The organism is Enterococcus sp. BWR-S5 (assembly GCF_016745255.1).
Taxonomy (GTDB): domain Bacteria; phylum Bacillota; class Bacilli; order Lactobacillales; family Enterococcaceae; genus Enterococcus_L.
On sequence record NZ_JADOEQ010000004.1, the window covers coordinates 1 to 115,343 of the forward strand.

Annotated in this window: 107 protein-coding genes, 1 tRNA gene and 2 pseudogenes; 17 read left to right on the forward strand and 93 right to left on the reverse strand. The window is 38.6% G+C overall.

Features of this window, described 5'->3' with window-relative positions; translation table 11 throughout:
- Positions 1-491: 491 nt before the first annotated feature.
- From IW510_RS06280 to IW510_RS06290, 3 genes are all read right to left on the reverse strand, one after another.
- Complete coding sequence (locus IW510_RS06280) at positions 492-1,001, reverse strand: GNAT family N-acetyltransferase (protein ID WP_236674630.1); 510 nt, start codon at positions 999-1,001, stop codon at positions 492-494.
- Between the two features lie 88 nt (positions 1,002-1,089).
- The gene (locus IW510_RS06285; protein WP_202057928.1) at positions 1,090-1,452 is read right to left on the reverse strand and encodes a hypothetical protein; all 363 of its coding nucleotides are present in this window, start codon (positions 1,450-1,452) and stop codon (positions 1,090-1,092) included.
- 74 nt (positions 1,453-1,526) lie between these two features.
- The gene (locus tag IW510_RS06290) at positions 1,527-1,895 is read right to left on the reverse strand and encodes a CvfD/Ygs/GSP13 family RNA-binding post-transcriptional regulator (RefSeq protein WP_202057930.1); all 369 of its coding nucleotides are present in this window, start codon (positions 1,893-1,895) and stop codon (positions 1,527-1,529) included.
- A gap of 169 nt (positions 1,896-2,064) precedes the next feature.
- On the opposite strand from IW510_RS06290, the gene IW510_RS06295 reads away from it, so the two are divergent.
- Positions 2,065-3,234 (forward strand): MalY/PatB family protein, encoded by a 1,170-nt coding sequence (locus tag IW510_RS06295; protein WP_202057931.1) that lies wholly within the window; start codon positions 2,065-2,067, stop codon positions 3,232-3,234.
- A 47-nt stretch (positions 3,235-3,281) separates the two neighbouring features.
- On the opposite strand, the gene IW510_RS06300 is transcribed toward IW510_RS06295, so the two are convergent.
- The gene (locus tag IW510_RS06300) at positions 3,282-3,869 is read right to left on the reverse strand and encodes a peptidylprolyl isomerase (RefSeq protein ID WP_330932586.1); all 588 of its coding nucleotides are present in this window, start codon (positions 3,867-3,869) and stop codon (positions 3,282-3,284) included.
- 212 nt (positions 3,870-4,081) lie between these two features.
- On the opposite strand from IW510_RS06300, the gene IW510_RS06305 reads away from it, so the two are divergent.
- A complete protein-coding gene (locus IW510_RS06305; protein WP_202057935.1) occupies positions 4,082-5,098 on the forward strand; it encodes an NAD(P)/FAD-dependent oxidoreductase in 1,017 nt (338 codons plus the stop codon).
- A 49-nt stretch (positions 5,099-5,147) separates the two neighbouring features.
- Here IW510_RS06305 and IW510_RS06310 read toward each other — a convergent pair whose 3' ends face one another.
- Positions 5,148-5,390, reverse strand: a complete 243-nt coding sequence (locus tag IW510_RS06310; protein WP_202057936.1) for a DUF1450 domain-containing protein — start codon at positions 5,388-5,390, stop codon at positions 5,148-5,150.
- An 82-nt stretch (positions 5,391-5,472) separates the two neighbouring features.
- On the opposite strand from IW510_RS06310, the gene IW510_RS06315 reads away from it, so the two are divergent.
- Complete coding sequence (locus IW510_RS06315) at positions 5,473-5,979, forward strand: phosphatidylglycerophosphatase A family protein (RefSeq protein ID WP_202057938.1); 507 nt, start codon at positions 5,473-5,475, stop codon at positions 5,977-5,979.
- Between the two features lie 60 nt (positions 5,980-6,039).
- On the opposite strand, the gene IW510_RS06320 is transcribed toward IW510_RS06315, so the two are convergent.
- The 18 genes and pseudogenes from IW510_RS06320 to IW510_RS06400 form a co-directional block, all read right to left on the reverse strand.
- A complete protein-coding gene (locus IW510_RS06320) occupies positions 6,040-6,897 on the reverse strand; it encodes a hypothetical protein (RefSeq protein WP_202057939.1) in 858 nt (285 codons plus the stop codon).
- A 35-nt stretch (positions 6,898-6,932) separates the two neighbouring features.
- On the reverse strand, positions 6,933-7,676 hold the full coding sequence (locus IW510_RS06325) for a CPBP family intramembrane glutamic endopeptidase (protein ID WP_202057940.1): 744 nt from the start codon (positions 7,674-7,676) through the stop codon (positions 6,933-6,935).
- 229 nt (positions 7,677-7,905) lie between these two features.
- Positions 7,906-9,495 carry an aryl-sulfate sulfotransferase gene (locus tag IW510_RS06330; protein ID WP_202057941.1) on the reverse strand — a complete coding sequence of 530 codons (1,590 nt, stop codon included), beginning with the start codon at positions 9,493-9,495 and terminating at the stop codon, positions 7,906-7,908.
- Positions 9,496-9,707: 212 nt separating this feature from the next.
- Complete coding sequence (locus IW510_RS06335) at positions 9,708-11,564, reverse strand: glycerophosphodiester phosphodiesterase family protein (protein ID WP_202057942.1); 1,857 nt, start codon at positions 11,562-11,564, stop codon at positions 9,708-9,710.
- 322 nt (positions 11,565-11,886) lie between these two features.
- Positions 11,887-12,879 (reverse strand): phage tail tip lysozyme, encoded by a 993-nt coding sequence (locus tag IW510_RS06340; RefSeq protein ID WP_202057944.1) that lies wholly within the window; start codon positions 12,877-12,879, stop codon positions 11,887-11,889.
- Positions 12,873-14,516: a CD3337/EF1877 family mobilome membrane protein gene (locus tag IW510_RS06345; RefSeq protein ID WP_202057945.1), complete on the reverse strand. Its 1,644-nt coding sequence runs from the start codon at positions 14,514-14,516 to the stop codon at positions 12,873-12,875. Before IW510_RS06345 ends, IW510_RS06340 begins: the two co-directional genes overlap by 7 nt.
- A gap of 12 nt (positions 14,517-14,528) precedes the next feature.
- A complete protein-coding gene (locus tag IW510_RS06350; protein WP_202057946.1) occupies positions 14,529-17,030 on the reverse strand; it encodes an ATP-binding protein in 2,502 nt (833 codons plus the stop codon).
- Positions 17,027-17,470, reverse strand: a complete 444-nt coding sequence (locus IW510_RS06355) for a TcpE family conjugal transfer membrane protein (protein WP_202057948.1) — start codon at positions 17,468-17,470, stop codon at positions 17,027-17,029. The genes IW510_RS06350 and IW510_RS06355 overlap by 4 nt, the downstream gene beginning before the upstream one ends.
- An 11-nt stretch (positions 17,471-17,481) precedes the next feature.
- Entirely contained in the window at positions 17,482-17,751 is a 270-nt protein-coding gene (locus tag IW510_RS06360) for a TcpD family membrane protein (RefSeq protein WP_202057950.1), read from the reverse strand.
- A 3-nt stretch (positions 17,752-17,754) separates the two neighbouring features.
- Positions 17,755-19,320, reverse strand: coding sequence for a conjugal transfer protein (locus tag IW510_RS06365; protein WP_202057951.1), 1,566 nt, complete (start codon positions 19,318-19,320; stop codon positions 17,755-17,757).
- Between the two features lie 32 nt (positions 19,321-19,352).
- Positions 19,353-22,517 carry an isopeptide-forming domain-containing fimbrial protein gene (locus IW510_RS06370; protein WP_202057953.1) on the reverse strand — a complete coding sequence of 1,055 codons (3,165 nt, stop codon included), beginning with the start codon at positions 22,515-22,517 and terminating at the stop codon, positions 19,353-19,355.
- Between the two features lie 278 nt (positions 22,518-22,795).
- Positions 22,796-23,254 (reverse strand): EamA family transporter, encoded by a 459-nt coding sequence (locus tag IW510_RS21245; protein ID WP_236674646.1) that lies wholly within the window; start codon positions 23,252-23,254, stop codon positions 22,796-22,798.
- Positions 23,246-23,656: pseudogene (locus IW510_RS21250) on the reverse strand (EamA family transporter); the annotation flags it as partial. The pseudogene IW510_RS21250 and the gene IW510_RS21245, both read right to left, overlap by 9 nt.
- A 244-nt stretch (positions 23,657-23,900) precedes the next feature.
- Entirely contained in the window at positions 23,901-24,137 is a 237-nt protein-coding gene (locus IW510_RS06380) for a hypothetical protein (protein WP_202057956.1), read from the reverse strand.
- 331 nt (positions 24,138-24,468) lie between these two features.
- Positions 24,469-24,541: transfer RNA gene (locus tag IW510_RS06385), tRNA-Lys, on the reverse strand.
- A gap of 291 nt (positions 24,542-24,832) precedes the next feature.
- Positions 24,833-24,964, reverse strand: coding sequence for a FeoB-associated Cys-rich membrane protein (locus IW510_RS06390; protein WP_202057958.1), 132 nt, complete (start codon positions 24,962-24,964; stop codon positions 24,833-24,835).
- 5 nt (positions 24,965-24,969) lie between these two features.
- Positions 24,970-27,117 carry a ferrous iron transport protein B gene (feoB, locus tag IW510_RS06395; protein WP_202057960.1) on the reverse strand — a complete coding sequence of 716 codons (2,148 nt, stop codon included), beginning with the start codon at positions 27,115-27,117 and terminating at the stop codon, positions 24,970-24,972.
- 3 nt (positions 27,118-27,120) lie between these two features.
- Positions 27,121-27,588 (reverse strand): FeoA family protein, encoded by a 468-nt coding sequence (locus IW510_RS06400; protein WP_202057962.1) that lies wholly within the window; start codon positions 27,586-27,588, stop codon positions 27,121-27,123.
- Between the two features lie 501 nt (positions 27,589-28,089).
- On the opposite strand from IW510_RS06400, the gene nrdH reads away from it, so the two are divergent.
- From nrdH to nrdF, 4 genes are all read left to right on the forward strand, one after another.
- Positions 28,090-28,314 (forward strand): glutaredoxin-like protein NrdH, encoded by a 225-nt coding sequence (gene nrdH, locus IW510_RS06405; RefSeq protein ID WP_202057963.1) that lies wholly within the window; start codon positions 28,090-28,092, stop codon positions 28,312-28,314.
- Positions 28,315-28,316: 2 nt separating this feature from the next.
- Complete coding sequence (nrdI, locus tag IW510_RS06410) at positions 28,317-28,694, forward strand: class Ib ribonucleoside-diphosphate reductase assembly flavoprotein NrdI (RefSeq protein ID WP_202057964.1); 378 nt, start codon at positions 28,317-28,319, stop codon at positions 28,692-28,694.
- Entirely contained in the window at positions 28,675-30,834 is a 2,160-nt protein-coding gene (gene nrdE, locus IW510_RS06415; protein ID WP_202058306.1) for a class 1b ribonucleoside-diphosphate reductase subunit alpha, read from the forward strand. The genes nrdI and nrdE overlap by 20 nt, the downstream gene beginning before the upstream one ends.
- Positions 30,835-30,942: 108 nt before the next feature.
- Complete coding sequence (nrdF, locus tag IW510_RS06420) at positions 30,943-31,908, forward strand: class 1b ribonucleoside-diphosphate reductase subunit beta (protein ID WP_202057965.1); 966 nt, start codon at positions 30,943-30,945, stop codon at positions 31,906-31,908.
- Positions 31,909-32,283: 375 nt separating this feature from the next.
- On the opposite strand, the gene IW510_RS06425 is transcribed toward nrdF, so the two are convergent.
- The 24 genes from IW510_RS06425 to IW510_RS06540 form a co-directional block, all read right to left on the reverse strand.
- Positions 32,284-33,390 (reverse strand): AI-2E family transporter, encoded by a 1,107-nt coding sequence (locus tag IW510_RS06425; RefSeq protein ID WP_202057966.1) that lies wholly within the window; start codon positions 33,388-33,390, stop codon positions 32,284-32,286.
- 284 nt (positions 33,391-33,674) lie between these two features.
- Positions 33,675-34,421, reverse strand: a complete 747-nt coding sequence (locus tag IW510_RS06430; protein WP_202057967.1) for a tyrosine-protein phosphatase — start codon at positions 34,419-34,421, stop codon at positions 33,675-33,677.
- Between the two features lie 9 nt (positions 34,422-34,430).
- Positions 34,431-35,084: an MgtC/SapB family protein gene (locus tag IW510_RS06435; protein ID WP_236674647.1), complete on the reverse strand. Its 654-nt coding sequence runs from the start codon at positions 35,082-35,084 to the stop codon at positions 34,431-34,433.
- A gap of 180 nt (positions 35,085-35,264) precedes the next feature.
- Positions 35,265-40,007, reverse strand: a complete 4,743-nt coding sequence (locus tag IW510_RS06440) for an Ig-like domain-containing protein (protein ID WP_202057969.1) — start codon at positions 40,005-40,007, stop codon at positions 35,265-35,267.
- A gap of 229 nt (positions 40,008-40,236) precedes the next feature.
- Positions 40,237-40,938, reverse strand: a complete 702-nt coding sequence (gene nagB / locus IW510_RS06445; protein WP_202057971.1) for a glucosamine-6-phosphate deaminase — start codon at positions 40,936-40,938, stop codon at positions 40,237-40,239.
- A 180-nt stretch (positions 40,939-41,118) separates the two neighbouring features.
- Positions 41,119-42,339 (reverse strand): LCP family glycopolymer transferase, encoded by a 1,221-nt coding sequence (locus IW510_RS06450; RefSeq protein WP_202057972.1) that lies wholly within the window; start codon positions 42,337-42,339, stop codon positions 41,119-41,121.
- Between the two features lie 181 nt (positions 42,340-42,520).
- Positions 42,521-43,474, reverse strand: a complete 954-nt coding sequence (locus IW510_RS06455) for an NAD-dependent epimerase/dehydratase family protein (RefSeq protein ID WP_202057973.1) — start codon at positions 43,472-43,474, stop codon at positions 42,521-42,523.
- 124 nt (positions 43,475-43,598) lie between these two features.
- Positions 43,599-45,122, reverse strand: coding sequence for a murein biosynthesis integral membrane protein MurJ (gene murJ, locus IW510_RS06460; protein WP_202057974.1), 1,524 nt, complete (start codon positions 45,120-45,122; stop codon positions 43,599-43,601).
- 2 nt (positions 45,123-45,124) lie between these two features.
- Positions 45,125-46,162 (reverse strand): glycosyltransferase, encoded by a 1,038-nt coding sequence (locus IW510_RS06465; protein ID WP_202057975.1) that lies wholly within the window; start codon positions 46,160-46,162, stop codon positions 45,125-45,127.
- Positions 46,159-47,406, reverse strand: a complete 1,248-nt coding sequence (locus IW510_RS06470) for an O-antigen ligase family protein (RefSeq protein WP_202057977.1) — start codon at positions 47,404-47,406, stop codon at positions 46,159-46,161. The genes IW510_RS06465 and IW510_RS06470 overlap by 4 nt, the downstream gene beginning before the upstream one ends.
- Positions 47,407-47,428: 22 nt before the next feature.
- Positions 47,429-48,679, reverse strand: coding sequence for a protoporphyrinogen/coproporphyrinogen oxidase (locus tag IW510_RS06475; protein WP_202057979.1), 1,251 nt, complete (start codon positions 48,677-48,679; stop codon positions 47,429-47,431).
- 24 nt (positions 48,680-48,703) lie between these two features.
- Complete coding sequence (locus IW510_RS06480) at positions 48,704-49,447, reverse strand: GNAT family N-acetyltransferase (RefSeq protein WP_202057980.1); 744 nt, start codon at positions 49,445-49,447, stop codon at positions 48,704-48,706.
- Complete coding sequence (locus IW510_RS06485; protein ID WP_202057982.1) at positions 49,444-50,553, reverse strand: N-acetylneuraminate synthase family protein; 1,110 nt, start codon at positions 50,551-50,553, stop codon at positions 49,444-49,446. The genes IW510_RS06480 and IW510_RS06485 overlap by 4 nt, the downstream gene beginning before the upstream one ends.
- A gap of 3 nt (positions 50,554-50,556) precedes the next feature.
- Positions 50,557-51,561 (reverse strand): PseG/SpsG family protein, encoded by a 1,005-nt coding sequence (locus tag IW510_RS06490; RefSeq protein WP_202057984.1) that lies wholly within the window; start codon positions 51,559-51,561, stop codon positions 50,557-50,559.
- A gap of 7 nt (positions 51,562-51,568) precedes the next feature.
- Positions 51,569-52,282 carry a cytidylyltransferase domain-containing protein gene (locus IW510_RS06495; RefSeq protein WP_202057985.1) on the reverse strand — a complete coding sequence of 238 codons (714 nt, stop codon included), beginning with the start codon at positions 52,280-52,282 and terminating at the stop codon, positions 51,569-51,571.
- A gap of 4 nt (positions 52,283-52,286) precedes the next feature.
- Complete coding sequence (locus tag IW510_RS06500; protein ID WP_202057987.1) at positions 52,287-53,642, reverse strand: UDP-N-acetylglucosamine 2-epimerase; 1,356 nt, start codon at positions 53,640-53,642, stop codon at positions 52,287-52,289.
- Positions 53,643-53,647: 5 nt separating this feature from the next.
- Entirely contained in the window at positions 53,648-54,319 is a 672-nt protein-coding gene (locus tag IW510_RS06505) for a sugar transferase (protein WP_202057988.1), read from the reverse strand.
- Positions 54,316-55,524, reverse strand: coding sequence for a DegT/DnrJ/EryC1/StrS family aminotransferase (locus IW510_RS06510; RefSeq protein WP_202057990.1), 1,209 nt, complete (start codon positions 55,522-55,524; stop codon positions 54,316-54,318). Before IW510_RS06510 ends, IW510_RS06505 begins: the two co-directional genes overlap by 4 nt.
- 11 nt (positions 55,525-55,535) lie before the next feature.
- A complete protein-coding gene (locus IW510_RS06515) occupies positions 55,536-57,329 on the reverse strand; it encodes a polysaccharide biosynthesis protein (protein WP_202057992.1) in 1,794 nt (597 codons plus the stop codon).
- 17 nt (positions 57,330-57,346) lie between these two features.
- On the reverse strand, positions 57,347-58,111 hold the full coding sequence (locus IW510_RS06520) for a tyrosine-protein phosphatase (RefSeq protein ID WP_202057993.1): 765 nt from the start codon (positions 58,109-58,111) through the stop codon (positions 57,347-57,349).
- Positions 58,112-58,135: 24 nt separating this feature from the next.
- Positions 58,136-58,828 (reverse strand): CpsD/CapB family tyrosine-protein kinase, encoded by a 693-nt coding sequence (locus tag IW510_RS06525; protein ID WP_202057995.1) that lies wholly within the window; start codon positions 58,826-58,828, stop codon positions 58,136-58,138.
- Positions 58,829-58,840: 12 nt separating this feature from the next.
- Complete coding sequence (locus IW510_RS06530) at positions 58,841-59,638, reverse strand: YveK family protein (RefSeq protein WP_202057997.1); 798 nt, start codon at positions 59,636-59,638, stop codon at positions 58,841-58,843.
- 89 nt (positions 59,639-59,727) lie between these two features.
- The gene (dapF, locus tag IW510_RS06535; protein WP_202057998.1) at positions 59,728-60,705 is read right to left on the reverse strand and encodes a diaminopimelate epimerase; all 978 of its coding nucleotides are present in this window, start codon (positions 60,703-60,705) and stop codon (positions 59,728-59,730) included.
- A gap of 99 nt (positions 60,706-60,804) precedes the next feature.
- On the reverse strand, positions 60,805-61,413 hold the full coding sequence (locus IW510_RS06540) for a superoxide dismutase (protein WP_202058000.1): 609 nt from the start codon (positions 61,411-61,413) through the stop codon (positions 60,805-60,807).
- Between the two features lie 490 nt (positions 61,414-61,903).
- Here IW510_RS06540 and ispG point away from each other — a divergent pair, with 490 nt between their 5' ends.
- On the forward strand, positions 61,904-62,995 hold the full coding sequence (gene ispG, locus IW510_RS06545; RefSeq protein WP_236674631.1) for a flavodoxin-dependent (E)-4-hydroxy-3-methylbut-2-enyl-diphosphate synthase: 1,092 nt from the start codon (positions 61,904-61,906) through the stop codon (positions 62,993-62,995).
- Between the two features lie 233 nt (positions 62,996-63,228).
- Positions 63,229-64,191 carry a phosphoglycerate dehydrogenase gene (locus IW510_RS06550; protein WP_202058002.1) on the forward strand — a complete coding sequence of 321 codons (963 nt, stop codon included), beginning with the start codon at positions 63,229-63,231 and terminating at the stop codon, positions 64,189-64,191.
- A gap of 396 nt (positions 64,192-64,587) precedes the next feature.
- Here IW510_RS06550 and IW510_RS06555 read toward each other — a convergent pair whose 3' ends face one another.
- A complete protein-coding gene (locus IW510_RS06555; protein ID WP_202058004.1) occupies positions 64,588-65,523 on the reverse strand; it encodes a glycosyltransferase family 2 protein in 936 nt (311 codons plus the stop codon).
- Positions 65,524-65,798: 275 nt separating this feature from the next.
- Between IW510_RS06555 and IW510_RS06560 the strand changes: the two genes are divergently transcribed.
- Positions 65,799-67,289: a helix-turn-helix domain-containing protein gene (locus IW510_RS06560; RefSeq protein WP_202058006.1), complete on the forward strand. Its 1,491-nt coding sequence runs from the start codon at positions 65,799-65,801 to the stop codon at positions 67,287-67,289.
- A 101-nt stretch (positions 67,290-67,390) separates the two neighbouring features.
- Here IW510_RS06560 and IW510_RS06565 read toward each other — a convergent pair whose 3' ends face one another.
- The 8 genes from IW510_RS06565 to nox all read right to left on the reverse strand — a co-directional run bounded on the left by IW510_RS06565 (position 67,391) and on the right by nox (position 74,963).
- Positions 67,391-67,699, reverse strand: coding sequence for a HesB/YadR/YfhF family protein (locus IW510_RS06565; protein ID WP_202058008.1), 309 nt, complete (start codon positions 67,697-67,699; stop codon positions 67,391-67,393).
- A 62-nt stretch (positions 67,700-67,761) separates the two neighbouring features.
- Positions 67,762-68,427 carry a potassium channel family protein gene (locus IW510_RS06570; protein WP_202058009.1) on the reverse strand — a complete coding sequence of 222 codons (666 nt, stop codon included), beginning with the start codon at positions 68,425-68,427 and terminating at the stop codon, positions 67,762-67,764.
- A 54-nt stretch (positions 68,428-68,481) separates the two neighbouring features.
- Positions 68,482-69,114 carry a response regulator gene (locus IW510_RS06575; RefSeq protein WP_202058011.1) on the reverse strand — a complete coding sequence of 211 codons (633 nt, stop codon included), beginning with the start codon at positions 69,112-69,114 and terminating at the stop codon, positions 68,482-68,484.
- Positions 69,089-70,192, reverse strand: coding sequence for a sensor histidine kinase (locus tag IW510_RS06580; protein WP_202058310.1), 1,104 nt, complete (start codon positions 70,190-70,192; stop codon positions 69,089-69,091). The genes IW510_RS06575 and IW510_RS06580 overlap by 26 nt, the downstream gene beginning before the upstream one ends.
- A complete protein-coding gene (gene liaF, locus IW510_RS06585; RefSeq protein ID WP_202058013.1) occupies positions 70,192-70,920 on the reverse strand; it encodes a cell wall-active antibiotics response protein LiaF in 729 nt (242 codons plus the stop codon). The genes IW510_RS06580 and liaF overlap by 1 nt, the downstream gene beginning before the upstream one ends.
- A 232-nt stretch (positions 70,921-71,152) precedes the next feature.
- Positions 71,153-71,626: a transcription elongation factor GreA gene (greA, locus tag IW510_RS06590; RefSeq protein ID WP_236674633.1), complete on the reverse strand. Its 474-nt coding sequence runs from the start codon at positions 71,624-71,626 to the stop codon at positions 71,153-71,155.
- 382 nt (positions 71,627-72,008) lie between these two features.
- A complete protein-coding gene (mltG, locus tag IW510_RS06595; RefSeq protein WP_236674634.1) occupies positions 72,009-73,436 on the reverse strand; it encodes an endolytic transglycosylase MltG in 1,428 nt (475 codons plus the stop codon).
- A gap of 195 nt (positions 73,437-73,631) precedes the next feature.
- Entirely contained in the window at positions 73,632-74,963 is a 1,332-nt protein-coding gene (gene nox / locus IW510_RS06600) for a H2O-forming NADH oxidase (protein WP_202058015.1), read from the reverse strand.
- Between the two features lie 263 nt (positions 74,964-75,226).
- Here nox and IW510_RS06605 point away from each other — a divergent pair, with 263 nt between their 5' ends.
- Positions 75,227-76,411 (forward strand): hypothetical protein, encoded by a 1,185-nt coding sequence (locus IW510_RS06605; protein WP_202058016.1) that lies wholly within the window; start codon positions 75,227-75,229, stop codon positions 76,409-76,411.
- Positions 76,412-76,458: 47 nt separating this feature from the next.
- Here the strand turns inward: IW510_RS06605 and IW510_RS06610 are convergent, their stop codons facing one another.
- Positions 76,459-77,109, reverse strand: coding sequence for an HAD family hydrolase (locus IW510_RS06610; protein WP_202058018.1), 651 nt, complete (start codon positions 77,107-77,109; stop codon positions 76,459-76,461).
- 254 nt (positions 77,110-77,363) lie between these two features.
- On the opposite strand from IW510_RS06610, the gene IW510_RS06615 reads away from it, so the two are divergent.
- Together IW510_RS06615 and IW510_RS06620 are read left to right on the forward strand one after the other, a co-directional pair.
- Entirely contained in the window at positions 77,364-78,335 is a 972-nt protein-coding gene (locus tag IW510_RS06615) for a ring-cleaving dioxygenase (RefSeq protein ID WP_202058020.1), read from the forward strand.
- An 11-nt stretch (positions 78,336-78,346) separates the two neighbouring features.
- Positions 78,347-78,967 (forward strand): flavin reductase family protein, encoded by a 621-nt coding sequence (locus IW510_RS06620; RefSeq protein WP_202058022.1) that lies wholly within the window; start codon positions 78,347-78,349, stop codon positions 78,965-78,967.
- A 219-nt stretch (positions 78,968-79,186) separates the two neighbouring features.
- On the opposite strand, the gene IW510_RS06625 is transcribed toward IW510_RS06620, so the two are convergent.
- The 4 genes from IW510_RS06625 to IW510_RS06640 form a co-directional block, all read right to left on the reverse strand.
- Positions 79,187-79,552: an iron-sulfur cluster biosynthesis family protein gene (locus IW510_RS06625; protein ID WP_202058023.1), complete on the reverse strand. Its 366-nt coding sequence runs from the start codon at positions 79,550-79,552 to the stop codon at positions 79,187-79,189.
- A 71-nt stretch (positions 79,553-79,623) separates the two neighbouring features.
- Positions 79,624-80,121, reverse strand: coding sequence for a gamma carbonic anhydrase family protein (locus tag IW510_RS06630; RefSeq protein WP_202058024.1), 498 nt, complete (start codon positions 80,119-80,121; stop codon positions 79,624-79,626).
- Positions 80,122-80,247: 126 nt separating this feature from the next.
- Positions 80,248-82,014 carry an ABC transporter ATP-binding protein gene (locus IW510_RS06635; protein WP_202058025.1) on the reverse strand — a complete coding sequence of 589 codons (1,767 nt, stop codon included), beginning with the start codon at positions 82,012-82,014 and terminating at the stop codon, positions 80,248-80,250.
- On the reverse strand, positions 82,011-83,741 hold the full coding sequence (locus IW510_RS06640) for an ABC transporter ATP-binding protein (protein ID WP_202058027.1): 1,731 nt from the start codon (positions 83,739-83,741) through the stop codon (positions 82,011-82,013). Before IW510_RS06640 ends, IW510_RS06635 begins: the two co-directional genes overlap by 4 nt.
- Before the next feature lie 536 nt (positions 83,742-84,277).
- Here IW510_RS06640 and IW510_RS06645 point away from each other — a divergent pair.
- Both IW510_RS06645 and rnjA read left to right on the forward strand, forming a co-directional pair.
- Complete coding sequence (locus tag IW510_RS06645) at positions 84,278-84,490, forward strand: DNA-directed RNA polymerase subunit epsilon (protein WP_202058028.1); 213 nt, start codon at positions 84,278-84,280, stop codon at positions 84,488-84,490.
- A gap of 1 nt (position 84,491) precedes the next feature.
- Positions 84,492-86,165 (forward strand): ribonuclease J1, encoded by a 1,674-nt coding sequence (rnjA, locus tag IW510_RS06650; RefSeq protein ID WP_202058029.1) that lies wholly within the window; start codon positions 84,492-84,494, stop codon positions 86,163-86,165.
- 130 nt (positions 86,166-86,295) lie between these two features.
- Here the strand turns inward: rnjA and IW510_RS06655 are convergent, their stop codons facing one another.
- The 3 genes and pseudogenes from IW510_RS06655 to IW510_RS06665 form a co-directional block, all read right to left on the reverse strand.
- Positions 86,296-88,614: an Ig-like domain-containing protein gene (locus IW510_RS06655; RefSeq protein ID WP_202058031.1), complete on the reverse strand. Its 2,319-nt coding sequence runs from the start codon at positions 88,612-88,614 to the stop codon at positions 86,296-86,298.
- 286 nt (positions 88,615-88,900) lie between these two features.
- Entirely contained in the window at positions 88,901-89,101 is a 201-nt protein-coding gene (locus IW510_RS06660; protein WP_202058032.1) for a cold-shock protein, read from the reverse strand.
- Between the two features lie 147 nt (positions 89,102-89,248).
- Positions 89,249-89,410: pseudogene (locus IW510_RS06665) on the reverse strand (JAB domain-containing protein); the annotation flags it as partial.
- A gap of 124 nt (positions 89,411-89,534) precedes the next feature.
- On the opposite strand from IW510_RS06665, the gene IW510_RS06670 reads away from it, so the two are divergent.
- Both IW510_RS06670 and IW510_RS06675 read left to right on the forward strand, forming a co-directional pair.
- Positions 89,535-89,885, forward strand: coding sequence for a hypothetical protein (locus IW510_RS06670; RefSeq protein WP_202058033.1), 351 nt, complete (start codon positions 89,535-89,537; stop codon positions 89,883-89,885).
- Between the two features lie 282 nt (positions 89,886-90,167).
- Complete coding sequence (locus IW510_RS06675) at positions 90,168-90,329, forward strand: hypothetical protein (protein WP_202058034.1); 162 nt, start codon at positions 90,168-90,170, stop codon at positions 90,327-90,329.
- 154 nt (positions 90,330-90,483) lie between these two features.
- On the opposite strand, the gene IW510_RS06680 is transcribed toward IW510_RS06675, so the two are convergent.
- The 29 genes from IW510_RS06680 to IW510_RS06820 all read right to left on the reverse strand — a co-directional run bounded on the left by IW510_RS06680 (position 90,484) and on the right by IW510_RS06820 (position 115,325).
- Positions 90,484-90,882, reverse strand: coding sequence for a hypothetical protein (locus tag IW510_RS06680; protein ID WP_202058036.1), 399 nt, complete (start codon positions 90,880-90,882; stop codon positions 90,484-90,486).
- Positions 90,883-90,901: 19 nt separating this feature from the next.
- On the reverse strand, positions 90,902-91,507 hold the full coding sequence (locus IW510_RS06685; protein WP_202058038.1) for a toxin-antitoxin system HicB family antitoxin: 606 nt from the start codon (positions 91,505-91,507) through the stop codon (positions 90,902-90,904).
- 5 nt (positions 91,508-91,512) lie between these two features.
- A complete protein-coding gene (locus tag IW510_RS06690; protein ID WP_202058040.1) occupies positions 91,513-91,758 on the reverse strand; it encodes a type II toxin-antitoxin system HicA family toxin in 246 nt (81 codons plus the stop codon).
- A 434-nt stretch (positions 91,759-92,192) separates the two neighbouring features.
- The gene (locus IW510_RS06695) at positions 92,193-92,684 is read right to left on the reverse strand and encodes a hypothetical protein (RefSeq protein ID WP_202058041.1); all 492 of its coding nucleotides are present in this window, start codon (positions 92,682-92,684) and stop codon (positions 92,193-92,195) included.
- A 46-nt stretch (positions 92,685-92,730) separates the two neighbouring features.
- Positions 92,731-93,558 (reverse strand): peptidoglycan amidohydrolase family protein, encoded by an 828-nt coding sequence (locus IW510_RS06700; protein WP_442896399.1) that lies wholly within the window; start codon positions 93,556-93,558, stop codon positions 92,731-92,733.
- Positions 93,555-93,941, reverse strand: a complete 387-nt coding sequence (locus tag IW510_RS06705; RefSeq protein ID WP_202058046.1) for a phage holin family protein — start codon at positions 93,939-93,941, stop codon at positions 93,555-93,557. Before IW510_RS06705 ends, IW510_RS06700 begins: the two co-directional genes overlap by 4 nt.
- A 35-nt stretch (positions 93,942-93,976) precedes the next feature.
- Positions 93,977-96,175 (reverse strand): exo-alpha-sialidase, encoded by a 2,199-nt coding sequence (locus IW510_RS06710; RefSeq protein ID WP_202058048.1) that lies wholly within the window; start codon positions 96,173-96,175, stop codon positions 93,977-93,979.
- Positions 96,176-96,184: 9 nt separating this feature from the next.
- Complete coding sequence (locus tag IW510_RS06715) at positions 96,185-96,346, reverse strand: hypothetical protein (RefSeq protein WP_202058050.1); 162 nt, start codon at positions 96,344-96,346, stop codon at positions 96,185-96,187.
- 126 nt (positions 96,347-96,472) lie between these two features.
- Positions 96,473-98,557 (reverse strand): phage tail spike protein, encoded by a 2,085-nt coding sequence (locus tag IW510_RS06720; protein WP_202058052.1) that lies wholly within the window; start codon positions 98,555-98,557, stop codon positions 96,473-96,475.
- Positions 98,554-99,315, reverse strand: a complete 762-nt coding sequence (locus tag IW510_RS06725) for a distal tail protein Dit (protein ID WP_202058054.1) — start codon at positions 99,313-99,315, stop codon at positions 98,554-98,556. The genes IW510_RS06720 and IW510_RS06725 overlap by 4 nt, the downstream gene beginning before the upstream one ends.
- A gap of 12 nt (positions 99,316-99,327) precedes the next feature.
- Complete coding sequence (locus IW510_RS06730; RefSeq protein WP_442896400.1) at positions 99,328-103,233, reverse strand: phage tail tape measure protein; 3,906 nt, start codon at positions 103,231-103,233, stop codon at positions 99,328-99,330.
- A gap of 447 nt (positions 103,234-103,680) precedes the next feature.
- Positions 103,681-103,842, reverse strand: a complete 162-nt coding sequence (locus IW510_RS06735) for a hypothetical protein (protein WP_202058056.1) — start codon at positions 103,840-103,842, stop codon at positions 103,681-103,683.
- Between the two features lie 44 nt (positions 103,843-103,886).
- On the reverse strand, positions 103,887-104,240 hold the full coding sequence (gpG, locus tag IW510_RS06740; protein ID WP_202058058.1) for a phage tail assembly chaperone G: 354 nt from the start codon (positions 104,238-104,240) through the stop codon (positions 103,887-103,889).
- 35 nt (positions 104,241-104,275) lie between these two features.
- Positions 104,276-105,142 (reverse strand): fibronectin type III domain-containing protein, encoded by an 867-nt coding sequence (locus tag IW510_RS06745; protein WP_202058060.1) that lies wholly within the window; start codon positions 105,140-105,142, stop codon positions 104,276-104,278.
- Entirely contained in the window at positions 105,114-105,680 is a 567-nt protein-coding gene (locus IW510_RS06750) for a major tail protein (RefSeq protein WP_202058062.1), read from the reverse strand. The genes IW510_RS06745 and IW510_RS06750 overlap by 29 nt, the downstream gene beginning before the upstream one ends.
- A gap of 2 nt (positions 105,681-105,682) precedes the next feature.
- On the reverse strand, positions 105,683-106,057 hold the full coding sequence (locus IW510_RS06755; RefSeq protein WP_202058064.1) for a hypothetical protein: 375 nt from the start codon (positions 106,055-106,057) through the stop codon (positions 105,683-105,685).
- A complete protein-coding gene (locus IW510_RS06760; RefSeq protein ID WP_202058066.1) occupies positions 106,054-106,428 on the reverse strand; it encodes an HK97-gp10 family putative phage morphogenesis protein in 375 nt (124 codons plus the stop codon). Before IW510_RS06760 ends, IW510_RS06755 begins: the two co-directional genes overlap by 4 nt.
- Positions 106,428-106,760, reverse strand: a complete 333-nt coding sequence (locus IW510_RS06765; RefSeq protein ID WP_202058067.1) for a phage head closure protein — start codon at positions 106,758-106,760, stop codon at positions 106,428-106,430. The genes IW510_RS06760 and IW510_RS06765 overlap by 1 nt, the downstream gene beginning before the upstream one ends.
- Positions 106,747-107,103, reverse strand: coding sequence for a head-tail connector protein (locus tag IW510_RS06770; RefSeq protein WP_202058068.1), 357 nt, complete (start codon positions 107,101-107,103; stop codon positions 106,747-106,749). The genes IW510_RS06765 and IW510_RS06770 overlap by 14 nt, the downstream gene beginning before the upstream one ends.
- A gap of 18 nt (positions 107,104-107,121) precedes the next feature.
- Positions 107,122-108,315: a phage major capsid protein gene (locus IW510_RS06775; RefSeq protein WP_202058069.1), complete on the reverse strand. Its 1,194-nt coding sequence runs from the start codon at positions 108,313-108,315 to the stop codon at positions 107,122-107,124.
- Positions 108,312-108,992, reverse strand: coding sequence for a head maturation protease, ClpP-related (locus IW510_RS06780; protein WP_202058070.1), 681 nt, complete (start codon positions 108,990-108,992; stop codon positions 108,312-108,314). Before IW510_RS06780 ends, IW510_RS06775 begins: the two co-directional genes overlap by 4 nt.
- 42 nt (positions 108,993-109,034) lie before the next feature.
- The gene (locus tag IW510_RS06785; RefSeq protein WP_202058071.1) at positions 109,035-110,249 is read right to left on the reverse strand and encodes a phage portal protein; all 1,215 of its coding nucleotides are present in this window, start codon (positions 110,247-110,249) and stop codon (positions 109,035-109,037) included.
- Between the two features lie 13 nt (positions 110,250-110,262).
- The gene (locus IW510_RS06790) at positions 110,263-112,113 is read right to left on the reverse strand and encodes a terminase large subunit (protein WP_442896401.1); all 1,851 of its coding nucleotides are present in this window, start codon (positions 112,111-112,113) and stop codon (positions 110,263-110,265) included.
- Entirely contained in the window at positions 112,097-112,621 is a 525-nt protein-coding gene (locus IW510_RS06795; protein ID WP_202058074.1) for a phage terminase small subunit P27 family, read from the reverse strand. Before IW510_RS06795 ends, IW510_RS06790 begins: the two co-directional genes overlap by 17 nt.
- A 289-nt stretch (positions 112,622-112,910) precedes the next feature.
- Positions 112,911-113,228, reverse strand: a complete 318-nt coding sequence (locus IW510_RS21255; RefSeq protein ID WP_202058075.1) for an HNH endonuclease — start codon at positions 113,226-113,228, stop codon at positions 112,911-112,913.
- Complete coding sequence (locus IW510_RS06805) at positions 113,222-113,500, reverse strand: hypothetical protein (protein ID WP_202058076.1); 279 nt, start codon at positions 113,498-113,500, stop codon at positions 113,222-113,224. The genes IW510_RS21255 and IW510_RS06805 overlap by 7 nt, the downstream gene beginning before the upstream one ends.
- Positions 113,490-113,837 (reverse strand): hypothetical protein, encoded by a 348-nt coding sequence (locus tag IW510_RS06810; protein ID WP_202058077.1) that lies wholly within the window; start codon positions 113,835-113,837, stop codon positions 113,490-113,492. Before IW510_RS06810 ends, IW510_RS06805 begins: the two co-directional genes overlap by 11 nt.
- A gap of 46 nt (positions 113,838-113,883) precedes the next feature.
- Positions 113,884-114,570: a hypothetical protein gene (locus IW510_RS06815; protein WP_202058078.1), complete on the reverse strand. Its 687-nt coding sequence runs from the start codon at positions 114,568-114,570 to the stop codon at positions 113,884-113,886.
- Between the two features lie 329 nt (positions 114,571-114,899).
- Positions 114,900-115,325 carry a hypothetical protein gene (locus IW510_RS06820; protein WP_202058079.1) on the reverse strand — a complete coding sequence of 142 codons (426 nt, stop codon included), beginning with the start codon at positions 115,323-115,325 and terminating at the stop codon, positions 114,900-114,902.
- Between the last annotated feature and the right edge of the window lie 18 nt (positions 115,326-115,343).

A 115,343-nucleotide genomic window follows, 5' to 3' on the forward strand; every position in this document is an offset into this window, starting at 1 on the left:
CGTTCGTCCTGAGCCAGGATCAAACTCTCATAAAAAGTTTAAACTTGACAGTCTTGCGACTGTTACGCTCAATTTGTTTGCTAGCATATTGCTTGCTTGTTAAATCATGTTGTTGTCTTGAATGAATCAAGACATACTACACATTTGGTTTGTCTTACTTTGTTCAGTTTTCAAAGGTCTACTTGTTTACCTTGCAGCAACTTTTATATCATATCAAAGTTCTGATTTGATGTCAACTCTTTTTTTGAAGAAGTTGAAGTTTTTTTCTGCTTGGCTGTTGTCGTTTTGTTTCATAACAACTTTTATATCTTATCAACAATCTTGTTATTTGTCAACAACTTTTTTATTGATAAAATAAGTTTTTTCTTTCACTCAGCTGTTATTCTATTGTGCTGTTTAAAAGATGTTGCCGTGTCTCAGCGACATGTAATAATATACCAAGATTATCATCTCAGGTCAACTCTTTTTTTATATTTTTTTCGATTATTTTTTTACTGGTTTATTCGATAAGAAAATAGCTCAAATTGCCCTCCTTTACTTTCTTTTACTGAACCTTGATTTATGAAGTCATTCTTACTATATAAAGTAATAAGACTGGGATTACTTGAAATGCAATCTAGCCTTAATTCATAAGCTGATTTAGCAAACTGCTCTTTTATCGTTGTTAATATCTCACTGCCATAGCCTTTTCCTCTATATTTGGGATGAACAATCAAGCGGTGAATATAATAGGCTTTGCCAGAGAAACCGACCTCTTTCCATAATTCTTCATCCCAGGCTGACGGCGTTTCCCAAATTGCTGCCATTCCAACGACTTCATGCTTCTTACTAAATAGATAGACATCTCCCTTTTGAACAGCGCCCAATAGATTGTGTTTATCCGTTCCCTCCAGCACATCACCCCATTGGCTGCTTCCTCTTTCTTTTAGCCACAGTGCCGTATCTTTCAACAATCCCATGACAATATCATTATCTGCTTGAACTGCCTGCTTAATTTCCATGCTTCTTAACCTCCCGATTTTATGTATATGATTATAGCAAAAAGAAGCAAGTCGCTCCCTGCTTCTTTACGTTTCCATTTTTAGTTGTTTAGAACATTGGCATGCCCGCCATGTCATAAGTGGACAAGAGTCCTTTCAGACTTGAGGGAGTTTCCCATATGTATGTATCAGTCGTCAACACCGCAGCATCGCCTTCCTCCATTTCAAATACAAATAAAGGGAGGTCTTCTGTTTCGCTATGTGCATTCGTCAATTCAACTAAGCTGATCGAAGTTACATCTAATTGAATGTTGCTTTTAAAGAATTGTAAAATACTGGCTAATCCTGTCATCTCTTCTGAAACTTCCGCAACAATAAATTCCGCTTGATTTTCTGTTGGATGAACAAGAAACTTCTTAGTGCCATCCTGCAAGTTCAACATAATCGTACCGGCCACTCTTTTGTTAGACAAAACTTCCACCTCAATTGATTTTTGTTTTCATGAATACAGGAAAATTGTAACACATTTTCTGAAAAAAAACAGTTTTATTTCAAACTCAAATCGTCCAGTGCTGTGTCAATCCATTGAGGCAGCTTCTTTTCCAAGCTTGCAAAGCCAATTTTCTTATTCTTGTTGGTGAAGTATTTTTTTCTTCTAAATCCATTAGGTTGAGGAATACTTTTTAACGTTCTAAGCGACAGACTGATTTTCTTCGAATATTCATCAATATCAATAACTTGCACATCTACTTTATCGCCCACATTTAATATACTGTTGATATTCTTGGTATACCCTACCTGAATCTCAGATACATGGATCAAGCCTTGTGTATTCTCTCCTAAAGAAACAAATGCACCATAGGGCTGCAGCCCTGTAACTGTTCCTTCTATTATCATTCCTATTTTGTATCTCATCTGCTCCCCGCCATTCTCTATGTCATCTCATATAAATCATATCATGTCCGCTAATTTATGAATAGATTTTTTATTCGGCTTTTCTGCTCTTTTTCATTTATCTTTCCCTAAATCTATTCTATACTGCAATATATAGCACTTATCAAATAGACAGCGAAGGAGTAATGAGATGGGTAATTTTGATCATGTATACAATAGAAAACAAACAAATTGCGTGAAATGGGACGCAGTTGAACAGATGTACAAAGAAGATGATTTACTTCCATTGTGGGTAGCCGATATGGATTTCAAGGTTCATCAACCTATTTTGGATGCCATGTCAGAATATATTGCTCAAGGAATTTTAGGGTATGCGGTAACACCGGATAGTTTATATACGGCTATTCAAGAATGGCAAAAAAGAAAACACAATTATATAGTAGAAAAAGAAGCAATCTTATTCAATAGCGGTGTTGTTCCTAGCGTTGCTTTAGCGATACAGGCCTACACTCAGCCAGGTGATTCGGTTATGATCCATGATCCTGTTTATCATCCATTTGCTAAAGTAATAAAAATGAATCAACGAGAAGTTGTCCGCAGCTCTCTATATGAAGAAGAAGGTAAATTTTTGATTGATTTTGAAGAGATGGAAAGACTTTTCCAAGAAAATCAGGTAAAACTGTTTATTCTCTGCAACCCTCACAATCCGGGCGGACGAGTTTGGGAAAAGGAAGAACTTATTCAAATCGGACAGCTATGCAAAAAATACAACGTCCTTGTTATCAGTGATGAGATTCACCAAGACTTAGTCTTCTCACCAAATACTTTCACGACGTTTACTAATGCAGACCCTTCCTTTAAAGATTTTTCGATTATTATGACAGCGGCGACAAAGACATTTAATTTAGCCGGTATCAAAAATTCAATGATTTTCATTCATGATGCTGCATTAAGAAGAAAGTTTGTTGCGGTTCAGGAAATGAATCAGCAAAATGAAATCAACACACTGGGCTTAATCGGAACCGAAGCAGCCTATAATTATGGGGACGAATGGCTTGATGAGCTACTGATATATTTGCAGAATAATATTGAAGCTGTAACAAGCTTCCTAAACGAGAAACTGCCACTGGTTAAAATGATGAAGCCGGAAGGGACTTATTTAATCTGGCTTGATTTTTCTAAGTACGGATTATCAGATAAACAGTTGGAAAATAACTTCCTTCATAAAGGAAAAATTGTGATGAATACAGGTATTTCCTTCGGCCCATCAGGCAGCCAGCATATGCGCTTAAATATTGCCTGCCCTCGCGAAACCTTACTTGAAGGTCTTAACAGAATACAAGCTGCTCTTGAGAGCTAAAAAAAGCACCTTTCCAGTAAGTGGAAAGGTGCTTTTATCTTTTAAAATTATTCTGTGATTTCTACGCCATCGATGACAACATCAAATGTTGGTCGATCTTGTGCATCACGCTGTACGCCGGCAATCTCATCAACGACTGACAGACCTTCGATGACATGACCGAAGACAGTATGACGGAAATCAAGCCAAGGTGTTCCGCCGCCTTTATAGGCTTCAATAATTTCTGCAGGAAATCCGGCACCTTCCAACTGTCCCAACATGTTAGCAGGTACGTCCAGCTTATTCACGATAAAGAACTGACTGCCATTTGTGTTAGGTCCGGCATTGGCCATTGACAGAGCACCACGAAGATTGAAGACATCTTTTGAAAACTCATCTTCAAACTTTTCTCCATAAATGCTTTCTCCACCCATACCAGTTCCGGTTGGATCGCCTCCTTGAATCATGAAATCAGGAATTACACGGTGAAAAATCACACCATCATAATAGCCTTTTTTCGCAAGTTCAACAAAATTCTGAACAGTTTTTGGTGCCTGCTCCGGGAAAAGTTGAACTTTGATATCGCCTCGGTTTGTTTTAATTATTGCTTTGGGTCCTTTTACTTCTTCTAAGTTTAACTGTGGAAATTCACTCACAAATAGTTCCTCCTTAACAATCGTTACTTTATTTATCATACCGAATAATGAAAGAAAATGCTATTTTCTTTTCTTAGATTCTCTAAAACTTTTGTTTCTTCACAAACTATCGCTTGCTTTTTTCAGCTACAAATGCTATTTTGTGAAAAATGCTTGCTTTTTACTTTTTAGTTTATCTAATAGATTTATAGAAGAAATTTGGAGGAAATGAAATGCCGCATACAAATGAATTATATGACATAACGATAATTGGCGGTGGGCCTGTAGGGCTTTTTGCCGCCTTTTACGCAGGAATGCGAAAGGCGAAAACGAAAATTATCGATAGTCTGCCTCAATTAGGCGGACAGCTTGCTACACTTTATCCTGAGAAATTTATCTACGATGCTCCTGGATATCCTGCTATTAAGGCAGCCGACTTGGTTGCAAACCTTGAAGAGCAATTGGCTTCGTTCAATCACGATATCCTTTTAGAGGAGGAAGTAATTAACCTTACGAAAAAAGAAGACTACTTAGTATTGGAAACAAACAAAGGTACCCATTATTCAAAAGCTGTCATTTTCGCTATTGGAAATGGTTCATTTCAGCCTCGGCGCTTAACGCTTGATGGCGCAGAGCAGTTTGAAGATAAAAATATTCACTACTTCGTAAAAGATATGCAGGATTTTGCAGATAAAAAAGTTGTTATTGCTGGTGGAGGGGATTCCGCAATTGACTGGGCACTTATGCTTGAACAAGTAGCCGCGGAGGTTTCCATTATTCATCGCAGACCGGAATTTCGCGGACACGAGCACAGTGTGGAAAAGCTAAAAGAATCAACGGTTCAGGTGCTTACACCTTTCATGATTGAACAGCTTCATGTTGTAAATGAGGCATTTGAAGGAGTTCAGATTAAGCATACGAAAGAAGAAGAACGTCAGTTAATACAGGCAGACTCCTTAATCGTAAACTACGGCTTCACGTCTTCCCTCAGTCACCTGAAGGATTGGGGGCTGGAGGTTTCACGCCATTCCATCATTGTTGACTCAGATATGTCGACAAATATTCCCGGGGTCTATGCGATTGGTGATATCTCTGTTTATAAAGGAAAAGTCAAATTGATTGCTACCGGATTTGGTGAAGCACCGACTGCAGTGAATAACGCACTTCACTTTGTTCAACCCGACATCCGTACACAACCAATGCATAGTACAAGCCTTTTTGAGAAAGCAGCACCGCAACAAGTATTGTAAAAATAAAAAGATAGTCTGAAGCATCTTTTCGCTTCAGACTATCTTTTTTTTATAGCATCTCGTTCTGCCAGCGATTTATCGCTACTTTAACCTTAGCAATCAGCTCTTCCGGTGTCGCCCCTGTTATTCGCTCACCTTCAACTAGTGCGTAAAAGGTTTGCGCGCACAAAGCACATTCATTCATGCACGAATAGGTGACTAAATCACCATTTTCCTGTATATATGCATCATCGGAAAGAGCAAAATTCCCTTTTGATAAATTTTGTTCACAGCATTCAATTAAAGGATTCATTTCTTTTCTTCCTTGCTTTTTCTTATACATTTATTATACCATTGACCTATTATAGTAAAAATTTTGTTTTGGAGGAAATAATATGGTTATTCAGGGAGATACATTAGAACAAACAGCTCGTGCGTTATTGAAACAACGTGGTGTAGAGATTAAGGATATTGCCGAGTTAGTTATGTTTCTGCAAGAAAAATATGTCGATCAGCTTGATATGGAGACATGTATTGAAAACGTTGAGGCAGTATTAACGAAAAGAGAAGTCCACAATACGATTATCACCGGCATCCAACTTGATATACTTGCTGAGGAAGGAAAGCTGCTTCAGCCGCTTCAACAGATATTAAGCGATGATGAAGGCCTATATGGTATTGATGAAATTCTGGCATTATCGATTGTCAATGTCTACGGCTCAATCGGTTTTACTAATTATGGCTATATTGATAAAGTAAAACCCGGTATCTTAGCTGAGCTGAATTCCCACGATGGGAAGTCCGTTCATACGTTCTTAGATGACATTGTCGGAGCTATTGCAGCCTCAGCAGCCAGCAGACTGGCACATTCTCAACCTGATAAAAGCAGAATCACTCAATAAAAATGGGGTATTAAGCGAAAAACGATGCCATCCTTAAAGGATACAGCATCGTTTTTCTATTTATCCATTTGTTGATGTAGCCATTTTCACTGCTTGCATAGCATTAAAGTGATGAACCTTGTAGACCACGTTTTTCTTCTGCCAGATAACAGCATTGGTTTGATAGTCTCCATTTTCTCCAATCTCTAATTGGATATTGCCATCCGGTTCAGGAATTGGCAGCATATTTTCTTCCAAATATGCGACGACCTCTTTACCAAGAGGAACAGCATCTTCTCCATCTATATTCGATGCTTTAATCGTCACATTCCAATTTCCCTCCGGCCAAGTCAAGTAGCTGGAACCAGCTGCTCCTTGTGTGTATCCAGTAAGTCCATAGCCAAGGTCTACCGTATTGCCGGCATAGTCTTCGATTTTTCCGACTTCATTTTTTGCTTCCTCTTCTGTAGCAAAGGTAATTTTTTCCATAGACGCGATTGGCTTCAGCTCGTTTAATGCTGTATTGTTCACCTGAATTGGTTGCTCTTCTGCATAATACAAAATATTGAAATTCGCCTGATCACCAGCTGACGTAGTAGCAGCACTAATATAATTCTTCGTTGAGCCAGTTAGAATTGAATTGGGCAAAGCTTCAGATGGAAACATACTTGTCAATTCATTTAGCACCTGTTCCGCTTGACTCGCTGGTGTCGTTGTAGCGACAGAAGAAGTCGTTGTAGATTCTGGTGTCTTAGAACTCTCCACGGTTGTTGATGACACTGGTGTAGAAGTTGATTCCTTCGAGCTGCTGCTGATGACTGTTGTCTCACTGCTACTTTTAGATGTTGATTCTGTAGTATTTTCTGAACCATTGTTACATCCTGTAAGCACCCCGATGGTCAGTATTAAAAGTCCCAATGGTATATATTTCTTTTTCATGACTTTCCCTCCTAAAACCTGTTGATTCTACCTTATTAACTTAGAAATGCAACGGTGAAAATAAGCATATCATATAAATAATGAACAAAATAAGAAATCCATAAATTTTTTGTTTGGATATACGGCAACGTTAGGATCATCCGACTACCGCCAATCACAAAAATACATTGAAGCCAGTTCCAATCATACGTTGGCAAATGCAGTAAACCAAATAGGATAGAGGATGCTATCCATCCAATCAGAATCCCCCTTCTTCGTTCCCAGCCAAACTTCACTGTAGAAATATGAAGCACAGCTAAAAATGGCAGGATGGCTAAAAATTCCTCACCAAGCAATTGAAATAATTCTTGAAACCGCAGCTGCAAATAGGTAACCCAAGCATCTGGGTCATTCGCAGTTGTCGCCGTCGGATTATCTGTCAAAGCTCCCCGGAAAAATTCAATGATTCCTCCGATAGCAGAAGCCACGATAATTGCTCCAACCACATAGCCAATAACCAGGAGAATATCTTTCTGATGAATTTTTCTGAACATTAGCCGCCAGTTCTGTCCGACTGTTAAACGCAAGCCCAATAAAGAAAATACTAATAGAACGATACCACTTAGCAGCTCATTGATATAAAGTGAAAAAAAAGGAATATACACCTTCGTGAGAAATAAAAAACCAATGAATGGGAATACTAGCATTATTAGCCATTTTCGGCCGGAGACTTTCTCAGGTTGATTATTGTAAAAAGGAAAATCTTCGTTTTTGTTTTCAAACCGGAAACGGCTATCCATATCCCTTCCTCCTCTTTATTTCTATAAATCGCATGGAGTGCTTCTATACAAGAAAATTAATTTCCTCCCTCTAATAGGAACAAACGAAGCCTTTCATTACATGCCGTTCGTATGATTTATCTACATCTGAAGCATAGCACAGAATGATTTTTTTATAAAAAGAAAGGAACTTAATAGGAAAAAGGCGCAGCTCCTTCCTTAGCGGAAAAGCGCTGCGCCTTTTTTATTTCTAATCAAACCAAAAGCCTTCGTAGGTGTACTTAAAGCCCCTATAGGTAAATGGAACATTTTCTAAAGATTCATAGGTGAATGTCGCAATCCTATTTCCATTTGAATCGTACTCTTCTATAACCTTTGCTTCATACCCACTGTTAATAATCAAGTTGTCTTCTAGTTTTTGAACATTAGATACAATACTGGAGTATGGAAGATCAAATGATTGAACCAACTCATATGTTCCTTTATTTTCGTCTATGAGATACTCGTAATACATGGATTTTTCTCCATTGTTAAACACCCCTGTGCCTTCTGGGACTGAGCCTGAATAATCAAGATTACTATCAAAAATCCAAGAATTGTTATTGTAAAGATACAGGTAATATTGCCCTTCCTCCAACTCCTCAGATTTTTCATAGGTCACACTATGCTGTCCGCCTGTATTGGAAAACTCACCAAGTTGAGTTAGTAATTGGTCTTTATAGCTTGTTTCTTCCCACACATCTTCTTCACCAATCAGATAATCTAAAGTCGGTTCATCGTAAATGTTGCTAAGCTTGATAATGGTTGAGGTTTCACGTGAACTCAATATTACTTCGTTTTCATTGATGAATTGTATCGTATTCAAATGAATCCAATCCCAATCTCCTACCATCCAAGTCCACGACGTATCCTCTGTAAGTTTATTGGTTTGAGCTTTATATTCACTAAGCAAATCACTCATATCTACAATTTTTTCTACTGTACCGGTAGCCAAATCTAATTCAACAATCACATCTTCGATACTATCATTTTCGGTTTCTGTTGCGAGCAGCAATAAAGTATCATGATCAGTTAGAACAAGATCATGATGCAAGCTATAACCATCCAACTCGTATATCTCTTCCAACTCACCCAAGGCATTCATCTTGGCAATCTCTGTACGGGAATTGGAAAATAGTAGTGTATCACCATATTCGACTATCCGATCCATTCGATATGCACTCGTTCTTATATCGCCTCGAACAACCCCTTCGTTATCAATCAAAAATGTATGTGTATCAAGCATACCAACCATTGCATACAATCCATCTGTCAGCTCCGAGGTACTAGTTCCTCCACTCTTTTCTAAAGCTATAGGCAAATCCTCGCCGATAGCCGGGGGCATGATTGTAAACACTTGCTGTTGTTTTTTACCATCGTCATCTGTCAAGATAATTGTGACCGTATTCTCCTTTTCAGGTATAAAACCAATCAAAACATGCTCATGCATAACTGAAAATGTCTCTTTTGTTGCCTGTGAGACACTCATCGTTCGAGCAAAATCATCATAGCCCTCAACTTCTATTTTATAAGATAACTGGGCAGCCGTTTCAGATTCAAAATAAATATATAACCCTTGAGATAAGGTACCATATGGATTCCAAATCATTAGTGGATTGTCTAAGCTGTATTCACTCTCAGCCGTTAGTTCCTCAATCTCCCCACGAATCTCCGACTGTATAGAAATATCATGATAGTCTTCCCTTTCCGTCAGGCTCACAACAACAGCCTCCTTATTGCTGCACCCTGTCAGCAATTGCATTGTAAGAAAAATACTCGCAGTAAATAAAGCTTTCTTCATTCAGTTCTCCAATCTTCAGTAAAATTTCTTATTTAACCGTACAATTGTTATCTTAAAACAATCTTAAATAGAGAAAGCTGATGAAAAAATTGCTTGTGTTACACAAAAGATGAGTCAGCCTGTAAGTCAGGCTGACTCATCTTTAAACTATTTAGAAATAGAAATTTTCTCTTTGAAGCAGATTTACCCTTACATTACCTGATAATCAAGGATTAATCAAAGTCAGTTGTCAGGTTATCAATACCCAAAGCAGTCATTCGTGTAAATTCACTTTGCGGAACTCCCCACAAATGAACCTTGAGCCCTTTCAGCTGCGCTTTGGCTATCATAGCCACATTGGAAACAGCTCCGTTATACTTGATATCCAATCCTACATTAGTACCAAGACTACTAGCCTTATTGATTACATCATCATTTAGTACCTCGCCCAACAGTTGGACCTGCATCTGAGGTGCCCGTTTTTTTACTTCTACCAGATTTTGATAGTCAAACGAGATAACTACTGCAGTCTGTGAAAGACCGTACTGACCAATCAAACTAATTAAATTGTCATAGTCGCTCCCAGCTACATTCGTCGCTTTGATTTCAATAAACGGTACACTTTGTTTGTTCGCCATAATCCCCAGATACTCCTCCAATGTCGGAATAACCAGTTGGCTTTGATCATAGGAAGACTTATTTGCTCCTGAATCAATACGCAGTTTTCTAATCTGCTCTAATGTCATATCACTGATTTTACCAGTTCCGTTTGTCATTCGGTCAACTGTTTCATCATGCATGACAACCCATTTTTTATCTTTGGTCAACCAGATATCAGTCTCTATTCCCCAAGCAGTTGCCCTTTGGAATGCAGGAATAGAATTTTCCGGTGCCTCCTGGTGATTTCCCCTATGAGAAACATATTTAATATCCTCAGACATTTCACTAACATCAATATTCTCAGAAGAAACATAGCCTTCACTTGTTTTATAGACCTTTTGATCTGAGTTGAAAACAATCGCTTCAATGTAAGCCATACTATTCGCTGAAATATCTTTCACTTTTTCAGTCAGCTGTCTGTCTTTATAAAGAGCTGTGTTATTCAATACGCGGATACGCACAGGATGACTCATATTGATTTCTGCAGTTCCGGCAGCACTGTGAGCGGTCAAGCCATTAGCACCTGTAAAATAGGCTGCCGCTGTATACAATCCATTACCATAATCAAAATCTTCATAGTCTACATGAACTTTATAGTTACTTCCACTTTGGTGTACAGCGTCATACCATTTCAAATCACTTTGGTCTTCCTTAGACCAAATAGGGATGGAAAGCTTTTCTACATCAGCCTTACTATTGACAGCTATATTAACCTCAAATTGCCCCTTATTTGCTCGCGATTCATCTATTGACGCCACAATTGTTGGCTCAGATACAGTAAACTCTCCAAGACTTACCTGCTCTACTTTTCCACTTTGTTTCGTTACTAAAAGGTCAGCTTGATAACGACCGCTTTCCTGATGCTCATTAATTAGAATTTCCGCCTGCCATGTATTGGTGATAGCGTCATAGATTCCTTCATAAAGCTTTATATCACCCTTGCCGTCCTTTTCTCCCCAAACAGGAAATTGAACACGTTCAATCTGGTTGATACTGGACAAATCTGCTATGGCCTTATAAATCGTCTGTTTGCCAAAAACATCCATCATGTAAAAAAATGGTCGATTTTTTGGAGTCATTAACAACTCTCTAACGCTGCTGCTCCATTTTTCATTATATAGAGCAATGTTACTGAAATCAGAATTTGTTTGAATTTCTGAATTAGCGGAATCTTCTTGCACCTGTTCATCAACAATCGGATTTCTTCGTGATAAATAATCCACCTGTGAAAATTCATATCCTTCATAAGAAGAAAAATCTATATTTTTCTGATAATCCAAATTAAAATAGAACCAGTAACCCGCACCAATACCAACTATGACGATGCCCAAGATAACAGCTATCGGTTTGATCCATTTTCTTTTTTTACCTTTGCGTTGTTTCGTCCTACTTTTATCTTCTTGTCGCTTTTTCTGTTTATTTTCTTCCATGATGAAACCTCATATTTCTTAGCAGTAAAGTCATTTCTTTTCTTTCCCTCAGAACTTCGTATTTTTTATTTTCCCTCTTTTACTCTCTAAACAAATCTGTAAAAACAGCTGCACTTGTTGCGGAATACATTGTTCAAAAACAAATGCCAAGAGGACAGAAACAAATAAAAAGAAGCCTTACGAGTTATTTTATCAAATATGATAACTCTTTATAGTATAGTATAAATTGATAAAATAGCCCACATAAAAAATTGGAAATTATAGATATTTTAGAGATTACTAATAAAATAGATTTCATCACCTTTAAAAAGAATAAGCCTATTCATTCGGTTATTCCGTATCCGACAATCACAGACGAACTAACTGCATACTTTTGCTCCTTTACTTCATCATTACTATTTCCTTCAATAGTGTACACAACCCCATCCTCATACCTCGTTACTAAACCAACATGGTCGCTGATGCCATCTGATTCCCAATCAAAAAAAATAATCATACCTGATTTAGGTATCTTCCCAGCAGACAGCCACTTGTTTCTGGCTTTAAACATATTAATTCCGGTCGGGCAATAAGCAAATCGCTCAAAGCTTTGGCCAGCTTGATTTCCGCACCAGGAAACAAATACGGCACACCATTCAACACGATAAGTATAGCCATACCATAACCAAAACTTTTTCCCACCTTTGTTACCTAGCTCGTTCAAAGCAATCTCAGCTAGAGAGTTAATACGATTGCCAGTGTTTCCAGCAACTTTTCCTGAAAACAAATCAAACCATTTCTGTGCCAGCTCTTGTCTTTCCGGATGGTCATCCCTTGGTCGTTCACGATTTTTTTCATAGACACGTGCTGCTAATTTGAGGTCGTCTAATTGCTTGAATTCTTCTCCCGAAAAAGGATAGCTTTTGGTTGGAATATAGCCTCGACCATGCCCGCTCAGCTCCCAATCAATCACCTCGACCTGCGTTTCCAAATCATCAGAGGCACCAATAATCCCAGACCGCTCCAGTTGCTCCAACAAAACCGATTTCGGTGTCCACTGTATCAAGCCATAGCCAATTCCTCCATCTTCATCAATAGCAGCTTCAAAAGTTCCTCCGGTTTCTTGATCAATATTTCCAAGAAGCCCGGCTATCGCTTCTTTGGTATAATTCTTCTTTTCTAAAAGAGTCCATATACGCCAAGCATTTTGCTCCGATTGAGAGAAAGCAGAGTCCGGCACCACTTCTGCTTTATGCAGAATGCTCCCTCCTAATAGAAGCACCCCAAAGGAAAACAACAACACTATTGCGATGATACTATTGACAATTTTCAACATGTTCTCAACTCTTCCAGCAATTGATAAAATACTTCTTGGTTTCCTATCTCGTCAGGAGTATAGAAATCGTCTAGTTCACTATCACTGGATGTTTCGAATGATAGTGAGGTTCTTATGCTTTCTTGTTTGTGGCCTGTTCTATCTAAAGGTATTTTTGCTGTTCTGATATTGACTAATCGCTCATTTATTCCTTCCTTAAAAGGTTCTTCCTGTACAGCAGTCATATGACTTGCATCTTGACTTGCCAGACTTATTTCGGGCATTATAACAGTTTTTTTCTGTTCAGACAGCTTCGATTGCCTCTTTACTTCAGACATGCTTTCAATGATGTCGGGCATATTTTTTTGATGTTTATTCATAACGAGAATATCTCTAAAATCAATATTAGTTTCTACTTCACTGTTATCAGTTCCTTGCTCAAAAAAAAGTTTTTCATTGGATAACAAACGGCCATTTTGCTTCCCTTGATTTTTCTTTACCTGCCTTAGGTATCGGTAAACACCTGATTCTATCCGAGTCACATTTCCGGCAGTAATCAGATGAATAATTCTCCCTTTCCCTTTTAGGATGAATAAAATCAACACTGCCTTATTCACAGCGCCTAAAACACTGCTTATCAGTGAGTTGTTACCGGTCATCGTATGAATTGAACCATCAATCAATGTCATTACAAAGAAAAATATGTATACAGCCAATGTCATAAAAATACCAATAAAAAAGAAAAGCATCATCTTTCCAAGAAGGTTAAATAAAATATTGGAAAACTTAGGTAATAAACTAAGGAGGCTAACTGTCGGCAATCCAAAAACCATACACAAAATGAGCACCTTAAGCAAAAATTTCAGCATAGCCATCAGCAATAAGGGAACACCTACAAATAAGTTATTCATCCATGCATAGATAGACAAAAACCACTTATCTAAAGAACCATCCGGAGTCATATACCGATTTTCTTTACTTTCTTCCTCTATCTTTTTTATCAGCTCATCCTTGGAGCTTTCGTTATTCTCCTCTGTATCTGTATACAAGAATTGATCAAATCGCTCTTCATAAATAGGTGTCCCAAAATTAACCATCGCAAAGGCTTGACGTAGAGTCAGGTCAAAATAAGCTTTTCTGATTTTTTGTAAGCTTTTCTCTGAAGCTGCACCTTCCGACGGCATTTGTTCCTCAGAAGGCAACACTACACTTTGAAGCAGCACGGTTTCTGCTTCATCGAAAAGAGTATTTACATCTTTCAAATATTCCTCTCCACTTGTGTAAATGACAAAATTCATACCAATTACAACAAATAGAGTAATCATTTTTTTGAAGGATTCTTGTGGACTCTTAAAAATGTAGATGAAGAAAATAACAATTAAAGCAAACAAGAACAGCACGGTTCCTACTGTATCAAATAATGAATGATACAGGCTGATTGCTGTTTTAAACACTCGACCAACGGTATCTTCAAAAACAGTATTACTCAAAAGAATTTGCAGACTCAAATCAACAACCTGATAAATCCATTGATTTATAACCATGCCGGTGTTAATTAAAAAGTTGACTAACTGATACATTTCTTCACTGCCGATTGCACGCCATTTCCCTTCCGTATCAATCAGAGAAACATAAGAATGGATGGAAAAATTATTCATTGATAGTCCTCCTTAATTAAACATCGACTCAGCTTTGCTTCCACTTGTTTCTTTCACTGTATCAAAGGTTTTGCTGATTTCAGGAAACAGACAATGGATACTGATTTTTTGAACATTTTTATAAGGGTCCAGCATAAGACATTGCCCCTTTTTCATTCCGGAAAGCCATTCTCGATTCTTTTCCATGACATCTACGCCAACATGCTTCAAAATTTTGTCCTCTTCTGCCGGCTCATTAAATGCAAAAATTGTACCAAAATTCCCATGATCGTCCTCTGCTGTTACATCAGAAACAGATTGTGTTGAATAAATGAGCATGTTGTTTTGACTGCGTCCTACTCTTTTTATGGCATTCAATATCTTTTTCCCTACAGAGGATGTATTAAAAATCCAAGCTTCCTCAAACACTTCAAAGGTTTCCTGCTCATCATCCATTGAGCCGAATTTCTCACAAAATTTCCCTAAAGGAATCATCAAAGCCAGACTTTTCCTTTCACTCTGTGAATAGTAATTAGGGTCGTCACTTTCTTTCGGAATCGAAAGACCTAAAACTCCGATAACTGTAATTCTTTTATCAAAGCTCAAGCCTTTATTTCTGCCATCGCTGAAGCCAAGTCGCAGAACACTTCCCTTAATCTTTTCATTTAGCAGATTTCCAATCTCGCTTACCTCTTTTTCTTTGTGCGTTTTCAACAGCTCAATCACATGAAGCATACCAACGGCTTCACCATTTGCTCTGCGTTCAACAACTCGCCTGATAGCCTTAGATACTTCCGACTGTCCCAACCGCGTATCTTCGATATTTATGATTTGGTGAACCATTGCTTCTGCCGTGTCTTTAGCATCTGTTCCCGAAAGAAATGTAATCGGATCAAGCACACCCCAGTTATCATTTTTTTCAGGATCAAAAGTAATTAAATGAAACTGAGAAATGAGATTATAATAATACGGGTATTTTTCTTGATTATCTTTGTCAGCAAGAAACTCTTTATATTGTTTGATTTTTTCAGTTTTCGGATCAATGAATAACCCTTTTACGTTTAACATAGAGACAAATGTAAACAGTAAGCTTACAAGGTAGGTCTTGCCCATCCCGGTCTCGCCAGTCACTGCAATATGCGGACTGGCTGTCCCCATCTCCTCATTCCATTTATTTGCAGTGAATGGATTAGATAGAACAATGTTATGGCTGGAGTAAACTGCACTTTCCAGACTTCTTGCTCCGGATATATGAGGATCAACACGTCCGATATACCAGCCAGTACGAAAGCCGATTCGTTGATTTACAGCTAAGAAATTTTCACAAAATCCTTCTATTGTGGTTGTCTGTATCCATTTGGTATCACTTGCTTCTAAAGAAACACCTGGAAGATTTTTGTAAAACAGATAGACCTGCTGTGAGTGAGCCATGGATAGATGGATTTTTTTAGACTTTAAAAGCGAAAGCACTGTATGAATTCGTTGCCTGCATTGCTTTTCGTTCTCAGCATAAACAACGATGCACCCTAACCAATTGACAATGGCTCTTTCTCCATTGACCTGCTCCTTCAAATCCTCTATAACTACTCGACTTTGTGCAACCTCACTTCCTTCTGAATTACCGATTGCTCTTGTTTCATTTACAACATTTTTTAGGCGTAAGGCAGAACGGCGTGCTTTTCCCTCCATCCCCAAGCTGCCCTTTAAGCGCTGCGCTCTCAATTTGTATCTAAGCTCTACTGGAAACGGCAAAGCTTGAACAGCCTCTGCAATATGTAATCCAGTGACGTCCAACGGGGTATCTGCAATTGGAAGAAAAGCAACTGTACTCTTCCCTTCGATACTGTGCAGTGTCAGCATTCCTGCTTTAGAACTGGGATCAACAATACAATCTGTCATATTTTCAAGGGTGAAAACTGAGTCTTCTTTCGAGGAATGCGGCATATTCCGAATAAAGTTCAGACGATTTAAATAGTACATTTCCTGTTCCGATAGACACTCTCCCTGAAACAAGCTCATTTTTCCTAAAACCAGTTCTTGCAATTCCTTGGCAGATGCAAAAGCCTCCTCACTATCATTCAACTGATAGCCGAGTCTGCTCATAACATGTCTCTGGACGCCTCTATAAGATTGCTTAATTCCTTCATAAATTGACTCCACTTCAAAATGGGCTCTTAAAGGAACGCCTATAATCCATTCATAGGAATAGATCATTTTCATCTCTGTTCTGAGAATATTCGTAGTCTGTTCCGCATAGTGTTTTGCGGTTTCCAGACAATCGCTGCTGAATGACTTAGAAAGCTCTTTGAAGCGTTCTTCCAGACTCATTTCTTTTGGTATCATCAGGATGTCGATATTCAGGTATTCCTTCAACTCATTCAACAAGTGTTGAAATTTCACCTTTAGTTCTTCTTTTTTTCGGTCCGAAGTCGGGGGCACACTAACTGAACGTATCCTATAGTATGCCCAGACCTCATGGTTATCTGTATACATCATATTATTACTGATATTTTTTAATGGAAATCGTAATTTCATTTTTGTACTCCTTGATTTTTCAGATGAGAAAAGATCAGTATTTTCCCCGTGTGAACCTTATCAAAAACAACCAGCTCATCAATGATTTTAACGGTCTGATTCTGATTGATGACCTTGTTTCTAAATTTAAAATGAATCATATAGAAAAGGTAATCAATGACGTATATCGGAATTTTCAAACCATCTGGCTCTACTTGCTCCCAAAGCATCACTGCACCGGTTGGTATCAATAAATAGCTGGCAAATTTCAAGCCTTTTACCATTCCAAATAGCCACATTATTGGACGGAAAACTGTAAATAGAAGAAACAGCGTTCCACCAAACACAAGAATTTTTGTCAGTTCAACGGGGTTTTCCAATGTAAAGCCACGCCAAAGCTTCTGTATCATGAAGGGCAGCACCAATGCTTTTTTGTAGTTATATAACTGTTTGTTCCGCATGCTGCCGCTCCTTATCCGCCAAAAATTTTTCTGAACATTTCACCAATACCATTGAATATGGCAGCAGGATCATTCGCCATAAAAAAGATAAACGCGGCAACAACAATCACACCAACTAACGGACCTATCTGTTGCTTTGCAGCGAGTATAATACATAGAACCAAAGTAACCAGTCCGATGCCGATTTGAACCTCCGCTGTAAAATAATTACTTAATCCCGACAAGCTTGGCAATGCGCCGAGTACCAGCTGTTTCCCTATATTTTGTATACTGTTACTCATTATTTAAAATCCTCCTAAATTATGCACCAGCTCACTGGCTCTGAATTGATTCGTTTCTTCTATCAGCTTCACAGAAAATGCTTCTGTGTGGGTGACTCCAGATTCTTTCTCACTGAAGCTAACTTCTGTATAAACAATAATTGCCTCTCCACTAAAATAGGCATCCACTGATTCAATCTCCTTCAATAAATATCTCTCACCCATTGATTCTACATCTGCCATCAAATACGATAGCTCTTCTTTACTTCCGCCAGCATATTTCTCAAAGAAAATCACGAGAAAACGACGAATATCTTCAAGCTTTTCGTTATTAACAGCTAAACCGGCTTCTTCTTGCTTTTTAATTGTGGTTCCTTCAAGGTGATTGATTTTCCGTTCAGTGAAATATGGGGGTGAAATAATTGAAAATCCGTTATCCTTCTGAATAAAATCAATAGCCAGAAATGCTGTATGTTCTTTTGTTTGATAAGCGACATAGGTCTCTGCAGTACCTGTTTCATTCAGTTCACCACTTTGCTCTACCGGCATCTCCAAGGAATAAATCACTTTATAATACACTGTAGAAAAACGTTCCCCATCATTGACTTCTGCAAGCTCGCTAGAGATGAGCAGTCGTTTTACTGCCGAAATTTCTCGCTCTACTGATACTTCTTCTGAAAAAAACGTGTTCAGCTTCTCAGCTCGTTCATCCATTTGTGAACTATCATTGGATAAAGATATATATTGATCAATGAAAGTCTGCATGAATAAGTTCAGCTCATAAGGATAGTCCTTGACAACTACTTCTCTTTCAATATTTTCCATTGCAGCGGCCTTTTGACCGGCTTCCAGTCGTACAAGTCTACCGTCAAAAACAACGGTGCGAATCAACGCAAGTACACCACTTGCCAAAATGATAAGCAACACCAGTAAAAACAATCGATTAAATGTTTTTGCCTCCATTCTTTTAATGGATGGACGTTTCGTCTTTTTTATCTTGGAAAACTTCGGACGTTGCTTCATTTCTTTTGATGCTTTCTCTCCATTACCTAACTCCGCTTTAGAAGAAGCGCTTGGTGTTGACTCGATTTCTACAGATACCTGCTGTTCTGCTGAATTCAAATCCTGCTTAAAGCTTAGTGGGTCTGCTTCCTCTTTTTCTTCCTTTGAGGCAGCTGCCAAAATCTTTCTTTGAAGAAAATCAATTTGACTGATGTTCTTCCGGTTGATATAGTGCTCACCTGCTTCATCAATAATCAGCAGCTCATGGTCATTCACATAAAAACGATCATTCAAAATGAACTCTTTCGTTAAAGTATCGTTATAAGAATAAAAATCATATTCTCTTGGTTCATCCTTTTCAAAGAAAAATGTCAGCTTATACCAGCTCGTTCGGTCTCCCTTTTCTAAAAATAGTTCTTCATTCCATTCATGAATAGCTTCTTGAAGCTTAGCTTCAGTCTGAACATTATTGTCATCTCTTTGCTGAGCCTGCTTGCTTCTCTTTTTCTGCTTCAAAACAAACACTACACTCATGTATCCAATAAACAGAAGAAACAAACCGGCTGTCAGTAATAATTGTACGGTCAAATCTATTCCTCACTTTCCGAAGGTCATGATGATTAGTGAGTTTCATTAGGGTCATGTTCTTTGGCGTTTTCTTTTTTCGTATACTTATAAGCAACGGCAAACAGTAATAAGGCTGCACCGATAACACTGCTGTAGCCAAGAAGCTCACCAGTCTCCGGCAGCTTGCCAAACGGTTTCGCTGTAATTGATGGCGGCTTTAGCGTGACAATATTGGAAGGTATCTCCTGTTCATTAACAAGTAACTGTAATTGATTTTTAAAGACTTGATTTTGATGATTATCACTATACGTATAAGTAGTTGTAATCATCCAACAAACAGTGCTTCTCTCAAGCTGTTCTGCGTACTCCGGAGCTATCGTCAGGACTACTTGCTGCCCCTTAACTGACACAGCACTCTTTTCTGTAATCTCTTGGCCCGCTTCATCATAGACTTTTGAGCTTTTATACATGAAGCCAGTCGGTAAGTGATCGATTATTTGTAACGGATTCCTATTCTCATTATCCCCAATAAAAGCTACACCTTTGAAGGTAACCTGCTCCTCTGCTTTCAGCAGATCGTAATGCTCAACCTCCTGCCCATTTTCTTTAACAATTGATTTAACAATACTATTTTCAGTCATTCTCCGATTTTTTATTGGAGACATTTTTATGTCATCGGAAAGCTCCTCATTGGCAGCTTCTTTCGTTAGATAGCTTTTGTTCTGAGCGTTTTCTATATATCCATTTTCGAATAGCTCAATTTCATGCATCGGTTTATTGGAAACTGGTTTATAGATGAAGTGAAATTTACTTGTATTGAGCTGGTAACCATCCTTAGTAGAAATCTCCTGTATATAATATTTTTGACCAACAATCAGCGGACCTTGGTATTCTCCGATTCCGTTCTTTATTTCGATTTCTGCTGCCAGTGTATCTGCAGTGATTGTCTGATTCTTCAGTTCGTAATCCTTCCCATGATACAATCCAAAAACAGCACCATCTGAAGCCTTAAACTCACCATTCCCCTGTTCAAAAACCTTGTTAACAACCAGCTTCACTTGTTGCAGATCATTTTCCAAATTAACTTCTGTTTTCAACTCATTCTCTTTGCCCAACTTGAGAGTCACAATAATCGGCGCAGCAGCCAACTGAATGCCAAAAGGGGCTTCAATCTCAACTAGCGCATACTCTCCTTCATAGAGATTTTTGATTATAGCTTTGCCTGTTTCATCTGTCGTAATTTTTCCGTAATCGTATCCTGCTTTTGCCACTACTTTACCATTTGGAAAGACAATATCTTTATGTGCTTTTACCTGATAAGTAACGCCTTGCTGTGGAAGCTTTTGCCAAATCAATTCATTTTCTCTGGCTGCCTCTTCCTTTTCTTCCGCTTCTTTAAATCCCGTTAACTGATTCGTCGTTTTATTGACTGTGATTGTGCCTGTAATTAATTTTGTTGTGTTCTCTACTTGATTTGTCTTCTGTGGCTGCTTATTAATTGAGGTCGCTCCACTATTTTCAATTTTTTCTTTGTCTCCGACAGCATCAATAACCTGTGTTTTGATTTGAAGGGTGTACGTCTCATTTTTCATCGTCATGTTTTTTAGGAACGTCGAATCTCCGACAAAGCTCACATTATGCTTCTCTTTGTCATAGTTGATTTTTTCAGCATCACTCGCTTTACCGTCTTTTAATATCTTCGCCGATACGAATGAGACCTGTGGTGGTAGCTTGTCACTAATTGAAAACTCTGTATATTTTGACGAAACATCTTTGTTCAGTTCATTGACAGTCTGATCGATTTCATACACCAGTACTTCTCCAGGTGAAACATCTTTTTTATTCATATCCTTACCGGATTCATCAACAACTCTTTTGACCGGAGGTGGCAGCTCCAGCTGAGGAATCTCTGTTACTGTTGTGTTCGAGTTTTTGGATATTCCATCAATTGTCACTGTTGCAGTATTCTTCAACACTGCGACACCATTAGAAAAAGAAAGCTCCGCCTCTTTACGAATTTTCGCCTGAATAACTGTCGTATAATAATGATTATAGAAGTCCGAATTTTTTAGTGTGGCTGCTTTAGCTGTGTAGGTTACTGTATGATTCGCAAGCGTCATATCAAAAAGACCAGTGCAATCCGTTCCAGCTTCATTGGCAATCGTCACATGTTGAATGTCAAATACAGAATCAAGCGTATCTTGAAATGTATAGCTCTTATAGTAAAAATCTTCATACTCATCAGGTACTTGATGGACAATAGTATAGGTTTGCAGCTCCTCACGATCAATTAGTGTATTTTTATCAACTAACACTTCATTCGAGTCGCTATTCTTCTTTACAGGTGATAGCGTCTCTGTCTTCAATGGTTTTTTTGCAATATAACCGAAGTATGCCCCTTGATAGCCAGCATCGCCCACATGGTCTTTTTCAAAATTCAAGGTGTTATAATCCCAGCCCAGTAATGATTTATTGACACACCATTTGAAACGAAAAGAGCTTTGCTCACTGAACAAAAATGTAAATGTTGCAAATAGGTCCTCATTGGCAGAGCTTGTTCCTGTGGTGTCAAAAAACCTGTATTCCCCATTGATATTCTCATAGTTAATCCAATTGTCAGCGCCAGAGACATAAATTTTATCAATAGCAGTAGACGTTTCTTTGGAAAATTGTACGCCCTGACCGCCATCAATATCATTAATCGTCATGAAGCCGGATACCTTAACCGGCATTCCTGTTGCTTGATCGATGAACTCCCATGATTGATCCACATAGTCATACCCTTGAGCAAAGTGACTGATATTTTCCTTTGAATAGGAAATGTAGCCTTGATATTTTGAGAACTGCTGCCAATCCTTGAGAGTGATTTTCAAATCGATGGTCTTTCCATTGTAGTTGCCGACACTCGAGTAAATGACCCCGTTATTTCCTTTTTGATTACTCTGAGGACGCAAAGAATAATAGGCCTCTTCTGTTCCATCTCCCCAAATATTTTTAGTAGTACTCCAGCCTTCCCCGAAGGTACTAATCTTTGTTATCCCCTTTGTATACTTTGCAATAAAGCTGTATTTTCCGGAGACGGCTTCCCCATTTGTCGGAATCGAAACATTGGGTGCATCAAAAATAGATGCTGCATTCGCTATTTCACCCCCTACAACTATTCCCAGCAGTAGGATTAGTCCGATAAAAATCTGATAAAGTCTATTTTTTATACTCACACTATTTCCTCCTTTTTTATGTCTCTTTAATCCATAGTAATTCTTTGTCCTGTTTCGTTATTAAGCGATAAGATACATATTTTCCTAACAATGATTACAGGTCATTTGCAGTAAAATCTCCTCTCGTTAATAATGTACTCAAATTTTATCTATCTTCATTTTTATTTACTGATTTCCCCTCAAAATCGCCAAAATAAAAAAGCGCTACTGAATGTATGATTTCCATACAAATTCAGTAGCACTTTTTCGATATATACTATTTTTGAGACCTAGGTTCTTCAGCCGAATACCATGAAAAAAGTGCCGCCCACAATTAACAATAGCCCAAACAAGGCTTTAACTGTCAGTTTTTCTTTAAAAACCAAGTAAGCAAATATTACAGTAACGACGATACTCAGCTTATCTATCGCAACAACCGCACTTGTTTGTCCATCCTGTAACGCTCGATAATAAAATAACCATGAGGCTCCTGTTGCAAGACCGGATAATAAAATGAAAAGAAGCTCTCGTTTATTTGTTCGTTTCAGCTGTACGTCTTTTTGAGTAAGAAAAACCATCAACCACGACATAATCAGCACAACAGTTGTGCGTATCGCTGTTCCCATATTTGATTCTACGCCATCAATTCCGACTTTGCCTAAAATCGTCGTCAAGCTGGCAAATACCGAAGATAACCCTGCATAGATAATCCAAGACTTCTGAATCGCTTTATTTTGAACCGGTTGTTTCTGAATCATCAGCCATGTACCCACAGCGATAAGAGCAATTGCTCCAAATTTCAGTCCGGTCATTTGTTCGTCTAAAAAGACAAATGCAAATACTAACGTCAGTATGATACTTGATTTATCAACAACTGCTACCTTGTTAACCTCTCCCAATTGCAGTGCTTTAAAATAGCATAGCCAAGACGCTCCCGTTGCAACACCGGAAAAGATAAGAAAAACCCACGTGCGTAAAGTCAGTGTAGACAAGGTGTGTTGTGATCCGACAATAAAAACCATCAGCCACGATAACAACAAAACAACAATCGTTCGCAGTGCTGTGGCTAAAGTAGAATTGGTTTCTTTAATTCCTGATTTTGCCAGTATAGCTGTTACCCCTGCAAATAGGGCAGAAAGTGCTGCATAGATAATCCACATAGTTCCTCCCATAAACCTTTTTCACTACTATGATAGCATAAAAGGAATGATAGTTACTGCATTCTCAGAAAACATTCTGTAAGAAGTTTTCAGTATTCTTTCTTTAAAAGTCCACCTTCTTAGTATCTGATTTTATCTTTTCGACTTGTTTTTTGATTATACTCCCCACATAAAAATAGATAGAAGGAAAAATTCTTCCCTCTATCTATTCCCATTGTTATATTTTTTTACTCAATGTTATAAGTTATTTATCTACATCCAATGCTTTCTTTACAATATACGCTGTTCCTTCTGCTGAGTGCTCTTCTGCATCTGATAGATCAAACAGTAGATGCTCACCATTCTCCGGATCCTCCACAATAATCAGTTGGCCTTTCAGCTTTCGATTGTCGTGTTCAATTTGGGCCATTCTCATTAATTCCTTTTCATCCTTACTCGCAGCTATCGCATTTCCGAGATTAAAGAAAATCGTTTCTTCCATGAGTATCCCTCCTGTCTTTATAGTTTCATTTTACCACGACTGAAGGAATGTAGCACCTCTGGGGAAACCCTTTCCTGTTATATCCCACTTCTGATTTCAATTCAGAAAGTCAAAAGGAGTAGCCAAAATTTTACTGTCTCTCTTACTTGTCAGTCTTTTTCATAAAATCATATACTTGGAATGAACGTATTAAACAGGTGCGTATAGTTTTTCCTTACTTAAAAAACAAAAGTTACTGTTCTCCCAAAAACAAAAAAAGAGAATGCGCATTCCGTCTTCGAAACGTCCGAAGACGCCGACAGAATACCATTCTCGTGGGTTTGGCACCCAATGGGACGTGAGGGGCTCGAACCCGCGACCCGCTGATTAAGAGTCAGCTGCTCTACCAACTGAGCTAACGTCCCAAACAATACTTTACTATTGTAGCACCACAGTCTTACTTATTCAAGAGAAATATTACATGAAAATGACGAAATATACAACAAGAATAAAAATCGTTATTGATTACTCTCAGAAACACAGTCACACCCATATAAAGAGCGACTTACTACGATTCCCATCGATAACTTTTCATTCTCTATTCTTCACTTATTCTCTCTTCAATCCCCATTCATATCATTTAAACGGTGCAGCAGAAGCTCGGATTTACGCCTCTGGTGCACCGCTTAAAATCTATTCAGACTGATGTTTGTTTATTAAGATTCCTGTTCCTTTTTAACAGGGCACGTTGTGTGACAATCAGAACAGTCCTGTCCTTTTTTAATCCGAGAATAAACAATGTAGCCTGCACTTCCAAAGATGATGATTCCTAAAATAATTGTTGCCATTTGATTTATCCTCTTTCTATTGCCGTAAGAACCGGCAGTTCTTGATCTATCCCTTTTGGTTTACGCACAAGCATGTAAATAATTCCTGCAACCAACGCTATTGCAAGCGCTGTGCCAAAGCCAAAGGTTCCTTGTTCGAATACAACATGACCGATTTGGTAAACAATGAAGCTGACAACATAAGCCAATCCACATTGATAGCCAATTGCACCTGCCAGCCATTTCATATCAGGCAGCTCTCTGCGAATTGCCCCGATGGCAGCAAAGCATGGTGCGCACAATAAGTTGAAGGCCAAGAATGAATAGGCAGCTACAGGTGTAAAAGCTGTCTGCAAGGCACTCCAATACTCATGTCCATTTTCAGATACCTCTTCAAGATTTCCAAATATAATACCAAATGTTCCGATAACATTTTCTTTAGCAACTAAACCAGTGATTGTTGCTACTGCACCACGCCAGTTGCCCCAGCCTAACGGAGCAAATATCGGTGCAATCATTCGGCCAAGACCGGCAAGGATACTGTTCTCACCATCAGCCTCCTGCATGCTCAGCGTGTAGGTTGAAGTAAACCAAATGATAATACTTGAAACAAAAATAATTGTTCCCGCCTTTTTGGCAAAGGCCTTACTTCTATCATAAGAATAGCGCAGGACACTTTTCACATGCGGCATGTGGTAAGCAGGCAGCTCCATAATGAAGGGCGCCGGGTCTCCTGAAAAAATCTTGGTTTTCTTTAGTGCAATCCCTGAAAGAACAATTGAGCCAATCCCCAAGAAATAGGCAGAGGGTGATACCCAGCTGCTATTGGGGAAAAATGCCCCTGCAATTAAAGCGATGATTGGTAGCTTCGCCGAACAAGGCATAAAGGTTGTCACCATGATGGTCATATGACGGTCCTTCTCATTTTCAATTGTTCGACTAGCCATAACACCAGGTACTCCACAGCCGGTAGCAATCAACATTGGGATAAATGATTTTCCTGATAGTCCAAATTTTCTAAAAATACGATCCATCACAAAAGCAATCCGCGCCATGTAGCCGCAGTCTTCTAAGAAACCAAGACAGAGGAACAACACAGCTAATTGCGGTAGAAACCCAAGAACGGCACCCACTCCTGCGATGATTCCATCAAGAATCAGACTTTGCATCCATCCGGCAACCTGCCAGCTTTCAAGCAGAGATTCCACCGCTGAAGGAATGATGTCACCAAACAGCTCTTCATTAACCCAATCTGTCATCATCACCCCGACGGTTTGAATTGAAAGATAATAAACGAACCACATGATTAAGGCAAAAATTGGCAGCGCCAACCAGCGATTCGTCACAATTCGATCGATTTTATCGCTGAATTTTAGCGTGATTTCATCCTTTTCTATTGCACATAAAGCAATTAAGCGAGCAATAAACTCATAGCGTTCATTAATAACGATTGTCTCACTGTCATCACCAAAAATCTTTTCAGTGATTTGAATGATTTCTTCTATTTCTTTTTTCTGTTCTGTACTCAATGCCAGCTTTTCAGTAATGTGTATGTCTCGTTCGAAGAGCTTAATGCTATAAAACCTCGTTTGGTTCTTCGGTACAATAAATCCTATCACTTCACTAATTTCACTTAATGCCGTTTCCAACCGCTTATCATATTGTGGATAATGGGCATCTCTTCTATTATTCTTTAAGTGAATCGCTTTTTCTACTGCTTCGTCTAAATTCCGTTTTTTGATTGCGCTAATCCCAATTGCCTCGGTGTCCAAGCTGTACGCCAGCTTCTCAAGATTAATCTGCTTCCCATTTTTCTCAACAATATCCATCATATTCAGACACAAGACAGTTGGTATCCCCGACTCTATCAGTTGCGTTGTCAAATAGAGATTGCGTTCAAGATTTGTCGCATCAATAATATTTAAAAGTACCTCCGGCTGCTCCTCCAGTAAAAAATCACGAGCAATAACTTCTTCCGGTGTATAGGGAGATAATGAATAGATTCCAGGTAAATCTTGAATGAGAATCTCTTTATCTTTTTTCCACTTGCCTTCTTTTCGTTCAACAGTCACTCCCGGCCAGTTCCCTACATATTGATTGGCACCTGTCAGACCATTGAAGGCAGTTGTTTTCCCGCTGTTAGGATTTCCTGCTAATGCAACTTTACATCCCATACCTTACCCCTCTTTCTTCACCAATACTAATTCCGCTTCATTTTTTCTAAGTGTCAGCTCATAGCCCCTAAGATTAATCTCGATAGGGTCTCCCAGAGGTGCCCGCTTTCGAACCAACAGCTCTGCATTCCTCGTCAAGCCCATATCCATCAGGCGACGGCGAACGGCTCCTTTGCCATAGACACTGACTACCTTTGCTCGTTCCCCAACCTCCAAAAGATCCAAAGAAAGCCAGCTCTCTTCAACATTCGCTTCTTCACTGACCATAATTTGCTTCAAAATGGCACTATCCAGCGCCAATCGAGTATTATGCAAAACAACAATACCATTTCCCTTAGCATAGCTTGCCAATGCAACCTTTGTACCAACCAGCAAGCCTAAATCGTTCAAATGTCGTTTGGTCTCTTCCGGCATATCCATCGTTTTTACTGTGTATACCTTGTTTAGTTCTGCACCTGTTAAAGCAATCATAAGTAGCCTCCTTCTTTTTCTATGGAGATAAATATTTACTTGTTTCTTCTATATAATAGTTCTTTTTTCTGAACGTTAAGATTCATCCTCGTAACACCAAACTTGTGAAAAAGTTTCAACCTGTTCCGAAACGAAAATGAGAATCATTATCAATAAGAATACTCCTAGAATACAGGGTTGTCAATGCTATTTCCGGCGAAAAACAGAGGAAAGTGCGAATCGCTTCAAATAATTGTGTCTGAATAAAATTGAAGCACTATATCTTGTATTCCTAACAGCGAAAATTGTTCTAAAAAAAAATTTATTTTTGCTAATTATAAACTGAAAATCCATTGATTTCCTGTACAAACTCTTGTAGTTATTGGTTTTCACAAAAGTTAAAAAAACACAAAACATAGTGCCTGAGGTGAAAATCGACCACAATATGTAGTGCCTAAGTGTTGACATTTTTCTAAAGAGATTTATACTAGTGAATGTAGATTAAACGAGGGGGCAAAAACAATGAACGTAAAAATCTTTTCTAAAAATAACTGTATCCAATGCAACATGGCGAAACGCTTTTTAAATGAAAATCACATTCCTTACGAGGAAGTTAATATCGATAGTCAACCTGAAATGATTGATTGGCTAAAAGAGCAAGGCTTCCAAAGCGTACCCGTCATTACTTCTGATGCAACGACAGTTGTCGGATTCCGTCCGGATCAATTAAAACAATTGGCGAACTAATCATGAAAATAGTCTATTTTAGTGTGACCGGACAAACAAGACGCTTTATAAAAAAATTGGATTTGCCAGCTTATGAAATTGAGCCTGCGAATCCTTTTTTTGAGATAAATGAGCCGTTTGTTCTAGTTGTTCCTACGTATGATATAGAGATTACAGAAGTCGTGAACGATTTCCTAGATTATAAAAGCAACAAAGAATATCTTTGTGCAGTAGCAGGCGGCGGCAATCGAAATTTTGCTGAACTGTTTGTCTACACGGCGAAAGATATTGCCAGAGATTATCATGTACCTCTTGTGTTCTCTTTTGAGTTCAGCGGTACATCCGAAGATGTCGAATCCTTTAAGAAAGTAGTGAGTGAAATTGAGTCTGAAAGAAATTAAAGATGTCAGCTATTTCAAATTAAATAATGAAATCAATCGTCCGGTCAATGGACAGATTCCGCTGAACAAGGATCAAGAAGCCTTGACGGCTTTTTTTAATGAAAATGTTCTGCCTAATACAAAGAAATTTGCGAGCGCTGCAGAAAAAATTCAATATTTAACTGAGAATGATTATATTGAAAAGCCATTTATTCAAAAATATTCTACTACATTTATTGAACGCCTGTATCAATTCCTTGATGAGCAGAATTTCCAATTCAAGTCATTTATGGCAGCTTACAAGTTCTACTCTCAATATGCATTGAAAAACAATGCAGGAACAGAGTATCTTGAAACTTACGAAGACCGTGTCGCTTTTAATGCGTTGTATTTTGCCGATGGCAATGAAGAGCTGGCTTTGACCCTAGCGGATGAAATGATTCATCAGCGCTACCAACCGGCAACACCTTCTTTCCTGAATGCTGGCAGACAACGCCGTGGGGAATTAGTTTCTTGTTTTCTGATTCAAGTAACAGATGACATGAACAGCATCGGCCGTTCCATCAACTCTGCATTACAGCTTTCACGAATTGGCGGCGGTGTTGGTATCACTCTTTCCAATTTACGTGAGGGCGGCGCACCAATTAAGGGCTATGAAGGAGCTGCCAGCGGTGTGGTTCCTGTTATGAAGCTTTTTGAAGATAGCTTTAGCTACTCGAATCAGCTTGGACAACGTCAAGGTGCCGGTGTGGTTTATCTGAACGTGTTCCATCCAGATATTGAAATGTTCTTATCAACTAAAAAAGAAAATGCGGATGAAAAAATCCGTGTTAAAACACTTTCTCTAGGTGTGCTTGTTCCGGATAAATTCTATGAACTGGCACGCAAAAATGAAGAAATGTACCTATTCAGCCCATACAGTGTGGAAAAAGAATACGGTGTACCTTTCTCTTATGTTGATATTACTGCTGAGTATGACAACCTAGTTGCCAACCCAAATATCCGTAAGAAGAAAATCAAAGCTCGTGACCTTGAAAATGAAATTTCTAAGCTGCAGCAAGAATCCGGCTACCCTTATATCGTTAATATTGATACAGCAAATAAACAAAACCCTATTGACGGTAAAATCATCATGAGTAACTTATGTTCAGAAATTCTACAAGTACAAACACCTTCTGTTATCAACGGAAGACAGGAATATGAAGTGCTTGGAACAGATATCAGCTGTAACCTGGGATCAACAAACATCGTTAATCTGATGGACAGTCCAGATTTCGGTAAGTCCGTTCGTGCAATGACACGTGCACTAACATTCGTTACAGATTCATCTGAAATTGATGTTGTGCCAACGATTCAAAACGGAAATAAACTGAGCCATACAATCGGTTTAGGTGCTATGGGGCTGCACACATTCTTTGCAAAAAACCATATGATGTATGGTTCAGAGGAATCTTTGGATTTCACAAATATCTACTTTATGCTATTGAACTATTGGACACTAGTAGAAAGCAACAACATTGCGAAAGAATACAAGAAATCCTTCCACAACTTTGAAAAATCTGCTTACGCGGATGGTACTTACTTTGATAAATATACGGATGGAAGCTTTGTTCCTCAGTTTGATAAGGTGAAAGAATTGTTTGGAGATATCTTTATTCCAACTGCTGAAGACTGGAAACAACTGCGTGATGCAGTAATGACAGACGGTTTGTACCATCAAAATCGTTTAGCGGTTGCACCAAACGGCTCAATCTCTTATATCAACGATACAAGTGCAAGTATCCACCCAATCACACGAATGATTGAAGAACGTCAAGAGAAGAAAATCGGGAAGATTTACTATCCTGCTGCTTATTTAGCAAATGATACGATTCCTTATTATACTTCTGCTTATGATATGGACATGCGTAAAGTCATTGATGTGTATGCAACAGCTCAACAACACGTTGACCAAGGAATGAGCTTGACATTGTTTATGCGTTCAGAAATTCCGGAAGGCCTTTATGAATGGAAAGATGGCACCAAGCAAACAACTAGAGATTTGAATATCCTGCGTCATTACGCTTTCCATAAAGGAGTTAAGTCAATCTATTATGTACGGACCTTTACAGAGGATTCCGAAGAAATCGGAAGTAATCAATGTGAAAGCTGCGTGATTTAACGTCTAAAGGCTGTGGTATTGCACGCTCTGCAGAGAGTCATTCACTGCATGGGTCTTCTGCCACAGCCCTTCACTTATCACACCTCTGAGAAGAAAGGAAGAAAATAAATGGCAACTTATTATGAAGCGATTAACTGGAATGCTATCGAAGATATCATCGATAAATCCACTTGGGAAAAATTAACGGAGCAATTTTGGCTGGACACACGTATCCCCCTTTCTAATGACTTAGACGACTGGCGGACACTGTCTGACTTAGAAAAGCAGACAGTCGGCTACGTATTTGGCGGATTAACCCTGCTGGATACCGTTCAATCAGAAAGCGGAATGGATCAGCTGCGAAAAGACGTGCGGACACCTCATGAAGAAGCTGTCTTGAATAATATCCAATTCATGGAATCCGTTCACGCAAAAAGTTATTCTTCTATCTTTAGTACACTGAATACAAAAAAAGAAATCGAAGAAATTTTTGAATGGACAAACACAAATGTCTACTTGCAGAAAAAAGCAGAACGCATCAATGAAATCTATAAAAATGGAACACCACTAGAGAAAAAAATTGCCAGTGTCTTCTTGGAAACCTTCTTATTCTATTCCGGTTTTTATACACCCTTGTATTATTTAGGAAATAATAAGCTGGCAAACGTTGCAGAAATCATTAAGCTGATTATTCGTGACGAATCGGTTCATGGTACGTATATTGGTTATAAATTCCAATTGGGCTTCAATGAGCTTCCCGAAGAAGAACAGGAAGCAATGAAAGCATGGATGTATGATTTGCTTTATGAGCTATATGAAAATGAAGAGCGCTACACGGAAGAATTGTATGATGACCTTGGTTGGACGGAGGAAGTAAAAACCTTCTTGCGTTACAATGCCAACAAAGCCTTGATGAACCTTGGTATGGACCCAATGTTTGGAGATACCGCTAACGATGTCAATCCAATTGTTATGAACGGTTTATCTACAGGTACCAGCAATCACGATTTCTTCTCACAAGTCGGTAATGGTTACCTGCTTGGGCAAGTAGAAGCCATGAGAGACGAAGACTACCTGATTGGCTTGGATGACTAGAAAAGCTAAACAGAGCGGTAACTTCTAAGCAATATAGGAACTTGAATCGATGATGCTTTTTATCATCGAAGACAAGTTATCTTATTGTCGAAGAAGTTGCTCTGTGCAGCTAGACAAATAGAAAAGCGGAGCGAGGTCGGTCAGCTCCCGAACAATAAGACAAAAATGGCAGGTGGTGCCTTTTACCACAAGACACTTTTTGACTTATTGTTGAGAGGAGCTACCTCGTGCAGCTAGACAAATAGAAAAGCAGAGCGAGGTCGATAGGCTAGCTTAACTTCAAATTAAAAAAGCAGTATTTGGAAGTTATTCCAAATACTGCTTTTTTATTTCCCTACATTTTCCTTTTTGTTCAAAATCAGATATAGGGCTTTTCTATTTTTCTATTTCTATCGAGCTTTCTTTCCTCAATAGATATATTTTACGGATATTTAGTACCAGTGTCTTGATAACTGCGTATACCGGAATACATATCAGCATACCAATAATTCCGCCGATGCTCCCCGCCGCAATCAATACTAAAATAATTGTCAAGGGATGAATGCTTAGTGACTTACCCATCAATAACGGCTTAATCAGATTTCCATCCAGTTGTTGAATGACCAATATCGCAATCGCACCATACAAAGCCTGTAATGGTGAAACAAAGATGCCCACCAAAATAACCGGGACAGCACCGATAAACGGACCCACATAAGGAATAATATTGGTTACTCCGCAGAATACCGCCAGAAGCAGACTATAGGGTTGATTCAGCAGCGATAAAGCAATAAAACTCATTACACCAATAATCAATGCATCCAAAATTGTACTGCTGATATAAGCAGACAACGTCTGATTCATCTCCTGTACTGTTTCACGCAGTTCTGTTCGAATCGTCTTCGGAAAGAACTTGGATACTGCATCAAGGAATTTGTGCCCATCCTTAAACATGAAGAAGAGAATGAACGGAACGGTAAACAGCAATACAAAGAATTTCATCAATGCGCCGACAATAGTTGATAGACTGTTCGTCACGCCGACAATTGCAAGATTTAAGATATTGCTGATTGTAATATTTGCCTGTGACAGCTCTTCCTGAAGATTGAAGCTTCTCAGCTCTTCCCGCTGGCTTAAATCAATCAGCCATTTATTGATGCCTTCAGCATACATTGGAATTGATTCGCTTAACTCCAGAAATTGATTGACTAGCTGTGGAACAACATTCATAACAATCAAAGCCACTAAAATAATCAAAACAATCAACGTAATAAAGAAGCCAACTAACCGCGGTACCTTACGCTTCTCTAAGAATACAACAATTGGATCAAACATATAATAGAAAAATCCCGCTATAAGTAACGGTAAAAATAAAGCCGATACCATACCAATCACCGGCGCAAAAATATTCGGCATTCTCATTAAAAAGAACACGCCAATAATCGTTAAAACTATTTCCACGGTCCAAAACAATAGCTTGGACTGCTTGAACAAAGAACCCATTTAACCAAACCCTTCTCATACCATGATAGATGAATACGATGGACGAATTGAACGGTGAACCATTCTCCGGTCTGTCGCAACAGATAGACTTCGTGTTCCAACAATTCATGTAGCTTCATTCTATCATTATACGCTGTTATAAAATACGCCTTCTAATATATTTTCAGCACTGTTTATAAAAATTTATGATTTCTTACGAAAAGGCAGCTATCACTTTGCAATGCTGCTACTACCTAAAGAAGAGCAGACAACCTTCTTTAGATTCGTCCGCTCGTTCTGTTTTATTATTCCGCATACATCTGCCGCAGCAGCTCAATATCACCACGACTCAACTTCAAAATATCCTGCGTATATTTCTCAACACCGCCAAAGTTCTGGTCTACCAAACGATACGCATAGTCTAGATACTCTTTTTTCACTTCCATCGCAACCTTGATGCCGGCTAGCTGTTCCGGAGTCATTCCTTTTGCAGCTGCTTCAGCCAAAAATAGCTCGTTTGGCTTTTGACGTTGAATATTTGTTTCCAGATAATCTTTGTAGATTACGTCTTTTGGTACTTCCAAAAGCTCTAATGTCAGAGCTGCTGCTACACCTGTTCGGTCTTTTCCCGCAAAACAATGGAATAATACACTTCCCTTTTCAGTTGAAAGAAGCTCATGAAAATATTGTCGATAGCCCTGTTGAGCACCCGTGTTAAGAATCAGATTCTCATAAATTTCCATCATATGACGATCTACCGCTCCGATATCTGAAACATCGAATAAATCCTCCATACTTGCATCATGATGAACTTCTTTCATGATATCAATCCACTCATAAGCTACATTCGCCAGCTGATCATCCGGACGCGTCGAGATTTCCTTCTCTCCCCGCAAGTCAATAATTTTAACCAGTTCATGGTTGTGAAGAGCATCCAAGCTTTTTTCATTTAATTGGTACACTTCACCGGAACGCAACAGTCGATTGTGTTTGACTGTTTTCCCATCAGTGGTCTTGATTCCGCCTAATTCTCTAAAATTCGCTAAATTCATAATTCCTCCTTATATACTGACTAAACGTAGTTTAGTGATATTTTCATGAATCGAAAGCTCCTCTATTACATCAGCATAGGTCATGCCTCTCGGAAGCTCGATTGTATAAATATTCGTGTAGATTCTTGTGTCACCACTCAAATCAACATCAAAATTTACATCCTCTATCTCTATCTTATGCTGCTCAAAATACTGATTGATGAATTCTTTGGTTTCCTGCTTATGGACATAGCGGATTTCCAGCTTCTTAATTGTCGGAACATGAATAATCCGTTTAATTAAGGTCAGGGCAATAAAAACACCAATAAAACTGGTGAGCGCAATGGCATAGTACCCCATTCCAATCGCAATGCCGAGTCCTGCAACTGCCCATAATGAAGCAGCTGTAGTCAAGCCTGTAACAGAACGCTTCGTTACGATAATCGTTCCGGCACCTAAAAAACCAATACCACTGACAACCTGTGCAATCAAACGCCCCTGATCTGAACGAATCACACCGGTCATTTCCGGATAGGCCATCGCATCCCTTAAGGCTGAAAGAGCAATCTCATCCTGTATCAACGCAATGACCGTCGCTCCCATACAAACAAGGATATGGGTTCGCATCCCCGCCGGACGATTCTTATATTGCCGTTCAAACCCAATTGTACCACCAATAATCATCGAAAGAGACAGGCGCAAAACGATTTCTGGTACAGTCAACGTCAACTCTGTCACTTTTTTTCATCACCTTTACATTAAAAATAATCGTTGTCTTTATTATAGCACTTATTTGGAGATGCCTGACAACAAAAAAATGTAAAAGCCTCAATTGAAGCTTTTACATTTTTTCATTTTTTCTTTTTAAGGAGTAACCGTTACTTCCAATGAATCTTCCTTATTACTGCCGCTAACATCCTTTACGCGAATTGTTGTTTTCCCGGGATTTTTAGCAATAATCTTAAAATTACGTCCGCCTTCACTAACTACTTCCGCAATCGTTGGATCATCTGATACCAATTCCATCTTTTTGATACAGTAATTATCAACTACATATGAGAATGATTTGGTTGCATCAGCTTTTAGTGTGATGTTTTGTTTATTGGTGATGGTCACAGCTTTTGTATAGATTGGTTGTGGATTTGCTGTATCTTTCTTCAGAGAGAAATGGAACTGGGTATTCCCATCTACAATATTAATTGTGTAAAGATTAATATAGATATATTCACCTTCTTGATAATACGCCTTTGAGGTATTCCATGAAACCCCTGAAGTTGCCGTCCTTTGATCCCAGCCAAATACAGCTTGCTTATTATTTTCATACTGTTCATTCATAAAGGCGACTTCTACTTTTTGCCCCATTTTGAAGTTTCCTTGAACAGTACCACTTGCAAAATACATCGCTGTTTCATCTGCTTTAAATTTTAGCCAGCCAGCCTGATCTGCATAAATTTTTGTTGTCGATACACCATTTGAGTCAAATGTAAGATTAATTTCAGGTGCCCCTTCTTTTGTTTGACTTACCTGTAGCATATCAGGTACTGTCACTTCCAATGAATCTTCTTTATTACTGCCGCTCGTTTCTTTCACTCGAATCGTTGTTTTACCAGGATTCTTAGCAATGATTTTGAACTGCTTCGTTCCATCGTCCACTACTTCTGCAACATTCGAATCATCTGATACCAATTCAATTTGATTTGGTTTTGTTGTGTAATTGTCTACAGCATAGGTAAATGTTTGGGTTTGATCTTTTAACAAGGTCATGTCTTTCTTATTATTGATGGTTACTTTCTTCGTATAGATTGGCTGTGGATTTGCTATATCACGTTTTAAGGAGAAATAGAACTGTGTTTCTCCATCCTTAAAACTCACAATTCCTGTTTTTATATAGATATAATCTCCAGCCTGATAGTACACCGGTGCTTCTGTCCATGATACACCATATGTCGCTGTTCGTTGATCCCAGCCAAACAAGCCTAATCTGCGACTTTCCTCTGCATTATGGAAGCCCATCTCTACCTTCTGTCCCGGTTTGAAGTTCCCTTTTGTTACGCCGGATACGGTATACATTGCGGTTGTGTCTACTTTAAACTTCAGCCATCCAGCAGCATCTGTATAAACGTTTTCTGATTGGCCTTTCTCATCAAACTTCAATGTAATCTCTTTTGCTGTATCCTGTGTTTTTCCTAGCTCAAGCATCCCGGGAACATTTACTTCCAATGAATCTTCCTTGTTACTGCCGCTAGTTTCTTTCACACGAATGGTTGTTTTACCAGGTCCTTTGGCTACAACTTTAAACTGTTTTGCCCCATCACTGACTATCTCTGCGACATTCGGATCATCTGATATCAACTCGATTTTATTTGGCTTTGTAATATAGCCATCTACTGCGTAGGTAAAGCTTTGCGTATCGCCTATTAACATCGTCAGGTTCTTTTTATTGTTAATCGTTACATTTTTTGTGTAAACAGGTTGTGGATTGTTCAAGTCCCGCTTAAAGCCAAAATTAAACTGAGCATTTCCATCTTCAATCTTTACCGTATAAACCCAGACATAGATATATTCTCCTGCCTGGTAATAAGCTTTGGATGTATTCCATGATACACCTGAGGTTTGCGTTCGTTGATCCCAGCCAAATACGGCTTGGCGATGATTTCCATCCTCTTCATTCGAGAATCCTACTTCTACCTTTTGACCAGGTTGGAAGGTCCCTTGTACCACGCCATTAGCCATATACATCGCTGTCTCATCTGATTTGAATTTCACCCAGCCTGAATGATCTGTGTAAATTTTTGTAGTTGAAAGACCTTTTGAATCGAACACCATCGTAATCTCCGGAGCCTCTTCTTTCGTCTGTCCCAACCTAAACATATCTGGAACCGTCACTTCCAACGAATCTTCCTTATTGCTTCCACTGGTTTCTTTCACACGGATGGTTGTTTTACCAGGATTCTTAGCAATGATTTTGAACTGCTTCGTTCCATCTTCCACTACTTCCGCTACATTCGAATCATCTGATACTAATTCTATCTTGTTTGGTTTCGTTGTGTAGTTATCAACCGTGTAGGTGAAGCTCTGAGTTTGTTCTTTCAATAACGTGATGTCTTTCTTGTTATTGATAGTCACTTTCTTTGTATAAATTGGTTGCGGGTTCGTTGTATCACGTTTTAGTGAGAAGTAAAACTGCGTTTCCCCATCCTTAAAGCTGACAATCCCCGTCTTGATATAGACATAGTCACCTTTTTGATAGTAAACCGGCGCTTCCGTCCAAGACACACCATACGAAGTTGATCGTTGATCCCAGCCGAATAAACCTAATCTGCGGCTCTCTTCTGAATTATGGAAGCCCATCTCTACCTTTTGTCCTGGTTTGAAATTCCCTTTTGTTACACCAGATACAGTATACATTGCAGTGGTGTCTATTTTGAATTTCAACCAACCGGCTTCATCTGTATAGATATTTTCTGATTGTCCTTTATCGTTGAATGACAGGCTGAATTCTTTTGCCTCAGCCTGAGTTTTTCCAAGATACAAGGAATTCACATGAACCACAAGCTCTTTTGTTACTTTCTTGTCATTTGTTGCTACAACTAGCGTAGTATACCCCAATTTTTTACCGGTGATAATACCATTCTCATCAACCGTAGCTATTGAAGTGTCTTTGATTTCCCATGTTAAGCGGCTTGAATCAGCATTTTCCGGTACCAAGGAAAACTCAGGCTGTTTCTCCTCGCCAACCAACACACTCATATTTTTTCCTATAACGATATCATCAACAGAAAAATGTTTGTCTTCAACCGTAACCTCACATTCCGCTGAAACATCACCACGCTTGCTAGTGGCGATAATCTTTGCATCTCCTGCTTGGTGACTAGTAATTTTTCCATTATCATCTACTGAAACAATTGTACTGTCGGTAGATGACCATACAATTGTCTTATCAGGTGCTTCTTCCGGCAAAGCTTTTGCTGTCAGTTGAGCTGTTTCACCTATCAGCAATTCTTTTTTATTAGGGGTAAGCTCTATCTCAGTTACATCGACTACATTATCAGTAAATGCATTAACAAATAGATTCCCCTTAAAACCGCCACCAAAGGTATCACCGTTGGAAACACCTCTCCAATAAATCACATTTGAGCGATCATCTGTACTTACAAATGATTTTCCTTCTTTTAAGTCAGGGAAATTTCCTTTCTCGGCATCTCGAACTTCTTGCAATACTGTATGAAAATGCCCCACATCTTTAGGATAGTTGACTTTAATAATGATTGAATACTCCTGGTTTTTGTCAATTTCAACAATTTCAGTTGGTATTTCTTTCATTCCAGGAGTTGCTACTGTTCCTGAAGCAATTTTTTTCATATCTTTTTGGTTTATGACCGTTTGTCCACTTTGAATTGCACTGGCTGAATAGTATACTTCGTAACCAATATTTTTCTGTTCACTATAAAATGACACAGCATTCAACGTTTCTCTCGTATCTTTTGTTGAGTAAACGTTCCCCAAATACATGTCATTATTGCTTGAACTCCAATTCACATAGTGGGTTCTGGTTGTATTGACATACGTATTCACATTATCATATTGTTCCATTTTCGTATCAACAGCATAATTATCAGAACAAAGCATGTAAACATCTTCATAACTCATGTAGAAATAGCCAACACCGTTACTATTTGATGATTCTCCCCATGAATTTTTTACTAGAAAGGCACCATCTTTTTCAGGTGTTTCAACAAAATTATCCTTACTGAAATTATCATCCCAACCAACAATAACAATCCCATGATCGGTTTTAACCCAATCCGTTCCATATTTAGTAACCAACTCTGTCCCAACATCAGCAATAGGTACATAACTTGCTTTTGTAGCAGAATTAAAATATTTTTTATTATGTGAAGCAACGGTGCTATAAGAGAAAGTCAATGCACCATACTCATAAAGCTTCTCTTTCATTTGCATTACTTTTTGCTGCTGACCCTCTTTTGTATAATAATTATATGAAATACCATGAATTTTCTCCATGCCTTCAACAAAAACCGGAGATTTCATTGCCTGTTTCTCTTTAAATGCACTTATCATCATTGGTTTACTTTGACTGAGCGCATAGGGTGTTACAAAATTTTCTTCCAGTACACCGTTATCATTCAACGTACTCTGTATCAAAACTGACCCGGAGTTGCCGCCATCATTAAGTGTTCTTGTACCATAGGGGTTTACAGCATCTGTAAACGCATTTCTGGCAGAATAATAATTAAAATAATTTGGAGAAAGTGTGTACTCTACGCCAAACTCCTTCTTATTCGATGCAGTAATAACATCTACCGCCGAGAATGCCCAACAAAGCCCAAGCTCACCTTGATTCCTCATAAGTGTCTTCACATTTCCAGAATTGAAATCAAACTTTGATGGCAATACTGAATAGGGGGTAATACCCGGTTCAGCTGTCTGTTGAATAATCGGCTTATCCTCATCAATAATTCCCGATCCTTCAACTGCGGGTACCTGTTTTACTTCATGAGCAATATCTTCCGCAAATGCATTTTGACCCAATAACATCGAAAATAGAAAGATTGAACCCATACCAACTTTTACTATCTTTTTCATTACATACTTCCACTCCTTTTCTTCGAATTACATCCATTATATAACAAAGAGCTAATATTGTAACCCTTTCTTTCGTTCAAAAAGGAATATATTTCAAATCTATTGAATTGTATAAAAACCATATTAAATAGCTTTTTCATCCATTTTTCATATCATTAATCTTATATAAAGTAGCATAGTAAGTTCATATAAAAAAACAGGAAGCAGATTCTGCTTCCTGTTCATTTGATTATAATTTTGATGCAGCAGCTTCGTCAATGATGACAACAACATCATCATGATTTTGCAACGCACTTGCAGGCATATCTGTCGTTACAGGACCGTCCACCATTCCTTTGATGGCATCAGCCTTTGCTTCTCCATAAGCCATTAAGATCATTTTCTTGCCTTTTAGGATAGAACCGATACCCATTGAAACTGCAGTTGTCGGTACATCTTCTACTTTGTCGAAATAGCGCTTGTTGGCATTGATTGTTGATTCTGTCAATTCAACGACATGTGTCAAGCTGTCAAGTGGTGTGCCAGGTTCGTTAAAACCGATGTGTCCATTTTGACCAATTCCTAAAATTTGAATATCTACTGTATGGTTGTCGATGATGTCTTCATAACGTTTGCATTCAGCAGTTAAGTCTTCTGCTTTACCATTAGGAACATACGTATCTTTGAAAGGTTTCTTGTTGAAAAGCTTCTCGTTCATAAAATGACGGTAGCTTTGTTCGTCACTTCCGCCCAAGCCAACGTATTCATCCAGGTTGATAGAGACCATATTAGAGAAGTCTAAATCACTTTCCACCATTTCTTTATATAATGTTTCCGGTGTACTTCCTGTTGCAAGACCTAGAACTCCAGCCCCAGCTGCCATGCCTTCTTTGATTAATTCAAAAGCTTTTTTTCCGCCTTCTTCTGCATTTGCTACGCGAATGATTTTCATCAGTTATTTCTCCTTTACATCTCACAAGTTTTGGTATAGTCCAATTATAGCATTATTCTTTTCTATTTTCTACCCAAAAGGATGCAAAATAACACATTTTTTTCCACCTAATTGTGCTCCTGGCTCAAAAAAAAACAGAAGCGGCTTCTGTTGAAGGCTTCTGTTTCATTTCATACTTATTTATGATGCATCCTGTACGTCAGCTGGTTCTCCAACCGTATCAGGCGTATCCGTTGCCACACCGTTATTCTCATAAACAGGGGTTGTATCTGCCGGCGTGGGTTCAACATAGGCCGGCTGCTGATCAGTATATCCCTGATTATAACCTTGATCGTAGTTTTGCGTATAAGTATCTGTATTAGTATAAGCATTTGGATCATAATAGGTCGAATCTCCGGTATAACCAGAGCTTGTTCCTGTATAAGATGCATAACCAGCCAGACGACTTGTCAGCTCAGCCAACATCGCATCATTCTGTGCCAAACCTAGTTGGGCACGCAGCTTGGTCTGAACATCAAATAAATTCTCAGCATTCAAAATTTGATAAGAAACACCGTTAATCATCGCATCAGAGGTTTCCAACTGCAATGACTCAATATTTTGAAACGCAGATGAATATTTCTTTTGAATATCAATCATATCATCCCAGGTCAAATCTGTTTTTACGTTGTCCTTAACAGCATTCAAAATACTCTTATACTGTGTAACACCGCTAAGACTAAGTACCTTACGAACGATTTTTTCTACAACTTCTCTTTGACGTTTTTGCCGTCCGATATCTCCTTCCGGATCATCATAACGGTAACGGGCATACGCCAAGCCGGTTTCTCCGGTCAATGTTAAGTGTCCTTTAGGCAGTTCAATGCCATCCAGTTCTGTTTCGTAGGGATTGTCTACCTCGATACCGCCAACAGCATCAATCAGATCCTTCAAGCCCTTCATATTGATAGAAACATAGTTATCAATAGGGATATCCAGTAAGTTATCCACTGTATCAATCGTCATTTTTGCTCCACCATATGCATAGGCATGGTTCAGCTTATCTTCTGTTCCATTTCCAACAAGTTCTGTCAGAGTGTCTCGACTTAGGCTAAGCATTGTTGACTTATTTTCTTTTGGATTGATCGTAACAACCATTACAGTATCTGAACGTCCACCATCTTCTTCTGCTCTTCCCAAATCACCATTATCAATCCCCATTAATAGGACAGAAAACGGTTCTTGAGCATCAATATTTACAGCCGTCTCTCTTTTAGAAGAGACTCTCTCAATAGACTCATATACATCTGTTATTGTATCGTTGGCATCAGAATACATTCTGAGACCATAGGCACATATCCCTGCAACCAGTACAAAGACCAGTCCAAGGAAAGACAGCACCAGCTTTTTCCATAAATTCATAAGACACTTCCTCATTTACGCAAGAATCGTTATACTTAACCATTTTCTCACAGTTTTTGTACAGTAGCAATAAATTTGAAAAAATGGCATCATTTCTTAACATAATTGTAAAATAAGGCTCGATTATTACTTAAGATTGCAGATTACCTGATGAGCTGCGAATCCAATTAACTAAAACCTTCTACTTCGTTGATAGTTCATAGTCGATATACTCTCTTAATCCCTCTTGAACATTGAATTTAGGAGAGTATCCTAACCCGGTGATTTTGTCGATAGATGCTTTGGAGAACTTGATATCTCCCAAACGCTCTTCTTCGTTGATAATGGGCAATGTGATACCCAGTAAAGAATCAAAGACCGTTATCAGCTCTTTCAACGTGACTTCTGTTCCCGTCCCAACATTATAGACTTCACCTAAAGCTGCCGGAGACTCGGCTACTAATTTCAGTGCATTAACAACATCTTTGACAAATACAAAGTCTCTTGATTGATCCCCTTCACCGAAAAGAGTGAAGCCTGCATCTTGTCCCGCCATTACCTGTTTATACTTATCCATTAAGATAGAAATAACTCCTGAGTATGGAGAAGAAGGATTCTGTCCAGGTCCGTAGACATTGAAAAAGCGAACTGCTGCTGTGGGAACACCATACAAATGCTGATAATCCGTTACATACTTTTCAGCAGCAAACTTATCTACAGCGTAAGGGGTTAGAGGACGAATCACTGACTCCTCCTGTTTGGGTAGGGTTGGTTCATCTCCATAAACCGCGGCAGACGAAGCAAAGACCAATCTTTTTAGCGATGGCTGCTTGGCTTTTATTAACTCAAGTAAATTTAGCACGCTTCTAAAGTTTATTTCATGTGTCTCTATTGGTCGTTCAACAGAATCTGCAACACTGGCAATTGCTGCCAAGTGAAAAATATAATCGAACTGATACTTCTGCAAGACATTCTCCATCAGCGCTTCATCGCTGACATCTCCCTCGATAAAAGTAAGATTATCACTGCTCTTTAAATTGTCCTTATTTCCCATAGATAAGTCATCGATCACAACGACTTTGTTTTGTTCCAGATAGGAATTGGCCAAATTCGATCCAATAAAACCGGCACCACCTGTGACTAAAATTGTTTGCATAAATTAAAATCCCCCACTAGTTCATTTTTAACTGACCTTTTCTCACAAACGAAAGCAGCAAGCTCCCAGATAATCATCATGAAGAAAAGGTGGTTATTTTTTGTAATTATCAGCTGCATAAGCGCTATCTTTTCAGTAAATTCGTTAAATCCTTTACGTACGGAACCTTCAGCAATAAGCTGGCAATAAGATAGAAAATTACACCTACTATTAACGTAAGAGCAAAAGCAACCAAAGTTTTCGCCGTTACAATAGTAAGAATGAAACTGTACGAGAATTTAGTTATGACCACCATAGCGATTGATATCCCCACTATTTTGGTAAAGACACCCGCAAAGCTTTTGGCTTCCAAGCTCCCTATTTTCTTTCTTAAAAAGAAAATCAGCAGTAATGTTGTAAAAATGGCTGAGATACTGGTAGCTAAAGCTAAGCCGCCAATACCGAAAAATTGAATGAACACAAAGTTCAGCATAATCTTAACCACAATCCCCAATGTCGCATTTATCATCGGTGTTCTAGTATCCCCCAGTGCGTAAAACGCTCTTGAAAATACTTCTCTTAAACCAAATCCTAGCAAACCGATACTAAAGAAATGAAGGGTTTCAGAGGTTAAGGTTACTGCTTCAAGCTCGAACTGCCCTCTGCCAAATAAGATAGTGACAATTTCTGTCGAGAAAAACATAAAAATCAACGATATAGGCAAAACCATAAAAATGATTAGGCCGGTAGAATCAATAATCGATTTTTTATATTCGGCAATTTTATTTTGAAGATACAGTTTTGAAAACATTGGAAATACCGCTGTCGTTATAGATAACACAAAGATTCCCTGAATGAATCCAATAAGGCGGTTTGAATAGTTTAAGGCCGATATCCCACCAACAGACACCTGAGAAGCCAAGGTTTGATCAATCAGTATATTCAGCTGATTGACTGAGGTTCCCAGGATGACCGGAAAAGCAGCTAATGAAAATTCTTTTATGTACGTATTATTTAGACTCCCGGATAGACTCACAGTAAAGTCCGTACTTTTCACTGACCTTCTGATGATGAAAAATTGAACAAAGCTTGCAAAAACGGTCCCGATAACCATGGTTTCCAATGTTGCAAAATGGCTGAGTACAATCGACAGCATAACAATAATGTTCAGCGGAATCGTTGCAACAGCCGGTCCAATAAACTTATTGTTCACTTGCAGATAGGGAGTGAAGATGGAGATAAGTGCTGTAAAAAATATACCGAATATACTGATTCTGGTAAACCTGACAGCAATTTCCAATGTACTTTCATCAAACCCGGAAGCAAAAACAGAAACGATTTGTTTGGTAAAAATCAAAACGAGCACAACCATAACCAGACAAAACATCATTGCCAGTTTTAGCAATAAATTTGTAAACTTATCCGCACTCTTTTTATTTTCATGTTTTAAAATCTTCGTATATATAGGAATAAAGGCGGTAGAAATTCCTATCGCCAAAAAATCGAAAATAACGGTTGGAATTGTTTGAGAAACCAGATACGCATCTGAAATCTCACTTACACCGTAATAATAAGATAGAACCAGGTCTCGACAGAAGCCAAACACTTTAGACAACAAAGTGATGATCATCAATAAAAAGGCCATCTTCTTCATATTTACTTTTTGCATACTTATCTCGCCCTCTTTTTCAAAAGTATTTTCACTCTTTTAGAAAGGACGATTCGTTTCCCTAACTTATAGATAGAGACAGTAGCCTTTGGCGCTACATCCACACTTGATCCTAAAATATAGCCGTAGCTCAACTTTCTTTTTGAAAAATACTGATTTTTTTTGTAGTCCGGATATTCTTTTTTCATGTACGCTCTTATTTCCCTTATCTTGTCTGTCTCGACAGGATTAAATCTTGTTAGACAGAAAATAATCGTATTGATATAGAACAGCTCAATAAATTTATAATCAAACTCTTCTTTATACTCGTCATAAATCTTGCGGCTCTTTGCATTTTCTATCATTTTCTTAGCCGTGCTCAATCGATCAAAGTGAGCATAGTTGTTCAAGGAATTAGAGGTAGATTCGCTATTGGTCATATAGAAGTATAATGGTTCATCAACCTTTACCACTCGTTCCGAATAGCACATCACTATCGGTAAAAACTCATTGTCTTCATAGAACAATTTCTCTATAAATCGAATGTCATTATCTGCCAACAGACTTCGTTTAAAAATCTTTGTCCACATTCTTCCATGACTCATAATCAATTGTTTCTTGCGGGCAGCACCCTCTAAGGATAAAAGTTCCGGAGCAATGCTTCTGTTCATTTCTTTTTCTCCGGTAAAGGAAACTTGGTAGTAATCACTATCTACGATATCTGCATTTTCCTGAAAAGCCAGAGTAAGTAATTTCTCATACATACTTAGACTTACATAGTCATCCGCGTCAACAAAGGCTATATATTCACCTTTTGCTACCGCCAAGCCAGTATTTCTTGCTGCTCCCTGCTTTTTATTCTGAGCATGCTGCTCCACCTTTATCAACTCAGGATACTTTTCTTGATAGGCTTTACACAGCTCATAGGAGTTATCGGTAGAGGCATCATCGACAAGAACAATCTCATAGTCGCTTTCCAGGGTTTGGTTCACTAATGAGTCCAGACAGCGTGCTAAAAAATCAGATGCATTATAGACAGGTACAATTATGGAAAGTTTCAAATTCTTCCCTCCTTATTTCTAAACGTAATATTCATGAGACCCAGCCAGCACCAAAAGAAGATAGCTGTATAGAAAGAAGTCAATATTCTATCAAACAGTCCGAAAAACAAGAAAAACATTCCTGTATTAAATAGAAACTCTCTGAAATGCTGTGGGTAAGTATATCTTTTTCGGTGATACCTATTCACACTATACACAATCAGAGTAAGCATTAGAACAGAGCCAACTAAGCCAACTGTTGCTAAAAGCTCCAGATAGGTGTTATGGGGATGAGTAATTTTAGTACTGTAGAGCATCGGATTATACTTCAAAATCTCATGCTGGAAGGATGAGAAGCCGACCCCAAATAATAGGTTGTCTCGGATGATTTGTCCGGTCGCAATAAGAAGCAGGTAGCGATAGTTTGTTGACGGGTCAGATAAATCAAATGCTGTAAACAAGCGATCCAACAAGCTTGTCAGCAGCTCGTTCGGTGCGATAACCAAAAACAGCAGCGGCAAGAATAACGCCAGCGCCAGAAGCTTCATTTTTTTTGAAACGGCACTTCTTATAAAATAGACGAAGCCTACAAAAACCAAGGCAAACCATACCGCGCGTGACATCGTCATAATGATATTCACACTATTGAGCAGCAACAGGAGTGAATCCCACTTGGAAAAATCACCACGTGATTTCTTACTGATCCCGTACAGCAGCATAATTCCTGCATAAACACTGAAGGTGATTGGATTAGTAAAAACTGAGCTTACACGCATAATCGTGTGTGTGGACAGCCAATTTGTTGAAAATTCAACAATGGCAATCATATTGATAAGTAACGAAAATCTGAAAATCTGATCGAACACATTTCTATAAAGCTCTTCTGTCTTTATGACCGATGCAACAATGATTGCAACCAACATACCTACCAGTATATCAAAAACCGACTCGAGACTCTCTAGCCCTTGAGTCGAGTAGTACAACCAATAATTCGTTATAAAAAGATAGAGGAAGAAAAATATTAACAATACTGAGAAAACGATCTTTATACTGCTTTTTCTAACCAGAAGATAAAAGAGACCGTAAACACACAAAAGAATGAAGCCTTCTGAAGGAAGAATCAATCCTATGGTAAAAAGTGCTACCACAGGATTAAACTTCATTCGGCTAGTCAACTGAATCAACAGATAAACCAGAATCCCTATAACGATTATTAAGTTGCGATGCTGGCTAAAGAAAGTGATGTTCAGTTCTGTATTAACCATAATCTTTTTCTACCCCACATCTCTATATTTGTTTTGCAAGCTTTATTGCATCAATCATTGAATCTTCAATTGAGCAATATTTCCAATCGCCGTATCTGCCGATGCTGTGTATATTTTTCGCTTTCAAAAACTCAATAATATTTTTCTTAAGTTCATTGGACTTTTCAGACACATGTACATACGCAGGTGTCATGACGATCGGCTCCCAGTCAACCAGCTTTTGGTCATCGATGACACCAATCGCTTTTAAGTTATCCAACGTTGCCTGCAGCTGCTCTTCCACCAGAATTTCATCATCCGAAGAATAGCCGATTTCTACATACAAACTCAAACGATCTGAGTTCAAAATATTGTCATAGAAGCCGATTCTATAGAAATTAGTGGCTTTATCAGGGAAATAAACCCAATGGATATCATCATATTTTGATTTCGCATCAAACCCAAGATTTAACACCAACACTTTGTTGTACGTAAACGCCTGTGTATCAAATTGTTTTGTCAGGTTTGCTCGATCAACCAGCTGAGTCAACGGGATTGTATTAATCAACTCTTCATAGTGAATCTCAGTACCGTTCACATAAGCAATCTTCTTATCATAGTCAATGCTCGTCACTTCTGAGTTCAAAAGAATTTTATCTTTATCCAGTTTAGAAGTCAGGATTTCAATAAACATTTGTGCGCCATCTTTAGGATACGAGAACATATCATTGTAAGAGCTGTTCTCCTGAGCTTTCATGTTCTTCATGACTTCCTCAAAGTCTGCATAAGGGAAGAAACGCCCCATTGCATCAACATCCAAGTTGTTCAATCTCGTTGCATACAGCTTTTCATTATACGGCTTCAAGAATTTGTTGGTAATCGACTCGCCAAACTTGCCGTACAACATATCTTCAAAGTCTGTATAGGCTTCTTTTGAGTCCTTAAAATATAAGTCATACAAACAATCAATAAACTCTTCTTGAGGAAGCTGATGTATGTTCTTTTGAAAAGGATAGTCAATCATTTTATCGGCATACCAAATTTTCGTATTTTTCTTATGGAAAACAAGAGCTTCCTTGTCCATTTCTTTTTCAAAAAAGCTTTTGATTTCTTCATTTGCAAAATGGAAAAAGTGACCTGCATAATCCCAAACAAAGCCATTTCTCTTGATTGTTCGGCAAAATCCACCTAGTTCGCTTTCTTTTTCGACGATCAAATAATCATCTGTCTTCACTTGATTCGCAAAAGTCAGACCGCTTACTCCACCACCGATAATCAGATATTTAACGTTCATTTCAACTCTCCATCCTAAATTAGTTTATGCATGCCACAAATGATAAATGCTCCGCTTTTTATTCACAAAAAAGCCGTTTTTAATATACAGATTCATTCCCTGCAAGTTATCAATTTGTGTCCCCACGATAATTCTTTTCAGCTCGTTTTTTTCAGCTGTTTCCTTACTGAAATCCATCAGCTGACTGCCGTAGCCGCGGCCGCGACTACCTTCCTTTACAGCAATCAGTTCGATGGTCAATTGCTTCGCTGCCTCTTCCTTTTTAAGCACGATAAAGCCAACTACTACGCCCGCTTCTTTCAAAACAGATAGCTCTTTGGAAGAATCAGCAATCGCATTGCCAACCCAATTTTCATACACCTTTTCCACTTGTTCTCGTGAAAACTTCTTATCGTTAAAAAATCTGGTATGTGTAAAGCTTGATTTAGCCATCTCCTTAACTGCTGTCAGCTCCTGTACATTGTCTGCATCCAGAGGCTGACAAATGGCAGAAAAGCTTTGCTTGCGCACTTGCTGCGACTGCCTTGTCAAGTCATAGGAAAATATAACATTCATATCCGTTAGATAGGCGGTTGTTTGCTCACCAATCCAAGTATTGATACTACTCAGGTTATTTTCATTTACCAGCTTCACAAAATCATACTGTGTAAAACTCTTTAGCAGCTCGTCAGTCAAGCTGTCTTCAGTCGTCAACTCTACTGATCCGCATTCTTTGCCGAAAAAGCTGCTGTCCCAGCTTAGACGAGCAACTTCTTCTTTTGATGTCATTGGTTTAGAACATCCTTCCACAGAATTGGTTCGCCCTCTTCTATATCTCTATTCGCTTTTACTTCGTTTTCAATAAGTAATTCCATATATTTCGGTGCAATCCCACGAACATTTTCTCCGGGTCTTAGAACAGCCATATTGGATTTATCAATGGCTTCACCTTTACTAATATTCTTCGTTGCATATAACGCGCGGAACGCATATTCTCTCAAATGCTCTTCTACATCCGCCACTCGCTTCTCAGATGAGCCAAGAATCTCGGAAAGCTCAGGAATATCGAATGAATCCAGGCTTTTTTCTTTTTCAACTTGACGAATTGCATCGACCATCATTTTCAGCTGCTCCGGATTTAACGCAAAGCTATGGTCTGCTCCAGGCAAGTTTTTATCTATTGTAAAATGCTTCTCGATTATCTTTGCCCCTTTGTAAACAGCAACAACAGGTGCTTTGACAGGATCTTCCGTGTGATCTGAATAACCAATAACAGCATCCGGATAAGCTGACAGGAAAGTATCCAAGATATTCATATTACAAGAACTCAATGGTGCCGGGTATTTCGCTACACAATGCAATAGCGCAATTTTCGTATTTCCTTGATCAGTAATTGCTCGAACCGCGTCGTCTACTTCTGAAAGAGTTGCTGCACCGGAAGAAAAAACGATTGGCAGCTGTTTCTTCGCTGTATGCTTCAATAAAGGAATATGAGTAATACCGTAAGAAGCTAGTTTGTAAGAATCGACACCCAGTTTTTCTAAGCTGTCGCTTGATTCTTCATCACAGGTTGTACACAAAAAGCCAATTCCTTTTTGATCGCAATACTCCATCAGCTCCGGAATCCATTCGGTTGGCAGCTCGACAGATTTAAGCAATTTGTTTATATCGGTTGTTTCACCTTTGGCAGTTACAAAGTTTCCTGCTTTCACGTTGTACATTTTTTCTGAACGAAACAGCTGGAATTTAACAATATCCGCTTTTGCGTCTACTGCAGCATCAATCAGCTTTAACGCTTGTTCGTAGCTGCCATCATGATTTATTCCGGCTTCTGCTATGATTAAAACAGGTGAATCTTTTGAAACTGTTTTTCCACTTATTGTCAATTCTTTCATTACTTATTCCACTCCTAAAATAATATCGGTCACTCTCTTAACACCTTTACAATCAACGAACGTTTTTCCATTCTTCGACAATGCTTCTCTCGCCTCTCCATCTGTTTCTAGCTTATGTAAGAGTTCAACGAGATTGTAATCCTTTATTGGCTCCAATCCCAGGTTCCAGCATAGTCCCTTTTCTGATAAGGTTTGTGCTGTTTGATACTGGTGAGGAACTTGACATAACACGACTGTCGGTACACCAATCGCCAAGCTTTCAAAAAGTGTGATGCCTCCTGAACAAAAACAAAGGTCTGCTTGGTACATTCTTTGAGGCAAATCATCAACAGCCGTGTGGATGTCGATGTTTTTAAGCTGCCCAAATTTTTCGTACAAATGCTCCTTGTGTGCATAGGCCGGTCCTAATACCACATCAAATTGAATAGCTTTCAATGAATGCAGCTGTTCGACCACTTCTTCCGAAAAATTACGAGGATCTGACCCTCCAAATGTCAATAAAACATTTTTCAAGGTAGGATTTATCTCTTTTTCTTTTGCGGCCATCGCCGTTACCTGATCGTTCAAAACCATGTATGGAACCCCGGTTACGTAATTCTCGGAGTTCTTCTTATCCGTCGTCAAATCGATAATCGCATTAATTACTTTCACCGGCATCTCTTCATAGCTTCCATGATCGTCCAAAATAACCACATTGATTTTTTGTTCACACAGATTGGCTACATAGTCAGATTCGTTATCCAGCTTGTCTAATACGATTGTGTCTATCTTCTGCTTTTTTACTACGTCATTGACTTCAAGAATCTCTGAAGCCTGTTGATTTTTTAAAACATAATAATCAATCTTTTTATTTTTTAAGAGTGATTCTACTTCTTCGTTATGAGAAATGATACATATACACTTATGTCCTTCATTTCTTTGGATGATATTGTCAATCAAATGAATGGATCGAAAAACATGACCCAAACCTTTAATATTGTTCCCATCAAATCTGAAAAGAATATTCATTCAAACACTACCTTTGGATTATATGGCTATTAATTTTAAACAGTTCCGGCTGTTCTTCATAAAATCGTTCCAACTCCTGAAATGAGAGATATGGAAACGCAGGAAACTCTTTGCCTAACTGTTCCATTAATTCAAAATCTTCTTTTGTATCCACGGTTAACCGCACATTTGAATGAGTCAGTTTTGTCTCTGCAGATAGTTTTCCAATTTTAAATTGTTCCGGATTATCCTTTATAAACAACGTTACATGTTCTTTATGCGCTTCTGTGATTTCCATTTCCGACAACCGGGCCAATGTCGCCCAATTAACTACCTCTATCGAGGTGCCTAGAGGTGCATCACTGCAATAGGTATAATCATTTTTGTTTTCAATATGACTTTGAATCAATTTATTAATCAATGATTCTTCAATCAAAGGGTTATCCCCAGTCGCTCGAATGATAATATCGGACTGATAGAACTTACCGGCTTCAATATAGCGACTCAAAACATTTTGTTCGTCTCCGCAAAAAACAAAAAGCTCTTTTTTGGATAAGAAATTAATCAAGCCCGCATTTGATTCATTTGCCGGTGTAACCACTACAACCTGGTCAATCACATCCATGCTGTTAAGCTTCTCGTAGATGTGCTCAATAATTGTTTTACCGGCAATCGTCATGGTTACTTTCCCTGCAAGTCTGGTTGAGGTGCTTCTCGCCTGAATAAAAGCATGTACATTCATTTCTCTATTCTCCCAGCATTTGTTGGATTAACGCAGCAATATTATCAGACGCATTTTCCTTCTGAATCATCTGCGCTCTTCCTTCAACTAGTTTCTGACTCAAGTCACTCTCTACCAACAGCTGACCAATTTTTTCAATTAACTGCTCCTGTTGCTTAGACTCGTCCTCATTTCCAATTCTGACACCAATCCCCATTTTATCAAAAGGAATAAAGTCTTCCTCATCTGTGTAATTGAAATAAATGACTGGCTTATCCATCAACGCGCTCTCAATACCTGTTGTCGATGAAATGGTCATCGCGATATCGGCGATATTGATTACTTCCGGTGCCTTATGACTCTTGACAATAGAGGCCGGAATTTCATAGGCTTCAAGAATCTGACTTTGTACTTTCCCATCTTCATTTGGATGAAGCTTCACAACAAGGTGTACATTTTCCAGTGCTGAAACAGCCTTAACAATACTTTCAAATACTTTAGGCATCTCCAGTAATGGCTGCGATAGATAGACTAGCACATGACTATTCTCAGGAATCCCCAACTCTTGCTTCAGCTTTTTATCAGAAGACATATAGTCCTTTAGCTGATCAAAGGCAGGTTGTCCGGTTATTTCGATTTTCTCTTCTGGGATATCTCGCTTCATAAGATTTTCTTTTGTATACTCTGAAAATACAGCGAACTTGGTTGCTTGTAAATTCAAGTAAATAGAAAAAATTTCATCTGCGAATTCTTCCAAGTGATCATTTTTCAGCTCAGAAGATAGAACGATTTTTTTGGCACTTACGCCATTTTTTATGTACTCTTGTTTTTCTTTTTCATTTTGAACAAGAATTTTATCAGGAAATGGTCTATTTACCTTACCTAGTAAATCTTCCACTCTCAATGATAAGATACCCAGCTCATTCGCGGCAATCACGGTTGCTGCTTCAAATCTGTGCATCGTTGTAACAACGACTAAATCCGGTTTTTCTTTTTTAAGAATCTCTTTCATTGCATCAACAGGTAAGAACAGTCTTCTGTCGTATACCTTAAAAATCTCTTCAGCAAACTCTTCCCCAACTTCTTTTTCCAAATCTCTAACTGAGAAGCCATAATAAGCAGAAGAATCTACATAGGAAACAACAGACGAGAAGTCGTGAAACTGGTCTGCATAAGGCATTCCTTTGCGCATAATCTCGCTGTCTGCGTAATCAGATAACGTCTTGCATGGGATATCTGCTTTTTTGAAGGCTTCAGCAGCCAAGTTAATTCCTATACACGTATAATCAAATTTTTTCTCAGCGATTACTTTCGATACAATGGGAATCAACGTGTTTACGTGCCCGCCGCCATAGGCTAAAAATAGAACTTTTTTCTTCATATTTCTTAGTTAACTCCTTTTTTCAATAGTACAGTCTCAAGTGATTTAACAAATATTTTGCAATCTAATACAAAACTGGTATTTCGTACGTAGTAAACATCAAGCTTTGTCGCTTCCAATGTCGTTAAGCTGCTTCGACCATAGGCCTGAGCCATCCCTGTTATCCCCGGTGTGGCTTCTGAACGGACTTCCATTGCACGCTTGTTAATCTCCGGATTACCATCAATATTCAGCTTTTCTTCTCGAAGCTCCAGTTCTTTTGCCGGAACAGCACGAGGACCAATCAAGCTCATTTGACCTAAAAACACATTCAATAATTGAGGCAATTCATCGACACTTAGCTTTCTAAGTACTTTTCCTATTTTGGTTACTCTGGCATCCCCGCTCTTAGGAGCCGCATAATTATCGATAGAAGAATCTTTATACATCGTTCTAAACTTAAATGTAGTGAACGTCTTTTGATTTCTTCCTACCCGTTTTTGAGTGAAAACAATCTCACCCTTTGAGTCAACTCTAATCAGTATCGCAATAATCAGCATCACGGGAGATAGAAAAATGAGTAAAATCCCTGAAAAGAGAAGATCAATGAGCCGCTTCACTAGTCTATACCCCAAACCCGTTTTGTCACTTTGCATAACCAGCTCTTCTAAAGAAGAGTCATTAATAAATTTCATCATTTTTTTATATCCTTAATCACTTCTAATAAATTTTCTACAACATAATCAACATCGTCCAATTCCATCAATGAATTCAACGGCAATGTTATTTCATTTGAGTACATGGCAAACGCCTGCGGATATGCTTCTATTTTGAAGCCTAAATTCTTATACGCAGTCAGTAATGGCAATGGTTTATAGTGAACATTGGTTGAAATTCCTTTTTCTTCCAACAACTGGATGACTTTATTTCTATCCGCTTCCGAAAAGCCTGTTAGAGAAACAAGGAAAAGGTGTCCACTAGATTGATTTTCTTCATCATAATGCGTAATGAAATCCAAATTTGACCCAGCCAGCTGTTGTTCGTATCTTTTTACTAACTGTTTTCTTTTTTCCAAAAGTGTCGCATAACGTTTCAACTGCACCAATCCGATAGCTGCATGAACATCTGTCATGTTACATTTATATGCCGGAGAAACAATGTCGTACTCCCAAGAACCGGATTTTGTTTTTGATAATGCATCCTTTGTTTGACCATGCAATGATAGTCTATTGACAGTTGAATAAATCATTTCATCCGCCGTCTCTCCTAATGAACGCCAAGTCAGAGCACCGCCTTCTGCAGTGGTCAGGTTCTTCACAGCATGAAAAGAAAAACTTGTGAAGTCTGCTACAGCGCCGCTTTTCTGACCTTTACGCACAGCACCAAAAGAATGCGCTGCGTCTGCTAAAACAATCACTCGACCAAATTGCTCTTGCAGTTCATTTGTTGGCTGAAACAGCTCCTGCTTACTTTTCACAATATCAAAAATCTTGTCATAATCACACATTACACCGGCAATATCAACTGGAATAATTACCTTTGTTTTTGGCGTGATTGCCTTTGCCAGTGCTTCATAAGATAATTCAAAGGAATCTTTTTCCGTATCAACCAATACAATATCTGCACCCACATGATCAATCACACTCGCAGAAGCTGTATAGGTATAGGCAGAGGTTATTACTTCATCGCCAGGACCCACGCCTAGCAAACGTAAACACATCTCCATACAAGCTGTTGCCGAATTTAAGCAAATGGTCTTTTCCGTACCACAATATTCTGAAATTTCCCGTTCAAGCTGTTTTGTTTTTGGACCCGTAGTAATCCAGCCTGATTTCAACACCTCAGTCACTGCATCTATTTCTTCCTGTGTAATATCAGGGGGTGAAAATGGTATATTTCTCATTAATAATCTCCTCACTTACTTGATTCATTCGCAAATCTTACTAATTCTTTGCTCATCTTATCTGTGTCTTTAGGCAAATGATTGACAAAGCTCATAACCTCGTCAATTGGAAAGCCGTTGACACTACCAATGAATATCTTATCAAACACCTGTTTAGAATTCTTTTCTTTACTTACCAACAGCTCTTCGTATAATTTCTCTCCGGGACGAATCCCAGTCTCAATAATTTCAATTTCGTTTTCTTGGTACCCGCACAATTGAATCATATTCTTTGCCAAATCGTAAATTCTAACCGGCTCGCCCATATCCAGAATAAAGATTTCTCCACCTCCGGCAAGCGCCCCCGCTTGAATAACCAAACGACTGGCTTCCGGAATCGTCATGAAATAACGAGTCATTCGGAAATCCGTAATCGTTACTGGTCCTCCTTGGCGAATTTGTTCTTCAAATACCGGAATGACACTACCTCGACTACCTAGGACATTCCCAAAACGCACAGCACAGAATTTCGTTTTGCCTTCTTCGTTCATGCCAGTGACAATCATTTCAGCAATTCGTTTTGTTGCCCCCATTACATTAGGAGGATTGACTGCTTTATCGGTTGATATCATGACGAAGTTCTCAACGTTTTGTTCTTTAGCTGCTTCAGCCACATTTTTTGTACCAAACACGTTATTTTTCACAGCTTCTGTTGGATTGTACTCCATCAGTGGAACATGCTTGTGAGCTGCCGCATGATAAACAGTATCCGGCTGATATTGCTTCATTATATCTACCATGCGATTTTTATCTTGAATATCCGCAATAATCGGAATCATCTCAGTTACTTTATTTCCATATTTTTCCATCAATTCTCGATGAATCAAATAGATTGAATTCTCTCCATGACCAACTAAAAGCAACTGCTTAGGATTAAAACGAATCAGCTGACGGCAAATCTCAGAGCCTATCGAACCGCCTGCCCCAGTCACTAATATTACCTTATTCGTCAACTTATCCTTCAGCTGACCGACATCCAGACGTACCTCTTCTCTTCCAAGCAGATCAACAACGTCAATTTGTTTCAGGCGAGAAATAGTAATATTGCCAGATGCAACTTCTTCCAAAGCCGGCATTGCATTCACAGGAAGTCCTAACGGAGTGATAATGTCCAGTATCCGTTGAAGTTCCTCTCTTTTCAATGACGGAATCGCAATCGTCAACATCTCAATACCATGCTCTTCAACAAGCTCAGGAATTCTCGATGTGTTCCCCAGTACTTTTACACCGCCAAGGTACATTCTTTGTTTATCCAAGGCATCATCAATGAAGCCAACGACCTGAATATCACTTGTTGTTGAAGTACTCAAGCTGGATAACAAAATACGTCCGGCTTCTCCGGCACCAATAATCAAAGTTTTCTTTGCTCTGGCGTGACCATAACGTTTCCCGTTACGCCACTCCACAGTCAAGCGCCAAATCAGACGGCTTGAAATGATTAGAAACGTAGTTAGCAAATACGTCAGCAGAAGAAAACGACGGCTTCCATAAAATAGAATAAGCCCTTCAAAAAGCACCGTAATGCTTGTAGCAGAAAAGATTGCCACCATTTCTCTCAAATTTGTAAATCGATTAATTCGTGTAAATATTTTAAAAATGAACCCAAGAACTATGTAAATCACTAACTGTAAAACAGTTGTTTGAACCACAAAATCTGTTGACACATGAATATATGGAACCATATAAAAATATGAAAATACATTTGCTCCGATGATGATTAGAGAATCCAACATCAGCAGCACGAATAATTTTTGTCTTCTCGACATACCACTAGCCACTCTTTCTAAAACAATCGGAATTTCTTCCTTTTAACTTCCTTAAACGGCAAAATCTCAGTTTCATCCCCATTTAATACATCTCTTGCACAATACTCCAAGGCCGTTGCTTTTCTTTTCCCATGATTCTGGATAATTGAATCAAACGCTCGCTTCATAAAGAAATTCCGACGCTTAATATTGTGCGCATCAGAAGCAATCATATGAACCAAGTTGCAGGCTACCAATTCCTTTGCCGTTGCTTCAATCTCCTTACCGAACACGCCCACATAGCTTGGTGCTGTCACTTGTGCCAACGAACCAAATTCAATGAAGGGAATCAGACGATTGGGATCATCTATAAATCCTCGATTTCTTTCCGGATGGACAATAATTGGACGATGTCCATGCTGTACCAAATTGAATAGTACCTGTTCTGCATAAACCGGAATTTCTTCGAAAGGAAACTCAATTAAAATATATTTGTTGTTCAGATCAGCGAATAAAATTTCACCTGTCTCAATTTTCTCCAACAAGTCCTCACTGATCCGAACCTCCTGACCCTCATATAAATTCAAAGGGATATTTCTGCTATCCAGCTCCCGCTGCAGCTCCTGCACCTTCAAAATCACTTCACTTGCCGGATTACTGTAGCTGCCATTGTTGTGATGAGGTGTACAAAGAATATGTTCGATCCCTTGAGCAACTGCTGTCTCTGCCATGGCAATGGCATCTTCCACACTCTGTGCTCCATCATCGACATTCGGCAAAATATGACAATGTAAATCGATCATTTCTATCCTCCTCAGTTTAATTTTTTATCCATAATAGTAATTTTGATCCACAAGGTTTTTAGCCCCGTTGTACACGACACCCAGAACATTGGCACCTACATACTCAAGCAGACTTTTCGCCTTTTTCAATGATTCTCTTTTAGAAACACCTTCCCGAACGACAAGTATCGTACCATTTACTTTTGAAGAAAGTATCTGTGCATCGGTAACCGTCACAACCGGCGGCATATCAAAGATAATCAAATCATATCTCTTGCCTAATTCTTCAATTAAGCGCTCCATCCGCTGAGAGCCTAACAGCTCTGAAGGGTTGGGCGGTTTGGGTCCACTCGTTAATACACTCAGATTATCGACTCCTGATTCTTGAATCGCCTGATCCAAATACACTTGTCGATTCCCTAAAATACTGCTTAACCCATTTGTGTTTGAAAGACTAAAGGTCTTCGCTACGGTCGGTTTTCTCAAATCTGCATCTACCAGTAATACCTTTTTCCCGGAGTTGGCAAAGACAACTGCTAAGTTTGCGGCAGTTGTTGACTTTCCTTCTCCCGGACCGGAAGACGTGATAACCAATGTGCGCAAGTCATAATCGACCATAGAATATTGTATATTTGTACGAATCGTCCGATATTGTTCAGATACCGGCGACGCCTTATCTGCTAAAGTAATCAGGCTGACGCCCTTAGCACTCTCTTGATTTTTCAAATAATTTGGCATGCTAGTTCTCCTTTATATCCTTGTTCTTGTTCTACGAACAGGTCCTTGATCATCATCAGAATCATCACCCTCATGCTGGTCAAGGGTGTCCTGCATTTCAGATGGTGTTCGAGTAATTTTCACGTTTAGCTCTTTGGCAGTCATATTAGGTACTGCACCAAGAATCGGCAACTCCAGCTCTTCCGAAATGAACTCTTCACTTTTCAGTGATCGGTCAAACAATTCCAATACAAATGCAAGTAAAATACCCAGCATCAATCCGCTGGCAAAACCAATAATCAAATTCAGCTTGTTATTTGGCGAAACAGCTACCATGTTTGCAGACGCGTTTGAGATAACTGTAATCTTATCTACACTAAGTGTCTGCTGAGCAGTTTCCTGGAAAACGGCTGTCGTTTTATTTGCGATACGTTCAGACAATATAGGGTCTGTTGTGGTTGAACTGATTGAAAACATTTGTGAATTCTGAGATTGATCGACAGTTAAGCTGTTTTTCAGTTCTTCTATCTCAATGTTTTGATTATACTCATCCTTCATCTTTTGCTGCACAACACTCAGTACAGTATCACTTGTGATTAAATCCTTATAGGTGTTAATCATCTGCAAGTTGGCATTGATATCATTCACATTCGCCGTTTCACTTTGCGGCAACTTCACGATTAATTGTGATTGGGAGCTGTATTTTGGTGTTATAACAAAAAAAGTCATGACACCTGCTGCACTAACCCCAAGAATCATGCAAAAGATTAATAACGCAAATCGTTTCTTCAAAATCCTAACTATATCCTGTAAACCTATTGTCTCTTCCATTGTTACCTCCTGATAATAATCCTTACTTTATATATTATATAACTTACTAACGCAATTATATACTCTTATTGTTAACATTATGGATAGTCCTAACCATTTTCTTGTTTAACAAACGCAGCATAAGCCGCCTGCTCGTCTGTTTCTTTGATTATCAGTGCAGAAAAATCTCCGGCAATAAGTGTTGCCATCGAGCCTTGTATCGTATATGTAACTGTCGCGTTTCCAATTAGCTCCATCCAGTAGCTGCCATCTCCGCTTTCGTGAACAACCGTCTGAACCAGCCCGCCAACATTGCGAACAGTGATTTTCTCATAAAATTGCTTCGTATACAGCAACGTATACATTAGGCTACTTGCACACATCGCTGTTCCACAAGCGCTCGTTAGACCTACACCTCGTTCAAAGGTCCGGACAAACAATTCATTTTCACTCAGTATTTCAACAAAGCTTACATTGATTCCATCTGGAAAAAGCGGATTTTCACTGTTGACATAACCGGCAATTCGCTCCAGCTCTCCATCAAACAATCCCTCATGATCGACAAATGCAATCAGGTGCGGATTCGGTACTGAAACAACGGAAAATTTCAACGACTCAGAAAGCTCCGGAATCCTCTCATTGATAACTGTTTGCTGGGAATAGTTCATCGGTACAGCTTCTTTATCAAAGCTTACCGGCGATATCTCTACTTGGTAGGCAGGTACCCCCGAAATAAAATCAGTTGTTTTCCTTACCTTCAAATCCGCAAACATTGTTTCTACAGTAAAAAACTCTTCATTATACTTTTCAGACAGATACCTTGCAACGGTTCTTAATCCATTGCCGCACATGCTTGCTTCAGTTCCGTCGCTATTGATTACTCTCATTTTTGCCAGGCTGGTTCCCTGCTCTGTATTTTCTACAAGAAGAATCCCATCTGCGCCACCCAGTAGACCCGACTGTCGATTGCATAAGCTTTTTCGCAATTGTTCTATCTCTACTTGAGTTAACGGTTCTGCCAGTAAAGTCTCATCTAAAACAAAAAAATCGTTCTCAGATCCATGTACTTTCTGCAAAGTTATCTCCATTTTAGAAGCCCCTCTCTCCATGACACTCTAAGTACTAGTATGCCACAAAAAAAAAGAAGAGAACAGCTATTTTTGCTGAACTCCTCTTTTTTATATAAATTATTTAGCTTTAGCAAAATATTCGTTTACAACATCCCAATTTACAACATTCCAGAAAGCAGAAATATAGTCCGGACGAACATTTTTATATTTCAAATAGTACGCATGTTCCCATACATCTAGACCCAAAACAGGTTTCTTTCCTTCCATTAATGGAGAATCTTGGTTTGCTGTTGAAGTGATTTCCAGCTTACCATTGTTCACAACCAACCAAGCCCAACCAGAGCCGAAACGGCCAGTTGCAGCAGTTTTGAATTCTTCCTTCATATTATCAAAGCTGCCAAACGCTTCATCGATTGCTGCTTTGATTTCACCAGTTGGTTCACCACCGGCGTTTGGACCCATTACACCCCAGAAAAATGTATGGTTTGCATGTCCGCCACCATTGTTTCTTACTGCTGTGCGAATATCTTCCGGAATACTATCCATATCGGAAATCAGGTCTTCCACTGATTTTTCACCAAGCTCAGGATGTTTCTCAATTGCTGCATTTAAGTTGGTTACGTACGTGTTATGATGTTTATCATGGTGTAAGTGCATTGTTTCTGAATCGATATAAGGTTCTAATGCGTCATAAGCATAAGGTAAATCAGGTAAAGTATAAGTCATCGTAAATCTCCTCCAAAATTGTGTTTTAAATTCTATACATACTAAGAATACCAGACTTGAAAGCAACCTTCAAAATAATTGCCTATAATTTTTTATTGTTGTTCTCATCTTTTTCTTATCCATTTCTCGCTATACTCATTATGTACGTATCACTGCATTTCTCTGTCATTTAGCCTCTTAGCACAATTTTAAACATTTTTTAGGTTCTTCTTTTCTCGGAATATGGTAGTATAGGTTATTGAGCATTGAGACTGAACCATTGCATTTTTAAAGACTGCTGTTCCTTAAATGAAGAGCCGTCTTCTGACTGACAGACATAAACCAGCTTGTTTGCTAATTCTCAGGATTGGCAGCAGGTACATCACTCATGCTGCTATTGCTTCCCTGACTTGGAATCAATACTAAGCATAAGAAAAGAGCCCATTTTGCTATTGCTGTCAATGCAAAGCATGGTGGCTTTCAGATTGAATGACAAAGGAGAGAAACACCCATGAGCAAGATGACCCACCGCAAAGATACTCGTCCTGTAAATGTTGGCGGACTAACTATTGGTGGCAGCAACGAGCTGTTTATTCAAAGCATGTGTACAACCAAAACACATCATATAGAAGAGACAGTTGCCCAAATCCTTGAGCTGGAAGAAGCCGGATGCCAAATCGTTCGTGTCGCTGTACCTGATGAAGAGGCAGCCAACGCTTTGAGAGCAATCAAGGAACAAATTCACATTCCTTTAGTTGCGGATATACATTTTGACTATCGTTTAGCATTAAAAGCGATTGAGCAAGGCGTAGATAAAATCAGAATCAACCCAGGCAATATCGGACGAAAAGACCGTGTGGAAAAAGTTGTTACTGCCTGCAAAGAAAAAGGTATTCCGATTAGAATTGGCGTCAATGCCGGTTCATTGGAAAAGAAATTCCTACAACAATATGGGTACCCGACTGCTGAGGCAATGGTAGCCAGTGCCATGGAGCATATAAAGATTTTGGAGGATCTGGACTTTTACGATATCATCGTTTCCTTGAAGGCCAGTGACGTTAACTTAGCTATCGAAGCCTATTCCTTAGCCGCTGAAAGCTTTGACTATCCTTTACATTTAGGAATTACCGAAGCCGGAACGAAATTTTCCGGAGGAATTAAATCTGCAGCCGGCTTAGGAGCCTTGCTTTCAAGAGGCATCGGAAACACCTGTCGTGTCTCCCTATCTGCAGACCCGGTTGAAGAAATTAAGGTAGCAAAGGAAGTATTAAAGGCTTTTGGTTTAGCCAGCAATGCTGCTTCATTAATTTCCTGCCCGACATGCGGAAGAATAGAAATCGATTTGATTCCTATTGCAAATGAGATTGAAGAATACATCGAGAAAATCAAAGCACCTATCAAGGTCGCTGTATTAGGCTGTGCCGTTAATGGCCCCGGAGAAGCAAGAGAAGCCGACATCGGTATTGCCGGAGGCCAAGGTAAAGGTATGCTTTTCAAAAAAGGAAAAATCATTCGAACTGTTCCGGAAGAAATCATGGTTGATGAGCTGAAAAAGGAAGTAGACCTTCTAGCTGAAGCTTATGCCAGAGGCGAACAAATTTAATCAACAGGTTGGAGCTTATGTCTAGGCATAAGCCCCAACCTTTTTTGTTTTACCGTTTTTTTGGTACAATTGACTTATGCAGCGTTTTAAACGCGGACATCCCCTTAGCCAATACCTATTTACTGAATTAACGAATGGTGGTTGCTAAATGAAATTGGCCAAAGTACAATTATCGATTTTTTAGTCGTCAGTAAACGATCGATTGGCAATCACAGAAAAGGAAGTGAACACCGTTGGCAAAACCAATCATTTTACTACAGGAACATTTCAAACCTGAACAAATTGAACGAATCAAAGCCGCAGCTAACGATTATGAGGTCATTGATGCTGCTGACCCGTCCCAAAATTATCGTGAAGAAGATATTGTTATCATGTTAGGATGGAATAAAAAGCATGATCCCAAGCTGCTCGAAAATCCGAACAGCAAGCTGAAATGGGTCCAATCTATCTCAGCTGGTGTGGATTCTTACGACCTGGCAGCATTCAAAAAAAGAGATATCTTACTCTCAAATGGGAGCGGTATCCATACAATTTCCATCACTGAGCATGTATTAGGTGTGCTTCTGGCAAAATACCGAGGCATCCTTCAAGCAGCTGTAGCGCAGCAAGATAAACAATGGAAGGACTCTTCTATTACCTATCAACAATTGTCCGAGCAGAGTATGCTGATTGTCGGAACTGGAAATATCGGACAACAGCTGGCTTCCTTTGCGCAAGGTCTGAAGATACGAACATACGGCATCAATTCCAGTGGGCATCCCTCACCAGGCTTCTTAGAATGCTATTCTCAGAAAAATATGAGCCGAGTGATTAAGGATATGGATATTGTTGTCAACATCCTCCCATTAACCGATGAAACATATTATTTATATAACGAAGAAATGTTTCATGCCATGAAAAAAGGCAGTGTCTTTATCAACGTCGGGCGAGGTCGCTCAGTCAAAACAGATGATTTGATTCAAGCCTTGGAAAATGGGCAAATCAGCTTTGCTGCGTTAGATGTCTTTGAGGAAGAACCCTTATCACAGGATTCACCACTTTGGACAATGGAGAATGTTTTGATTACTCCGCATATTTCTGGAATGACTGATGGCTTCAAGGAAAAACTGCTGTCAATTTTCCTTACAAATTTAGAGAGCTTTATTACTGAAGCACAGTTGACACGAAATCAAGTGAATCTTGATCGCGGGTATTAATCTCAGAGGTCGGGCCAGAAGTGGTTAGCTTCAAGCACCAAGTAGGTACTTTTCATCATCTCCTCTGCTCAAAAGAGCAATCACAGTGATTCTAAGCAATAAGACGGAATTTACGAAAATGACAAGAAACACGGAATGTTCCATTCCGATGTTGATTGATTCCTACTCGGTGTTTTACAAATTTTTGCTAACCAAGTAGGTATTGTTCATCATCTATTTTGTGAACAAAATAGTGATTCTCAACAATTTCGACTTATTGTCGAAGGTGCTACTGCTGGTCCACCGTTTATTCGGATATAGTGGCACTGGAGGACTGGGAATTTCTTTATGTCCCAGGCTCATTCTATAAAAATCTACAAAAAAGGACAGCGTTGAACGCTGTCCTTTTTAACTATACTATTTAACATTATCCTTCTCAGTCTCTTTTACCAGATAGACCGGACGGTTCTTTGTCTCCATAAATATCTTGCCGATATATTTTCCAATGATTCCCAAGCAGAGCAGCTGCAGTCCGCCAACAAAAAGAAAAATGACGACCATGGATGGCCAACCACTTGTCGGATCTCCGTATATTACTGTTCTAAACAGAATAACCAGCATCGCAAGAACAGAGCCTACACAGGATAGTGCTCCTATATATGAGGCAAAATTTAATGGTGCTTCAGAAAAATTAATAATTCCATCTAACGAATAGCTGAACAAACTCCAAAACGACCATGATGTTTCTCCGGCAACACGTTCTCGATTCTCATAAGATAAGTATTTTGTGTCAAAGCCTACCCAACTGAAAATTCCTTTTGAAAAACGATTGTATTCCGTCAATTCAAGAATACTGTCGACCATCTGACGCGTCATCAAGCGAAAATCTCTTGCGCCATCAACCATCTCTGTTTCACCAATCTTGTTAATCAGCTTATAAAACATTCGTGCAAAGAAGCTGCGGATAACAGGCTCACCATCTCTAGTCGTTCTTCTTGTTCCCACACAATCAATATCTTCTGTCTCAATCATCTCAATCATCTGCGGAAGCAGTTCCGGAGGGTCCTGTAAATCGGCATCCATAACAGTCACCAGGTCTCCTGTAGCAGCTTGAAGGCCTGCATATAGACCAGCTTCTTTTCCAAAGTTTCTTGAGAACGATAAATACCGCACTTTATCAGGATGCTGCTTATGTAAATCTCTTAAACAAGATAATGTATTATCCTTCGAACCATCATTAACAAACACATATTCTACGTCGTGTTTAATCAGCTGGCTAACCTTTTCTACCTCATTAAAAAAAATGGGTATGGATTCCTCTTCATTATAACAAGGAACTACAATCGATAACATGTTTACATTTCCTCCTATGCACAAATCTGTGTATCCATTATAACATACAATAAAAATGAAATCTCTCGAAAATTAAATAACAAGCGTACCGTTAAATTAAAGTTAAGATTTTTGATATTTGTTTTTAATAACAGGTGTTTATATCAGTTTTTTTGATAAAAAAAACTTTTTTTATAACAATCCCTCTTGTAATTATCCGTTTCCATGGGTATTATGTAATAGAGATAGTTAAAGAATCACCTTATTAAAACGCTTACTAAAAGAAGGAGATAATTATGCTTGAGACAATCATATTAGACGACTTTGCACAAAAAAAATTAGATATGTTTCACAAGTTCTTAGAGTGTGATGATGGAACCTATTCACCCAGATACTTTAAGCAGTTCACAGATTTCTCTCACGCCCGTCTAGTTTCCCTGTTTTCAGAAATGAATGATGATCTGATTCAACAGATTGATACCCCGTTACTTACAGAAGATGGTAAGCTCATCCTCAAGAAAGAACAACTTATCAGTGTCCCCTACCAACAGTACCTGTTCCAGGAAAGCATCTCTTATAAATTTCTATTAGCTTCCATTTTGGAAAAAAATTACCGACTTGAAGATTTTTGTGAAGAAAATTACATAAGCAGAGCTTCTGTTTTAAGAAGGCTCCAGCCGATAATCAGCTATTTGAAGAAATTCGACATACAGATAAATTGTTCCAAAATGAGAATTACCGGAAATGAAGCAATCATCCGGATTGTCTATTTCAACTTTTTCTGGCTAACTTCCTTTGGTGAAGATTTTTTCTTGTCCTTAGGAGAAAATAAACGCGGCCCTGAATTATTTGATTTCAATGACAAACAATGGATGAAGTATGTAGAACCCAGACAGTGGTTTCTTCTTACATCAATCAATAGACTACGATTAGAAAAAGGGCACTTTTTGGCTGAGACACCTTTTGACCAACTGGTTTATCCTGAATCAAACCTATCCTTTTTCGATGAATTGAAACATATGGGCATTTCACAAAAATATCGTTCAAGAGAAACAGATTTTCTTTCCTATATGCTCTTTTACTGGATACCGTATTTCCACTCTGATGATCCGCGGATTCCTTATGTCAAATCTTACATGCTCAGCAAGAATCATCCTTTAGGTAATTTGATTGAACATTTCCAAAGCTTTTACATACATGCACTTGGTGAGAATTCTCTTACTGAAGATGAAAAAGAACTACTACATATCAATATCTTCACAACTTTTCTCAATCACGCGATAAGAGAAGATAGACTTCCACTGGCTGTTGACTTTTCCTATGATTTATTCAAGGGGCACCATCCTCTATTCGAACCACTGTTTCATGATGTTCAGATATTCCTGAAAAAAACAGCTCAGGCAAAGCAGTACCATTGGATTCTCAATTGTCTGGATCATCTGGTATTCAGCTGTACAGTATTTTTACTGCCATTCTTTGAACGAGCAAAAGAAAATCATCAATTGCGCGTAGGAGTTATTCTCTTTCAAAATGCGATTGTTTCTCAGTCGCTCTTTGAATACCTAGGCAAGATTCCTTTTGTTGAAGCCGAGCTGATTACCTCCTTCGAGAAAAAGGATTATGACTATTATATCGCCACCTCCCCTCTCCTGCTTCCAAAAAGCGTACGGCGAAAGGGAAATTTCAAATTGATTACATTGACTGAGATAGAACACTACCAAACAATCCTTTTTTCTACTCTACAAGAAAAATATGCCGAAAAAGCGGACAGCTTTATCGCCGGATAATAATGAAAAGTGGAAGGCAACCTCCCCTGCTTTCCATCCGCTTGTTTGGACACTTAAAATAGAAGAGCAGAACAAACTTTCATCTCGTTTGTTCTACTCTTCTATTTTGTATATTCAGCGTTTTTTTCAAATAAATAGCTTGGTTCATCCAAAGCTGCATCATAGTCAACCAGTAAATCGTAGCCGGTAAAAAACCATTCATCATTTTCCTCTATAAAATAAGTCTGTCCGTCTACCTCTGTTTGAATCAGCGGTTTCTCAGGTGTATCTACAGACATCCCTACAGAAAAGCCTTCATGAACATTCGTATTTCCATAAACCTTTCCGTAAAAGCGAACGCCCATTCCAGGAGCTACCTGAAGTTCTTGGCTAAACCACTGCTGTGCAAGCGGTGTGATTTCTAATTTCATTCATCATCCCTCCCTACCATCATATTGTAGCATATAAGAGGGGACTTTCATGTCTAACTTGCTTATTGACTCATCTTGTTATCCAACAAATCGACATCATCGGTATTTCCGATAACCAGCAGATTATCATTCTCTCTGACAATCTCCTCTGCCGCCGGTGAAGCGATGACTTCTGTTTTCGAACGGCGAATGGCAACAACCGTCAGGCCGAAGCGTTGACGAAAGTTCAACTCACTCAGCGTCTTGTTATAAAATTTAGGATTCGACACGCGAATCTCTGCCAATGAGAACTCATTGGACAAATCAATATAATCCAGAATATTTTTAGACACCAGCTTATGGGCAACTCTAATTCCCATATCCCGTTCCGGATGGACAACTGCATCTGCCCCAATTTTTTCAAGCACACGAGCATGATAGGAATTGACCGCCTTAGCCAAAACATTAGGCACGCCCATCTCTTTTACCATCAAGGTAACAAGGATGCTGGCTTGGATATCCTCACCAATCGCAACAACCACATGATCGAAGTTACGAATCCCTAACGAGCGAAGAGTCATCTCATCCTGTGCGTTTGCTACAACCGCATGAGTTGCAATATTCATATACTCATTTACTTTGTCTTCGTTGCTGTCAATTGCCAGAACTTCCTGACCTGCTTCAATCAATGTCTGACAAATACTGCCGCCGAATCTTCCTAAACCGATAATGGCAAAATTCTGTTTCATACTTTCTTTCTGCTCCTACTATTTATTTAAGATTTCATCTCAAAATAAAATGATTTATTTTACCAGCTTATGCTTAAATGCGTAAATGGTCGCCTGCGTTCGATCGTCGACGTCCAATTTAGCCAAAATATTAGAGACATGTGTTTTCACTGTTTTCAATGTAATAAACAGCTCATCCGCAATTTCCTGATTGCTCTTTCCTTTCGAAATCAACAATAGAATCTCAAATTCTCTATTCGTCAAATCATCATGCAAAACAGGCTCTTGCTTCTTCGTCAAACGCTCCATCATTTTCGTCGTTACTTCCGGTTCAAGTACACGCTCTCCCCTGAAGGTTGCACGGATTGCATCAGCAATCTCATGGGCAGTTGATGTTTTCAATAAATAGCCAGCCGCTCCTGCTTCAATCGCAGGATATACCTTTTCATCATCAATAAAGCTTGTGACAATAATTATTTTGGCCTCTGACCAGTCTTTAAGAATCGCTTTAGTCGATTCGATTCCATCCATTTCGTCCATCACTAAATCCATTAAAATGACATCCGGACGTAATTCTAATGCTTTTTCGTAACCTATTTTACCATTTTCAGCCTCGCCAACCACTTCAATATCATCTTGAATAGATAAATAAGAAGAAACGCCTAAGCGAACCATTTCATGGTCATCCACCAGCATTACTTTGATCATCTGTTTGTTCCTCCTTTATTACGGGTACTTTGATTTCTACGCTTGTTCCCTGTCCCTTGAAGCTGATGATTTTAATCGAACCGCCCATTCCGGCAACTCGCTCACGAATGTTTTTCAAGCCATAGCTGCCGGCTTTATTTTCGTTTTCATTCATGTCAAAACCAACACCATCATCAACTAGACGTAAAAGAACATTTTCACCGACCTGATGCAAATAAACTTCTAATTCATTTGCCTTTGCATGTCTCAATGTATTGGACAAAAGTTCTTGAACAATTCGAAACAGATGATCTTCAATGCTGTTGCTTAAGCATACATCCTCTACATCCCAAGTCAATTCGATCTTTATTTTTGTTTTAAGCTCTTTTAATAGCTGCTCTATCCCTTTTTTCAGGCTCTTGCCTTCAAGACTTACAGGTCGTAAATGCAGCAATAGCGCCCGCATTTCAGACTGAGAAGCATTGATGACGTCACCAACAATTGCCAGCTGCTTTTTAAACATGTCTGAGGTTTCTGATTTTTGTGCTTGTTCATTTAATGCCGAAATCATCATCATCGCGCCAAACAACTGCTGACTGACAGAGTCGTGAAGCTCTCTTGCCAGGCGATGTCGCTCCTCCTCAAGAATTTCTTCTCTCGTCTCCCCATCAAAGACTTGAGGTCGACTATTTAAAATTTGCAACTCCTTGGACATTTCCATGAGTCTGCTGCGCACTGCGCTAATATCTGCATCGATATCATTAATGTACACATCATTATCCGGATGAGGAATTTTCTTTCCAAGTAAAGGGCTGTCATAGTTTCCGGCAGCCAACAAACGTAACTTTTCTTCAATTCTACCATATTGTGCTTTTTGCACAATAGATATCAGTAGGAAAGTCAGTAGTCCTGCCAACATAGAAAGTAGTAGAATATGAAAAAAGAAAGGTATGTAGAAAACTTTTCGTCGGAAAAGCTCTAACAGCCAGTCTTTTTGCTTGATTGAATGAAAATATGAGAACAGCGTAAACAGCACCACTAAAAAGGTGCTGAACGCGGCATATAGGGCAAGCATTGGTCGGGATATCTTCCCAGCTATCATACTCGGATCACCTCAACATCTCCTAAAAGAGTATTTGTTATAATCTTCAATCTTCTAGGATTGCTGTCATAACTGTCACTGTATATCTTCAATGATTCGTTTTTCAAATGATACTTTTCATTTTCAAATGTCACGTTTCCGTAGAAAGTAGAATGCTCCAACAAGACGGCAACACCTAAAGGAACTAAGATGCGTGTACGTCCGAAGCCTTTTCTGACAATAATCACATTGTCATCTTTCGGTAGCAGTGTGTTCCCCAAATCAATGATTGTATCGCCGGAAAGAATATCGATATTGATATCATCCCATTCATAGACATTGCTGCCAATACGTTCATTGGCAAACCAAGGACGCTTGAATTTTCTGCCATTTTTACTTTCGACATTCGTTGTTTCAATAATCATCATCTGTTTCTTTTTCCAAGGCGCTCTTTGAGTAAGGTCGACTCCTGATATTTCGACTCCTTTAAGTCCGACAAAAAGGATACCAAAAACCATCATCAGCCAAACTGCCGGACTGTTAATGACACCGATAACAATTAATATGATGCCCATAACCAGCATAAAATTCCCAAAGCTGCTTCTTCTATTCTTAAGAGCAAAAATCACGCTCAAAATGCCGATAATCAACAAGATGAGAAGAGGTGTATTATGTATGATTTGCCATAAAGCAAAGATGAAAAGCAATGCTTCCACAATGATAAAAAATCTCCATGGACTGTTCATTTCGATTCCCCCTTTTTTACTATATAGTTCCTGTCCAATTATTTCCTCTAAAATTTCCTCTCGAAAATAGTTGATACAGCCTAATTGGCCAAACAAGATTTATATATACAGTATACTTTAATTCCCATACTAATATTAGTTGCTTTGGCAGTATTTTGCTATAGGTCTTAAGCCTGAATTTTCAACAAAAGAGGACAGGACACTCTGTTCCCATCCTCAATCGACTGAATAATTAGCCTACTTTTGTAATTTTAACCTGCATGTCTCCACCAGGTGTTGCAATTGCTACTTCATCGCCTAGGTATTTACCAATTAGCGCTTGAGCAATTGGTGAGTCATTTGAGATTTTCCCGGAAAATGGATCTGCTTCTGCACTTCCGACAATCGTATATTCTTCTTCGTCTCCATCAGGAAGCTCCATGAAAGTGACAGTTTTACCAATAGATACCTCATCGGAGTCTACTCCATTATTATCAATGATCGTTGCAAAACGGATCATATTTTCCAAGGTTGTGATTCGACCTTCAACAAAGGCTTGCTCATCCTTAGCTGATTCGTATTCCGAGTTCTCAGACAAGTCTCCAAAACTGCGTGCGATCTTGATTCGCTCAACAATCTCTTTTCGTTTAACTGTCTTTAATTCTTCTAATTCCTGTTCTAATTTTTCTTTTCCTTCAAGTGTCATAGGAAATACTTTTTCTACCATAATAATTCTCCCTTACTTAACTTACTACAATTTGTTATGTACTTTTTTCTAAAATACAGGGTATTTGTAATCCACAAAAGATTACCATGCTTTCTAAAAATTGTAAATAAGATTCACTTAATTTTAATCTTTCATTGATACAAATCCTGTTAAAAAGAGTGGTGCTCAACTCCGACTATACTTTATTCCTGTCGCTAACGTTCTGTTTTCACTTGTATTACAGTAAAAAGTATCGTGTCATCAAGTGCCATCTTCCCCTTAACCGGAGGCCTAAATAAAAAATCTAACGCTTTCATAAATTTATCAAAGCGAAACGAGCCTCACCATGACAGCTTGGCTCGTAAAATAGTACTCAAAATCATTCGCAAATTATTTTTTTGGCTTACTCGTCCGTGTTGTTTACATACTGCTCAACCAGTGCTAAATGCTCTTCATAGGTTTCAGCAAAGTACACTTTTCCAGTCGTGATATCAGCCACAAAATAAAGATAGTTGTTTTCTTCCGGATTCAGCACTGCTGAAATTGCCTGCTCACTTGGGCTGTCAACCGGACCTGGTCCATAGCCGGTATTCTTATACAGGTTGTATGGCGAATCAACGTCCAAGTCTTTATTATAAACTTTTTCTTTATGCTCGCCTAACGCGTACAAGATAGAAATATCAGATTGTAATGGCATATCGATTTCTAAACGGTTGAAGAAGACCTGAGCAATTTTCTTCCGATCGCTCTCTTCGACACCTTCTTTTTCAACCAAGGCAGCCAGAGAAAGAACATCTTGAATCGTCATTCCTCTTGCATGAATCGCCGGAACATACGGTTCAATCACACTGTTGGTTTTGACAATCATCTGCTCGACAAAGTCCTGCAGAGAAGTCTCTTTATAGTAATCATAGGTTGCAGGGAATAAGTAGCCCTCCAAACGATACCGCACACCTTCTGCTGTCGCTGCACTTCCTAATAAATCAGGATATTTTGCATGCATCGCATTGAAATAGTCTGCATTTTGCATCAAAGCAATAAAGTCTGCTTTCTTGAAGTCTGTATTCTCTTCGATGGCGTCGCCAATCTTGTCGATATCATAGCCTTCCGGAATTGTTACTTTTCCATCGGCAATCTGTGTCGGCTCAGCGGTTCCACCGGCCTTCAGCATTGCGCCGATTTCATCAAGCGTCATATCAGGCGACATTTGGTAATACCCTGCCTGAAAATCAGTCAGGTTCTTAAATTTGATATAGTAATTGAATACCATACCGCTCTTAATCACTTTGCTTTCTTCCAAAATCGAAGCAATCTGTTTGTTAGATGACCCCTCCGGCACGTGTACCTGTACCAGACTGGAATCCTTCTCGTCTAAAGGCTGAAGCCCATCATTGACATATTTATAAAAAGTGAAACCAAAAACTGCGATGACCAGAATTAATACAGAAATAACTAATAGCACAATTTTATTCACTATCCGGTCTTCTTTGCCACGGTTTCGTTTCAATGTCTCTTTCGCATCCGCTCTACTCTCTGTAACACGAGAGGAACGTTCACCATCAGCAGGCTCCTGCTGCTCCCCTACTGTCCACTGTTCATCCTCATGAGAATCAGATGTTCTTGAAAAATTATCAGATGATTCCTGTTGTTCGGATGTCCAGTTCGATGAACCGGAATAATCCGTCTGTGAATCCAGATTATCATGTTGATAGTTATTTTCAGAAGAAGATGCCTGATCATCTCCGACATTATCCCCTCTCAATGAACGCATTACCTGATCTTTGAAAGAAGAATCAGAATGATCTTGATTATTTTGGTTATCGTTTGCCAAAATTAATCCTCCTTGCTCTCTAATTAACGTCTATAACTCCAACTATTATACATGAAAGTCTTCGAAAATTAAACTTTTTTAGAAAAATGTCTCAGATATTAACAATATTTTACTGTTTTTCTAGAAAAAAACGCTCTTCGTCATCTCTTATTCTACGAGATGACGAAGAGTGTCTGTACTAGTTTTGTGTTACTTCTATTCAGCGCTTAAAGCAGCCATTGTAATGTAGTTATACGGCTGATTGAAGTGCGGCAGGAAGAAGATATCTAATAATTTAAGCTTATCAATCGTTACACTCTCTTCAATTGCCAGTGAGAACATGTGAATACCCATTGAGATGTCTTCATAAGAAGCAAGTTGAGCCCCTACTACTCGGCGTGTATCTTCATCGTAAACGATACGAATCTTCACTTTGTGATTGTCTTTCATGAAGCCAGGTTTTTGTGTATCCTCAAATTGCGTATACTTCACTTTAAAGCCTGCTTTTTCAGCTTCCTGAACAGTCAGACCAGTCGATACCATGTTGTAGCCGAAAATGGAAATACCATTTGATCCTTGAACCCCGATTGATTCAAGCGCTGTACCGGCAACGTTGTGTGCACCAACAATTCCTGAACGAACAGCATTCGTTGCCAAAGCAATGTAAGTTGTTGTTTGAACAGCATTTGAGAAGATTGTTGCACAGTCTCCTACTGCGTAAACATCGGGATCACTAGTTTGTTGATGGCTGTCTACCAAATATGCACCATTTGCGAACAATTTCAAATGGTCTTTACCTAATTGATTGTTTGGTTTAAAACCAATGGCATTAATTACTAAATCAACAGGGTATTCGCCTTTGTCAGTAACAATCGCTTCAACCTTGTCTGTTCCCTTGTACTCTTTTGCCAATTCATTGTAATGAAGCTCAATACCATTGTCAGATAGCACTTTATCCATGTCATCTGTAAACCATTTGTCATAGTAATTTGGTAAACAACGCTCTGCCGCATCAAACAACAGAACATTTTTGCCACGACGTTTTGCTGCTTCGGCAATTTCCACACCGATATAACCGGCACCGATAACCGCAACAGTTTCTACTCCTGGTTGAGCCATTGCAGCATCTACTGCTTGTCCATCTTGGAATAATTTCAAGAATTCAACATTTTTCAAATCTTTTCCTGGAATATTTGGAGCAATCGGAGCTGAGCCGGTTGCCAAAATCAACTTATCATATGTTTCAGTGAAATCTGAACCATCTTTCTTTTTGCAGTGAACGACTTTCTTGTCGAAATCGATACTATCCACTGAAGTTTCCATGTGAATTGTTGCACCTTTTGCTTCAAAATCTTCTTTTTTCGTGTAGAAAAGGTTCTCATAGGAATCAATTTGACGACCTACCCAAAGTGCTGTTCCACAGCCAAGATAACTAAGGTTGGTATTTCTGTCGATCATGACCACTTCTTGATCTTTGTAGTTATCTAACAATGTGTTTGCTGCTGCGATACCAGCGTGATTAGTACCGACAATAACTGTTTTTGACATTAAAAAATTCCTCCATTCATCTTTCGTTGGTATTATTTTATTATACCCGATGAAAAGGATTTCTTTTCTCAAAATATCCAAATTTTCTAAAAAAAATTGAGAATTTTCAAACTAATGATTGATTTAACAAGCTTTTAAAGTGTCTCTCACCAATGTAAAAAATAAATTTCAAAAAAAGGATATAATTTTTCCTTATTTGCTAGTAGAATAGGAATATATAAATTTTGTATAGGGTTTATATATTGTTGAAGGAGGAACTAGAAATGAAATTGAAAAAATGGGGGCTGGGTGTTCTTAGTACCGTATCAGTTTTTCTGCTGAGCGGCTGTTGGAATGATCCCCGAACAGAATTTATCGAAGCACTCTCTAATGTAGGGAGTAGTGCAGCTGAAGCTTCAAAATTTGAATTGAGTGTTGATGATTTCGACTACACAAGCAATGATGCAAGCAGTAATCTGTATATGGGAATGCTTGCCAGTCAAATAAAGGGAATTACCCTGGATGGCTCTTTTGCTTCTGACGAGGAAAAAGAAGTTTCTGAAACAGAGCTTAAGTTAAACATGTACGGCGAATCTATCCCATTCCAATTCGTTACAGAAAAGGAAAACATGTACTTGTCTACCAGTTTTGTTACCGGTGCATTGGATATCGCTGAAGCATTTCAATACCCTGCAACTATCAGTCAGTCTGACCTTGATAAATTAGAAGGAAAATTCATCAACATCGACTACATCACGAATCAGTTTGACGACGATTCAGAAAAAGAAGACGACGATAAAGATAACGACGGCGGCTTCGATTTGGCTTTAATCAAAAAGATGAAGGAAATCATGGACATTTTTGATAAGGATTCTTTCACTAAGAAGGACGATGTGATTTCTCATACCTTTACAAAAAAGGAAATCCTTGCTGTTATGGAAGCGTTGAAGGATTATGCAAAAGAAGCAAAAGACAAAGAATCACAGAAAACTTTCCAAGAAGGCATTACTGCTCTGAAAAGCAGCTTTGACACACTGAAAATAAAAGTCAGTGTCAACACAAAAACCAATAAGGTTACAAGTACAGTTACAATGGGTTATCAGGATGATACGACTGATATGGGGATGGATTTAGTCTTAAAGATTAAGATTACACCTCAGAAAAAGAGCGGAGAAATTAAGGTTCCCGGCAAACGAGACATTCTAAGTGAAGAGAGATTCCAAGTAATCATGGATTCGATTTTTGCCGAAGAAGAGGAAGAAGAAGTGGATCTGGATGATTATCAGGATTTATATGGCGATGATTCATATATGGATGAATACCTAGATGATTTAATTGAACAAATTGAGCTCAATCCAGATTTATTCACATCAGAAGAAGCTGATGCGCTGAGAGAAAACGGCCCGCTTGTTTTCGATAAAGACCAAATGAAACGCCTAAATGACGCATTGGACAAAGCATTACTATAAAAGAGAATGAAAGAACGGACAATCGACGATGATTGTCCGTTCTTTTATTATTTATTTAGAATAAACTCACGAATCATTTTTGGTGTCTCCGCTAAATACAATGCCCCGGCAGTTTCCAGCTCTATTCTATCTCCATATCCATAAAGAACACCCAGACAGTCCAGCTGATTTTCTTTTGCTCCTAAAACATCGTGTTCTCGATCACCAATCATTAAGCTGGCAGCAATAGGAATCTCTCCTTCTTTCATCGCATAGCGAATCACTGCGCCCTTACTTGATCGGCTATTATCTAGGCTGGCACCATAAATTCCTTCAAAGTAATGCGCCAAGTCAAAATGTTCCAAAATCTGTTTGGCAAAAACCTCCGGCTTCGAAGTAGCAATATAAAGCTTCAGCCTGGCTTCATTCATTTCCTTCAGAAGCTCTGGAATCCCATCATAAACGATGTTCTCATACATCCCTTTTTCTACGTAGTATTCCCGATAATATGCAACCGCCTGATTTGCAGTTGCTTCATCCAGCTGATAGCCAGTCATAAAAGAGTCTTTCAACGGCGGACCAATAAATGAGTAGAGCTGCTCGATTTCCGGAATCGGTAAAGCCATTTTTTTCAGCGCATATTGAACCGAGTTCAAAATACCAGGGCCGGAATCTGTAATTGTGCCGTCTAAATCAAAAAGTAGTGTGTTATAGTTCATCGTTTTCTCCTCCATCACTATCCTAGCATATTTCTTTAAGATACACGATAATGAAAGAGACAGATTAGTTGCTTTTATTTTAACAGCACTATATACTTACTTTTAGTAAGTTAAATAAAAATAGAATTTTATACGGATTGAGAAAAACAATCTCTTATGCGAAAATGCAGCGATCATGTTTAGTTTTATCAATTAGTTCGTCACTTTTGTGTTATCGAGCTTGTTCCAGTCGTATAAATTTGGAGGGCTTAATTATGGATACAAATATCAGAGGACTACACCACGTAACAGCAATGACTTCAAGTGCTGAAAAAATTTACCGCTTTTTCACTGACATTTTAGGGCTTCGTCTCATAAAAAAAACCGTCAATCAAGACGATATCGAAACCTATCATTTATATTTCACAGATGATTTAGGCAGTGCCGGAACCGATATGACTTTCTTCGATTTTCCTGGAATTCCTAAAGGAACCAAAGGAACGGATTCTATCTCAAGAACTTCTTTCCGTGTAAAAGATGACGCCTCTTTGATGTACTGGATTGAACGCTTCAATGAACATAATATTTCTCACGGGGAAATCACAGAACGTTTTGGGAAAAAATATGTAGAATTTGAAGATTTTGACGAGCAGCACTATCAATTGATTTCAGATGAAAACAACACAGGGGTTGCAGGTGGTACACCATGGAAAAACTCAAATGTCCCTGCTGAACATGCCATCATTGGCTTAGGACCTGTTTTTGTGACTGTTGCAAACTTTGAACATATGCAATTGGTCTTAACAGAAGTACTCGGCTTCCATTTAGTGGATGCAGAAGGCAGTTACCATCTATTTGAAATTGGCGAAGGCGGAAATGGCGCCAGCATTATCGTTGTTCATCGCGATGATATCCCGCAAGCAATGGAAGGCTTTGGTAATGTCCACCATTTAGCTTTACGTGTGGCTGACCAAGAAGCACTGCGCTTTTGGATTAACAAAATAGATCAACTGGAATTTCCGAATTCCGGCTTTGTCGAACGCTTCTATTTCGAATCCGAATACTTTATGGCTGCTCCTCACGTACTATTCGAATTGGCAACCGATGGTCCGGGATTCCTTGAAGATGAAACCTATGAGCATGCAGGAGAAAAGCTTTCATTACCACCATTCTTAGAACCTAAACGTGAAGAAATCGAAGGTTTTGTTCGACCTTTTGATACTTCTGATGCAAACCAAGTACGCTAAAGGAGGCTCTTATGCTGCACTACTCAAGCGATATGCTTTCCAAAAAACAACAGTATAAATTTCTATCCGGCAGCATTATTCCTCGGCCAATTGCCTGGGTTACAACGATGGATGAGGATTCCAAGGTGGTTAATGCCGCACCTTTCAGCTTCTTTAGCGCCGCCTCTTCTGAACTGCCTTTGATTACTTTGGCAATTCTTAGAAGACAGGGACAGATGAAAGATACAGCCAGAAATATTCTGCAAAACCAAGAGCTTGTTATCCACCTGGTTGATGATGCGGTTCTTACTGCAATGAATCAAACTGCTACTTCTCTGCCAGAAGATGAAAGTGAGATTTTGTTAAATCAAATTGAAACAGTGTCCAGTCGTTCTGTTCGTGTACCGGGAATCAAGCAGGCAAAACTGCGCATGGAAGCAACACTCCACCAGCATGTCCCTATAACGAATCATGAAGGAGCAGTTGTTACTGACTTAATCATTGCTGAAGTGACAGATTTCTATTTTAACGAAGATATTTTTGACCTCGAAAAAGAATATATTCTTCCGGAATCACTTCAGCCTGTTGCTCGACTTGCCGGCAGCAGTTATGCTCATATCAGCAATATCATAGACATAGAACGACCGAAATAGAGGTCGTGACAAAAGCGGTCAGCTCCGAGAATTAAGCCAAACTATCCGAAAATAGCTCCTCATATTTTCAGGATAGTTTGGCTTAATTCCGAAGGAGTTGCTTTTGTCCCGCCGTTCATTCGGATTTTAGGGTAAATAGAGTCGAACGTTTATTTCTGTCCAAACTCTTTCTATATTAACTATGCTTGCCATTCCTTTTTACAACCTATCAATTCCCTTTTAGCCAATTGTCTTTTCAGGTCGTAAATCAACAATAGGCACATTGCCATCCAATACACCACTTGGTCCATTCAACTGTAAAGCATGGAGTCGTTCATCAAAATCCAAGGTCATCGCTTCGTCCAAGTAACGTTTTGAATAATCCTTGATATAGATATCTCCAATATTATTCTCCAAAGATTCCGCATAGTCTTTACGAGATTGGGATTTATCCAGTATCAGCAAGCGAAAGCTAGTGTCTAGAGAACAAATACCGACCTTAGAATATTCGCCAACCCCATCATCCAAGTCTAAAACGATGACTGCGCCTTCCTCATTGTACGTCAACAGTTTTTCCTGCGCTTTATCTGTAATCTTCAAATACATAAACCTCGCCCCTCTCTGTCTATGATTCTAGCACTTTATCAAGAAAAATCCGATTAATCCGCACGGTCATTTTACCGCTCCAGTTTAGAGAAATCGCCGGCTCTATGCTTTTTGGAAAGTGCGATATAGTGCTCTGCATTTTTTCTATTCTTACGTATTTCCTCCTCTGTCAATGGACGAATAACCTTTGCCGGTCTACCGAATGCCAAGACTCCGGCGGGAATGACCGTACCTTCTGTTACCAGCGAACCAGCACCAATCATCGCATTTTCGCCAATACTTGAGCCGTTCAATAGAATACTGCTCATACCAATCAATGCACCATCTTTGATTTCGCAGCCATGAAGCATACATTGATGCCCAACCGTTACGTACTCACCGATTTGAACCGGCGCATGAGTATCTACGTGAATGATTGTTCCATCCTGAATATTACTCCCTCTTCCGACCTTAATTGTCTGATTGTCACCTCTCAAAACAGCCTGATACCAGACACTGGTCTCATCTGCAAGCTCGACCATTCCGCATACATCAGCACTGTTAGCTATAAATCTATTTTTTTCGTTCATGACTACTCCCTCTTTTCTCACTAAAGTATAGCAAACCTACTAAATAAGAATAAACAAAAAAGCTGGTCAGCAATCAGAAAACCTGATCCTGAGCAGCTTTTTATATTTTTTCAGCAGCTATTTCAATTAATCATAATCGCCGTCTTCAGCAAATTGGCTATTATACAATTTCTCATAAAAGCCGCCTTGCTCAAGGAGTTCATTATGTGTGCCCTTTTCAATGATTTCACCTTGATTCATCACTAGAATCAGGTCTGCTTCTCTAATTGTTGACAAACGGTGAGCGATAACAAAGCTGGTACGCCCTTGCATCACTTTATCCATTGCTTTTTGAATTAATGCTTCCAACCTCGTATCTACAGAGCTGGTCGCCTCATCCAAAATTAAGATTTTCGGATCAGAAATCACCGCACGAGCAATCGTCAATAACTGCTTTTGCCCAAGAGAGACATTATCTCCTTCTGCGTTAATCTCCATCTCGTACCCATCAGGCATTGTTCGAATAAAATGATCCACATTGGCTGTTTCAGCTGCATCAACAACTTCATAATCTGTTGCATCCAGCTTCCCGAAACGGATATTATCAGCAATCGTTCCCTGATACAGCCAAGCATCTTGGAGAACCATCCCAAAAATAGAACGCACATCGCTTCGATTCATCTGCTTCGTATCGACACCATCAACTTTAATTGCCCCATCACTCACATCATAGAAACGCATCAGCAAGTTAATCAAGGTCGTCTTTCCAGCTCCGGTAGGACCGACAATCGCCACTGTTTGACCGGCTTTTACTTCAAAATTCAAGTCTCGGATAAGCGGTTTTTTCGGATCATAGCTGAAGCTGACATGCTCAAATTGAACATTTCCTTCTATCGGTTCAGGCAATAAGATATCCTTTTCATTGATTTCTTCTTCCGGCTCATCCAGAATTTCGAAGACACGTTTTGTCGCTGCGGATGCACTTTGTAAAGCAGCCGACAACTGTGTGATATTCCCCATTGGCTGACTGATTTGCCAGATATACTGAATCATCGCCTGTAACTGACCAACGGCAATCACCTCATAGATAACATCTCTACTACCTAAGACAGCAATCACAATATACGTAGCATAAGCAGTCAATTGAACTAACGGCATCATCAATCCGGAAATGAAGGATGCTCTAAATCCATAATCCTGCAGGTTTTGATTGACTTGCTTGAATCCGTCTAACGTTTGCTTTTCGCGTCCATACAGCTTCAGAATACTGAAACCAGTCATGTTTTCCTGTACATAACCATTCAAGTCACCTAAAGCATTTTGCATGCCTTGAAAATATTTTTGTGAGATTTTAACAATCGTCTGTGAAATGAAGATAGACACCGGAATCATAATCATAGAAATCAATGCCAAGCGAATGTTGATATAAAACATCATACCCGCTGCCATCAAGATACCTAGAACGGCAGAAACAATATTGATAAAGCTTTGTTGGAGCGCATTGCTCACTGCATCCACATCATTGGTTACTCTGGAAAGAATATTCCCCTGCTGGTTTCTATCAAAATAAGAAACCGGCAAACGGTTGATTTTTTCATCAATGTCTCTACGTAAATCCTTCATTGAGTCTTGTACAACAGTTGTCATCATATAGCCCGATAAAAACTGTGCGGCACAATAGCCAAGTCCTACAAGCAAAATCCAAATCAGACACTGTAAAATATAGGAGAAGTTAATTGATTCCCCACGCGAAAGATTCTTTGCGATTTCAGTTGTTGGAAGTCCAGATACATAAGGCATCGCTGCATTCAACGCAACCGTCAGGACGGTAAAAATAATAACTAGAATAAACGTCTTTTTATAAGGTTTGATGTATTGTCCTAGACGTTTAATGGAAGAAAGCCCGTTTTTCATGCTAATTCCTCCTCTGACAATTGAGAAGCCGCAATGTCATAGTAGACCGGACAGCTCTCAAGTAATTCTCTATGTGTTCCCATTCCGACGATGTTCCCTTCGTTCAAAACAACAATCTTGTCAGCATGCATAATCGTTCCCACGCGCTGTGCCACAATCAGTACAGTAGAATTCCCTGTTTCCTTTTTCAATCGTGCACGAAGCTTGGCATCGGTTTGATAATCCAAGGCAGAAAAACTATCGTCAAAAATATAGATTTCCGGATCTCTGATGACTGCACGAGCAATTGATAGTCGTTGCTTTTGTCCGCCGGAGAAATTTGCTCCGCCTTCTGAGAGCAGTTCATCGAAGCCCGCTGGTTTTTGCGAAATGAACTCGGAGGCTTGTGCGATATCTGCTGCACGCTCCATTTCCTCCATCGTTGCATCTTCTTTTCCGTAACGTAGATTATCTGCAATTGTTCCGGTAAACAACAACGCCTTTTGCGGAATATAACCAATTTTTTCACGTAATGCACTTAGCTTGTAGTCTCGAACATCGACACCATCCACCAGCACCTGTCCTTCAGATGTATCGTAGAATCTTGGAATTAACTGAATCAGTGTTGATTTTCCGCTTCCTGTACTTCCGATAAAGGCAACTGTTTCTCCTGGTGATGCTGTAAAATTCACATTTCTGACAACAGGACTTTGCGCATGCCCCGGGTAGGCGAAGGTTACATTTTTAAACTCCAAATACCCTTTCTTCTCTGTTTCTGTTACGCCTTGCTCGTTTTCTTTGATGTCCGGTTGCATGTCGAAAGCTTCCTGAATCCGTCGAGCAGAAACTGCCGCACGAGGGTACATCATGAACATACTCGCAAATAACATAAATGAGAACAGTGCATGAAAAATATATTCAATAAACGCAATCAAATCTCCGACCGCTAAATTGCCGGCATCAATCTGCAAGGTTCCGTTCCAAATAATCAACACCATCACGATATTGAATAGGAAGAAAAAGCCTGGCTGTGCTGCAGCCATTAAACGAAACAGACTTTTAGAGCTGCTTGTATAGTCATCATTGACTTTCTTAAAACGTGATTCTTCAAATTTTTCATTTACAAATGCCCGAATGACACGTAAGCCTGACAGGTTTTCTCTTAAGATACCATTAATACCATCAAGATTTTTCTGCTGCTTATTTGATAAAGGCTCTGATATTTTTGCAATCAGTACCACTGCGACAAGTAAAATTGGTAATGCCCCTAAAACAAACAATCCCAGAAACGGACTGGTTCGGACAACCATTACTAAGCTGACAATAAACATCATAGGGGTCATAAATCCTGTTCTCAACACATTTCCCATAAACAGCATAATTTGATAAGCATCGTTTGTTGTACGAGTAATCAATGAAGAAACGCCCAGCGATTCATACTCATGATGAGAAAATGTCTGTACTTTTTCAAACAGGTCATTCCGAATGTCCTGAACGATATGCGTTGTGATCCTTGCCCCAAAATAACCCAGCATGATATTCATAATAACACCGATAATCGTAATAACAATCATCACTATCCCCTGCTGTTTGACATATTCGTAGTCATTTTGTTGGATCCCCTGATCAATCATACGTGCCAAAATTGTCGGCAGCCCCAATTCAATCAATATAAACCCAAATACACAAATGAAATCTGCAAGCAATAATTTCTTGTATCTCATCGTGTAATGCCACATCAATTTCAAGTAATCATCTCCTTCTTCAAAATTTAGTCCAGTGCTTCCACTATAGCATAAAACTAATACGATGGTAAATGTTCTGAAACAGAAAAAATGATTCTTTTCATCTATAAAAATATGCAAGAAACTCTCGGTATAAGTCTGATAAATCACCTAAAAAGGACATAGCTATTATTCCAGACCGGTCAATCAAGAGTCAGACTGGTTTTTTCGTCCAGAGAATGGACTGGACGAATTGCTTTTGCTGCTCCCTTTTCATTTCTAAAGATCCTAATAAATAATAGTAGTCCTTTCTATACTTCTGAATTATTCTATGATAAAATAGCACTAATTGTTGTAGAAGCAACAAACAGGACGGTTGAATTTTTTTCACATCATGCACATAATAAAATGAAGTAATGACTAGGCTTCATTCACCATCAACTCCGTGTTCTTGGTGGCAAATACTTTTCAGGGTGGCGGACCACCTCATTTTGTTGTGTACAAATTTTAAAAAGAAAATCAATAAAATTGCGCAAGCATATAGAAGGAGATAATCTAATATGATCTACAAGGTTTATTATCAAGAAACAAAAGTCAGAAATCCCAAAAGAGAAGACACACAGTCTATCTATGTTGAAGGTGAAAGTGATGTCGCTGTTCGCCAACTAGTCGAAGAAAACACACCTTACAATATCGAATACGTCCAATTGCTTGATGGAAATCACCTAGCTTATGAGCAGGAGCATGCGGATTTCAAATTAACGGAGTTTTAATATGAAGGTAAATATAAAAAATAATGAAACCGGCGTTTTCGGTATTGGCGGACTGGGCGAAATCGGTAAAAACACATATGGTGTCCAATTTCAGGATGAAATCATCCTGATTGATGCGGGAATCAAATTCCCTGAGGATGACCTGTTGGGAATCGATTATGTGATTCCTGATTACAGCTACATCATTCAAAATCTACAAAAAGTTAAGGCGTTAGTCATCACCCATGGTCACGAGGACCATATCGGTGGCGTTCCTTACTTGTTGCGTCAGGCAAATATTCCAATTTATGCGGGACCATTAGCACTTGCTTTGATTACAAATAAGCTGGATGAACACGGTTTACTGCGAGATGCTGAGCTCCATGAAATCAATGAAGATACAGTAATTCGTTTTAGAAAAACCGTTGTAAGCTTCTTCAGAACAACGCATAGTATTCCCGATGCATTAGGGGTTGTTGTAAAAACACCTTCCGGAAATGTTGTCGCAACCGGCGACTTCAAGTTTGACTTTACTCCTGTTGGTGAACCGGCGAACCTTCATCGGATGGCAAAAATTGGTGAAGAAGGGGTATTATGTCTGCTTTCAGACAGTACCAATGCTGAAATTCCCACATTTACAAAATCAGAAAAAACAATCGGCGCTTCAATTAAGAAGATTTTTGAAAAAATAGACGGTAGAATTATCTTCGCCAGCTTTGCTTCAAACATCTTCAGATTACAGCAGGCTGCTGAAGCAGCTGTTCATTCCGGCAGAAAAATCGCCGTTTTTGGACGCAGTATGGAAAATGCGATTGTTAACGGCGAACGCCTAGGCTATATCAACGTACCAAAAGGAACTTTTGTTGATGCTTCACAGCTGAATCAACTACCGGCAAATGAAGTGATGATTTTATGTACAGGCTCTCAAGGAGAACCGATGGCTGCTTTAAGCCGTATTGCTAACGGTACACACAGACAAATATCTGTGCAGCCCGGTGATACTGTCGTCTTCTCAAGCTCTCCGATTCCAGGGAATACAACGAGTGTCAATCGTCTTATTAACCTGTTGTCAGAAGCCGGTGCAGAAGTCATTCATGGAAAAATTAATAATATCCATACATCAGGACATGGTGGACAGGAAGAACAAAAGCTGATGCTTCGTCTGATGAAGCCTAAATACTTTGTTCCAGTACACGGAGAATTCCGTATGCTGAAAATTCACGCATCTTTAGCAAATGATGTTGGTGTACCGGAAGAAAACTGTTTCATCATGGAGAACGGCGATGTTCTTGCCCTAACTGCAGACAGTGCTCGTTCAGCCGGTCATTTCAATGCCAGCGATGTGTATGTTGATGGTAACGGTGTTGGTGATATCGGAAATATCGTTCTGCGTGATCGTAGAATTCTATCAGAGGAAGGTCTTGTTTTAGCTGTAGCTACAGTAGATATCAAAAACAAGGAAATTCAGGCCGGACCAGATATTCTTTCTCGTGGTTTTGTTTATATGCGAGAATCCGGTGACATGATTAACGAAGGACAACGCTTGCTGTTCCATGCAATGCGTGATGCTCTAAAGGATGAAAATTGTACTGAAGCGAAGCTGTGCGAAGCAATCACTGCGACACTTCAACCGTATCTGTTTGAAAAAACTGAACGTCATCCGATGATTTTACCAATGATTATGACAGTTAATTAACTACTAAAAGCATGAGGCAGAAATAGCCTCATGCTTTTTTGTTGTCCAAAATATTCATTATCCAAAGCAAAAAACTGAATCGACGCTGTGTACTACAGCATCCATTCAGTTTCAATAATAACTCAGGAAATTATTCCTTCGTCATAGTCATTTCAAAGGAAGTTCCCATATATACACCATGTTCATAATTCAATTTACCATTACTAATCCAGAATGTATCATCTAGCACGCGTGAGCGAGCATACACTTGGAAATGGATTGTTTCGTTTTTAGCCAGCTCGATCACAGTGTCTTCCGGATTGTATTTCAGCACTTTTCGATTTGATGTCCAGCCTTTTGCTGCCGTATAATAATCGATATTTACACTATAGTAAATGCTGTTCAGCTGCGTCAGACTCCCATCGGGGTCCTTAGCAAACATCTCAAAAAATTCATTATACACGCCATATTCCCGCTCGTACGCCGCTGTATCCGGATTATCTAAATCAACATTCATCTTGATACGATAGGTTCCGGCTTCCGGCGCAGTCATTCGATACATCCCTTTGCTTCCTGTGCTTGAATGCGAGCCATAAAGCAGTTCTTCATTCCAGCTAAAGTGTTCTGAAGCAGCACCATAATCAAAGGTGTCAGTAATCGTTTGTCCTACAGTCTTTGTTAAATAGGTCTTGTTGTCTTTGTTTGTCACAACCACTTGATAGCTGTCCTTGATTGCACCGTTTTTAGCAGATTTTGCCGTAATGGTTACAATCCCGTTCTTTTTCCCTGTTACTAAACCATTCGCAACAGTCGCCACCTGTGCATTGGCACTTTCCCATACAAGGTCATTTCTATTTGCGTTTGCCGGCTCAAGTGTTGCCTCCAACTGCATCGTACCATTCAAGTAGATGATATTTTTCTCAGGTCTTGTAATCGTAATCTTGGTAATGTCCGGATAAGTTTCAAGAACATTGAGCGTTGTCTGAGCTGTTTTTCCGCCATCTTCCGTTGTAGCAGTTATAACAACTGACCCTTTTTTCTTAGCCGTTACCACACCAGTAGCTGACACACTTGCTACTTCTGTATTCGAGCTAGTCCAGTTCACTGTTTTATTACTCGCAAGCTCCGGCTTGACAGTTGCAGTCAATTGCTGTGATTCACCAATCATCATTTCTGCCATAGAAGCTGTCACTTCCACACCTGTCACTGCTACCTGTTCCCCTTGGTATTGATCGTACATCCCAACAAAACGGGTATCGTATTGATATTCTGTGGGTTGTCCATTGCGTTCAATTCCTGTAACTTTGACCGTATAGACCGTATCCTTCTTCACTTCATAGGAATTATTTGGTCGGAAAACAATCGTATCATACCCTCTGTTGACTGCACCACTTGAGGTTACATCAACAACAGTCAGCTCTCCGCCATTCGTATCATTCTTTATCTCTGTTGTAACACCGGTATCATTATCTGTCAGATAGACCTTCACCGAATCTGCCGGTAAATATTGGTTATTCTGGTGCATAAAGACACTCCAGCGCATATTTTTTTCGTATCTCGCTTTTATTGAAGCATTTGTATTGTTTTTATAGTAGTCTGTATTATACGGATTCTCTGCATTGTACATTTCATAAGGGAACATTCCCTCTGCCGGCCAATGACTGACGGTATCTGTACTATATTTGCTGAAGGCTCCCCACGTGCTATTTACATAGAGAGCTGTAAAGAAATTCGACCCTTCCGTTTTTACCTGCTCAGCCTTTGCATAGCCGACACCAAAATCGGCTGCTGTCAATCCTAAGATTCCTCTTCTGTGACCCGCTTGCTTGTTTCCGGAACCATAATCTACCATAAAACTGTTGGCATGATATTCGATTGTTTGTTCTGCTAACGAGGAATGAATATTGGAATATTTTGCCCCATCTCCTGCTGCAAGCCAAAACTCATCTGTCATTCCAGCCGGTTTAGAAAAATTATCATAAATATAGTGAGACTGTGTTTGAACAGCTGCCATTCCAATTGATGCTTGTTGAGCAACTGTTTCTGCCGTGCTTGAATAAGGAATCTCATCGACTCCGGCTAGTCTGCGGTAAAAGTTTACAATATCGTCTATACTTTCTGTTTGTTCATTCTTGAAGGTGCCTAATGCATACCCATTCACTGCCGATACCAGTGGTGCCGTAATAAATTTTTCTCCTGTCGGCAAATTATCATAAATTGTCTTATACTCTGCTTGCAGCTGAAGAACCTTTTGATAATCCTCCGCTGACAGCATTGTACCAGCAGCGCGTTGACGTGCCATTTTCGGTGCAGCCTTGGAGACTGTCTCCGAGCTCTCATCCTGCTCCAATTGTTCAGTGATTTCATTCTCAACTTTGTTTTCTTCTCCACTGGCAATAGTTGTACCGTTAATACTTCCTGCCAAAAAAAGACTTAGCCCCAATAGACTAACAATTTGTTTCTTCTTCATAAATTCCCTCCTTTTAAATTATGCTTGAAACAACATACAATTTTTAATCATCTTATTGTACATAAGACTTAACACCATTCTATCATGCCTTCCATATGATTGAAATATCTATATTTTTATTTTCTTCACACAAAATAGATTAAAAAAAATAAATTGGCCTTGTAAAGTGCTATAGCTCGAACTACTTCTGTTCATCTCTTTCTCGTGTACTTTAGTCCTCGCTGATAATTATTTTTCGCAAACAAAAAAACACCCGACGAATAGTCAGGTGTTTCGAATGGGCTAATTATTGTTTTTCAACGTTTGTCGCTTGAGGACCACGATCTGAATCTTCTACATCAAAAGTTACAGCTTGACCTTCTTCTAATGTTTTGAAGCCGTCTCCTTGAATTGCTGAGAAGTGTACAAAAACGTCGCTTCCATCTTCACGAGAGATAAATCCAAACCCTTTTTCTGCGTTAAACCATTTTACTGTTCCTTGTTCCATTACTGTTCCTCCTCGTGCTTAAGCACTGAAATAATTGTAACTTTGCCCGTGTACGATAGAGGGTTAATACTTAACCAAATCTTCTATACTGTCCCAAACAAGATTACAAATCCATTTTACACGCGACCCTTTATTTTTGCAAGAAATCTAATTCTCACCGCTCAAAAAGTTTTCCTCTCGCATACTGACATAGCTCTCCTGACCGATAATAATATGATCCAGCACCTCAATTCCCATCATCTCTCCACATTCCTGCATTCTCAAAGTAAATCTGATGTCACTCTGTGAGGGCGTAGGATTTCCAGACGGAAACTATCGTTTAAACCTTGATTAAATTCTAGTAAGTGAATGATGGATTTTCTTTTCAAATAGTTACCCCTTTAATTCTCGACAAATCGAACGTTAGTTCGTATAATCGTTTTAAGGTGATTTTATGAGATATGTAAAAACTGTTCATCTCAAAAAAACAACAACTGCTTACACATATTTCTATAGAATGAAAGTTCATCCTTTTAGGAGACTGTCTTCTGAGAGAATTAAGATAGATGATGAATACTATCAAATTTGGACATTCAATTCTAAAACAGAACGAAATTACATTGCTGCTTTCCCTGTTTCAAATGCTGAACACTTTCATATTTTCGAATTAGCTATTGAGGAGACAGGACACACACAACTCTTTAAAAAGGAAAGTAAGCTATCAGATTTTTCAACTAAAAAAATTATGCGATATAGTGATTTAAGAGAAGAATTATTCAAGAGAGAGGGGATTTCATATGAATAAAAGAGGCGCTACTGGAATTGCTGATAAGATTAGATTAGTTTCTGCATTCCCTGAGATGCTCGTAAGATTCACACTACACACACGAAATGAGGATATTAATTGCTTTATCGCTCGCCGGGACCTTGCAAACTTGATTATGTTCTTAGATGATAATACTTTCGAGTTGTCAGTGTTCGGACATTATAATAGTAGAAACCAGTTAATTATTGAAAAATTCGCTGTAAGAAATCCAAATAGTTTTATTAGGGAATTCGTGAGTAATCCGCTCAAAATGATTGCTGGATGAACTTAGTAGATGAATATGAGGCTCATTTAATTAGTTACGAGGAGTTTCATGAGCTAATATGGGGCTGTGGTCAACGGTTAATTAACGAAGTAGGTATTGAGAAGTTTATTTTCTACTTAAACGCTTCAGAAAATGAATACTATAAGAAAGAGGACTAGCAATTTAGCTGTCCTCTTTTTTTATTGTCAATATGATAATTTATATTTGTGCCAAGCTTGAAGAATTAAAATCATAATTCTAAAATATTTTTTCTTTTTCATCTCAACATCATATTACTTTTCATTTTTTACAAATTACTATAGAAAAAGACCTCTATTCAGAAGTCTTTTCCCTCTCAGAGAATTCCATTACCATATCAGGAATTGTCACAAAGTTTTGGGTTTCTTGAGATAACAACCCTATATATAGTTTAATTTTTCCCAATAATACAGTTGACACTTCCTCTGCAACTAGCTCAATTTCTGTATCAATGAACTCCTGTTTGTACATTTCAAAAGAACCTTCCACTACAGTTTCTATAGTGTAATTTTCCTCAATGAACTTATTTTCTAATTGTGCTTGAAACTCAAACTTTTCACCTTTTTGATTCCTTATATCCTCAGGGAAAGTAAAAGATAGGGATCCTCCTCCATTACTTCCTTCTTCATGCTTATTTTTTAAAGTTTCAAAACTTAATTTTTTTATTGAAGTGTATGCTATTCCAATCTTCATTTTCTATACCTCCGTTAACTCAAACTACAGATGTTTTAGCGGATGTCCTAAATGTTACTACTTTTTTATCATCTTGAACCGTTTGAGAAATTACACTTTTACTAGTATTAATATTATATAGACTCTTACCAAATTGATTCTCAGTAATGTGAAAATGAACCTCTTCTTTTTTTAGCTCAGATGAAATTGTTGTTGAAATATTTTCAACACTAGAGGAAACCCCTCTCATCATCTGTTTAACTTGATTCTCAATAGTTTTCAAATCAAAGCCTCTTAGTCCTTGCTCAATCAAATGATTTACATATAAATTTAGGCTAATGCCATTTATTGATGCTTTAGTTCTAATTTCTTCATGTAATTGTTTAGGAATTCTCAAAGTGATTCTCCCAGAACAATCACTTTCTTTAACAGGCTCTGGTATTCTAACTTTCGTATCTAAAGCTGCAGCAAACCATTCTTTTTTTGCTTCTTCTATTTCTTCTAGACCTTCTAACTTATCATCGGAATAAATGATTAATCCCGGAAGGTCTGGATAGGAAATAGCATAATAGGTATCACCTTCATCATGAACAGTCTCAACCAACATTCTATAATCCAACTCCATATACTCATCTAATGTTTTCATAAGACTTAATCCTCCTTCACTTCATCTATCCAATTCAAGAAATCTTTTACATATGGTCTTTTCACTGGTGAATGTTTTGCCAATGGTTTGATAGGAAAATCTATCTTTGGATGTGTCACAGTATAATGTGATCCTCCAGTTCTATTTTTTACAATAAAACCATAATACTCCAGTAGTTTTTTTAAATCTATAAAAGATGTATTATTTGGACTTCTCTTGATTTTGTCATATAATTTATCATTTTTAACCATATAATCCACCACGCACCATATATAGTGTCAATATATACTATATTATCACACTATTTTTAATTGTAAACAAGAAATTGACGTCATCGCCTTTTCAAGTATAATATAAAATATTTTCCGTTTATATTATTTTACTATATATCTACAATTCACGCTACGTTCAAAATCGTACTATTAACCTTATACTCAAATTATATATGAAAAATAGTTTTAAAAATTCGGTTAGCGTTCGTAATTTTTCATTCTAAAAAAAGCCACCCAAAAGGGAATGACCTTTTCAATGACTCAAAAATCTGATTTTTATCCGTAAACAACTCGTATATAAAAGTTACTTTATAATTGAATGACTTTTAAGCGTATATTTCCCGCATATCTTCATGTAAATTTGCAGTCATTTGCTTAAAAAATACAATACTAACTACAAAGATAGTAAACCATTACGAGGGTAAATTTTTTTCATATCTATTTACTAATCCAGTTTTATCCTTTTTACACAGCGCTCTCATTTCTGGAGCAAGAAATGCTAAATCTTCATCTAAGCTAATGTGAATCGCTACATCTTGCAAATGGTATTCTTTATTCTTAGAAGTAAAGCGACCACCTCTAACGTTTTCTATCCCATATCTCCCCATACATTCTACAGCTTTATTGGTTGTGAGATTATCCGCCTTAAGTCTATCAGTCAATCCAATCTCAGAAACTTCCACAATCTCAACAGGCTGATTATTCCTGGTTAGTGCTCTGCCACCATTAAGATGTTCCTTAAAAATATTTTCCATGGTTTTTGAGGTATGTCCAACATAGTACTCAAATCCTTTATTTTCCAACTTTAAGACATAAATCTTTCGATATCTATTTTCTTCGATTTTTATCAATCCCTTTTTACTCAATCCTATCAAAAGTAAGAAAAAATAGCTATAATATTCCATAAAAAAAGGCCCCGAAACTCAAACTACATGAGTAACAGGGCTTTTCTTAACCTTTTAATAGATGTTTTTTGTTCCAAGCACTGAGCCACACTCTACCGCCATTTCTAAATTGAACTGGTAACCAGTAGTAGTTACCGCTACCCTTTTGCGCTAATCCAACATCGTTCACATTGATTTCAGGAATGACAAAGTAGCTTCCTTTGGTTGTCACTTGGTTAGCAAGAACATTTCCTTTGCTGTCAGTAAGTGTGATATCAGCACAGGCTATGCCATTCTGTGTCCAGTCAAAATCAACTGGTGCAAGTTCGTTACAGCGCACTTGCCAAATGCTGTTCACATATTGAAGGTCATCTACTCGATAGACTTTATTATTCGATGGAATCGATGTATTCGGTTGTGTATTTGTTTCACCATCCGGAACTGTCGTTTCTCCTGAACCGTTATACCGATAGATTGTCACGGCAGGCTTTCCATTGTAACCCCAAATCACATCATGATTATTCACAGTAATTCCATTATAACCAAAATTGCAATGAATAATGTTGTCTGCACTATCAAGGAAAATCCCTGTATGTCCTGCTGCGCCTCCACTTTGTCCACGAACGCCCCAAATGAAAATATCTCCACGCTTGACTGTAAAACTACCGTCACTATTCGCAACTACCTTCTTCCAGCCTGCCGCTTCTAAATGCCCAAAAAGTGAGTCTGTATTTCCCATTACACCGTCAGAAAGAAACCCGCCAGCTCTTAATGCAAAATAAACAGCTGAACTGCAGTCATAGCTTGAAGGCCCAAGTCGGCTATTCATTGAGTAAGTGACTTTTCCCAAACGGTCTGAGAACCATTTAATTGAAGTTTCAATGTTTGCCATTATTCATCATCCTTACTCTTTATTTTATTGATAAAGTCTTCGAATAATTCTGTAGCTACACCCATTTTTTTATAGTTTTCCAGAATTGATTTCAATTCCATCAACAGGTACCCTACATAGAGAACATATACTAACCCAACACCAACACCTGCGGGAATTAGTGGAGCTAAAGGAATGAAAAAAAGTAACAAGACAATGCTTGCTACTTTCCTCAAAATTCCATTTATACCTAACTTGCTTTCAAATTCGATTTTCGGATTAATTTTTGCCGCCAAAGTTCCACTAAGAAAATCAATTACCATTGCTACACAAATTAAGGCTAGAACATAAATCGCCTTATGATCCGCATCTATAATAAATCTTTCTAAATAATCAAACATTTCCATTGTTACCACCTTTTCTCTATTTTAAACCACACATGTCATACCTTGTTTCCCATAGCGTCATACCAGCTGCTTCCAATTCGTTGAATGAGTTTGTTTAAGGTCGTATCTGTGTATAGATAGCCTGTATTTACAGCTTCCGGACGTTGCTCAGTGGTCCCTGCCTCACGGACTGCTAGTGGTACATAGCCGCTGCTTACATTATTCGGAATTCTCAGAGCTGAAGCACTATAGAAGTTTGCTCCTGAACGAGAGTCAATACTTTTTCTAAAGACTGTTGTTCCTAAAGCATTTATCTCAAGCCAGTTATCACCATAAATCAACTTGACTCCACCATTTCTTCCGGGCGGCTGTAGCCATAGTGTACTTTCTGGCGCACCAGTATATAGCTGAACATGGGAAACTCCTGCAGTGTTTTCTGTGAGACCAATTTCAAACGCTTTTTGAAAATTGTGATCAAACATCTGCAAGTATCTTCCTAACTTGTTTAACTGGTACAAGCTTAATACAGCTAATCCTTGCTTATCATCCATCAACACATGGGGCGCTTTTAAATCAGCTGTAGAAATATTCGGAATCATCGCTTTTGTTTCACTTTCGAAAACAGAGAAATTACTTTTTAATACCTTGATTTCCACTTGTCCCTCAAAGGCTTGTTCATTGATGTAGTACGTGATTAGAAGCTCATCATTTACATGATTTGTAGCAAACGATGTGTATCCGCAATCTTTATGGCCGGCTTTATCCAAAACAAATTGTTCTACGACTGTCAGTGTCTCTTTATCGATTTTGACAATTTTTACTAAGCCAAACCAGTTCCATGACTCTGTACTATATCTTAAGCCAGTATAAAGATAATCTCCGTGTTCAATCATTCCCGAAGCGTGACCTCTTACAACATTCTCACCTTCAGTCAAAGTTTGTACTTCTGACCAGGTAACACCATTATCATCAGAGTATGCTATTTTGATTTCGGGAGGTAGAGAGAGATTTCCAGTACGAATAAGACAAACAAGCCTGCCACTTTCTAACTGATAAAGAATCGGCTCGCTGCAGTTCCAACCTGTACTACCACCAACATAAGCTAACCTTTGCCACGTTTTTCCTTCATCATTCGATTTGAATATCGTTACAATTGCTCCTCCAACATCCTGATAGGTCGGAATCAGTAACGTTTTATTATTCAATTCGACAATCTTGTCGGTAGTGAATGTCAATGGTTCCTCTGTTACTTTGACCGGTGATTGCCAAGTCTTACCACCATCTATAGATGAATAGACCCAAGTCTCTCCAAATTTTGGAGAAGAGCTATATAAAAATAGGGATAACAAAAGTTTCCCATTCGTTAGTTCTATAATTGAGCTATCTCTTAAGTCATACTCGCTATTAGTGATAATTAGCTCTGGTTCTTCCCAATTCTCACCATCAGCAGAACGGCTCAAGTAAATCTCACCATTTCGACCTTCAACATGACGTTCTCCGCCTCTAAAGACCAAAAGATATTCCTTGTTCCTCTCTGACCAGCAGATATCTGAAAACGCATTGTGTGTATCAGCCTGAATTTTTCTGACTAACGCACTATTTGCTTTGAACTTTTCACGCTCAATCGTTTTTAGAGTATCACTCTCTAATCTTGAGCTCAATTGCTTATGGACTTCTCCATCTGTGTCAGCTCGCGAATCAATCAGTTCTGTTAGGATGATTCCCCCTGGGTCAGCACTTTCAAGAATTTCTCTGTTTGAATCTACAAAATTTCCCCATTCATCTTTCTGTTGATTTGAATAATCATCGAATTCTTGTTTTTGGCTGCTAAGTTCTTTGTCATGCTTATTTAGCATTTCATCAAGCAATGTGACATGAATGGTCGCTTGATCAGCAGTCATATCAGCTTCTTCAATGACACGAAACTGAACATCAGAAGAAGTAATTTTTTTGTTTGAAGAATCGTACAATTCAAAGTAGGCCAGTTTGAATTTTCCAGAAACAGCTAAGTTTTCTTTAGTAAAAGTATAAAGGTAAGCACCTTCTTCCCCAGTTATCCTAGCAGCTGTACCATTCGTTAAATCACCGACAGGGTTATTCCCTACAAATTTCAGGGTATAGGCACTATTGTTAATTTTCTTTCCTTCATTAGTGACAATAATTTTGATTTGTGCCTGTTCTTCATTTCTACGTGCTGCAATAGCATAGCCAGACTGAAACTTATTCACATCAATCCAAATCTCATCGTAAATCATAACATTCACCTACTTCTTATTTTGCAGTTTTTCAAGCTCATCTTTCAATGCTTTGTTTTCATATTCCTGCAGTTCTATTTTTGTTTGATATTGAGCAAGCTGCATTGTTAGCTGGCCTATTTGGAGAGCTAAGTTTTCATTCAGCTTCTGTTGATATGCTTGTTCGTTCATTTTCAATAATCTCCTTCACCAATTTATTTCTTTCTTTTCTCCACGTCGGTACAGGGGTGGCCTCAGCTTCTACTGATTTTGTTTTCACTCTCCTAATTTGTTGTACCGGAATATCTAGTCTTGACATTAACTGTTCACCACCCATTGTTGGAATGAATAGATGCCACTACTCGTTTTAATAAAGACATCACTGCTAGTAATAATAACCCCTGCATTACCATAGATTAAGCCGATTCCAGGATTACCGGATATAGTATATTCCATAATCTTCATTTCTTTTGAACGATCTCTTGTACCTAGCAGGTTAGTAAAGACACCTTTACTTCCACTTACATACAAGTCTAAATCTGCGAAAATTCCAGCCCTGTTATATCCAGTCTGTCCCTTAGGGTCAACTGTCAACATTGTTGTGTAAACATCTGATGTTGAACTTGTCCTATATGACCATGTCATATAGTCGCCGCCTTCATTTTCAAGATTGAAGGCTAACCCTCTAACACTTGGCTTGCCTGACCAGCTGCTTGTTCCTATATACCCAATCTCTTTGCTATCACGCCAGAAACCATTCCCTCGACTGTCAAACTGGGCAATTTTATTTGTTCCGTTATAAATTGCAACTTTACCAGGATCAAGTCTAATAGCTTGGCCATTATCCAACTTAAAATAATTCGAGGTCAGATTCCACTCACTCTTACCATCTAAACTAGTTATCTTCCCTTTAGCAAAAGTACAAACCCCTGTATCAAGGTCAAGGTAGAAGTTAGGTCCTGCAAGAATTCCAGTTTGAATAAAGCGAGCGTTAAATACGCCGTCTATCGTCCAAGCCGTGTGGAAATTATTTAGGTTGAAATCTCCGTCAATAAATCCCGCTCCTTCTGAATTAACGACAAAAAAGTGATCAGAAGTTTCTAATGATTTTCCATTCATCCACACTGAACAGAAAGGCTCTCTGTTATCAGAAATACCCAAATCCCATTCGTTCAGTATGAGGAATGAACCCCCTCTTGCACCTCGAATGATATCGCTTTGATACTGAGCAATTTGCTCAGATGTATAAAAAGAAGCCTTTTCTTCATCAATCCTTTCGAGATTTAATTGAATCTCCGATGATGATTTCACACTAGATTTTTTTGCTAAGTTATCTCCAACTTCGGAGGTAACTAATCCAGTTAATCGATCTACGGCAACTTTAAAAATTCTAGCCCTATAATGATAGTCTCTATCATAGCGATGAACTTGAATTGTATTTCCTACTTCATCACCGGATAAGATTTCTGTTTTGAAGTGAACTAAAGGCCGACTGATTTCAACTAAGGCATTGTATGTATTTAGCAGCAACGTTTCCGGATCTTCAATATCGTCAAATACCACAACACCTTCACGTTTTCTCATCCCTCCACTCTTTAATGGAATACCATACTTTTCAGTCATTTCTGGGAGTTCTACCCAATTTTGACCAGCCGGCTTAAAAACTTGTTTTCCAGAAGTCTTTCTCCAAACAACATCAGTGAATTCTATCCTTCGACCATACCCATCGCCAACTTCTTCACCTTTCCCCCTCCCTATCAGAGAAGTATAAAGTTGAGAACGATCTTGTTCTTTTACAATAGATAAGGCACTCCCCCCATAAACAAATCGTTTATTTGAAGCAGTGCCTATTTTATCGTAAATCTCTATCCATTTATCAGTTATTTTTCTCCCTTCTATTTTACATTTAAAGAGAATTTCAACTCCATGAGTCTGTAGCTGCTTCAAAGAGTCCTTTACTGATAAATAATAGAATGTATCTGTAATAATTGGCAAATTAGGTTTCACATAACCCAAGCGCCACTCTCCATCTGTAAAGCCTAATATCTGATTAGCAACATAATTTACGGTTCGATTCGTCGGCCGGATATCTTTCACAATATACCCAGCCAACTCTGTAACTGCAAAATTGACACCAACAAAATTATTCCGATCATCCGGATCACCAGCATTTTGAATTTCGTACATTGAAAAGGAACCATCTGTTTCTTTTACAGCCATGTATGCTGCACCTTCGATTTCTTTATCAAATACAGTAGAAACTGTTAACTGGTCATTTAACAATTCTGATTTATCAGCAGTAATTTCTTTTTCCTGTTTGTTTTGAGTAAGATATTTTCTCGTAACCATTCTAATAAACTGTTGCTTTTCATCAAAAAAATAAACAGAGCTAGTTGGTTTCATAGATACACCTCACTTCCATAAATTTTCATGGTTCCATTGCTGCAGGTCAATTTGTCTCCGCGATGAATATAGAAGTTTTCAAAATCACTTTCTAAGTCAAGGATTGTGGTCCGATCAACATCATTCACAAACACCTTTCCCTTATCAAAATCAAATGTGACAGTATTCCCTGAATAAATACTCGCACCAGTTATCTTAATCAATTTCCCAGTAGTTGTATTTTTTATCTGTAGACTAGAACTGCCAATCATCTTTACTTCTATTTTTCGAGGTGTTGTTTCAACCGGACTATTAATTGTAATCTCATTACCACTTTCTTTTAATCGCGAATACTTTAATGGGTCCTGACAAAATATTTCGATTTTTCCTGTCGCAAAATCCCTTGTATGATACTCAGGCTGTGTAATATTGGATAATCGACCATAAAAAATAATCGTGTCTTCATCTTTAAAAGAGATGGGAACATCATCCAATCGAAACAAGTATTGCTTCAGCTTATTAAATTTTTTCTGGCCATCTTCAAATCCTTCTGTTAAAATTCCATACTCAATTGTTAGTACACGGCTCTTAATCTGCTGTTTTGCAATAATTGATCCTACATATACCTCCTCATTTTGAATACTTAGTTCTAAAGCTTCTCGTCCATACACATCCAGAGTTAAATAGCCTTGAATATAGTTTTCTAAGTAGCGATCAGCGTATCTCATTGCTTTTGGTGGCAATTCCATTGACTCAATTGTTGAACGAAAATCAAACACTGCTATCACCTCCTAAAACATCATCTTTAGTGCTGCTTCCTTTCCCTGTGCTTCTGAAATACTGTCAATATATGCTTTGAACTCATCAGGTCCCAATTTTAAATTTATGTTGATTGGGCCATCAGAATTCTTTTGATTTAGGATGACATTTTTCAAATCATTAATTGCTTGAATCAAGCCGGTGCTATTATCTTTTACAATAACAGTTTCTTTCTGTGCGACAAAATTTCTTAAATTTCTCACAAGGCTAGAACTTTCTGGCACCCCAACGCCATTCGCATAGTGAGGAATTAAATCCTTAGTTTTTCTGGCATTCAATACTTTTGAGCCTCGTGGCAGATTTGGTAAGAGAACATCTCGACCTTCAGCAATAAACGGAACTCCACCTTTAGGTAAAATTAACTCTTTGAAGAGCGGCCCCTTTTGATCATTTACGATAGCAGCACCACCCAAATGATAATTAGTGCCTGTGGCGTATTGCTTACCGCCTTTTGCTTGAACATATGGATCGCCAGATGCCGTATACCTAGTATGTACCTCAATTTCTTTCAGAGAGTAATTAGGTACATCAGCAATGGCTGCCGCTGCGCTCCAAGCCCCAGAAACATCAGCACTAACAAAAATGGATTTCACAGAATCGGGTATCCCTGTCCAAGCGTTCCATGTTGCAGTTGATGATTGAACTTTATTTTCTAAATCATCTTTATTGGCAAGTAACCTCTTTTGAAGTGGAGTTAGTTTGTCATATGCTTTAATTTGTTCAGCTGAAGCATTAATTTTTGTTAATACTTCGTAATTATCAACATAAAGTGTTTTTTCTTCCGGAGTCAGCTGGTTGTAAATATTGAGTGCTCCTTCAGAAGCAGCAATTTTGGATAAAACATTAAAATTATCTGCTTTCAATTCTTTCAAATGGGGTTCAAACTCTTGCCATAAGCCCAATTCCAACATGGTTTGAGCCATTGTTTCAGGAGTGTTGGAATATAGAAAAGCTGTCTTTTGTTCCAAAGACAGTTCATCCCATTGTCCCGCACTTCTTAATGCTTCAAACATGGTAATTGAAAATTGATCTTCTAAAATGGCTGTTTTATCTTCAAATGCCATTCCATCCCACCAATTATTTGCGATTGCAGCTTCACCTATGACTTTCTTTGCATTCGAATCTAAATTAGCATCATGAATCAAAATTTTCATTTCGTTCCAAGATTTCGTATCTTTCAAAGCCTCAGTAACAACTTCCCGAACATTCGATTTTACTTCTCCTGTTTTTGAATCAAAAACTAATTCATTCCACATGCGTGCTGCTTTCTTCCCTGAAGTCCCCATTTCTTCCGCTTGCCACCCCAACTGTTCAGCGTTTTCCTTTGCGCTTCTAGCAATCTGAGTTGTAAGGTAATCTGCCCTTTGCATTATCTGTTCATTACTCTGAATAAAACCTTGGGACATCTGATCTGTAGAATTAATTAACTGACCGTTTGCAACAGCAACTTGATTCATCAATTCTGGGTACTTATCCATGATAGTCTTTATTTGAACATCAAAACCATCCACTGTTGTTTGATTAATTTCATCCCATGCTGCAAGGAACTTTTGAGCAAATTCTCCATCCAAATTGTAACCCAATTCTTCAAGATATTTTTCTTTCTCTTTCCTACTCGCTGCCATATGCGCTGTTGCTGCGGCTCGCTGTTTACCTAACGATTGAATCCAAAGCTTAGCTTCTTCTTGTGTTGCATTTTCTACATCGGCTGTCATAGCTGTCAGTATTTTTTTCTTTTCAGCAGCGGAAACATCCAAAGTTTCTACATATGCTCTAGTTGTATCAACAGCAAGGTCTTTTATTATTTTCGCTTCAGAGACACTCAGATCTCTATCGTTATTAGATGCATTCTTTTTAATTTCACTAATCCGTTCAGAATTTTGCTGAACTATTTCTAGCGCCTTTTCCGCTTCCTTCTTCTCATCCTCTATCATTTCTACCATTGAGCTATTGATAGATGCTGGAAGTTCTTTAATCAGCTGATCCAATCCTTCTACCTTCTTAATCAAACTTTGCTCAATAGTATCGCCAATTTTAGTAAAATTTTCGACCATTTTATCGCTATTTGCTGTAAATCCATCTGCCATTAATCCAAACTGCCCAGAGGCTGATTGTGTGTTGGTTTGAAGTTTGATTAATGTTTCATCCGTAACTGCTCCAACATCTACACCCCAACGCTTTACACGCTCACTTGAATTCCATGCCTCTTCTCCAAAAAGCTTCCAAGCGCCATAGCCAATTGCTAAAGCACCACCGACACCAACAATTCCCAAGATTGCAGGTCCAAGTGGTCCCAAAGTAGCTACCATAGCACCTAATCCAGTTGAGCCGGCAGCCGTTCCGGCGGCTGAACCAAAACTAGCTACAGTTCCGGTTCCTCCGGCTAAAGCAGAAGTAAAGCCAGTTGTAGCTGTTGCTCCAGCTGTCAATTGTTGAGTGACCTGAGCAACTGCACTTCTTCCAGCCAAAGTAGCTGATAGGTCAACGAAACCTTTTCCTAAAAGACCAATGCCTTTCGTCACTTTACCAGTAATCGAAAGCAATGGACCGGCTGCCGCAGTAGCCGCAATTATTCCCATAATCATTTTTTGAGTTTCGGGATCAGCATCACTAAATGCTTTTGCTAAGTCACCAAGACCTTTTATGAGAGGTTTTGCTGATTTCAGGCCATCTCTCAAAGCATCAACAAAAGGACCACCTAGTTCAATAGCGGCATCTACAGCTTCGTTCTTGAGCATTTTTAGTTTTGATTCTGTAGTTTCGTATCGTTTATTGGCTTCTTCAGTTAGAGCAGTATTCTCACTCCAAGCTTTATTCCCTGATTTCACGGCTCCCTCAAATACTCCGGAAGCGTTCGCTGCTCTCAAAAGGCTGTCACGTAAGCGAACTTCCTTAATGTCCATATCATCAAGCACTTTGATAGCCGAAGTTCCTTGTTCTTCTGCCTTAGACAATCCTTCAACAAATTTCATAATGGCTTTAGAAGGATCAGATTTAAACATATTGGAAAACTCTTCACTAGTCATACCAGCAACATCTGAAAAATTTTCTAATGACGTTTTAGACTTATCTGCCTCTTTATACATTTTTTTTAGGTCAGAGCTTGTGAATCCCATTTGCTTCGAAACTGCTTTAAGTGATTTTCCACCATCTCGAATAGCTAAAACAAGAGTTTCCCATGCTACCCCTTGATCAGCAGCATGTTCTTTTAATTCTTCAAATGATCCAGTTCCTTTTTCTACCGCTAACTGCATTTGTACCATAACCTTAGAAAATGCAGAACCACCGGCTTCTGCCTCAACACCTACTGATGAGAGAGCAGCAGCGAATCCAAGGATTTCGCCTTCACTCATACCAATCTGTTTTCCGGCTCCGGCTAAACGAAGGCCCATTTCAGAAATTTCAGATTCAGTTGTGGCAAAGTTGTTTCCTAAATCTACAATTACCGATCCTAAGCGATCAAAGTCTTTCTGAGACATTTGAGTGATATTGGCAAACCTAGCTAATGTGGTTGCTGCTGTTTCAGCGCCCATATTTGTTGACTCGCCAAGGTCGATCATCGTCTTAGTAAAACTAACAACATTATCTGTCTGAATGCCTAGCTGTCCAGCAGCCTCGGCAACTGCTGCAATTTCCTGATGAGAAGAAGGCAATTCTTTTGCTAATCCACGTAGACCATCTTCCAAATCTTTGTAGGAGTATACAACATTTCCGGTTGAATCTACTATTTCATCATTGGTTTTTAGAACACCAGCAAATGCTGACTCCCAAGATATAGCAGCCGTAGTTACAGCAGTAACACCAGCAACAAGAGGCACCGTCAATCCTTTGGTTAATGCAGCACCCGCGGATTCCATTTTCTTGCCGGCACTAATCATCTTTTCGCTTCCAGAATATATTGCACCAGTAACTCCTGTAGTTCTGACTTGCATTTCCGCTAACTGTCTACTCGTGTCAACTAACTGTGCATTATAGGATGCCAGCCTTGCCTGAGCATCGTTATATCTTTGCGCTGCTTGAGCTGTCCTTGAAGTTGCATTTCCTTGAGCATCCAAAGTATTTTCATAGGCTGTTCTTAGATAACCTAGCTCATTCTTTTGAGCATTGATTACTTTATTCAACGCCTGCTGCTTAAATGCCAATGCATCTACTTTGTTTCCACCAGCATCAACAATTTTGAATCCTGTTTGCATTTCCTTGACAGCTGTTTTCGTTGCTCTTGTTGCACCAGTCAAGCTACTAGAAAATGCTGTAGTATCCAGGCCAAGAGTAATCATCATTTGTCCTAATGGGCGTCCATTCTGTACCAAGTATTTCCCTCCTTTCTACAATGATTTAATGAAGTTGAAGGAATCTTGTGTATCAGGAATGTCTTTTTTCTTAGTAAACAGAATTTCATAGAGCATTCGTGTATCTGTCTCCAAGACATCATCGATAGTCCATGAAGGAAAAACAGAAATGATATTTTTGACCATGCCAATCTGCAAATCCTTTATTCCCTTCCATGCAACTATCCCTCCACTCCCCTCAGTTACTTTGGGGACTCACTTTGATCACTTTCTTCACGTATATTTCCTAAAACTCGATAAATAATTATGTCTTCAATAGACTTTCGCTCATTTGTATCCAAATTTTCATAGAGCAGTTCGGCGGTAACATCTTCATCGTCAAAGAGATTTGCGATAAACCCAACTTGATAGTCCAGCAAATCACGCTCATTTGTTCCTGGTAATCCCGCTTTTTTCGCATCTTCATGAAGAACAATTACCCCATCTGTGTATTCAATAGCCTTTCTTAAGGGCACTTTTCTCTGAATATAAATTTTCGGCTTATTATTTTTCCCGGTAATCTCTAACCTTAACTCTCCGTTTTCTTCTTTTAACATCATGCTTCCTCCAAAAAGAAAAAGACTAGCAATCGCTAATCTTCTTCTTGTAATATTTTCAGTTCTAAGTTGGCATAGTCTATCCTTAATGCACTTGCTGTTTCTGTTGTTCCGCCACTAGCGTCTGCATAAACCAAAACAGGAAGTAATCCATCTGTTCCAATTGATATACCGTCCAAACTGATTACATTTCGCTGAATTTCCATGCCATTCGTTACGGTTTTATTTCCCCAACCATTATCAATGAACACGGCCGTTCTAAATGCTGTCGAGTCCAAAGCTGATCCAAAACCGTAAACATTAGACTCTGCTGACAGTACTTCTTGATTTACCATGGCTGCCTTCTCTTCATCCGTATTTGCACCTTTTTCAAAGAAATAGTTCGAGTCAAATTGCTCAATCGCTTCAACTACATTGTAGTAAAGAACGACCTGGAGCCTATTGTTTTTCGTAGTATTTGTAACAGAGTAAAGCTTGCCATCGTTCATTTCCATAATTCCGTTGTACCTTGATTGATCAAGCTCATAAAAGTTTGACGCATCAGGAAGAAGCAAATTTGTTGAAGCTTGCATTTTGGCAACATTCGAATTTTCAAGCAAACTATCATAAGTTTTATTGACAAAATCACAAATAATGGTTACTTCTTTATAGGTAATTTCCTTTGTCTTAAAAGCGACTGTATTGGATTCACCGCCAAAATTGACTACTTTTACAGTATATTCAGTGTTGCTCTTTAAATCATCAGCAGTATATGGAGACGATACTCCTTTAGCAATTATCAAGTCATTAGATACAATATCCCCGGAACCCCCCGACCATTCAAAAGTTGCACCACTTTTGTTAACATCACGAACATTCAGGTTTCGGGGCGACTCAGGGAGTGGTCTTAATACCAAAAACAAGTTTTTCGAATTCTTCAGCGTGTTCTGTTCCGATGTACTTCATCATTGTTTCTTCTTTTGTTTCATCATCACGGTCACTTGCACTCGGAGTGAATCCATAAGCGTCTGCTTCCGGCTCATTGTTTTGCCCAGTTTTTGTATTCAAATTGATTGCATCTTTTGAAAACTTCCCTTTTGGAAATCCAATAAAGGCAGATGTTCCATCCAAATCAGCAGTTTCTAATAGCAAAGAGCAATCTGGCGGATTGGTACTTCCACCAATAAATGTAAATTTCTTCTCATTGGTTTTATACCCAAGAATTTTATCGCTAGCAGCTTCCAGCGCGTCGATAATTCCCACATTTACTGCAATCTCTCCAGCACCTGTTTGGACAACAAAATAAGGAATGTCTGAACCCCAAACACGAACTGGTTCTTTTGAAACTCCTGTGATCTCCGCATTTACTGTAGCACCTTCCCTTGCATTACCTTCGATAGTGATGATTTCATCTTCACCGGCAACTTTAATTTTTGCTCGTTTAAAGCCCATAAATGTCATAATTACTTCCTCCTTGAAGTGATATATTGTCTAATGACAACATGAATTTTTTTGTTTTCTGTGTGAGGCTTGTCTTCGCCGTAAGTCTGAATAAAACCAGATTCTTCCATTCCACGATCCAAAGTATCAGTAAGCTCTTCGATATCAGTTTTTTCTAAATCAATAAAGGCCATCACCTGTAGGCGATAGCTTCTTGAATGATATTTATCTGATCCATGAGCAGTATTTTGATCACTGATACTTTCTATCTTGAAATAAGGGACTTCTTTAAAACTTTGGTACCTTTCAGGAACAGTGTACGGAAAAAAAGGTTCTTTCTTAAGTTCTGGAAATAGCATCGGAAGAATAACTGTGGCCACTTCTGCAACTGGTGTCATAGTTTCAACCCCTTTTTCAGTTCATCCATATATGTTCGGATAGCCGTTTCACCTTCTGTTTCAACTGTTTTTTCGATAAAGTGTTGCCCTTGCTGAGATTCAGTGCCCATATTGACTACGTGAGCGCGGAAGTAGGCTTGTTTCCCATAGCCAATATCTACTTCACCGTCTTCACGAACAGCACTTACAGTAACCGTTTCTTCAAGCAAAACTTTTCCGGTTGAAGGGTCAACTGGGGTGTTTTTTTCCAATGCCTCACCAACTTTTGCAGCAGCCGTTTTCCCTGCTTTTCTCCGGATTGGTCCTTCTACATCTGCAATACATTGAGAAATGTTTTTTTCAGCATCTCCCCAATCAACTTTCACGTCCATTATTCCACCGCCTTTAGGACCAGCAACATAAAATCTTGATCCTCAGTATCAGGATTCATTTCTACAATTTCAAAATTTTTCCCATTTATTTCTCCTATCCAGTCTGGTTGAATCTCTTCTTTTTGCTTTTGACGGATGATGATATTTATTGTGTTCTTATAAGAAGTATCCTCATTTTTAACTTCGGAAAGATATTTTTTCTTATATCCAAACCAAGGATTGATCATTTCTTTGTAATTGGAAATTTTCGTTCCATTCGGTCCATTTACATAGCCAATACTCTTTTTGAACGAGATTCTTTTCGTCAGTTTTCCAGTTCTACTCACTACCATTTACTATATCCTCCTCAAAAAGTGCATATTTCCCTTTTAGTTGGAGAATAATACTTGTAAATCCAAGATCGTATTCTCGTAAAGTTCCATTCGCAGTCATGGATTCTACTGTGGCAGACCTTGATTTATAGTAATGATCAGCAAGCATAATAATGGATAGGTTAATCAGCTCTATTTCTTCATTATCCTGTAAATAAAAAGAAGGCTTATCATTACCGATAGCCCCCTTAATATATGCAATTGCCGCCATAACAGCTCTCTTCACCTCGATATCATCATCATCGGTATCAATTTTTAAGGCGATTTTTATTTCTTCTAAATCACTTTTTGCATTCAAAATCATATTATTCACACCTTACTATTAAGGTTCAATTGGCTTTTCATCAGCAATTGCAGTAAATGTTGCAATTACAAGGGCTTCATCATCAACTAATTTGACATCAAATCGGTCAATTACACGAACTTTTGTCGTATCCGTTTCAAATGCTCCTCCACCAATGTTAGTAGTAAGCAAGCTCATTTGCTCCCGATCATATAAAGTAACTGCTTCTTTTAAGTCACCAATATAAAGCGGAAACTTAGGGTTCGCCTGTGTTCCTTTGTTTGGAAGCCAACGATCACCAGCCATTTTAATTGGTCTTCCCAAGAAGGTATATCCGGTTGGTGAAGTGACATCTTTTTGCAAAAGATAACTACCATCAGAACGTTTTACTTTATCCAAAACATTGTATCCTGATTGGTTAGTCAAAAACATTGAAGTAGCCTCAATAGCTGGATCTAATTGAACATTCTTGATATCCTTGATGTCATCTACAGAAGTAATTTCTTTCTTCTGCGCTGCTTTAATACCATCGATAGCATCCAGAATTTTTTTATTGCGAGTAACAACGACTTTTTTAGAAATCCATTTAGCCAGCCAAGCCATAATATTTTCGGCCGTATCTTTTAACAATGAATTGGTTACTGTTGAAATACCTGCATACCGCTTGATTAGGTATTTGATTAGTGTAAGTTTAGGATCATCCATTTCTGGAATAGCGTCATCCTCATTGTCCAATTCCGTCAATGGTGTAACTTCTGACCATTTTTCATACACACGCGAACCGCTGCTTGTTGTTACACGCTCGACATTCACATACTCTTGTAGTGAATCAAATTGACGAACCAATGTATTAATTGTTGTTCGAATGTCTTCTGGAATGGTTAATCCAATTGCATTACCCGCTTCATCTTTATCAGAGTTTAGAGCAGCCACAATTTGCGGTTCCCCATTGATCATCGCTTTAAAATCTTTGATAAATGTGTTCTTAAGATTTTTTTCTGATTTGTCTAATGGTTTATCCTTAACACTCTCCACCTGTTCTGCTTCCATGTTTACAACTTGTTCTTTCAAGCCGTCCCTCTTAGCACGAGCTGTTTTCAATTCTGCTTGAATAGACAGAACATCCTCTTCACCTTTTGAATCATCAATTAATGCATTGTTCAATGCCGCATTCAAATCTGATACTTTTGAGCCAGCTTCTACCCAAGCATTTTTTAATTGTTCTAAGTTCATTCGTTTTTCCCTCCATGTAGAGCATTTAATTTTTTTTGAGTTAAACTCATCTCTGCTGTTTGTGTTGTACCGTTTTTTACTAATAAATTTTTCAGTTTGCTAACTGCCGCCTTCGGAATAACTTGGCTTGAAGAATTATTGACTTCAACCTTTTCTTCAAACATAATTTCATCGGCAAATCCTGCTTCCATAGCTTTTTGAGCATTTAACCAACTGTCCTTGTTCATTAAATCCGCTAAAACTTCTCTTGATTGTCCTGTTTTTGCTTCATAGGCATTGATAATAGATTCATCAATTCCCTCCAATAATGTCACGTCATGCTGCTTATCACTTTTATTCCCACTTGATATTAACCAAGCATTATGAATCATGATATGAGCTGTGGGCGAAATTCTTAATGGTTCACATGCACAAGCAATGACAGAAGCAGCACTGGCAGCCAGACTGACAACATTCCCTGAAACATTTCCCTTATAGCTTCTAAGAGCAGTATAAATTTCACTGGCGGCCAATACATCGCCACCATTAGAAGAAATATTCAATTCAATTTCTTCTCCATTCGCTTCAGCCAACGTTGCTGACACTTTGTTAGGAGAAATGCAATCAATTCCAAACCAATCATAGAGCCATGCTGTATCATCATCTACAACATCCCCTTTAAGATTAATAGTTATCATTCACTAATCACCTCCTTTCACATAAAAACAAAAGACCTAGCCTTATGCTACGTCCGATTTAGAATTACTTTTTCTTTTTGCCGGATCCATTCCAATTGGATAAAGGTCACCAGAAATATGGTGCTCATCCATACCGGCTTCATTACTTGGTGGCATATCTTCAAATCTAAGTAAGTCATTGGCACTATATGCTCCCCCACGCCTCATGATTTGATAGAAAGCTCCTCTGGATTGTGTGTCTCCCCTCAACAAACTGGCAACATTGAATTTATAGCGATAGCCTTTCTTTTTCTCATCAGGAGAAAGAGTTTTTTTATTTAGTTCTTCTTCGTATTGTGTAACATCAGGAACTAAGCGGTAAGTTAAATACTCCGTGTTCAATTGTTCTTGAGAGGAGTAGCTTGTCTGACTATTACCCACAAAATGTTCTGGTACTGTATAAACCATCGCAATTCTTGAACGAGCAATTTTATCTGTATCCAGAAGCTTGCTATCGACCAAATCGCGTTGTATACGGTCAATGGTCACTCCATTTTCTTCCACAAGTAAACCGCCGTTGTCTTTGTAGAATTGTGCAATGTTTTTAACTACCTTAGCTTTGGCTTCCTCTTCCATATTAGATTCAAAACGGACTTTCAACCCTTCGTTTGTTCCATTGAGCTGCTTTAAAGAAATTTTTCGAACTTCTTTATCATAGTTCAATGTATTTTTTAGAACCTCACTAGGGTCTATTCCTTCAACACCGCCAATTCTTGGTTGTTTAAAATGGAGGATTTCCATGTAGTGAACATATGCAATTTTTGAATAATCTCTATTATCTGTTGCAGTCACCTGGTAATAAAGCTCTCCTGAGTCCCTATCAATTACAGGAACACATGCATCAGGTTTGATTAAGGCCAAATCACAAATTTTTCCATTTGTATCTCTAAATATTTGGACATAAGCATTTCCACGATAATTTCTTAATGCTTCAATATCACGGAAAAAATCAAATTTTGTGAAATACCTTGGTCCATTTGATAATAGATTGAATGCAGCGCAATCAGTAGGTTGCTTATAATTTTTGTCAATCATTTTTAACGGTAAAGAACCAAAAACATTAGACATTCTTGATATTACTGAAAAAATCCCTTCAGATATCTCTTCTGTTCCTATTAAATACCTAGCTAAATCAGGATCATTCAAAGATAATTCTTTTTTTGAATTATTGGTAGCCTTAATTCCAACAAATGCCTTAATACGATCAACTATCTTCAATTTCTCACCTCCTTTACATATTTAACAAGTCATCAACTGAATAATAAGTAACCGTTGCATCTCCTTTGGATTTATTGGCAAACATTTCTACCACAGATACATGACTGTTCAACAATGCAGCAAAACCATCGATTTTCCGACTCTTAGATTGTTTAGTTGGCATCCAATTGCTATTCCGATCTTTTTCAAGCTTTACGTTAGATAAATACCATCTAAACATTTTAGAATTATTGAAAATAACCTTTCCGGATAAAAATCTTTCTTTTAAGTCTTTCATTGGCCCTCCCAAAGTGAGATGACCTTGCCTTGCTTCTTCCATAATGAATCCGTAGTCAATTAATTGCTGATTCAAAACGAGACTGTTCCTTCGGTCGTATCTTATTCTCAATATCTTGTATTCTTTCGATCGTTCCACAAACCAATCATAAACATATTGGAAATCAACATACGAACCTGGTGTTACTGTCAAAGAACCCTCTTTTTTCCATGCATCCAATCGCTGTTTATTATTGTCTTTGTCATACCTTACTTTAGAAATCCAAGAATGAGATATTACAACAATTTCACCAGTTTCAAAAATTGGAAACTCTAAATCTGCTGATGTGAAATCCTCTGTTTCAGATAAATCAAACCCAGCAATACACTCTTTCTGTTTAAAATCATCCCATTTTACAGATTTATTATTTTTGTTGATTGTCTGCATATCTAGGAAAGACAATTCATCAATATCGGAGAACAGATTGAACTGCTTCGTAATCCAATCAGCAAGTTCCTGAGGGTTATTTCGATCCTTTTTGTAGTCAGTGACGAGGTTAACGACATCCATCAAACAAAGATTTGGATTTGCTTTAATCCACATGTTTGGATTATCTGCTTCTTTTGGATCATCCAATTGAGCTAAGAAATAGAGCATCCGTTCATCCAAATCATCTTCTAAATGTTCCAAACATTCCACGCCGGCTTCATAGAAGTCCATTAATGGACCATCTAATACCGTACCAGCAGTAGTGATATACATGATAAGAGGTTGCTTTCTCATACCACGTGATCTCTTCATAACATTGATTAGAATGTAATTGACAAAATCATGAACTTCATCAAAACAACCAAAATGAAGGTTTTCACCATCCTTTTTCTTTTCGGCTGACATGGCCACCATTGAGCAGTTCTTTTCTGGATACTTTATCTCACGAGCCATCGCTTTGAATTTCTTGGATAGATAAGGAGAAGCTTCAATCATTGCCTTTGCTTCTTCAAAAAGAATGTTCGATTGTTTTTGGGAGTTGGCTAGAATGTAGACATTTGCTCCGTTCTCTCCATCTTCACCAAGCATATAGTTAGATAAACCAGAAACCATTGTTGTTTTCCCATTTTTCCGGCCAACAAACTCCAAAACTTCTCTATACTTTCTTACTCCAGTTTCTCTATGAACCCAGCCGTATGTTCCCCCAATGACAAAATGTTGCCAAGGTTGGGCAACAATTTTCCCAAAATCACCTTTTGATGGTTTACACTTCTTTTCTAAGAAGCGAATTGGCCTATGGGCTTTTTCCTCATCAAATATCCAAGGAAACTCATCAGTTCCTTGGCGCTCTAAATCTCGCATATGCCTTTTGGCTGCTAAAATTACTAATTTGCCTGCTGGCATCATCGGGTCCCAAGGAGTCCATTCAGACTGATTCTCTAAATTGTCAAAATCAATGACTCGTTCTGCATACCAAGTTGTTAATAATTCAGGATATGGTTTTAAAAGATAACCACCCCAACTGGACATTCCTTCTCGAAAATCATTCCACCAGTTATCTAACTCTGTGTAATTCATTTCAATGACTAATTTTGGTTTCTTTTTAGTAGTCATCTTCATCATCGCCTGTGCTGTCATCTGCTAATTTAATAGCAAGTTTTGCTCTTGAAGCTGGTGAAAGACCTAAATCGCCTCCATAACCTCGCATGTTTTTGGTGCAAGTATCCATTTGCTTTGAAAGAGGATTTCCATAAAGTTCAGGGCTAATGGTAATTGGAGTACCAGCAGTTTTATTATCTTCTTTTTGATGCTTATACTCTTTTTTATGAGCGAGCCTCATTTTCTTCAGTTGCTTATTTAGCTGAACATACTGAGAATACCAATCACAGTACATTGCAATCGCGATAGAATCAGGGTTCTCAATAAGATCAACTGATAACAATTCTGCCTTAATAAATTCAAAAGTCTTTTTTCCTAATGAATCCAACCAAGGAGGAGCATTGATTGCATCGCTTTTCATTTTAAGCCGCTCTTCCGCAGCTGCTCTTTGCTCAAGCTCTTTTGTATTCTTCTTGTTTGGATTCCCATTTAATAATTGCAATCGTGCGCTGGTAGCTTTTTGAGCCATAATCTCACCTTCTTTCTTGCTAAAAATGAAAAAGACAAAAAAATGTAAATTTTTGCCTTTTTTTGATTGTTTTTTACTCTGTTTTTCTGTTTCATCAAAAATTCACTACTACTTAATGACTAAAAATTTCTTCCATCATTTTTTCCATTTAAAAAAAAGTTGAAAAGCGGTAATTCTGCGAGGGAAGGACTGCACCGTTCTCCGGCGGCCCCACAAACTAACTTTTTAGGGTAGGGGGGTAGTCTCTACTCACCACTTTCAGTAGAATACCAGTATCCATTCCCTACCGCTAACGTTCATTAGTAGCATAGAACTTCACCACGTTAGCTTTTGTCTTAGCCTTTTTTGTACCTCCGCTACGTTCCGGATGCTCCTTATTGTGGCACGCAACACATGCAAGCTCAAGGTTGTTCTCATTCCAGAACATAGTAATGTCATCCCTTGCTTCCACCTTGTGATGGACAATGGTTCCCTTTGTGATGATTCCCCTGCGCTTACATTCCTGACATAGACCAAAATCCCTGGCTATGATGACTAGCCTAATTTTACGCCAACGAGGTGTCTTATATAGTTTATCAATATCATCTCGCTGCCTTGCGCTTACCACGCTGATTCAAATCCTTCCTTTATTACCTTTGGTTTGCCATCAATTTGTTCGTAGTGTTCAATCATAAAACTATTTGGACTATCATAATCAGGAGTAGCTGTTTCCCAGGAGTAGCCCACCTGTTTGATATTATCTACTTCCTTGCCTTCGAGTAATACTTTTGGGATTGAATCAATATTTCCCAATTCGATTATTAAATAAGGTGCTGTATCTGCACAGATAACAACAGATTCCGTCTCATTTTTCTTTAAATATCTAGGTTTATAAACCATTATTCTTCCTCCTTGCATCAATCAATTCGCCAACATACACATTCACTAAAGCCTCTTGAACTTTAAGTAAACCTTCTACACTAAGATTAGTAACATCCAACTTCAATCTTTCTTTTAAGAAAAGAGCATTATGTGGAGCTTGTATTGTTTGCTTGTTCAAATAGTATGTAACTGCAGCTACCTCATCCATTCTCAAGCCGTATATAGTAACAACTTTTATAAATAACTCCACAATAGAATCAATGTCTTTTTCCTCTCTTAACATCTTAAGAGTCTTAATGAACTGCTCTTGTTGCTCCTGTATCTTTTTATAATTTTCTGGTTTCTTCTTAGCCATTATCCTACCCTCTTTCTGTACTAAAAAAGACCCCAGTTAGGAGGTCTTAGTTATTTGGATTTCTAATTTCCAAAAGCCTTTCATATGCATCTTCATCTTGTAAAACTTTATATAATTCAATATCTCTAGCTGCAATCGCTGTAGCTAATCCTGGATTATTCTGTTCCATTTCTGAACCTAAAATCAGATTTTTCAATTTCGTAGTTAAAGGCGATCCAATTCCTTGCTTAAAATTAAACCCTAAAATTTGTAATGTTTTCAATACATCTGTCGTGAGTAAAGAACTACTTAGCGTATCAATAGACTCCAAATACTTTTGAGCTTGCTCATTTTCCATTGTACTAGCTAAATTTTTCAATGCTGGTATCACATTTTTTGTAATATACTCCATGTCTTCTTCTGTAATTTTCTGAGCAACAAACTCCTCTTCATATACCTTGATTGCCAATAATAATTCACTTTTATCAGCCAATAAGTCATTTATAATCTCTTCCATCTGAGATATTGTAGCCTTATCATCTTTTCGTTCTTTGAATGCTCTAATTTTTGACATTACTGTAGCAGCGCTATTTCTAATAGCAACCTCGCCGACACTAACTGCGAGTTGGACTAATTGCTCATTTTCTTGAGGGTTCATATGTTTTCTCCTAACTTTTTTTGTTTTTATTATACCAAATATTTTGTTATTGCTGTTAGGGATATCTGGAATATTCACTTGGATATATTTCATCATAATAAAATTTCCCTATACAAAAAAAGAATGCCTAAGTGCTCTTGATAACTTATGTAATTGAATGCTACTTGCTCAGCCAAGCAGCATAATATATAACGATGCTGAGTCGTTCGCTGCTGTTTCTGTTTCCGCAGATAGCAGCAGAAGCTTAGGGAGAAACATCTATAAGACAATTATTTTATTTTGTGAGTAGAATAATCTATAGATAACTCTTCCTTTTCAATAATTTGTATTTGTACTAGAGAAATTCAAATTATTTGATACTAGCATAATAACATCGATTTACCCTACGAAACGGTACACTTTTATCCTTAAAACGGTACATTTGTTTACCAGCCTAGCCGACTTGCAATCTGATCCACTATCCGCTTTTCTATTTTTCGGCAACCATCTTCACTATATCCTTCTATTTTTTGAGAAATCCACACCCATGAATGTGGCTCTTTCGAGAAATATTTCAATTCAATTATTTGTTGTGCTTTATCTGAACAATGTGCCAAAACATTATCAATAACAGATACAGCTTTCGCTCTAAAAATTATTTGCTCATGACTAGCTAACTTAATGGCCTTGTCCTCTACATCGAATTTTTGAACGGTTGAACGACTGCCACCAATATTTTCATCAATTTCTTCTCGGTGAGGATTCATAATACTTTCACGCAATTCTTTTATCTCGTCCTTTAGCTCACTATAATTGCTAAGTAGGTCTCTAACATGTTGCCTAGCTTTCGAACTTATTTTTACTTTTGTCAATCTGACATTCTCCTTTCA

Bases quoted from the DNA above. Each gene is read 5' to 3' on its own strand.
- IW510_RS06280 (WP_236674630.1), bottom strand. From the start codon at position 1,001: ATGGAAATTAAGCAGGCAGTTCAAGCAGATAATGATATTGTCATGGGA.
- IW510_RS06290 (WP_202057930.1), bottom strand. From the start codon at position 1,895: ATGAGATACAAAATAGGAATGATAATAGAAGGAACAGTTACAGGGCTG.
- IW510_RS06295 (WP_202057931.1), top strand. From the start codon at position 2,065: ATGGGTAATTTTGATCATGTATACAATAGAAAACAAACAAATTGCGTG.
- IW510_RS06305 (WP_202057935.1), top strand. From the start codon at position 4,082: ATGCCGCATACAAATGAATTATATGACATAACGATAATTGGCGGTGGG.
- IW510_RS06310 (WP_202057936.1), bottom strand. From the start codon at position 5,390: ATGAATCCTTTAATTGAATGCTGTGAACAAAATTTATCAAAAGGGAAT.
- IW510_RS06315 (WP_202057938.1), top strand. From the start codon at position 5,473: ATGGTTATTCAGGGAGATACATTAGAACAAACAGCTCGTGCGTTATTG.
- IW510_RS06320 (WP_202057939.1), bottom strand. From the start codon at position 6,897: ATGAAAAAGAAATATATACCATTGGGACTTTTAATACTGACCATCGGG.
- IW510_RS06325 (WP_202057940.1), bottom strand. From the start codon at position 7,676: ATGGATAGCCGTTTCCGGTTTGAAAACAAAAACGAAGATTTTCCTTTT.
- IW510_RS06330 (WP_202057941.1), bottom strand. From the start codon at position 9,495: ATGAAGAAAGCTTTATTTACTGCGAGTATTTTTCTTACAATGCAATTG.
- IW510_RS06335 (WP_202057942.1), bottom strand. From the start codon at position 11,564: ATGGAAGAAAATAAACAGAAAAAGCGACAAGAAGATAAAAGTAGGACG.
- IW510_RS06340 (WP_202057944.1), bottom strand. From the start codon at position 12,879: ATGTTGAAAATTGTCAATAGTATCATCGCAATAGTGTTGTTGTTTTCC.
- IW510_RS06345 (WP_202057945.1), bottom strand. From the start codon at position 14,516: ATGAATAATTTTTCCATCCATTCTTATGTTTCTCTGATTGATACGGAA.
- IW510_RS06350 (WP_202057946.1), bottom strand. From the start codon at position 17,030: ATGAAATTACGATTTCCATTAAAAAATATCAGTAATAATATGATGTAT.
- IW510_RS06355 (WP_202057948.1), bottom strand. From the start codon at position 17,470: ATGCGGAACAAACAGTTATATAACTACAAAAAAGCATTGGTGCTGCCC.
- IW510_RS06360 (WP_202057950.1), bottom strand. From the start codon at position 17,751: ATGAGTAACAGTATACAAAATATAGGGAAACAGCTGGTACTCGGCGCA.
- IW510_RS21245 (WP_236674646.1), bottom strand. From the start codon at position 23,254: ATGATTCAGAAACAACCGGTTCAAAATAAAGCGATTCAGAAGTCTTGG.
- IW510_RS06380 (WP_202057956.1), bottom strand. From the start codon at position 24,137: ATGGAAGAAACGATTTTCTTTAATCTCGGAAATGCGATAGCTGCGAGT.
- IW510_RS06390 (WP_202057958.1), bottom strand. From the start codon at position 24,964: ATGGCAACAATTATTTTAGGAATCATCATCTTTGGAAGTGCAGGCTAC.
- feoB (WP_202057960.1), bottom strand. From the start codon at position 27,117: ATGGGATGTAAAGTTGCATTAGCAGGAAATCCTAACAGCGGGAAAACA.
- IW510_RS06400 (WP_202057962.1), bottom strand. From the start codon at position 27,588: ATGATTGCTTTAACAGGTGCAGAACTAAACAAGGTATACACAGTAAAA.
- nrdH (WP_202057963.1), top strand. From the start codon at position 28,090: ATGAACGTAAAAATCTTTTCTAAAAATAACTGTATCCAATGCAACATG.
- nrdI (WP_202057964.1), top strand. From the start codon at position 28,317: ATGAAAATAGTCTATTTTAGTGTGACCGGACAAACAAGACGCTTTATA.
- nrdF (WP_202057965.1), top strand. From the start codon at position 30,943: ATGGCAACTTATTATGAAGCGATTAACTGGAATGCTATCGAAGATATC.
- IW510_RS06425 (WP_202057966.1), bottom strand. From the start codon at position 33,390: ATGGGTTCTTTGTTCAAGCAGTCCAAGCTATTGTTTTGGACCGTGGAA.
- IW510_RS06430 (WP_202057967.1), bottom strand. From the start codon at position 34,421: ATGAATTTAGCGAATTTTAGAGAATTAGGCGGAATCAAGACCACTGAT.
- IW510_RS06435 (WP_236674647.1), bottom strand. From the start codon at position 35,084: ATGATTATTGGTGGTACAATTGGGTTTGAACGGCAATATAAGAATCGT.
- IW510_RS06440 (WP_202057969.1), bottom strand. From the start codon at position 40,007: ATGAAAAAGATAGTAAAAGTTGGTATGGGTTCAATCTTTCTATTTTCG.
- nagB (WP_202057971.1), bottom strand. From the start codon at position 40,938: ATGAAAATCATTCGCGTAGCAAATGCAGAAGAAGGCGGAAAAAAAGCT.
- IW510_RS06450 (WP_202057972.1), bottom strand. From the start codon at position 42,339: ATGAATTTATGGAAAAAGCTGGTGCTGTCTTTCCTTGGACTGGTCTTT.
- IW510_RS06455 (WP_202057973.1), bottom strand. From the start codon at position 43,474: ATGCAAACAATTTTAGTCACAGGTGGTGCCGGTTTTATTGGATCGAAT.
- murJ (WP_202057974.1), bottom strand. From the start codon at position 45,122: ATGCAAAAAGTAAATATGAAGAAGATGGCCTTTTTATTGATGATCATC.
- IW510_RS06470 (WP_202057977.1), bottom strand. From the start codon at position 47,406: ATGGTTAATACAGAACTGAACATCACTTTCTTTAGCCAGCATCGCAAC.
- IW510_RS06475 (WP_202057979.1), bottom strand. From the start codon at position 48,679: ATGAACGTTAAATATCTGATTATCGGTGGTGGAGTAAGCGGTCTGACT.
- IW510_RS06480 (WP_202057980.1), bottom strand. From the start codon at position 49,447: ATGACATCAAAAGAAGAAGTTGCTCGTCTAAGCTGGGACAGCAGCTTT.
- IW510_RS06485 (WP_202057982.1), bottom strand. From the start codon at position 50,553: ATGAAAGAATTGACAATAAGTGGAAAAACAGTTTCAAAAGATTCACCT.
- IW510_RS06490 (WP_202057984.1), bottom strand. From the start codon at position 51,561: ATGAATATTCTTTTCAGATTTGATGGGAACAATATTAAAGGTTTGGGT.
- IW510_RS06495 (WP_202057985.1), bottom strand. From the start codon at position 52,282: ATGAATGTACATGCTTTTATTCAGGCGAGAAGCACCTCAACCAGACTT.
- IW510_RS06500 (WP_202057987.1), bottom strand. From the start codon at position 53,642: ATGAAGAAAAAAGTTCTATTTTTAGCCTATGGCGGCGGGCACGTAAAC.
- IW510_RS06505 (WP_202057988.1), bottom strand. From the start codon at position 54,319: ATGATGAAATTTATTAATGACTCTTCTTTAGAAGAGCTGGTTATGCAA.
- IW510_RS06510 (WP_202057990.1), bottom strand. From the start codon at position 55,524: ATGAGAAATATACCATTTTCACCCCCTGATATTACACAGGAAGAAATA.
- IW510_RS06515 (WP_202057992.1), bottom strand. From the start codon at position 57,329: ATGTCGAGAAGACAAAAATTATTCGTGCTGCTGATGTTGGATTCTCTA.
- IW510_RS06520 (WP_202057993.1), bottom strand. From the start codon at position 58,111: ATGATCGATTTACATTGTCATATTTTGCCGAATGTCGATGATGGAGCA.
- IW510_RS06525 (WP_202057995.1), bottom strand. From the start codon at position 58,828: ATGCCAAATTATTTGAAAAATCAAGAGAGTGCTAAGGGCGTCAGCCTG.
- IW510_RS06530 (WP_202057997.1), bottom strand. From the start codon at position 59,638: ATGGAAGAGACAATAGGTTTACAGGATATAGTTAGGATTTTGAAGAAA.
- dapF (WP_202057998.1), bottom strand. From the start codon at position 60,705: ATGGAGATAACTTTGCAGAAAGTACATGGATCTGAGAACGATTTTTTT.
- IW510_RS06540 (WP_202058000.1), bottom strand. From the start codon at position 61,413: ATGACTTATACTTTACCTGATTTACCTTATGCTTATGACGCATTAGAA.
- ispG (WP_236674631.1), top strand. From the start codon at position 61,904: ATGAGCAAGATGACCCACCGCAAAGATACTCGTCCTGTAAATGTTGGC.
- IW510_RS06555 (WP_202058004.1), bottom strand. From the start codon at position 65,523: ATGTTATCGATTGTAGTTCCTTGTTATAATGAAGAGGAATCCATACCC.
- IW510_RS06560 (WP_202058006.1), top strand. From the start codon at position 65,799: ATGCTTGAGACAATCATATTAGACGACTTTGCACAAAAAAAATTAGAT.
- IW510_RS06565 (WP_202058008.1), bottom strand. From the start codon at position 67,699: ATGAAATTAGAAATCACACCGCTTGCACAGCAGTGGTTTAGCCAAGAA.
- IW510_RS06570 (WP_202058009.1), bottom strand. From the start codon at position 68,427: ATGAAACAGAATTTTGCCATTATCGGTTTAGGAAGATTCGGCGGCAGT.
- IW510_RS06575 (WP_202058011.1), bottom strand. From the start codon at position 69,114: ATGATCAAAGTAATGCTGGTGGATGACCATGAAATGGTTCGCTTAGGC.
- liaF (WP_202058013.1), bottom strand. From the start codon at position 70,920: ATGAACAGTCCATGGAGATTTTTTATCATTGTGGAAGCATTGCTTTTC.
- greA (WP_236674633.1), bottom strand. From the start codon at position 71,626: ATGGTAGAAAAAGTATTTCCTATGACACTTGAAGGAAAAGAAAAATTA.
- nox (WP_202058015.1), bottom strand. From the start codon at position 74,963: ATGTCAAAAACAGTTATTGTCGGTACTAATCACGCTGGTATCGCAGCA.
- IW510_RS06605 (WP_202058016.1), top strand. From the start codon at position 75,227: ATGAAATTGAAAAAATGGGGGCTGGGTGTTCTTAGTACCGTATCAGTT.
- IW510_RS06610 (WP_202058018.1), bottom strand. From the start codon at position 77,109: ATGAACTATAACACACTACTTTTTGATTTAGACGGCACAATTACAGAT.
- IW510_RS06615 (WP_202058020.1), top strand. From the start codon at position 77,364: ATGGATACAAATATCAGAGGACTACACCACGTAACAGCAATGACTTCA.
- IW510_RS06620 (WP_202058022.1), top strand. From the start codon at position 78,347: ATGCTGCACTACTCAAGCGATATGCTTTCCAAAAAACAACAGTATAAA.
- IW510_RS06625 (WP_202058023.1), bottom strand. From the start codon at position 79,552: ATGTATTTGAAGATTACAGATAAAGCGCAGGAAAAACTGTTGACGTAC.
- IW510_RS06630 (WP_202058024.1), bottom strand. From the start codon at position 80,121: ATGAACGAAAAAAATAGATTTATAGCTAACAGTGCTGATGTATGCGGA.
- IW510_RS06635 (WP_202058025.1), bottom strand. From the start codon at position 82,014: ATGAAAAACGGGCTTTCTTCCATTAAACGTCTAGGACAATACATCAAA.
- IW510_RS06645 (WP_202058028.1), top strand. From the start codon at position 84,278: ATGATCTACAAGGTTTATTATCAAGAAACAAAAGTCAGAAATCCCAAA.
- rnjA (WP_202058029.1), top strand. From the start codon at position 84,492: ATGAAGGTAAATATAAAAAATAATGAAACCGGCGTTTTCGGTATTGGC.
- IW510_RS06655 (WP_202058031.1), bottom strand. From the start codon at position 88,614: ATGAAGAAGAAACAAATTGTTAGTCTATTGGGGCTAAGTCTTTTTTTG.
- IW510_RS06660 (WP_202058032.1), bottom strand. From the start codon at position 89,101: ATGGAACAAGGAACAGTAAAATGGTTTAACGCAGAAAAAGGGTTTGGA.
- IW510_RS06670 (WP_202058033.1), top strand. From the start codon at position 89,535: ATGAGATATGTAAAAACTGTTCATCTCAAAAAAACAACAACTGCTTAC.
- IW510_RS06675 (WP_202058034.1), top strand. From the start codon at position 90,168: ATGAACTTAGTAGATGAATATGAGGCTCATTTAATTAGTTACGAGGAG.
- IW510_RS06680 (WP_202058036.1), bottom strand. From the start codon at position 90,882: ATGAAGATTGGAATAGCATACACTTCAATAAAAAAATTAAGTTTTGAA.
- IW510_RS06685 (WP_202058038.1), bottom strand. From the start codon at position 91,507: ATGAAAACATTAGATGAGTATATGGAGTTGGATTATAGAATGTTGGTT.
- IW510_RS06690 (WP_202058040.1), bottom strand. From the start codon at position 91,758: ATGGTTAAAAATGATAAATTATATGACAAAATCAAGAGAAGTCCAAAT.
- IW510_RS06695 (WP_202058041.1), bottom strand. From the start codon at position 92,684: ATGGAATATTATAGCTATTTTTTCTTACTTTTGATAGGATTGAGTAAA.
- IW510_RS06705 (WP_202058046.1), bottom strand. From the start codon at position 93,941: ATGGAAATGTTTGATTATTTAGAAAGATTTATTATAGATGCGGATCAT.
- IW510_RS06710 (WP_202058048.1), bottom strand. From the start codon at position 96,175: ATGATTTACGATGAGATTTGGATTGATGTGAATAAGTTTCAGTCTGGC.
- IW510_RS06715 (WP_202058050.1), bottom strand. From the start codon at position 96,346: ATGAACGAACAAGCATATCAACAGAAGCTGAATGAAAACTTAGCTCTC.
- IW510_RS06720 (WP_202058052.1), bottom strand. From the start codon at position 98,557: ATGAAACCAACTAGCTCTGTTTATTTTTTTGATGAAAAGCAACAGTTT.
- IW510_RS06730 (WP_442896400.1), bottom strand. From the start codon at position 103,233: ATGATTAGTGCCGGCAAGAAAATGGAATCCGCGGGTGCTGCATTAACC.
- gpG (WP_202058058.1), bottom strand. From the start codon at position 104,240: ATGTTAAAAGAAGAAAACGGAGAGTTAAGGTTAGAGATTACCGGGAAA.
- IW510_RS06750 (WP_202058062.1), bottom strand. From the start codon at position 105,680: ATGACATTTATGGGCTTTAAACGAGCAAAAATTAAAGTTGCCGGTGAA.
- IW510_RS06755 (WP_202058064.1), bottom strand. From the start codon at position 106,057: ATGACACCAGTTGCAGAAGTGGCCACAGTTATTCTTCCGATGCTATTT.
- IW510_RS06760 (WP_202058066.1), bottom strand. From the start codon at position 106,428: ATGGACGTGAAAGTTGATTGGGGAGATGCTGAAAAAAACATTTCTCAA.
- IW510_RS06765 (WP_202058067.1), bottom strand. From the start codon at position 106,760: ATGGTAGTGAGTAGAACTGGAAAACTGACGAAAAGAATCTCGTTCAAA.
- IW510_RS06770 (WP_202058068.1), bottom strand. From the start codon at position 107,103: ATGATTTTGAATGCAAAAAGTGATTTAGAAGAAATAAAAATCGCCTTA.
- IW510_RS06775 (WP_202058069.1), bottom strand. From the start codon at position 108,315: ATGAACTTAGAACAATTAAAAAATGCTTGGGTAGAAGCTGGCTCAAAA.
- IW510_RS06780 (WP_202058070.1), bottom strand. From the start codon at position 108,992: ATGATAACTATTAATCTTAAAGGGGATGTTGTAGATGATGATACAGCA.
- IW510_RS06790 (WP_442896401.1), bottom strand. From the start codon at position 112,113: ATGAAGATGACTACTAAAAAGAAACCAAAATTAGTCATTGAAATGAAT.
- IW510_RS06795 (WP_202058074.1), bottom strand. From the start codon at position 112,621: ATGGCTCAAAAAGCTACCAGCGCACGATTGCAATTATTAAATGGGAAT.
- IW510_RS06805 (WP_202058076.1), bottom strand. From the start codon at position 113,500: ATGGTTTATAAACCTAGATATTTAAAGAAAAATGAGACGGAATCTGTT.
- IW510_RS06810 (WP_202058077.1), bottom strand. From the start codon at position 113,837: ATGGCTAAGAAGAAACCAGAAAATTATAAAAAGATACAGGAGCAACAA.
- IW510_RS06815 (WP_202058078.1), bottom strand. From the start codon at position 114,570: ATGATGAAATATATCCAAGTGAATATTCCAGATATCCCTAACAGCAAT.